This is a genomic window from Facklamia miroungae (assembly GCF_012396555.1).
GTDB classification, from domain to species: domain Bacteria; phylum Bacillota; class Bacilli; order Lactobacillales; family Aerococcaceae; genus Facklamia; species Facklamia miroungae.
On sequence record NZ_JAAXPS010000001.1, the window covers coordinates 286,050 to 401,392 of the forward strand.

Sequence of the window (115,343 nt, forward strand, 5' to 3'; positions counted from 1 at the left end):
TTGCGGTAAATGAAGGTAGGAATAGTCAGTGAGCCCTAATTGATAGTAGGTCCCACTTTTAAGGCGGAAATGAAAGTCACCAGGACTAAACAAGATTATTTGCTCAAATCGATCAAAAGCGGACTGGTATTCTTGCTCTAAACGAATGGGTTTCCAAATTAATTCAAATTGATAATAGCGATCTTCAATCTGACTGACCCGAATGATTAGGTAACCATTATCCTGTGTCAATTGTGCCTGTATGTTATCCAAATGCATGAGAAAATACTTCATTTTAGTCATTTTGACTTGCAGATGATTCGGATGAATAGACAAGAGTTCTTCGAGGTCCTCGTCATTAATCAAATGTTTAAGTCCCTTTTGAAGCTGTTGGTGAACGGTTTGAATGGCTTGGATTGTTTGGGAGGGGACTTTTACTTCCCGTCTACTTTCACCATCGACCGGTTCAAATTGTCTTTGTCTAATTTCAGCCTCCAGGATATTTAAAAGTTGGCGGGTCAAATTAATTAAATGCTCGAGGCGCATAATAGCAGCTTGAATGGAGGCTATTGCTCGGTCTTGGTGGTAAAAGATATCCAGCACCTGCTGGCAAAGAATTAGAAACTGACTGTATTCTAAGCGCACTTGATGAAAAAAGGACAGATGACGGGCTAATAAACTAAGATTATCACAGACCAAAACGGCCTGCTTTTGAAAGACATGCGCATGACTGACCTCTTCCATCAGGTAGGTGGTTTGCGTCAAAACAAGCGGTTGATCATGATGATGATTTAATGCCTTTTGATAGAAATATGAAGTGGTACGACTGGGAAGTAAGCCTTGATAAAAACGTTTCATCTGGTCATAGATCTTCATTTCGTGGTTCATTTCCATTAATAGGCCTGTTTGAGTTTCCTCAAGCCAGACTAAGGTTGAACCAATCACGATCAATTCTTGCTGATTCAAATGAGTAATCACCAATTGATCAAGATAATGCTTGAAATGATCTAAGTGTAGGTACTGACTGGGCCGCAATAAGAAGCTATAGCTTATTTGTGCTTGATCTAAAAACTTCGCCCACTCTTCCAGTGCGGATTGGCTTGAGATAGCCAAGACAATGGAGACATTCTGCGATTGGGAAAGCGCAGCTAGCCATTTTTTGATCAATTGAGAGTTAATAGGACGCCATTGACCTTCGATGACAAGGCGATCTGTGTCAAGGGTCTTTTCAATCAACCAATCGATTTGAGCGTTCATTTTTGGCTGAGCTTGAATGGGCAGATTCATTTGTGACTTGATCGGATCAGCTTGGTCTATTTGATCGACAGACCTAAATAATTCTGGCTGTTTAAAAAAGATTTCTTCTTGGTGATCTAATTCCTTTGCCAAGGCCAGTAATTTGGCTTGAGTAGCTTTTGGTAGGCTCATCAGCTTGTTTGCCATCAGGTGCAGGATTTTACCCGTTATTTGGGCATCTGCTAAGGCTTGATGGGCATTATTAAATGCTAAATTGAGGTAACAGCTAAGGTCGGTCAGGTTAAAACCGAGGGCTTGAGGAAAGATAATTTTAGCCAGCTTAACTGAATCGATCGCTAAAGGGTCAAATTCAATACCGCATTCTCGAAAATGATGCTGCATAAAGGTTAAATCATGGTTAAGATTGTGGGCGATAAAGAGACAGTCTTCAAGGCGGTTCAACCATAAATTGGCAACGGAGGCAAAGTGAGGGGCTTGGTCGACCTCTTTTTGGCAAATACCGGTGAGTTGTTGAATATTTTGTGGAATTTCACAATCAGGATTAATTAACATCTCATATTGACCAACTAGCTTGCCCTGTTCAAAGATTACGGTGCCGATTTGAATAATGCGGTCTCCCTTATCCAAGCGTGGTCCCGTTGATTCGAGGTCAACGATCGCATATTTCATAAAGGCCCTCCTCTCTTGGTCTTTGTTTTATTTGTTCTCTGCTATCCACTGGCTTAATTGGTCAGTTTGGTTTTCAATTTCACCTCGTAGAACCATTCCCTCTACGTGGTCTAATAGCTGGCCAATAATGGGGCCACCTTTTTTCATATTGAGTATTCGCATCACTTGCTTGCCATTAATGGCTAAGTCTTGACGCTGACGGATCGGCAGATTTGCTAGCAGATTATGAATCTGGTTTATGAATTTTAGTTCATTATTGATTGTAAGATAGTTTAGCATCTGATCGATCACTTCTTGGTCAAAAGGATAGATCGATTCTCTATCGAGTTTTCTCTGTCTAAGCAAATCATCCAACCGCAAAAAATCAACAACTTGGTTCATCAATCGATTAGACAGGGTCCAGTCTTTTAAAAGTCTGATTTGCTTCTTTGAATCGGTTACCTTCATTCCTTGTAATAAGAGTGACCAACAAATACAAGGACTCAGTCCCCTATGATTAGGAGTTCGCTCCACTAGCCAGACTAATCCTTGTAAATAATCATAGGTTTTAGCTTGTGGAAATGTTTGTGCTAACTTTGCTTGTTCGAAAGACTTTAAAGTTTGGCCTAAGTAGAATCCTGCCATCATCTTTTCGAGTTCAATCCGAATTCTTTCGATCGATATTTTACTTAAATTACCCGCTAATTGACACATGGCTGAAAAAGTCTGGTCTTCCAGGCTAAAGCCCAACTGACTGGCAAAACGGATCCCACGCATAATCCTTAAAGCATCTTCTTGAAAACGTTCTAAGGGTTTGCCTACGGCTTTTAAAAGTTTGTTTTGCAAGTCTTGAAACCCGCCATGATAATCATAGAGATTTCCTCTAGCATCCACTGCCATGGCATTGATAGTAAAATCACGCCGCAAGGTATCTAACTCTAAATTGCGTACAAATTCAACCTGGTCTGGTCGTCGGTAGTCCGAATAGGTGGATTCCGTACGGAAAGTTGTAATTTCATAAGAATTGCCTTGGTATAAGACGACAATTGTCCCATGCTCGATTCCGACATCAAAGTGCTTGGGGAAGATCGTCTGAATTTCTGCTGGAAAAGCAGAAGTTGCAATATCAATATCACCGATCACTTTACCTAAAAGCATATCTCGGATCGATCCCCCAACAAAATAAGCCTCATAGCCATGAGACTCAATTTGCTTTAAAACGGGAATCGCTGCTTGAAAAAGCGGTTCTTGTAAATTAATTTGCATACTCTCACTCCAAACCGGATCGATACTGGTCGATCCACTGATTAATCAGATCAAAATTATGATTTTCTAAAGCACTATCAATTTTTTCCATAATTAGCTTTTTATAGACTTTCCGGCTGAGATGGTCCAATTCATAATTGACCTGGTCAATGACCTTTAAAGTCACAGGGGTGAATGGATTATCTTTTAAAATTCCTCGTCGCATGGCTTCTACTTCAAAATCAGGAAAATCAAATTCAAAATAAAAGCTTTGTTCTTTTTTAAGACTATTTAAACGAAAGTCATGAAAAGCCTGGTCAATTCGGTGGTAGATATAATGACCTTTATAATAAATCAGAGGCTGATTGAGGGAGGTCTGGTAAGAAATCTTGATGCCCCTCGGTGCATATATCACATCATGGGAAAATTCAAGCCATTGAAGCTCGTCATGTTTCATCTGTAAATAAGCTAAAAAGATCATAATTTCGCGATTGGGATGGGGATGGTTAAAAATAATCCAATTTAAAAATTGGTGCTTCTCTTGCAATTCATTCATTGTCATCCCTCCCATCTAAATTATAATTTCTTTGTTATTTTGAAGTAGTCAATTGCTGGATAAGATCTTCAAGATCCTCGGCAGCCACTTGTTGGTTCCAGGCTAATTCAAGGTAGTCCTTAGCGGCTGCTTTTTCACCTTGATCAAATAAGATTTTCCCTTTTAAGTATGCCAATAGTGCTTCATCAATTGAAGCTAAATCAAATTTTTCCATAAAAAGATTAGCTTGGTGATAGTCCTTTCTATCCAGATAAAATGATACATACGCAGACAAAACTAAAAACTGGTCTTCTGTATTTTCTAATAAGGGATAAAAGGCTTCGAGTAAGTCAATTAGTTTGGCAGTATAGACCTTAATCCGATTGGCTAAAACTAAACAATCCATAATGGTTGCGTCAAAAGGTGGTAGTCTTTTGAGTAATTGGTCCAGTCGCAAGGCAAAGCCTTCACGGTCATTTAGCCAAGTCAGGTTATCTAATTGTAAAAGTCTTAACTCAAAATGATCCGCTTCAAGGGCTAAGCCTTGCTCACAATAATCATTGGAATGTTGGAAATCGTTGATTTGTGCATAAAAGTGCGCCAGTAAGTAACATTCATCCGCCGTTTCGATGGCTAAATTGTCTGGATCTTGATTAAATAAATCCTTGATCTTAACAGCGTCAATTCTTTCACTCGTTAAATACAACTCTAAAAGTTGAGTCCGCCACTGCCGTCTTAAGGATGCGGGTTCAGATATAAAATATTCCATCAAAGTCTCTAAATACTGAATCGCCTTTTCATTAATACCTTGAAGACGATAAAAATGACTCATCTTAACATAAGCGCGATAATCCCGCGGAAAATCTTTAATAATCGCTTCGAGTTCTTTTTTCGTCTGGTTCAAATGGCCCACATTAAGATGGACATCTGCTACCACTAAGCGTGCTTCTAAAGGTAATTGGTTGGAATCGACCTTTTCGATCCATTGATTGGCCTTGTCAAATTGTCCAACCATCAAATAGGCTTGACCTAAATAAAAAGCCAGTGCTGAACTTGGATATTTTTCATAGAGGTCTAAATAAGACTGAATCTGTAAATGACGGTAGCCTGACTGACCCCAGGATTCAATCCGATTTAATAATTGCTCATATTGTTCTTTATTTGAGAACTCTAATTTCTTTAACGCACGCTTTAAGATCTTATATTGATCTTCAATCGCCGGACTTGACTCGATTAAATCGAAAAAATTATCCATACTTACTCCCTCCATGCTTAAACTATTATACCATGGGGATTAATTACTACCAAATAGATAATGGCCAAATACTAAAATTCCGTTTCCATTCATCCATACAGGCGTCTTAAATAAAATAAAAAAAAGGATGAAAGCCAGAAGCTTTCATCACTTGAGTGTTAACAATTATTATTTAACTGCATCTTTTAAAGCTTTACCAGCTTTGAAACCTGGAACTTTTGTTGCAGCAATTTTGATTTCTTCACCTGTTTGTGGGTTACGACCTTTACGTGCTGCACGATCACGCACCTCAAAAGTTCCGAAACCAATAATCTGAACTTTTTCACCTTCAGATAAAAATTCTTGAACTGATTCGAATAATGCTTCAACCGTAGCTGTAACATCTTTCTTAGTTAAGTTAGTTTTACCTGCTACGCGTTCTACTAATTCTGCTTTGTTTGCCATTAGTATATCTCCTCCTTTTATTCTACATATTGGAAAATAATCATAGAATGATTATTTCTTGTATAGAATAACATACCATCAAGGTTAAGACAACGAAATGCCCTTGTTTTTGCCATAAAATCTTCTAATCATTTAATTCCGATTGCGAATAATTAAATGAAGGGGGGTTCCGTCAAAATAGAAGGAATCACGCATCTTGTTTTCAAGAAATCTTTCATAGGAAAAATGCATTAGTTCAGTATCATTTACAAAGACTACAAAAGTTGGTGGATTAACAGCCACCTGGGTCATATAATATATTTTTAGTCGTCTTCCTTTATCTGTCGGCGTTGGATTCATTGCAATGGCATCCATCAATACGTCATTTAAGACGGAAGATTGAATCCGACGGTAACGGTTCTCATAAATTTCTTCCAACATAGCTGGTAATTTATCTAAACGCTGTCCTGTTTTGGCTGAAACAAAAAGAATCGGGGCAAAGGATAAATACTGAAATTCATTACGGATATCTTCGGTAAATTTCTCAAATAACTTGTCGGTCTTATCAACAGCATCCCATTTATTAACCAGGATGATAATCCCTTTATTTGCCTCAAAGGCATAGCCGGCAACTCTTTTATCTTGTTCACGGATACCTGTTTCAGCATCAATGACTAGACAGACTATATCTGACCGATCAATGGCAGACAAGGCTCGCATGACAGAATACTTTTCCGTGTTCTCATAGACCTTGCCGCGTTTACGGATACCAGCCGTATCGATCACGGTAAAATGGCGACCCGATTGACTGACAAAATCCGTATCCACTGCTTCACGTGTCGTTCCTTCAATATTGGATACAATGACACGTTCTTCTTGCAGCAAAGCATTGACTAAGCTCGATTTGCCCACATTGGGACTGCCAATAAAAGAAAAGCGAATCCGTTCTTGATCATCTGCTGCATCGCTTTCTGCTGGAAAGAAGGACACTAATTGGTCTAACAGGTCTCCTGTTCCCGTTCCGTGTGAAGAAGAAATAGGAAACGGATCGCCATGTCCTAACGAATAAAATTCATAGACTTCTTGTCTTTGTTCTGGGTTGTCTGCCTTGTTCACAGCTAAAACAACAGGTTTATTGGTTCGATGAAGGTAATTGGCAATTGCTTCATCCGCATCCGTCACACCTTCTCGACTGGAAGTCATAAAGATAATGATATCTGCTTCTTCCATCGCGATCTCCGCTTGAAATTTAATTTGTTGCATCAAAGGTTCATCAGTTATGTCAATTCCGCCGGTGTCAATCAAACGAAATTCGCGCCCCAACCACGACCCCGTTGCATAAATCCGATCGCGGGTTACGCCTTCGTGATCAGCTACTATTGACAAGCGGTCACCAATTAGACGGTTAAATAGAGTTGACTTACCGACATTCGGACGGCCAACAATTGCAACCACTGGTATTTCCATCATTTCACCTCCATAAAAATTTAAAAACCAATTGTTTCTTCCATCATGCTAGTCAAGCAAAATGAAATGAAACAATTGGAGTAAGTAATGTTATTAGATTCGATTACTCAGCATCGTCTTGTAGAGACTTGAATGCGTCACCTAACATGTCACCCAATGTGAAGCTTCCTTCATTGGCTGCGTCATTAATTGAGTTAGTGTTTGTACGTGGTTCGTTAGAACGACTAGGTGCTTGACTGTTTGAGTTACGGTTTCTCTTAGGTCTGCGCGGACGATCAGAATCATTTGACTCAGAACGTTCACGACGAACTGGTTCTTCGTAGCCTTCTGGCTTGTCTAAAAGCGCTTTAATCGAAAGTGATAATCTTTGAGCTTCTGCATCATTAGAAAGTACTTTCACTTGAACTTCTTGTCCTTCAGTCAAACGGTCTTGAGGAGTTTCAATATGCTCATGAGCAATTTGTGAAATGTGAACCAATCCTTCAACACCTGGGAATACTTCTACAAAAGCACCAAAGTTAGTTAAACGCTTAACAGTACCTGTATGAACAGATCCTTCAGGAGCTTTCTCATCGATGTTTTCCCAAGGTCCTTCTAAAGTATCCTTGATTGACAATGAGATACGTCCTTCTTCTTTATCAATAGATAAAATCTTAACTGGGATTGTTTCACCAACAGTTAACTTATCACTTGGATGTTTAACATGTTCATGTGCAATACGGCTAATATGAACAAGTCCATCTACACCACCAAGATCAATAAAGGCACCGAAGTTAGTTAATCGAGCAACTTTACCTTCTACAATTGTGTTTTCTTCTAATTCATCCATACGTTCAGCACGTTCTGCTTCACGCTTTTCACGAGCGATTTCTTTATGGGACAAGATTAAACGATTATCGCTTTCATCAATTTCAATGATCTTGAATTCTAAAGTTTGACCCTTATAAGTAGAGAAATCATCTACAAAGAAATCTTCTACCATTGAAGCAGGTACAAAACCTCTTACGCCAGCGTCAACCACTAAACCACCTTTAACAACATCTTTAACAGGTGCTTCGATTATTTCGCCATTTTCTGATTTTTCTTTTAATTCAGCCCATACTTTTTTAGCATCCACACGTTTTTTAGATAAGAGGAAGTTTCCGTTCTCTTTATCTTGAATTGGCTTAATAACTACTAATTCAATTTCATCACCAATTGCTACAATTTCTTTTGGATCTTCCACGCGGGTAGCAGCTAATTCATTAGTGGGAATAACACCTTCTAATCCACCACTGTTCTTAATTGCAACACGTACTTGATTGTTTTCATCAAAAGCTAAGACATCACCGTATACAGTGTCGCCACTCTTAATATCCAAGACGCTGTCTAATGCATCTTCCATTGTTGTGATGGATTCATTTGCATTTTCTTCTTCTTTTACTTCTTCTACTTCTTTTTCCTCAGTTACTTCGGTAGCTTCAACCTCTTCAGTTGCTTCTACCTCTTCTGTTACTTCATTATTCTCAACAAACTCTGACATTCTACCAGTTCCTCCTAAGCGTTACCTATAAAAATTGTTGCTTACATAGATACTATGCAAGCACTCTAAAAAATATTATAACAAAAGAATTAGCTATCGTCTAGCGTATATTACGATTAAGCATGATATTATCAATATTTTTATCTTATAAAATGGTCGTTGCGTCTAGTTGCTGAGCTTTTAATTTTAAAAAACAAAAAACCTAGATCGATTGTGAAACATCAAATCTTCTAGGTTTATACTTGCTTTATTGAAGGGGATCAATATAATCACTCAACTGATCAACAACTTGGTCAATCGACAGATTTGAGGTATCAATTTCAATCGCATCTTCTGCTTTTTGTAAAGGGCTATGGGTCCTTGTCATATCATATTGGTCACGTTTAATAATCTCTGCCTCAATCTCAGCTAAGGATTGGGTTTTCATCCCCTTGGCCATATTTTCTTGATAACGCCTTTGGGCTCGAATGTGGCTGGAAGCTACCAAGTAGAATTTAAGACTAGCTTGTGGCAATACGACGGTTCCAATATCGCGTCCATCCATCACTACAGATTCTTGGCGCGCAATTTCTTGTTGTTGTTGAACTAAAGTTTGTCTCACCGTCAAATTGGCCGAAACCTTTGAGACATTCTGGGTGACTTCAACCGAACGGATTTCTTGGGTTACATCGTGACCATTAATTAAAACTTTTTGCTGATCCCCTTCCATTGCAAAAGAAATGTTAACAGCTTTTAATATTTCGCCTAAACGATGGGGATCATTGATATTAATCTTATTTAATAAACAGGCTAAAGTAATCGCGCGGTACATGGCGCCGGTATCAATATATGTCAAGTTGTATTTTTTAGCGATGAGCTTGGCAATAGTCGATTTACCTGAGGAAGCGGGTCCGTCAATAGCAATACTAAACATGGGTTATTTCCTTTCTCAGAAAAAGGCTGAGAATCCTCTCAGCCTTTTTTTATTTCTTATTAAGGGATTACGATTTGCGATCCTGGCATCAAGGTGCCGTCAATCGAAGTGCCATTGGCTGCAGCTAATTCATAAACATCTACACCATAGGCTTGTGAAATGGACCACCATGATTCTCCCGCACTTACCGTATGATAAGTTGTTGGTGCTTGTGTTTGCACTGGTGTTTCAGCTGGTGGTTGAGTCGTGGCAACAGGCGCTTGACTTGTTGTTGTCTCCTCAATTTCACGTGTAATCGCGTCACTTTCCTTTGTTGTAGTCTTTTCTTCTTCTTTAGTTGTCGTCGTTTCCTCCGTCGTTTTCTTACTTAAAACAACTTGTTCAGCCGTCTTATTCTCAACTGGTTTAGAATTCTGTTGCGAATTAATATAGGCATACAACAGAAATGGGAATATCAAAACGAAAATTAAGAAGAACATCAATGCTTTTGATAAAGCAGTTGCTTCCTTTTGAGGTTGATTCCGAGCCGATCTTGAAAATTGGCGATTTTTAAAATTCTCGTCCTCTCCAAACTTATTATTCCATGGAGCTGAGAATTTTTTAGATTTTGCTTTTTCATTTCCAATTTGATCTTTATTTTGCGGTTGATCAAAACGTTCATTATCCTTTGCCATCAAGCTTCCTCCTACACTGATCGATATTGAGTATATCTATTCATAGCAACAAACCCTAAAAAGGCTAGATTAGCATATGAGTCTAATTTCCTATATTATAGCAAACTCTATACTTGATGCAAACACAATCTACTTAGAAAATAAAAAATAACTATTGTTGGTGAAGAATTTTTAGATGTGATTGAAAACTTTTGGTTAAATATCCCGAGTAAAGAGTCACCCTACCAGCAAAGAAGGTTCGCATCGATTTGATGACAAATACCTGTCCAGCTGCCATGATCAAGCCTTTAATTAAATTAAAGGGGATAATGACTGACATTATATAGGCAAAATAATCATCGATAGGGAAATTCATCACTTTAACATAGATAGGGAGCGCAAAATAATAATTAAATAGCGACATAGACAAAGCTAAGCTTACTATCAAGGTCAGACTGATTAAGGAAAATTTGAGGGTCTGCCCTTTGTTTCTCAAGTATTTTAAAATAAAATGAGTCGGTAAAAACATAGCCAAAGTAGCTGTTAAACTCATCAGCATCCCGATGGGAATACCTGACTCGCCCCCTTTGAGCAGAAAATTAATCAAGTCACGAATGACGGCAACGGCAATTAGACCTTGTGGTCCATAGATTAACATCCCCACTAAAGCCATTAAATCTGAAAAATCGACCTTTAAAAAGGGAGCAAAAGGAAGGATTGGGAAATCAAAAAACCGCAATACAACTGCCCAGGCTCCTAAAATTGCTAGAAGTGTGACTTTTTTTACCTTACTGTTTTTCATAACGATTCTCCTTTTTTTTACGTCTTTAGGAGTCTCTATTGATAAAAAAACATCCACTCACATTGAGCGGATGGTAGCATAAATAAGCGTATACTTATCAATATATTATCTTCTACCATCCAGACTTTACTGTCGGTACTGGAGTTACACCAGTTCAACCTAATCACAACTAGGTTCGCGGACTTTACCGCCGGTCGGGAATTACACCCTGCCCCGAAGACGTTATTTAATTTAATTAGAGTATACCATTTGTCTCGAATTTAAGCAAGTAATTTATTGACTGTCATCTGCCATTTTACTCAACTTGTCCACTTCAAAAGCAGTAAGGTCACGCCACATACCCGGTTTGAGATCATCTAAACCGAGAAATGCAAAAGATTCACGCTTCAATTTAAAGACGGGATACCCGATTGCTTCAAACATTTTTTTAACTTGATGGTTCCAGCCCTCATGAATGGTTAATTGGGCAATCGCTGTCCGGTTATCTTGGTTGCTGGAAATCAATCGAGCTCGAGCTTTTGAAGTCTTTTGCCCGTCAATTATGACGCCCTTTTCTAGCATCCGCAATTCTTTTGGAGTTGGAATACCCCCTAATTTAGCAATATATGTTTTATTAATCTGGTGTTTAGGGTGCATCATTTTATTGGCAAAATCACCATCATTAGTGAGCAAGAGTAAGCCTGTCGTATCAAAATCTAACCGACCAATCGGATAAATGCGTTCTTGGATCCCCTGTATTAAGTCGGTCACAACTGGTCGACCTTTATCATCAGCGACTGCTGAGATATAATTTTTAGGTTTATACAGTAAAAGATAGCGTGGTTCTTCTTTGTATATAGGAACCTCATCGACTTCGATGCGGTCGCTCGCATGAACTTTGATACCTAATTCACGTACAACTTGTCCATTGACTTTGACACGGCCTTCTAGAATGATGTCTTCGCATTTGCGACGACTGGCAATTCCTGCATGGGCCATTACTTTTTGTAGTCTTTCCATAATTCCTCCTTATTCTTCTGAATCAAACAAATTAACTTCCCATTTTTTTAAGGAAAAAAGTTCTTCCGAGGCAGTCTGACTATTGAGAGCCAAATCTTCGATCGGAGGTAAATCTTCAAGCGATGAGAGGGCAAAATAATTCAAAAAGTAATCCGTCACGCCGTAAAGAATCGGCCTGCCAGGAGCTTCTAATTTACCAACTTCCTTAACCAAGTCTCGACTTACAAGCTTCTGTAGCATGGCTTGAGAGGAAACGCCTCGGATTTCATCAATGGTCATCCGGGTAATCGGTTGCCGATAAGCAACAATCGCTAATGTTTCTATCGCAGGTCGACTCAATTTCTGTTGTAGGGGTGATTGGGCAAAACTTTCAATCAAGGGTTCAAGATCGGCCTGAGTGACATATAAGAAACGATCACCAAATTGTACCAAATGAATCGGTGACAGTGGATGATCTTTTAATCCTTGTTTCAATTCTTCAATCAAAGTCATCAATTCAGTCCGAGAAAGATTCAAAAGATTGGATAGCTCAGTTAAAGTCACACCCTCTTCTCCTGCCACAAAGATAATTCCTGCTAATTTTCTAAGCATAGCCTTCCTCCCTTAATCGAAGTTGAATCGCATCCGAATAGCTTTCTTGCTGAAAGACTAAGACTTGCTTGCGAACCAATTCTAAAATGGCCATAAAAGTCGCAATAATTTCTGGTCGTGAGCCGTTGCGCAATAAAGAAGAAAAGCCTATCGTTTGATTTGACTGTTTTTGGTGAAATTGTTGGCGAATGAAATCAATCTTTTCCGTTACTGAGACTTGATCTTGGTGAATTTCTCTTTCTTTTGGCTGTCTTTGGTCTTGAGCTTGCAGCACACTTATTAAACTCTTTTGCAATTGCTCAAGCGTAATTTCACCTTCTTCCAAAGGGAGAAAAGTCAAGAAGCTTGAAAGATCTGCAGCAGGACGCGCAAAATACTTACTGCGATCGGCTTGTTTTTCCTCTAAAGCATCTGCTACTAACTGAAATTGCTGATAAATTAATAATTGTTGAACCAAACCAGACCTTGGGTCTTGGTCTTCTTCCCCCTCTTCTATGCTATCCGGTTCGATCGGGATGAGTAAGCGACTTTTTATCTCTAAGAGAGTCGCCGCCATCACTAAGTATTCCCCCACTTTATCCAAGTCTAATTCTTGCATTTGGTGGATATAACTTAAATATTGATCGGTAATAGCTGACATGGGTATATCATTAATATCTACTTCTAATTCTTTAATCAGGTGCAAAAGCAAATCAAACGGCCCCTGAAAGGCCGTTAATTTGAGTGTTAAGTCTTCGCTTGGTCTATCTTCTTGCATTAATCTGCTTCACCCTCATTACTTGCTTCTTTTTCTTCACGATAACGTTCAGCAAATTGTGCAATTTTGTCTTGGGTATGCGATTGGATCGAACCCGCGATTTGGATTTGAGGGAACATTTCTTTCAGTTCCTTAAATAAAAGGTAATCGACTGACTCCCCTTCAAAAGAAGGAATAATTGAAATGCGATGCACAATAATCGTCGAAAGATTTTCGGCTGGATCTGTCTCTACCTTACGTTGTTCAATACCAATCAGACCGACAAAGTTACTTGTTTCGGGGTCTTTATACAAATAAAGGTCAAAACCTTCTTGGTCGCGATATTTAGTTAAAATTTCTCCCGCTTCAGTCATTTGTTCTTCACCTTCACAGGTTAAGCTTAATAGACCTAAAACGACTTTTTCATTCTTGTGCGTTGAATTAACTAGCATCTTTAGCGACCTCCTATCTCCTATTAGATTTCCTTGCGATATTACCATGCAAAGCCTTAAATTTCAACCTAAAACATTACAAATGCCTATAATTGCTCAATCACTTGATAAATTAACTGCTTAAAACGCGGCTTAACTTCTTTAGAAATTGCCATTACCTCTTCGTGATTTAAAGTTTCTTGCATACCGGAAGCAAAATTAGTAATGCAAGAAACACCTAAGACTTCTAATCCACAATGTTTAGCAACAATCGCTTCAGGTACAGTTGACATACCGACTGCATCGCCACCCATTAAACGAATCGCCTTAATCTCAGCAGGTGTTTCATAAGATGGTCCTGTCATCCAAGCGTATACTCCTTCTTGCAAATGGAATCCTAGGTCTTTAGCTGTCTGGTGTAAAAGTTCAATCCCTCTTTTACTATAGGTTTGACTCATATCCACAAAACGAGGACCTTGACTATTATTTTTACCGATTAAAGGATTTTCACCCGTAAAGTTCAACTGGTCCGAAATAACCATTAAATCGCCTGGCTTGAAGCTGGTATTTACTCCACCCGCTGCATTGGTCAAAATAAGGCTTTTCACCCCTAATTCTTTAAAGATTCGAATCGGATAAGTTACGGTTTCAAGATCATAGCCTTCATAATAGTGAAATCTTCCTTGTAGGGCAATGACTTTTTGTCCCGCTAAACTGCCATAAACTAACTGACCGGCATGACCTTCAACGGTCGAGACGGGAAAGTCAGGTATTTGCTCATAAGGAATTTTAACAGGGTTCACAATTTCTTCAGCTAAGTCTCCTAAGCCGGAGCCTAAAATCAGTCCAATCTTAGGGGCGACCATTCCGTGTTCTTTTAAATAATCTAATGTTTTTTGATACATATCTTTCTCCTATTTTAATTGGGCTAAAAACGATTGGCCTTGGTCGGTTTGCATGACATTAAAGTTATCGGATATGGTTGCTGCAATATCAGCAAAGTGTTTGGCTTGCAATTGACTACCTGCTTCAAACTTTTTAGAGAAAGCAAGCAAAGGAATATACTCGCGTGTATGGTCTGTTCCCTTGTATGTCGGATCATTTCCATGGTCAGCCGTAATCAATAAGAGGTCATCGGGGGTCATGGCTTGAATAATTTCAGGGATCCGAGCATCAAAATCTTCTAAAGCTTGGCCATAGCCTTGTGGGTTACGGCGGTGACCATAGAGAGCATCAAAATCGACTAAGTTGGTAAAAGATAATCCTTCAAAGTCCTTGGCCATTACTTTTAATAATTGGTCTACCCCATCCATATTCGATTTAGTGCGAACGGATTCAGTGATTCCAGCGCCGTTAAAAATATCATTAATTTTACCGACTGCAATGACTGACTTGCCTGCTTCTTTTAAGAAATCTAAGGTTGTTTCGCCAAATGGATCAAGCGCATAGTCATGTCGATTACTAGTACGTTGAAAATCACCAGGTTGACCGATAAAAGGACGTGCAATAATTCGGCCGATCATATACGGATCTTTCAAGGTGATTTCGCGGGCGTATTCACAGATTTTATATAATTCATCAAGTGGAATGACTTCTTCATGCGCAGCAATTTGCAAAACAGAATCAGCCGATGTATAAACGATTAAATCACCTGTTTCTAATTGTTGGGCGCCTAATTCCTTGATGATTTCCGTTCCAGAGGCTACTTTATTGCCAATTACTTTTCGGTTTGAGAATTTTTCAAGTTTTTCGATTAATTCTTGCGGGAAGCCGTCAGGAAAGACTCTAAAGGGTTGGTCAATATAAAGCCCCATCATTTCCCAATGACCAGTCATGGTATCTTTACTTGCTGAGCGTTCCTGCAGTTTCGTCCAATAAGCTGTCGTCTGATCCACTGCTTCGACACCTTTGATTGGTGCTATCTTACCTAAGCCCATTTTTGCCATGTGTTTTAAGCGTAAGTCAAAGTTCTCAGCGATGTGACCTAGTGTATTAACATCATAATCACCAAATTCGGCTGCATCGGGTGCTTCACCGATTCCGACTGAGTCCATAACAATTAAGTGTATTCTTTTAAACATGTTTTTCCTCCTTTTTCCACCTCAAGCGCGCGGGAAGTTCTTACGATAGACTTCTTGTAGGCGGTGATGTGAAATATGTGTGTATATTTGTGTCGTAGAAATATCTGAATGTCCCAGTAATTCCTGAACCATTCGCAAATCGGCCCCATTTTCTAACAAATGAGTTGCAAAAGAATGCCTTAACATATGGGGCGACACTCTTTGTTTAACGCCAGCTTGTTGAACGTATTTATTTAAGTTTTTCCAAATGCCTTGACGAGTAAAGGGTCTTCCCCTCTCAGTCAGAAACAGGAATTGACCCGCTTGGGCCGTTTTCTTACTGGCAAAAATAGGACGTGCATCTTGTAAGTATTGGTCGATCCAATAAATCGCTTCATCTCCTAGGGGAATAATCCGTTCTTTCTGACCCTTACCTATTGTTTGTATAAAACCTAATTCCAAGTGTAAATCTGCCATTTGCAAGTGAGTCAATTCGCTAACTCTTAAACCGCAAGCATAAAATACTTCTAAAATGGCTCGATCTCTTAAACCCGTCAAATTGGTAATATCAGGTGCTTGGATAATGGCTTCAACCTGATCCATGGATAAAACCTTGGGTAAAGACTTAACTTGTTTAGGGCCTTGTACTAATTGTAAAGGGTTTTGTTCGATATGTCCTTCTTTTAACAGGTAATGGAAAAACTGTTTTAAAGCAGACAAGAGACGCGATGTCGATGAAGTGGCATAGCTCTTTTGATTCAAATCCTGCAAAAACCCCTGCATATATCCATAATCGATTTGATCCAACGTCTTTGTAGGATGAGCTTGATAGTAGGTCATAAACTTAGCCAAATCCCTGATATAGGCTTGAATGGTATTTTTCGATTTAACCTGGTCAATTTGAAGATAACGTTTAAAATCCGCAACATAATCTTGCAGATCGTAAGGGTGTGGCTTATTCATTTTTTGAATCAAGCAGGTAAATTCCCTTATTAGCTTCTTGACGGATCTGTTTATTTTTCATCAAGGCGCCAACCGCCCGCTTGAACTGCCCCTTACTAATACCAAATTCGCGTTTAATCACTTCGGGATCTGACTTATCATGATAGGGAAGAAAATGGTCATTGGTCTTTTCTAGCAAGCGAATTATCATCGTCGCATCATCGCTAATTGCCTCGTGGGCTCTTGGTTTAAGGGAGAGGTTTAAGGAGCCATCACTTTGAACTTTAATCACTCGCGCTTTGATTTTCTGTCCTAAACGCGGAGGGAGGACCCATTCACTTTCATGGATAAAAGCACGGAAATTTTCTTCAGAAATGGCCAATGCACCAACAAGCTTTAATTGGAAAATGGTTACTTCGATATCTTGATTCATTAAACGCTCAGGTGCTTTAATGAAAAGATTGGCTATTTGCTCAAAAGTTGCTAATTCGCCCCAGAAGCGGTTTTTATCATCGACAGACATCGTTAAGTATAAGCGATCCCCTTTTTGAGGCCATTCTTTCTTATCATCCGGTAAATGATCAAGTGAAACAACAATATCTTTTTGATAGAGACCAATATCCACAAATACGCCTAAATCTTTACGCACTTGGGTGACGGTGCCCCAATTATAATGACCCTTTCTGACTTTGGGTAAATCCATTTGAATACGCGCTTCATGGTTCATGTCCTCATAGAGGATACCTGTTACCTCATCGCCTATTTGAAAAGTGTTTTCTTGGATTTGATCTTTATCTAATCGAAAGGTTGTTCCCTCAATTTGTGCAAAATAACTCTTTTCATTTTCATCACTTATTTTACAAGTTTCAATTCTTCCTAATTTCATGCCTCAATCTCCTATCTGATCTGCCTGTCTGTAATTCCCCTTTTTAATTGGATAAAGGTAGTTAACCTATTCTGAAGTGCTAAATACCTCCTATCCTTTCATTCTATTCATAAGTTTAACATATTCAAACAATAAATAGAAAAGAAGCATCAAAATAAAAGGACATTCATTCGATTAATGACCGCTAATCAAATGAATGTCTTCTGTTACTCTTATAAGATGGTTAAACCGTCTTAAATAGACACGGTTGCTCCGCGGTAGATAATTCCCCGACGGGCATCGACTGTAATTAACTCATTATGCTTAATGGCATTCATGGCGTCCTCAACAGCTACCACAACTGGGATACCTCTTTCTAAACCAATAATGGCTGCATGAGAAGTGATTCCTCCACTTTCACAAATAATCGCACCAGCTTTCTCTAAGGCAGGGCCAAAGTCACGGTCAGTCTGATTAGTCACTAATACTGTATCGGGTCGCACCAGAGCATTCGCTTCTTCAGCTGTATGAGCAATGACAGCCTTACCGATAAAGTTACCATTTCCTACCCCTTGACCTTCTGCTAGTTTCGTACCAATTAATTGAATCTTCATGATATTGGTTGTGCCTTGTTCGCCCACTGGCACACCCGCAGTAATAATAATCAGGTCTCCTTCTTTAGCGAAGCCTTGTTTAACGGCCATGGCCGAAGCTGAATCTAACATCTCATCGGTTGAATTGGGTTTGCCAATCACAAAGGGTTGAACACCCCAAACAAGCGTTAGCGACCGTTGGGCTTTCTCATCGAAAGTAGCCGCTAAAATATTGGATGCTGGTCGGTACTTGGCAATCATGCGGGCAGTATGACCAGAGGATGTGGCTGCAACAATGGTTTGAATACCTAAGTTACGCGCCGTATGACCAACTGCTTGACCTATCGCTTCGGTTAAATCAGCTTGGTCAAATTTCTTAAGTGTAAAGGCGTCTTGACCTAAGAGTTGAGATTCCGTCCGCTCACAGATCTTAGCCATCATTTCAACGGCTTCTAGAGGATAATCACCGGCAGCCGTCTCACCTGATAGCATAACCGCATCGGTTCCATCAAAAATGGCATTGGCCACATCGCCGGCTTCAGCGCGCGTAGGTCTTGGATTTCTTTGCATGGAGTCTAGCATCTGGGTAGCAGTCACGACCGGTATACCGGCTCGATTGCACTTTTTAATAATCATCTTTTGGATGAGAGGAACATCTTCAGTCGGAACTTCGACACCCAAGTCCCCTCTAGCCACCATGATTCCATCAGACACTTTAATGATTTCATCGATATTGTCGACACCTTCACGGTTTTCAATCTTAGAAATGATTTTGATGTGGGTGGCATCTTCTTCTTCCAAAATAGCTCGTATTTCCATCACATCGTTTTGTCGACGGACAAAAGAAGCAGCAATAAAGTCCACTTCATTTTTACATCCAAAACGGATATCTTCCTTATCCTTATCCGTAATCCCTGCAATATTGAGAGAGATACCGGGTACATTGATCCCTTTTTGTGATTTTAAGACCCCCGAATTGACAACTTCACAGGTGATTTCTTTAGCTTGGTAATCAATAGCCTTCACTTCTAATTCAATCAAACCATCATCTATTAGGATATAACTGCCGATCTTAACATCATCAATTAAACCCGCATAAGTGATCGAAAATCGCTCAGCATTACCTAAGACTTCTTCCATCACAACTTGAATCTGATGACCTTTTTCTAAGAGAACACCATTATTCTCCATCATGTGGGTCCGAATCTCCGGTCCCTTTGTATCAAGGAGCATACCGGCAATCAATCCCGTTTCTTCGCGAGCTTCTTTGAAAAGATTGAAATGGTTTAGCTGAGATTCATGATCGCCATGCGAAAAATTAAAGCGGGCTACATTCATACCAGCCTTGAGAAGATCCATCATAACCTGCTTAGATAATGTGGACGGACCCATCGTACATACAATTTTTGTTTTTTTCATTATGAACTCCTTTATTTATGTCTAGTAACGATCGGTTAAAGTACGGTTAATTTGATACAAATCATCTCTGACCTTGTGTTGGGATTTCGTTAATGTTTCAACAATATCGCAGACTGAAAGTTCTTCATTGGTAATACCTACAAAAATACCTGATTGTCCATGTAGAATTAAGTCCACTGCTTTGGCACCCATTAAAGTTGCAAAGACCCGGTCTCTACCGGTAGGATTCCCACCTCGTTGGATGTGAGAGAGATTGACTCCTCTGACACTTTGATTAGGGGCTTCTTTTTTGTATTCTTTAATGAATTCTTCAACCCCCATCACTCCTTCGGCTAAAACAATAATGGCATGGTCTTTACCATGGCATAAGGAAGTATTAACCCTTCTAGCAATGTCACCGATATAGAACTCTTCTTCGGGGATAATAATTGCATCCGCTCCAACCGCCACTCCTGCCCAAATAGCAATATCACCGGCATTGCGGCCCATGACTTCGACTACAAAGGTACGGTTGTGTGAAGCTGCCGTATCTGAAATTTTATCAATGGCTTCAATCGCTGCCGACATGGCTGAATCAAAACCGATGGTGTATTCAGTACCCGGTATATCATTATCAATCGTTCCAGGAATACCTATGGCGGGGAAGCCCAGCTTAGTTAAGGCTAGTGCCCCTTGGAAAGATCCGTCACCACCGATGACAATCAAGCCTTCAATACCCTCGTCTTCCATCTTTTTAATGGCTTTTTTCTGAATTTCTACCTCTCTAAATTCGGGATATCTGGCTGAATAAAGAATCGTTCCTCCTCTACGAATGGCGTGGGAAAGATCATTAATACCTATCTTTTTGTATTCTCCTTCGACTAAGCCTTTAAAGCCATGTTGAACACCAACTACCTCAATTTGATGATGGAGTCCCTGCTCAACGACCGCCCGAATGGCGGCATTCATGCCTGGAGCGTCACCTCCACTTGTAAGTACTGCTAAACGTCTCATAGTTCACCTCTTCATAAAAATTACCTCTGTCAGTATTAGTTTAACATTATTTGAAAAGCCTGTCTTTTATTTCGTTTTCAGAAATCAATGCTTACTTAAAGTAAACGTTCTGCTCACCAAACAAATTTTTCAATTCTTCCACTACCCGGTGAGCCATCGATAGGTTATATGCCTTATCTAGCTTCCAGGCATTACGCTGAGTATCGACCATAATGATTTCTAATGGACCTGGATTTTTTTGGGCTAATTTTTTTACTTTTTCAACTAATTCTGCACTCGACGCATCAGCAATGATTCTTAGGAAAACTTGTTGTGGTTTGTTCAAAGGGGGCTTATCTTCATTACTTGGTAAAGGGAGTAGCCTATCTAAAACAATCTGAAGCTCTCCTTGACGGTCTATACTAACTTGACCTTGCAAGGCAATGACTTGTCCATCCTTGACCTGATGACCAAAGCGCTGATAGGTCTCGGGGAAACTTACTAAGGAAATGGATTGACTTCCGTCATTCAAACGGTAAAAGGCCATCTTTTCTTTTTTCTTAGTTTCGATAACTTTTATATTTTCGATGTAAGCTAAAATTTTGACTGTTTTGTGCTTGGCAGCTGATTTTAAAGACCCAATCGTATGAAAGCTGGTATCAGCTTCGATTATTTTCAAATAGTCATCAATCGGGTGTCCTGCTAGCTGAAGTCCCAAAACTTCTCTTTGACGGTCTAGGAGGATGGCCTTAGGCCATTCAGGTTCGAGACTTACCTTAGGTTCAATTTCTTTTAATAAATTAACATGGTTGCCAGAAATTTTGCAAAATTGAATAAAGCGATCCAAATTCTCTGTCAAGGTAGCTCGGGTATACCCAAAAGTATCCAAAGCACCCGCATCTATTAAAGCTTGGATTAAGTTATTTTTGAGAAATTTGACCGGTAAACGCGACAAAAAGTTTTGAAAATCGGTATATGGTCCCGCTAAATTACGCTCGTCCAAAATTGCTTGGCAAAAATCTTGGCGCAGTCCCTTGATAGCCATTAAACCGATCCGAATCTTCCCATCTTCAATTTCAAAATTGGAATGGGATTGGTTGATATCTACCATTAAAAACTTGCCCAGTGTCCTTTTGGCATTACTGAGATATTCATCTAAACTCTGGTGAATCGACCGCCCCTGATTCAAGATGGCGGTAAAGAACTCTAAAGGATAATGTACCTTTAGATAAGCTAACTGATAGGCCAAGGTTGAATAAACTGCTGCATGAGCTCGGTTAAAGCCGTAGTTAGCAAATTGATAAATATAGTGAAAGATTTCTTGACTGGTTGATGGGGCTAGACCTCTAGCTTGGCAGCCTGCTAAAAAGTCGGATTTTTGTTTCTCCATTAAGTGAATTTCTTTTTTTCCCATTGCCCTTCTTAAGAGGTCGGCTTGGCCGAGACTAAAGCCTGCTACCTTTTGACAAATCTGCATCACTTGTTCTTGATAAACAATAATACCGTATGTTTTCTTGAGGATCTCTTCCAATAGCGGATGGATATATTCTATTTTTTCTTTACCGTGCTTGCGAGCAATAAAATGCGTTATTTGTTGCATCGGACCCGGCCGATAGAGAGCATTAACAGCAATAATATCTTCAAAAGCTTCTGGTTTCAGTCTTCTTAAAACTTGACGGATACCCTCCGATTCAAATTGGAAGATGCCTTGCGTGTCAGCCCTTTGAAAGAGTTCTAGCGTGGCTGGATCATTCCGATCGATGCGGTCGATATCGATTGTTTGACCTTGATTTTTGCGAATTAATTTAAGGATTTGATCAAGAATTTGCAAGTTTTTAAGACCAAGGAAGTCCATTTTTAACAAGCCGACGCGTTCCACATCTTCCATATCAAATTGGGTGATCTGCATCTGGTTTTCGCGAGAGAAAACGGGTATCCAGCGACTTAAATCTTGATCCGCAATCACGACCCCTGAAGCATGTGTCGAGGTATGACGAGGCAAGCCTTCGATGGTTAGGGCCGTTTTAAAAATTTGCTGGTTTAAAGGGTCTTCGGCAATTAAATCACGCAAGGCAGATGATTTTTGAAAAGCATCTTTTAGCTGAATGGAGACCTCGTTGGGGATGGTTTTAGACCATCGAACTTGTACTATTTTAGGAAAAGACAAGACCCGCAAGGTGTCACGCAAGGATTGCTTAGCGCCAAAGCTTCCAAAGGTAATCATTTGCGCGACGTGTTGACTGCCATATTTTTCTTCAATATAGCGTAACACTTGCTCACGCTTGTCATCAGGGATATCAATATCAATATCGGGCATATTATAACGCTCAGGATTGAGGAAGCGTTCAAACAATAGATCGTATTCAATCGGATCGACTTTAGTAATCCCCAGTAAATAAGCGACTAAAGATCCGGCAGCGGATCCTCGACCAGGGCCTGTCCTGATAGCATGACTATGACAAAAAGCCATGATTTCCCAAACGATTAGAAAATAGTCATTAAAACCCATTTGATCAATGATGGTTAGCTCATGATCGAGTCGCACCTGATAATTGGCTATTTGATCTCCTTCTAGTTTCTTTAAATTGGCTTGGCATAATCCTTTAAGGTAATCTTTAGCACTTTGGTCAGCTGGTGTCTGAAACTTAGGTAATAAGGATTGGTTGATCGGTAGTTCCACCTGCATCCGGTCTTCGAGGGCGTGACTATTAGCAACAACCCAGTCTAAACCTTTTTGTTGATACAGGTCTTCTAACTCTTTAAGGCCATAGAGATAATGTGACGTCCGATAGGTCATAATAGATGGGTCTAAGACTTCATTGCTATCGATCGCTTGTAAAATTCGAATTGCAAAACCATCTTCACTCGTAAGACTTTCAACCAATTGGTTACAAACAAGAGTCAGCTGGTTGTTATTGGCAAACTGACTTAGCCAAGAAACTTCTAATTCATTGTAAGGATAAATGGAAAGGCCCAAATAGATATTCGTCTTAGGAAAAATGCTTAACCAAGCTTCAAGAATCGCTTGACCTGCTCGGGAATTTTCGTGTAGAAGGGCTTGTTCCATTTCACCCTTTTTACCCGGACTGATTATAATCAGAGACTGCTGAGCTTGACGCATCAATTGATCAATTTTTTGGTAATCCGGTTGACTCTGGTTAATGATTTTGGAAATTTGAATCAAAGTCAAATAACCCTGATCATTCAGGGCGTAGACTAAAATAGGATAGTTTTGGCTATTGTCAACCCGACCAGGCAAATTGAGGGTTAAACCAATCATTGCTTGGACGTTTGCTTTTTGGCAAGCCAAGTAGAATTTCAAACTGCCATGTAAGACGCCTTCATCAGCCAAACCAAGATGGGTGTAGCCTAGTTGTTTGGCTCGCTCAACATACTTGTCCAGATCAAGAGTGGATTGTAATAAGGAATAAGAGCTACGAACATTGAATAGCATTTGCTTTTTTCACCTTCCACTTTGTCAAATTATAAAATAAACATGGCATCTCCAAAACTAAAGAAACGATATTTTTCAGCCACAGCATGTTGATAAGCATCTAAAATTTTGTTGCGGTCATAAAAGGCAGAAACCAACATCATTAAAGTCGATTGAGGCAAGTGAAAGTTAGTAATTAAATGATCAACTGCGCAAAATTTAAAACCTGGCGTGATGAAAATATCCGTCCAACCCGAAGCGGCTACTATCTGACCTTGGTGGTCACGTGCTATCGTCTCCAAGGTACGCACGCTCGTTGTACCGACTGCTGTAATCTTACCGCCCTTCTGGCGAACTCTTTGGATGCGTTGAGCTGATTCAGGACTGACTTGATAATATTCAGCATGCATTTGATGTTGGTCAATCGCTTCCACTGATACGGGTCTGAAGGTGCCAAGACCCACATGGAGGACAATTGGAATAATTTCAATACCCCGATCTCTTGCTTCCTGCAACAAGTCTTGGGTAAAGTGCAAACCAGCTGTCGGTGCGGCCGCCGATCCATTCTGCTTGGCGTAGACTGTTTGATAGCGGTCTGGATCATCTAATTTTTCTTTGATATAAGGGGGTAAAGGCATTTGTCCTAGAGATTCTAATACTTCAAGGAAGACACCTTGATAAGAAAATTCAATGATTCTGCCTCCATCTGCTTTGTGTTCAACAATGGTCCCTACTAATTGAGCTTGGTCACCAAAGTGTAGTACGGTCCCCACTTTTGCTCGTTTACCTGGTTTGACCAGACATTCCCATTGATTGCCTTGGGTATTGTTTAGTAATAATACTTCAATATGTCCGCCCGTATCCGGTTTGACGCCAAATAAACGTGCTGGGATGACCCGTGTTTCATTCACTACCAAGGCGTCGCCTTTTTGAAGGTAATCGAGAATATGTTTAAAATCAGTATCCGTTTTTTGGTGGCTTTGACGGTCTAAGACCAACAAGCGTGATGAAGAACGATCCTTTAAGGGGGTTTGAGCAATCAATTCTTCCGGTAAATGATAATCAAAATCTTTGGTTGTATAAGTCATTGTATTCTTCTTTCTATTGATCTTTTAATGGATAATTCAAGTGACGATAGGTTAATTCCGTCACCATACGTCCACGGGGTGTACGTTGGATAAATCCTTGTTGGACAAGGTAAGGCTCATACATATCTTCTAAGGTAATAATATCTTCGCCAATATTTGCTGCTAAAGTAGCAATACCGACCGGTCCTCCCCCGTAAAATTCAATCATGGTGGTTAGGATTTTACGATCCAATGGATCCAAGCCTAAACCATCAATTTGAAGGACCTCAAGAGCTCCACGTGTATCCTTAATATGGATATTACCATCACCATGCACTTGGGCAAAGTCACGTACCCGTCTGAGCATCCGGTTGGCAATTCGCGGGGTTCCTCGGCTTCTAACAGCCAATTCATGACTGGCTTGTTCATCAATTGCAATTTGAAACACTTTAGCGGAGCGCTTAACAATCATTTCCAAATCTTCGACTTCATAATACTGCATATGGGCCATAATCCCAAACCGGTCCCGTAAGGGCTGGCTCAACATTCCCGCGCGAGTTGTGGCACCAATCAGTGTGAAAGGTGGCAGTTCAAAATGAATAGGCTGTGAGGTTGACCCTTGGCCAATGACAATATCTACGTAATAATCTTCCATTGCTGAATATAGCACTTCTTCTACAATTCGAGGCAGACGGTGGATTTCATCAATGAAGAGAATGTCACCGGCGTTTAATTCATTTAAAATAGCTAATAAATCACCAGGACGCTCAATAGCTGGACCTGAGCTAGTTTGAATCTTAACACCTAGTTCATTGGCAATTACCAAGGCAAGTGTCGTCTTACCTAAGCCTGGAGGGCCATACAATAAGACGTGATCGAGCGCTTCCGACCTTTTTAAGGCTGCTTGAATATAGACACTGAGCTCATTTTTGGCCTTGGCTTGGCCGATATAATCCTTTAATAATTGCGGTCTCAGTGTCGTTAAATGTTGTTCATCTTCAGTCAAGCTTTCGCTTGATACAAATCGTTCTTGATCCATAAGCGCTCCTTTCTAACTTAGTTTATTTAATCAATAATTTAAAAGCTAAACTCAACCCTGCTTGTGTCGAAGTAATTTGTTCTTTTTCAATCTGAGGCGTGACACGTTCGATTTCACGTTTGGAATAACCAAGGCCTTCAAGGGCCTGTTTGACTTCTTCCAAGTGATCGTTAGTTATTGTGTGCACCGGGCTAGTTTCTTTGATTTGACTTAAATCAAGTTGACCTTGTAAGTCTAAAATCATTTGCTGGGCTGTCTTTTTTCCTACACCAGGGAATTTCATTAAGTATTTAGCATCAGCCGAATCAATCGCTTGAATCAAACCAGCTTGGTCATCCAGGGCTAAAATCGAAAGTGCTGACTTGGGACCAATACCGGAAACCTTGTTCAATTGTAAAAAAAGATTTTTTTCAGCTTCATCCCTAAAGCCATATAAGAGCATGGCATCTTCGCGAACGACTAATTCGATAAAGATTTTTATTTCTTCTTGCATCTTTTCTTGCCAACGAAATGGATTAGCACACCAAATCTGATAACCAATCCCATTGGCTTCTAAAACCAAGTATGTGGGTTGGATTTGTTTAATTTGCCCTTGAATATATTGATACATTAACTATTCCACCCATTTCTTGTAATCACTATAACCTGCTTGATCCATTTGCTCTAATGGAATGAAGCGTAAGGCCGCAGAATTAATGCAGTATCTTAAGCCCCCCTTATCACGAGGGCCATCATTGAAAACATGCCCAAGGTGGGAATCGGCTTGTTTTGAGCGGACTTCTGTTCGTGGCATTGCCAACTTACGGTCTTCTAGCTCTTGCAGCTCCGTCCCCTTAAGTGGCTGGCTAAAGGATGGCCAACCGCAGCCTGCATCAAATTTATCTTTACTAGAAAAAAGAGGTTCGCCGGATACAACATCCACATAGATTCCTGGTTGGTCAAATTGATCGTACATACCCGTGAAAGGTCTTTCTGTTCCGGCCTCTTGGGTGACATGGTATTGAATCGGGTCTAAGGCTTCAATTTTATCTTGATAATCTTTTTTAGTCATTAGCTCTTCCTCCTAAGTGATGGTCTTGAATACGTTTAAATAGTTTTTCAATGGTAGTCGGATCAAATTCAATAAAGACGGGGCGTCCGTGGGGACAATGTAAAGGATCGTCTAAGTCGTTCATTTCAGCTAACAAATGGATCGCTTCAGCTTCAGCTAAACGGTGATTGGCCTTAATCGCTCCGCGACAGGATTGCATAATGATACTGGTCTCTTTTAATTCATTGACTGATAAATTGTCTTGGCGACTTAAGCGATCGAGCAAATCGGGTATCAGATGATCAAGCTCATCTACTTCTACCCAAGTTGGATGGCTTTGCATCTGGTATGACCTAGGACCAAAGGGCTGTAAAATAATTCCAATTTCCTGTAAATGATCGCCGTATTCTTGAGCCAATTGTGCCGTCTTTAAATCAAAGCTAAATAATTTAGGCAACAAAAGGTCTTGCTGCTGGGTAACATCGACCTGGTCTGCCATTAATTTTTCATAGCGGATCCTTTCCTGGGCTGCGTGCTGGTCGATCAAATAGAATGAAGTCGGTCCCTCAGCGACTAAATAGGTACCATGAATTTGTCCCACATAACGCAATTGACTAAAGTCAATTATAGGCTTTGCTTCCTCTTGCTCAAAAACTTCCTTTTCCCCTGACTCTGAAATTGAATGTGAAAAGTCTGATGGATAGGTTAGTTCCCTTGTGGTTTGAGTGGGCTCAAAGTTCGCTTCTAAAGCAGATGATGGTTTGGCTTGCTCTCCATTATGGATCGGTTGATTAGACTCTTGTATATAGGAAGATTGGCTGAACCCATCCAGTTGACCTTTATTTTGCTGATAAGGACGTGAAGGCTTGAAAAGGCTAGTACCTGCTTCAGGAATGACGCGGTTTTGACGCAGCGTTGTTTCTACTGCCTGAGTTAAAAGTTTGGCCAATTCATCCTCCTTGCTTAAACGAATCGTTTGCTTAGTAGGATGGACATTCACATCTACTAAACGTGGATCCGTTGAAATTTGGATAAAGCTTATTGGAAAGCGCCCAATCATTAATTGTTTACCATAAGCCCTCGTTAAAACATTCGTCAGAAAAGGGCTTTTTACAGTTCGTCCGTTAACAATCCAATGAATATAATTACGACTGGTTCGAGTCAAAGTGGGTGGTGAGATTAATCCTTTGAGTGAAAACTCAAGATCAGTGACATCAAAAGCTAGCATTTCTCTTGCTTGTTGAGGGGAATACAATTGAGCTATTGTTTGCTTTAAATCACCCTTACCCACTGTTTGTAAAATCTGGTCTCCATCGACAATTAAGGTGAAAGAAATACTCGGATAGGCTAAGGCCAAGTCTTGCATCACCTTTAAGATATGACGCATTTCAGTCTGAAGGCTCGCTAAATGCTTAAGACGGGCGGGTGTGTTATAAAAGATCGAATCGACTTGAACAGTCGTTCCATTACGCGGTGGACAAGTCCCTTGCTTAGTGAGCTTTGAATTCTCCACTTCGATATAATGACCAGATTGAGCGGGTTGGTTATCCCCATTCCAAGTCGACTCCATTCGAACCTTGGCAACTGAAGCAATTGACGCTAAAGCCTCCCCTCTAAAACCTAAAGACGAAATCTGGAAAAGATCGGACAGGGAATAAATTTTACTCGTTGCATGGGCCAGCACTGAATGGTGAAGGTCTTCTTCGATCATTCCATGACCATTATCGATCACAATAATTTGTTGGATACCTGCTTCTTTTACTTCTACTTGAATGTGATCTGCCTGGGCATCAATCGCGTTTTCACAAAGTTCTTTGACAACTGAAGCCGGTCTTTCGACAACTTCACCGGCAGCAATTTGATTAGCTAAAGCGGTATCCATCTGTTTTATTACTCCCATTGCGGCCTCCTTTTCTATTTGTGTTTTTGTTTGTATTTGCGTTTCTGCTTCTATTTAATTTTATGCTTTAATTGCGCTAAAAAGTTTAAAGCATCAAGTGGTGTCATTTGGTTAACATCTGCCTCTTTAAGTGCTAGTTCTACTTCTGAAGGAGTAGGATTTATTGGTTTCTGGTCATCTATTGGAAAGAGCTCGACTTGGTCAGCTTGATGATTCCTTAAATGCTTAGCATTCGCTTCTAGCTCATCCAGTACTTGCTGGCTTTGAACTAAGACTGATTCGGGCAGTCCAGCCAAGCGACCGACATGGATACCATAAGATTTATCCGCTGGTCCTGCTAATATCTTGTACAAAAAGACTAACTGTCCTGCTTCTTCAACCGCTCCAACATGAATATTTTTTAACTGACTTAAGTTTTGGTCGAGGTCAGTCAATTCATGATAGTGGGTTGAAAAAATAGTAGCTGCCCCTACTTTTTGAGCGATATAGAAGAGAATCGCTTCCGCTAAAGCAATCCCATCAAAAGTGGCCGTGCCTCGACCGATCTCATCAAAAAGGATAAGGCTGCGGTCGGTAGCATTTTGTAAGGCATAATTGGTTTCGATCATTTCGACCATAAAAGTAGATTGGCCGCTGGTCAAATCGTCAGAAGACCCAATGCGGGTAAAAATTTGATCCACTAAAGGTAATCTAGCCTTTTTAGCAGGAACAAAGCAACCAATTTGATTTAAGATGACACTATATGCAATTTGACGCATATAAGTCGACTTGCCAGACATATTTGGTCCTGTAAGTAATAAGACGAATTGGTCTTGGTCTAAGTGAAAATCATTGGCTATAAATTTAGCTTTACCAATCAACTTTTCCAAAACAGGATGGCGGCTCTCTTCAATCGCATAGTCTTTGATATGATCCGAAATCTGGGCTTGGGTAAAATTCTCTTCTTCACTTAAAGCGGCAAAAGAGCATAATACATCTAAGGTTGCAACGGCTTGCGCTAAATCTTGCAAGTCTGAAGCATAGGCATTTAAACGATTTCTTAAATTAATAAATAAGTGATATTCTAACTTCTCAGCCTTTTCCTGGGCACCCAGAATTGTACTTTCAATTTTTTTGAGCTCGTCGGTTATGTAACGCTCATTATTGGCTAAAGTCTGCTTACGGACATAGGTCGGATCATCAAATCCATTTGCTTGCAATCGGCTCATTTCTAAATAATAACCAAAGACTTTATTGTAACCCACTTTAAGGGTTTTTAAACCTGTTCTTTGACGTTCGCGTTCTTGGTAATCAAGTAACCAACTTTCACCATTATCTAAAGCGTCGCGATACCCGTCTAATTCTTTATGATAGTGGTCTTTAATGATTCTGCCTTCCGTTAGAGAAATGGGTGGGTTATCCACAAGAGCTTCATCAATGGTTGCTAAAAGATCCTTAAATTCCGGAAGAAGATCAAAATGATCATTTGCCTCCATCGAGTCATTGACTTGGGCAAGATAATGATTCAGAGTGGGAATCTGGCTGAGCGATTGCCGTAGCTGATCCACTTCTCTCGCGTTGGCCGTTTGTAGAGATAGCTTAGTCACTAGTCTTTCAAGATCATAAACATTCTTTAAAACGGCAATCAGCTCGAGTCGGATAAAATAATTATCAATTAAACCAGCTACTTTTTGATGGCGGTTAATTAAGGCTTGTTTTTTTAATAACGGCTTATCTAACCACTGGTGAAGCAATCTTCCTCCCATAGCGGTTTGAGTTTGATCGATTAACCAAAGTAGAGACCCTTTCCGTTTTTGGGTTCTTAAAGACTCGGTTAATTCAAGTTGAACTTTTGTGTATTGATTCATTTGCAAATAAGACGATAAGGTATAAACTTCTACTTCTTTTAGATAATCAAAAGCATGGGGCTGAATCGATTTGAGATAGGCCGATAAGTATTTTAATAAAGCTTCTTGAGCTGGAGTGGCTTCTTTTAAAGTAAAGAAGTTTTCTGTTAAGGAATGCGGAGTAAAGACCGATTTAAAGCTGTTTATACGCTCTTGCAGATCAATTAATTCTTCTTGGTCAAAACCAGACCCGCTCTCTTCATCAATTATCCACTCACTCGGCTTAACGGTTTGGATTTCACTGACAAACTGATTCCAATCTTCCGTTTGTGTCATACGACACTGTCCGGTCGATATGTCGACATAAAGAAAATAGTAAGTGTTTGCTTGCTTAGCAAAAGCGGCTAAGTAATTGTTTTCTTTATGCTTTAACGCTTGGTCAACGAGTATCGTCCCAGGTGTGATGATTTGTACCACATCTCTTTTGACCATCCCTTTAGTAAGGCGTGGATCTTCAAGTTGTTCACAGATGGCCACTTTAAAGCCTTCTTGAATCAAACGCCGGATATAATCGGTGGCCGAATGATATGGCACACCACACATGGGTACGGGATCTTCCGCTTTTTTATTTCGTGAGGTCAAAGTGATTTCAAGCACTCTAGAAGCCGTTATGGCGTCCTCAAAGAACATCTCATAAAAATCGCCTAAACGAAAAAATAAAATGGCGTCTTGGTGTTTGGCTTTGATTGATAAATACTGCTGCATCATGGGTGTTTCTTTATTTGACATTGGCTTTCATCCTCTAGTTCATTTAATCGATTGGAAAGTGGATAGATGGTTCTCTCTTATTGGCCTTCCCTTTTGATCATTGATTACAATAAAACGGCTGATAGAATCATTGGACCTTATTCTTCAATTTCCGTCTGCGATAGGCATTGACTTGTAAAACGAGCAACGATGCTGCCACTTTAAAGTCAATAAAAGGAAGGGCATTCATTGGCTGTTTGTTTTAAAAACTCTTCCATAAATTAAAAAGGGAGGAACCGCTATTCATAAAAGGCTGGCCTAAGACAACGACAATTGCGATCTCACTCTGATTGACTTTAAATTACGTTCCCATTATTACTGTATTTTTACGTATAGATTATCCGGGCGCATCAGGCATTTTCCTGCCATAATATCCTCAAAACCTGCCTTTGATCAAAGATCAATCGTATTTATCATCTTCCATAGCTTTATTTTGGAAATTTTTCTGCTAACTCTATTTTAGCAAACCTTTAGATAATTATCATGATATAAAAAGCACAACTCCAAAAGGGGTTGTGCTTTCGCTTTATTTTGCATACTCTACGGCTCGAATTTCGCGTATAACCGTTACTTTAATATTACCTGGATATTTCATTTCATTTTCGATGCGTTTCTTAACACTTCTAGCTAGAGCTGCTGCTTTAGCATCATTAATCTTATCTGGTGCAACGATCACTCGGATTTCGCGACCAGCTTGAATAGCATAAGATTGGGTAACCCCTTCGTTTTCATTGGCAATTTCTTCCAATTGCTTCAAGCGACGAATGTAATTTTCTAAGGATTCACTTCGTGCGCCTGGTCGAGCAGCGGATAAGGCATCGGCTGCAGCGACTAACTCTGAAATGACAGAGGTTGCTTTAGTATCACCGTGATGGGAGGCTATCGCATTAATGACTGTCTCATTTTCTTTATAGCGAATAGCAATTTCTGCTCCAATTTCAACGTGAGATCCTTCGATCTCTTGATCAAGGGCTTTACCAATATCATGAAGTAATCCTGCTCTTTTTGCCAACACAATGTCTTCATTCAATTCACCAGCCATGACACCTGCTAGTTTAGCTACTTCAATCGAATGTTTTAGAACATTTTGACCATAAGAAGTTCGATAAGCGAGGCGCCCAATAATCTTGATCAAATCAGGATGTATGGAGTGAATGCCAACATCAAATACGGCTTCTTCTCCTACTTCTCTAATTCGTTCATCCATCTCCTTACGTGCTCGCTCTACCATTTCTTCAATTCTGGCAGGATGAATACGCCCATCTTGAATTAATTTTTCAAGGGCAATCTTAGCGATTTCACGACGGATCGGATCAAATCCACTTAAAACGACTGTTTCAGGTGTATCATCAACAATTAAATCGATACCGGTTAGACTTTCTAGTGTGCGGATATTCCGCCCTTCACGACCAATAATACGTCCCTTCATATCATCGTTCGGTAAATGAACAACTGTCACAGAATTATCGCTCACTATATCAGTGGCTGAACGTTGAATCGCTTGAAGAATAATTCCTTTGGCATTGCGGTCAGCTTCTTCTTTCGCTTTTTGATCGGCATCACGAATCATGATCGCAATCTCATTTGAAAGTGTCTCTTCCGTCTCTTTCAAGATGATGTTTTTAGCATCATCACGTGACATCATGGCGATTCTTTCTAATTCTTCTTTACCTTGTATAGTTAGTTGCTCAATTTCATTTTCTTTCTCAGCTAATTCTTCTTTACGTTTTAAATAATCAGCTTCTTTATTTTCTAATAATGACTCACGATTATCTAAAGTATTACTTTTCTTGTCCAGGTTTTCTTCTTTTTGAATTAAACGATTTTCAAATTTTGTCGCTTCTTGACGACGCTCTTTTAGTTCGTTTTCAATCTCATTACGGTATTTGATATTTTCTTCCTTCGCTTCAAAAAGCGCTTCGCGTTTTAAAGTTTGGGCTTGATTAATCGCATCATCAATAATTGCTTCAGCATTTGCTTTTGCACCAGCAATATTTTTTTCGTCTGATTTTTGTTTAACGATATAACCAATAACAAAACCAGCAATTAAAGTAACGATAGCGAAGGCGAGTGGAATCAAATTTTCCATAAGAGTCACCTCCGTATCTATTTAGTTTTTATTAATTAATAGTGTATAAAAATTAATTGTGGCTTTCCACAACCTTTATGATACTTTTTATTAAACCAAGAGTCAAATGATTCAGAAGAATATTTGGTTTTGTTTTGGGGTTCATTCGAAGTATTTTAAAACAAAAATGAAGACCCACTCATTCTAGCTGGGTCCTCATATTCTCTTATCATCTATTAGGCAAATAATTTGTAGTCAAGATTAATTAAATACCCCTGCATTCGAACGACTTATTTATCGATTTCTTTAATTAATTCAATGGCTTCTTCGTCAGCTTCTTCAGAAGTAACAATCGATTCGCCACCAATTTGATAGTGTTGTCTTACTTGTTGGTCGATCTCTTCAAATATTTGTGGATTATCTTCAAGGAACTGCTTAGCACTTTCACGTCCTTGGCCAATACGTTCATCTTTGTAAGAATACCATGAACCAGCCTTATTGATAATATCAAGTTCAGAAGCCATATCTACCAATTCACCAATTTGTGAAATACCATATCCATAAACAATATCTACCATCGCTTCTTTAAAAGGAGGAGCCATCTTATTTTTAACAACTTTAATTCGGGTACGATTACCATAGACATCGCCACCTTGTTTAAGGCTTTCCGTTCTTCTTACTTCCAAACGAATCGAAGCGTAGAACTTTAAGGCACGACCGCCAGGCGTAACTTCCGGGTTACCAAACATGACGCCTACTTTTTCACGAATTTGATTGATAAAGAAAGCGATGGTATTGGTCTTATTAATCGATCCAGACAACTTACGCATAGCTTGTGACATCAAACGTGCTTGCAAGCCGATATGGGAATCCCCCATTTCGCCTTCAATCTCAGCTCTGGGTACCAGCGCTGCCACCGAATCGATCACGACAATATCGACTGCACCAGACGAAACTAGCGCATCGGCAATCTCAAGTGCTTGTTCACCTGTATCCGGTTGGGATAGCAATAATTCATTGATATCAACGCCTAATTTTTCGGCATACTTTGGATCAAGAGCATGCTCAGCATCAATAAAAGCTGCTAAGCCACCCTTCTTTTGGACAGAGGCAATGGCATGTAAGGCAACAGTCGTTTTACCTGAGGATTCGGGACCATAGCATTCAATCACCCTTCCTCTTGGATAACCACCAATCCCAAGGGCCACATCTAAGGCCAAGGAGCCTGAAGGGACTGTATCAATTTCTACACTAGTCCGATCTCCCAAACGCATAATCGCACCTTTTCCGTAACTTTTTTCAATATTTTTAAGGGCTTGGTCTAAAGCTTTTTGTCTATTTGTATCTACCATATTATTCCTCCGTTCATCAAGGTGATCTTATCTTAACAATTTCCCACTATAAACTCAAGTATTTTGCGAACTTTTGTTCGATTGTTTTTTTAATTAATTCGAAAGCATGCTGGGTGGCTAAATCACGGACATAATCACGACCACGATCAGGAATCATAACTTTAACCCATTCAGTTGTCCCACGGTTGCTAGCACAGGCAAGATAAACTTCGCCAACTGGATGACCTTGGTCTGGTCCTGGACCTGCTACGCCAGTTAAGGCAATCGCTAGATCCGTACCACTTAATCTTAAGCACTGATTAGCCATTGCACAAGCACATTGCTCACTATAAACTGAATACCTATCAATTAATTGGGGGTCAATTCCCAACAGGTCTACCTTGGCTTGCGGTTGATAGACAACAAAACTACCTTTTACAACTGCTGAGGCTCCAGGAATACTTGTTAAGCTAGCCGAAAGCTGGCCACCTGTCAGACTCTCAGCACAAGATAAGGTTAATTTCATTTTTTTCATTTGATCAATGAGATAAGCTTGGATCGAATGGTCTTTACCCTGACCCATATAATAGTCTTTTAATTGGGAAATGATCTGATCAGCTGTGGTTTCAAGAACCTGGTCTTTGATCGCTGGATCAAGCCCCTTTTCACTAATTCCTACTTGAATATGGCGAGGTTTGGCATATATTTCAATAAGGGGACTATTTGGATCTTGAATAAGTGGTGTAAGGATTGTGGCTACCTCTGATTCTCCAATTCCATAAAAATTTAAATAAAGTGATTCAATGGAAGTCCTATGCTGTAATTGTTTAGCAAAATAAGGTAGGACTTTTTTCTCTAGCATGGCTTTCAACTCACTTGGGGGTCCTGGTAAACAAACATAATAGCTATTTAATACTGGATCATGGTATAAACTGCCACATGCTAAACCATCCTCCGTATGAAAGCATAGCCCTTCTTGAAATGTTAAAGCTTGCTTGTAGTCCAAGGACGAAATAGAACGATTTTGTTTTTTAAAATAGGTTTGGATATAGTCCCATTGTTTTGAATCTATAACGAGGTCTTGACCTAGAAAGTGTGCCAAAACTTCTTTAGTTAGATCATCATGAGTCGGTCCAATTCCTCCTGCTAACACAATTAGGTTTGACCGCTTGGAAGCCATTTTAATTGCTTCTTCAATTCGATCAAAATCATCATCCACCACCTGCTGATAAGTCGAACCAATACCGATCGTACGAAAAGATTTAGCCAAGAGAGCTGCATTAGTGTTGATGGTATGTCCCATGACTAATTCGGTTCCAACGGTAATAATTTCTAATTTCAATTTTCTCTCTCCATTCTTAACTACAAATAAAAAGTCTTAAAGGTGCTTTATTTCCTAAAAAAAAAGCCATCAAATTTGATGACTTGTTAATAGTTGTCAATGTTACTTAAAGTCCGTAAAAAGGTGTCTGGCTTGATAGAAATATTCCACCCCAGAATAAATCGTAAAGAATAAAGCAATCCACATTAAAACATTGGCCAGTGAGAAAGGCAACCAAGCAAAGCCCAGATTATTCCACAGGTAGAATAAAATTGCAAACATTTGGCTGAAGGTCTTAATCTTTCCAGGCCAAGCTGCTGCCATTACTTTACCGTTCGATTGAGCGAGTAGGACCCTTAAACCCGTCACTAATAACTCACGACTGACAATAATAATTACCATCCAGGCCGGGATATATTGATGTTCCACTAATAAGATCATAGCGGCTATCACTAATAGCTTATCTGCCATAGGGTCTGCAAAGATGCCAAAAGATGTCACTAAGTTTAACTTTCGTGCTAAGTACCCGTCTAAATAATCGGTAAAAGAAGCAATAGCAAATATTAAACCTGCTAAGAAAAAATGGTTAGAAATAGAACTTCCTAATAGGTTGAGTTGGCCCCAGTCTAGTGGAATAGACAATAGACAAACAAACAAAGGTATTAAAAAGATACGAAATACAGTTAAGCGATTGGCAATATTCATTATTTACTCTCCTGATGAATAATTAGGGTCTAAGACCGCAGGTCCTTGAAAACTAGTCTCTTCATTGCTTTCAGTAAGCTCTTCAATAGCTATTTCTTCACTACTAGTAGCTTCCTGATCCTTAATTTTAAAAACAATCACACTTGGAACACTCGGATCGGCTTCAACGACTTTACCATTCACCATAAATTGAGCGCCTTCCGGATACCCCAATTCTAATCGTACACTTTGAGTCGTGTCTTTAGCTTGATGTTCGATCTTTTCATCTTTGTTAATTGTTTGGTCTAAAACCATATTATTATCTTCATAGACACCTAGCCAAACAAAAGCTTTACCTTCTGCACCAAATTGATAATTTTCAATTGGCCCTTCTAATTGGTAAGTTTTAATTTCACCCGGTTGCGAAATGTCAGTAATTACTTCTTTACCTACTAAAAGTTGGTTATCCGCTAGGTCTTTTTTGTTATTGACCTTTTGTGTAGAGGCTACTTCTTCTGTCGAATCTCCCACTGGAGTTGCTGAAGGCTTGACAACTTCGACCACATTCGAATCTGATTGATCTGAAAGGGTTTCTTGTTTATCTTGCATTGAAATTTGGCGCATTGCAAAAATTAAAATGAAAATAATACAAATAATAATAACTGATAAAATAGCCATCGGCAGGTAGGAAAGCATTTTTTCAAGCTGATTGTTTTCTCCATTTAAATGGTATGTTTTCAATCGACTTGGCATCTCTTCCGTTTCTTCTCTATGGATCGTTTCAGATGTATTTTTTACTTCTAACTCAGATTCATATTCTCTTAATAGAGTATCCCCATCGAGACCGACCATATCAGCATATTGCTTGACAAAAGCCCGAGCATAAAAAGTGCCTGGTAACTCTTCCAGTTGACCTTCTTCAATAGCTTGTAAATATTTTTTCTGAATTTTTGTCATTTGTTGGAGGGTATTGAGAGTGTACCCTTTATTTACACGTGCTTCACGTAATCTTGATCCTAATTCACTCATTTGTATGACTCCTTTTATCCATGTCATTCATATTATAGCACAGTTAAAAAATCCATGGGAGGATGAATTCATCCTCCCAGGTGGTCATTTATTCTTTTTCAAGCAGGTCTCGTATCAGAGTGTACATATATTTTTCAGCATCAAAGGCTTGTAAGTCACTGGCTTGTTCACCTAAGCCGATAAACTTAACCGGAATATCTAATTCGTGGCGAATAGAAAGAATAACGCCCCCTTTTGCAGTTCCATCGAGTTTAGTAAGGACTAAACCACTGATTTCAGTAGCTTCATTAAATTGTTTAGCTTGAATTAAAGCATTTTGGCCCGTCGTCGCGTCTAATACCAAAAGAACTTCTTGAACACCATTGGGGTTTTCTCTTTCGATGATGCGCTTCATTTTGGCTAGCTCTGCCATTAAATTAGCTTTTGTTTGTAAACGTCCTGCTGTATCAACCAATAAATAGTCATAGCCTTCTGCATTGGCTTTTTTGACAGCATCAAAGACGACTGAAGCGGGGTCACCTTGGTCGGCACCTGTCACAACGGGTATGCCTAAACGTTCACCCCAAACATTTAACTGCTCGACCGCTCCAGCACGGAAAGTATCCGCTGCAGCCATTAAGACCTTATGACCCGATTGTTTTAAATTATAGCCGATTTTTCCAACTGAAGTTGTTTTTCCTACGCCGTTGACCCCGACAAATAAAACCACTGTTGGCCCATCGGGATTTTCAATCAAGTCAGGATTTACCGGTTGGTCTTTTTCATAGATAGCAACCATTTCTTCTAACATTACGCGCTTAACATCTTCAGGACGATGAACATTTTGGGCTTCGACTGCATCGCGAATAGCATCTGTTAAGGCTAAGGTCATTTTAAACCCTACATCGGCTGAAATTAAAATTTCTTCCAAATCATCAAAGAATTCATCATCTAACTCTCGCCAAGAAGTAAACAAGTCACTGATGCGATCAGAGAATGATTTACGTGTTTTTTCCATTCCCTTTTCATATTTTTCAAAAACTATTTGTTCTTCCTGGTCTAAGATTTCCTCTTTTACGACTTTATCTTCACCGGTAAAAGCACGTTTAATGCGATCAAATAATCCCACAAGTCTTCCTCCGTTCTATTTTATAAACTGATAGATGGCATGGGCTACACCATCTTGGTCATTGGATAAGGTCAAAAAGTCTGCCATTTCCTTCAGCTGGTCAGCTCCATTTGCCATGACAATGCCCATACCTGCATATTGAATCATATCTTCATCGTTCATTTGATCTCCTATAGCCATTATATCAGAAGAATCAATCGTTAACTGGTCAGCTAAAAGTTTTAGGGCTCTGCCCTTACTAACGCCAGCTTTCATAATCTCTAATTGAAAAGGATGGGACCTTGAAAGGGTGTATTGTTTGACCAAGTCTTGATTCAGATAGGGAATCTGATGAGATAGGTGATCTTCATTAATGGTTACAACAAATTTCATAAAGCGCTGATCGGCTCCAAAACTTTTGAAATCCTTTTTTTGATTTGGTGCGGTCGTTACTTGACCAACGTAAAAACTTTCATAACCTGGCGGATATGCCAAGGGTTCATAAACGAAGGTTTGATCTAAGACGTTTAAGGGTAAGTTTAACCGCGTTAGTTCTGGATACCAGCTTTGTAAATCACGCATGGTCAATTCTTCCTTAACCATTACTTTCCCATCATAAATGCGTTGAACAAAAGCACCATTATATAGAATTAAGTAATCATCTTTACTGGTTAAACCTATCTTATCAATTAGGTGGTGCATGGTCGAATAGGGTCTGCCCGTACATATGACCACTTTTATACCTTGGTCTTGGGCAAAATGTAGGGCCTGAAGATTTTTACTAGAGACTTCTTTGTGACTATTTAATAAGGTCCCATCGAGATCGATGGCTATTAATCGAATCATTTCATCTACTCCTATTTCTCTAAAGCTACAAAGTCATTCATTCTTACCGCTGCTAATTTAGAAATACCCGTTTGTTCCATTGTAACCCCATATAAAACATCGGCATATTCCATAGTGCCTTTACGGTGGGTTATGACAATAAATTGTGTTTCTTGAGTAAAGTTTTGAATGTATTCACCATAGCGGTAAACATTGGCATCGTCAAGTGCTGCCTCGACTTCGTCTAAGACAACAAATGGTACGGTCTTCGTTTCCAAAATGGCAAATAATAAGGCAATAGCAGTCAAAGCTCTTTCGCCACCTGAGAGTAATGCTAAATTTTGCTTACGTTTACCAGGCGGTTGAGCAATAATATCTACCCCGGTGGTGAGTAAATCACTGGGATCGGTTAGTTCTAATTTTGCTTTCCCTCCACCAAATAAACGATGAAACGTTTTTTGGAATTGGTCATTAATAGCTTCAAAGGCCTCTTTAAAACGATGAGCCACTTCTGAATCCATTTCCTCAATTGTATTATTTAATTGATCCATTGCGGTCAATAAGTCATTTTCTTGCTCATCCAAGAGTTGATACCGCTCATTCAATTCCTCGTAATCATCAATAGCGGCTAAGTTAATCGGACCCAATTGATCGATTTCCTTGCGTAATTTTTTGACGATTTCTTTGACCTTAGCCAGCGATTGAACAGGTTTAGCAAGTTGAGTCGATGCTTCATAGGACAAGGCATAGGTCTCATTTAAATAGAGTAAGTCTTGGTCCATTTGCTCTTCAAATTTTTCAATCTGAGCCTGGCACTTGGCTTCAGCTTGGTATTGTTGTTGCAAGTGGTCTTCAATCTCTTTTAGTTTTAGTTGATTGCTTCTGAGACTTTCATTCAACTCTTGACGCTCTTTACGCAAATGATCTAATGCTTCATTATATTCGATCAATTCCTGCTCGGCTTGATCTAGATCTTTAATAAATTGAGCAATTTTTGCTTTTAAATCCTGAACTTCATCGTGACCAGTTGCTTGCAATTGTTGACTAGCGTTGATTTGTTCTTGCAAATGTTGAGCTTGCCTTTCTTCATTTTGTAAACTTTCTTGCTTTTGCTTTACTTCCATTTGCAGAATGGCTAGATGTGTCTTACTTTCATTTAAGGTCTCTTGAAGTTGATTAATCTTTACTTGTTTTTCAGACTGGGATAACTGCATTGCTTGGATGGCTTGATTTACTTCTTCAATCTTATTTTTTAATGCCTCTAATTCTTGATCGGCTAATTGATAATCTTGTTTAGAAGCATCCACTTCGACCGTCATTTGTTTAAGTTCATCATTCAACAACAATAAATGATTTTGTTTCTGGTCTAACTGGGTCTTTATTCCATCATAAAGATTAATGAGTCTTTGCTGGTCTTGACTGTATTTTTGGTGATCAGCTAAAACTTTTTGATAGTGTGTTTGGCAGTTAACAACAGTTTGTTTACTGGTTTCAAAGGCTGAAAGGCGCTTTTGATGGGACAGTTTTAATTGATCAAGTTCTTGTTCTATATTTTTCAATTCTTGCGAGCGGCCAATTACTGAATTTGATTTCTGCTTATCTCTACCCCCAGTAACGGAACCCCCTGGTAAAATCAATTCACCCTCTAAAGTCACGATCTTCAACTGCTGATGACTACCTTTAGCAAGTGATTGAGCGTTTTCAAGACTATCGACAATGATGGTCGTTGCTAGTAATTGCTCAATGACTGCTTGATTGATAGCATCATAGGTCACTAACTGACTAGCTAGGCCAATTACACCTCTAGCCTGTGCGACTAGATCTTGCTGATGAGCTTTCAGAGATCTTCCTTTCATATTAGTTCTGGGTAGAAAGGTTGCGCGGCCAGCTTTTTCTTCTTTCAGAAAGCGGATGGCCGTTTTAGCCGCATGATCATCTACCACTACAATGTTTTGCATACTTGCACCTAAGGCAATATCAATTGCGGTCTGATATCTTTTTTCCACTTGGATCAATTCGGCCACCGTCCCAATGATGCCTTGAATCTGATCTCGGTGGTTCATAACCGCTCTTACTCCTTGATAATAGCCGACATAATCCGACTGCATTTGAAGTAAGCTGGTTTGCTTAGATTCGAGCATCTGAATGTGATGCTCGGCTTGATAAATTTCAGATCGAATTTGGTCGCGCTCTGCTTGGGCCTGATCAAAGGCTTGATGCGCTTTTTGTCCTTCTTCTTTGATCTTGTCTATCTCGACTGTGAGTTGCTCACTTTGAGCTTGAAAGGAGCTGGCTTGATCGTTAAGTGCTTCAATTTGCGCTTGAATATTAGCAATTTGTTCTTGATAACTCGCCTTACGTTGGTCATATTGTTGATTGATTTTATTGGATTGGTGCAGGCGGTTTTTCAAGGATGACTCTTGCCGGTAATAATCGATTAATTGGCCTCTTAACTGATCGAGGTCTTCGTTTTGATAGGTCTGAAAATCACTGAGTTTTTGAGTGAGCGATTGAATACTTTTTTGATCGACTTGAATTTCATCTTGCAGTGAAGCCAACTTCTGCTTTAGTTCAGCTTGTTGATTGTGATGGTTGACCAGCTGGTTTTGATGACGCTCTTGGTTTAATTTTCGCTCTTGACTCGATTGATTAGCATAATCGGTTTTTTGCTGAAAAATTTCGATTTGACCTTTAAATCTTTCAATTTTTTGGATCAGTTTTCGACTTTCCAACTCATTAAAATCGATTTTTTGATTGATTTCATCAAGCTGATTTTGTTTGGTATAGATCGACTGTGAGAAACTTTTCTGGTTACTTTTAACTTTCTCAAGTGTTTGAGATAAGTCCTGATACTGGTCTTTAGCCTTTTGCCATCTCGCTTTGTGGTCCTCAATTTGAAAGGTATACAAGGAAATTTCTTCTTCTTTCAATTGGTTTGCTTTAGATTGATAAGTGAGCGCTTTTTCTCTTTGTTCCTTGAGAGGCTGGAGTTGATTTTTTAACTCATATAAAATATCACGTACTCGGTTTAAATGATCTTGTGACCGAGTGAGCTTTCTTTGTGCTTCATTTTTACGGTGTTGATATTTTTGGACACCCGCTGCTTCTTCAAAGATCCCTCGTCTTTCTTCAGGCTTACTCAAGAAAATCGACTCAACCTTGCCTTGGGAAATCATGGCAAAAGAATTTTTACCTAAGCCAGTATCTAATAATAAATCAGTAATATCTTTTAACCGAACGGCCTTTTGGTTGATAAAAAATTGACTTTCTCCATTACGATTATACTGGCGGGTGATGGTAATCGTTTTATGGTCCATATCAATATAACGGTCTTCGTTATTCAGGATTAAAGATACTTTAGCAATATTCACTGGCTTGCGGTCTAATGATCCGTTGAAGATAACATCCTCCATCTTATTCCCCCGCAATGACTTAGCTGATTGTTCACCCAGAACCCAACGAATCGCCTCAGAAAGATTGGATTTACCTGAACCATTAGGACCAACCACAGCTGTCATTCCCTGATCAAAATTAATTACCGTCTTGTCGGCAAAGGATTTGAAGCCAGTCATTTCGATTTTTTCTAAATACAAATAGCTACACTCCTTTTTGAAGGTGGTGAATGGCTTTCTCAGCGGCTTTCATCTCAGCTTCTTTCTTACTTTTCCCACTTGCTTTTGCTATCAATTGGTCATCTAAATAGAGACCTATCGTAAAGGTTTGGGCATGCGATGGCCCTTCGGTGGATAAAAGACGGTATTCTATCTTAACGGTTCCTTTGACTTGAACTAATTCTTGAAATTTTGTTTTATAATCCTGTACTGTCAATGTTAAGATAGCTTGATGGTGGTCAAACAAAACCGTGGTCAAAAAGCTTTTTACCATCTCCATGCCGGCATCCAAATAGACCGCTCCTAAAAAGGCTTCAAAGGTATCTGCCAAGATCGAATCTCTTTGACTGCCGCCTGAATGTTTTTCTCCCTTACCTAATTGCACATATTTAGGAAAATCAACTTGTCTAGCTAAATAAGCCAGACTTGGTTCCCTAACTAATTGGGCCCTCATCTTTGATAAATCGCCTTCTGGCTTGTTAGGATATTCCTCATACAAAAATTGACTAACCAGAATCTCAAGTACGGCATCCCCTAAAAATTCTAAACGTTCGTTTGAATGAATTAAGTCTTCACCTTGTTCATTTATATACGAACGGTGAAAGAAGGCTTGCTGAATCATCTTCTGGTTAGTAACGGTAATATTTAACTGATTTTGAATATGATTAATTAATGACTGCATGGTCTCGACTCCTATCAAATATACATCGATTTTACCAAAGATCGACTTATTACACAAAGACTAATCTCACTTGAAAAAGAGTTTGAATAAAGTCAAAATTTTAAAAAAGACCAGGTGCTAAGCACTTGGTCTTAAAACTAACTTTATAAAAAGAATGGATTACTCAGCAATTGGACTTTCAGCTGTAACACCCACTTTACTCCAGTCAAGATCTGCACCGATTTCAACATCCCAATTTGAAACACGTTTGTTAACAGCTGTTAACTCATATCTCCAAAGGGTTGGAATAACCGGAACTTCTTCGTGCATGAATTCTTGCCAAGCATAGAAGGCTTTTTGACGATACGCATCATCAAAGGATTCATCTGATTCAATATCTGCTAATAATTTACTGTTTTCTTCAGAAACATAACGACTGTAGTTGAACTGCGCTCTTTCACCAAATGCGCTATTTGGATTTGGGTCGCCACCGGTACCAAACGCTGCTTGGAAAACATGGATTTCTGGATCATCCTTCTTAATGCGTTCATAGAAGGAATTAAATTCTAGTAGTTGTCCATCTAATAGCTGTACAGGAATGCCGACTGCGTTCCATGCTTGTACATAGTACTGAGCCAATGGAGCAGCTGTTTCGCCACCTGACATGGAAGCAAAGTTTAGGGTGAACTTCTCGCCATTAGGATCTTCGACTAGACCATCACCATCCACATCTTTAAAGCCTGCTTCTGCCAAAATTTCCTTGGCTTTTTCAGGATTATATTCATAGGCCTTAACGTCGGGATTTAAGTACTCTACAAAGTTTGGCGTTATCATTGAGTCTGCAGCACGACGTAAACCTTGGTAAAACTCTGAACCAACTGAATTATTATCCATTGCATAAGCCATCGCTTGACGAAGCGCCTTATTCGAAGTCACTAAGTCAGGATTAAACTCATTTTTCTCTTCTTCTTCATTCCATTTACCCATTTTGAAACCAATATAGGTATAAACATTCATTTCATAACCGATATTCGTGAAGTTTGTTGCATCTTTAAAGGTATCGTACTTATCAGTTGGTAAGGAAGCAATATCAAAATTCCCTGCCTTCATCTCAGCTATGATTGAGTTAGGGTTAATGACGTTAATCGTCATTCCGTCTAAATTAGGACGACCCTTATAATAATTCTCATTAGCTGTATAAGTGACTGCCTCTCCAGGAGTCATTGAATCAACCTTGAACGGTCCAAAACCAACTGGTTTTTCTCGAACCGGTGCTGAATCTTCCATGTCTGCTACTTCAATTCCTTCAAAGACATGTTCAGGCTCAATATAAGAAGAAATTCCGCCACCAGCTTGAACCATCGAATTAGGGAAAGAAAGATAAGTGACTTTTAAAGTGTAATCATCTACACGCTCGAGACCTGAAATTTCTTCTGCTTCTCCACTGTGATATTCTGCCATTCCCACCACATTCTCAAAGTCGCTACCGTAACGAATGCCGGTATAATCAGGATGACCTACTACATAATAAGGAAAAATAACGTCATCAATCGTAATAGGTTCACCATCGTCCCATTTTACACCTTCCGGAATGGTGATTGTAACTTGCTTGTTTTCAATATCCATCTCAACTTTGGCAAAACCAGAGTCATCGATTTTAAAGTTATTATCAAACCCATAAAGTCCAGGGTTAAATTTCTCAATCACAACAGCATCCGGTTGACCGGTGTAGAACATATTATTGAAGACACCTGCAAATGCGGTATCCGAAACATAAGCTATCTTAAGTGTTCCACCCTCCATGACTTCACCCTCATGCTCCACAGAGGTTGGGATATCAATCGAGGGGGCTCCTTCTCCATCTGTTTCCTCAGCATGCACCATCGGTGCGGTACTCAATACCAAGGAACTGATTGTCATTGTTGTCATAAACTGTATAAGATTTTTTTCTAATGATTTTCTCATACTAAGCCTCCTTTAAATGTGATAATCCTATCATATATAAATTATAACTATAAAGCAAGTCTTTTTCTCATTTTTTTTTAATTTGTTTTCCTATTTCTAATTTCATACTACTAGGTCTGTTCTAACACTATGAAAACACTTTTCAAAAGTGGAAAAAAGCTCGCTTGTTTAAAAAAAGGATTCCAAATTAAATTTGAATGAGATATTAATTATTTTTCTTTTTTAGAAAAACTCCACCCATAGCTCAATCTGTCTTAGCTTTAAGCTAAGAGTTCTTGTGCTATAAGTCGAGTTGATTGAATGATTAACCTCTTCTTTGCTTAGAGTCTGCTACCCTTTGAAAAGCTTGTCCGATATAGTTAATCGATAACATCATGACCAAAACTAACAAAGCCGCCGGCAGCCAAACCCACCATTTATTTTCAATGATATCTGGTGTTCTGGCATAACCAATTAAGGTTCCTAAAGAGGGCGTTCCAATTGGTAATCCAAATCCTAAGAAAGAAAGTCCAGTTTCGAGTCCAATATTACCCGCAAAAGACAACGTTAAATTGGTGATCATTAGTGAAGAGAGATTAGGTAACAGAGAACCTAGCATAATTTTCCAATCTCTGGTCCCCATGGTTTTTGATGCCTTAATATAATCCTTAGATGCTTCCGATAAAGAAGCGGTCCTAATCAAACGGGTTTGTCCCATCCAACCAAATAAAGATATAATCCATATCAAAGTCCAAGGATCGAAGCGTTTAACGATTGTTACGACAGCAATAATAATCATGATTCTCGGTAAAACAATTAAAAAGTCTACCACACGCATAATCAAGTCATCCACTCTACCGCCATAATAACCAGCGATCAAACCAATTAAGGTTCCAAAACCTGCTGTTAATATAGTGACAGCCCAAGCAATAATTAGAGAATTTTTAGTCCCTAATAAGAGCTGTTCCAAGATACCTTTGCCCCCTTCATCCGTTCCCAGAATATAGCCTTTTTCCCCTGGAGGAGTAAAGCGGTCAAAGATATTAACGATCCCTGCATCTTGCGAATCAATAAAGAAAGCAGAAGCAATCGCCGCACCTACTATTGCCATTAAAATAATCAGCGATAAAACAGCGATTTTATCACGCGCAAATTCACGGCGGATAACTTCCCATCCCATGGGCGGAGTGGAAGTATGGTCGTGAAGTAATTCTTCATTCATTGTTACCTGTGTATTATTTTCAGCCATTTTTCCACCTCCTATTTAATTCGAATTCTAGGGTCAACGAAAACCATAATGATATCTGATAATAAGGATCCTAATAAAGTTGTGAATCCATAGATTAAAGTAATGGCTATCATTACAGAAAAATCACGCAAAGCAATTGATTCGACAAACAATTTTCCCATTCCTGGATAATTAAAAACGGTTTCGGTAAAGACTGAGCCACCTAATAATCCAGTAATGGTAAAGCCTAAAAAGGCAGCAATCGGTAAAATCGAATTACGGAAAATATGCTTACGGTACACCACTGATTCAGGTACTCCTTTGGCTTTAGCCGTCCGGACATAATCTTCTGTCTTAGCATCAATTACTCCGGTTCTTAAATATTGAATCGTACTCGTGGTGGATAAAAGTGCCATGGTGATCGCTGGTAAGATAATATGATGCAATCGTGACAGAGCAAAATCAAGCGTACCTGGTTCAATACCTGGTGAAACGGTTCCAGTGGTTGGGAACCAATCTAGAATATAACCAAATAACCAGATCATAAATAGACCCAATACGAAAGATGGAATAGCATAGGTCACAAAAGTATATAAGTTAACTGCCTTATCGAAACCAGAGTTTTGGTAACGACCAGAAAACAAACCAAGAGGTAAAGCTATTCCGTACGAAATGATAACTGTTAATAAAGATAATTGTAAGGTTGGCCATACTCTTTGACCAATAATCTTTAGAGTCGGTTGACGGTGGTGCCAGGACCGTCCCCAATCTCCGTGAAAAATACCAGTCATCCAATCGATATAACGTTCAGGCCAGGGTTTATCTAGTCCTAATTGCTCGCGCATGGCTGCTATTTGAGAAGGATCCACATTTGGATCTTGTAAACCAGTCAAAGCATCCCCTGGCATCAAAGCAGCCAAAACAAAGACAATGATACTTAAAAGAAAAATTTGAGGAATCATTAAAATGATCCGTCTTAAGATCGTCTTCCACATTTATTTCACTTCCTCTCTATGAGCAAAGCCGACTTCTTTCAAAGCCACTTGGTGATGATCATTAATTTTCTTCAGATCATAGACACGACCACTTTCCTCAAAATACTGACTGGCATTTTCATGATACTCTTTTTCCACTCGAAGACGTTCTTGACGGTGTTCTTTTCGATTATTTGGATCCACATGCGGAATCGCTGATAAGAGTCGCTTAGTATAGATATGTTGCGGATTGTGATAAATTTCATAATTAGAGCCATATTCGGTAAATCTTCCACGATACATAATTGCTAACTCATCAGACATATGCTTAACGACACCTAAGTCATGTGAAATAAAGAGGTAGGAAACATTAAATTCTTCTTGAATACGCTTCATGAAATTCAAGACTTGGGCTTGAACAGATAAATCTAAGGCAGATACCGGTTCATCGGCAATCACTAGTTTAGGATTAAGGGCGACTGCTCGTGCAACTCCAATTCTTTGTCTTTGTCCGCCAGAAAATTCATGCGGATACTTGACTAAAGCTTCTGAAGTTAAACCAACAATTTCTAAGAGTTCACTTGCTTTTCTCTTTTCTTCTTCAATCGTTAGATTGGTAAAATTACGTAAGGGCTCCGCCATGATATCCAAAATTCTTTTCTTCGGATTAAAAGAAGAATATGAATCTTGAAAGATCATCTGAACATTGCGTCGATAATTTGACCTGCGACTTGACGCGGAATTCGACACATCTTCTCCTTCATAAATAATCTTACCGTCCGTCAATTTTTCTAAACCAATAATCGCTTTGCCGATCGTTGATTTACCTGAACCTGATTCGCCAACAAGACCGTAAGTCTTCCCCGCTTCAAAGTGCATATCGACTCCATCTACCGCATAAACATAATCAGTAATTCGGTTAAAAAAACCTGACCGGATGGGATAGTGGACTTTTAAGTTTTCAATTGTTAGAAATTCTGACATGTGTCCACCTCCTCCTTAAAATAAAAATGTTCATGACAAGTACAACGTACCCAATGGTCTGGCTTGACTTCATGAAGAGTAGGATGCTCTTCGTGGTCTTTTTGCTCAATCCAAGGGATACGTGCAGCAAAACGACAACCTTGACGCTCTAGACGATTTAATGGTGGAACTACTCCATGAATTACATGCAGATCGCCCTTTTCATCAACTAAATCATTCGATTGTGGAATGGATTTTAAGAGCGAGCGAGTATAAGGATGTCTCGGATCATTGAAGAGATCTTCGACGCTGGCAATTTCGACAAATTGTCCCGCATACATCACCGCTACTCGGTCAGCTGTCTCAGCTACTACACCTAAATCATGGGTAATTAAAATAATGCCTGATTCCGTTTCTTCTTGAATTTCATTTAAAAGATCAAGAATTTGTGCTTGGATCGTTACATCTAAAGCGGTCGTTGGCTCATCTGCTATGATAATGGGTGGTTTACATGATAAAGCAATGGCAATAATAACCCTTTGGCGCATACCACCAGATAACTCATGAGGGTATTGCTTGGCCATTCTTTGAGGATTTGCAATACCTACTTGGTCCAATAAATCTAGCACCCGTTGGGTACGCTGTTGGCTATCCAGTTTTGTATGGTAATAAAGGGCTTCTTCGATTTGTTGACCCACTGTCATTAAAGGATTTAATGAAGCAAGCGGATCTTGAAAGATCATTCCAATGTCATTCCCACGGATTTTGTCATATTCACTCTCGTTATAATTGACCAAATTATCGCCTTTGTAATTAATTTCACCTGTTATTTTGGTGTTCATAGGATTATGTAAGCCAATAATTGAGGTGGCTAAGGTTGATTTCCCACAACCAGACTCACCAACAATGGCTAATTTTTCATTGCGTGACAGAGTAAAAGAAACCCCATCGACAGCATCATAATACTGATCTTTAATTCTAAAACCAGTATGCAAATCCTTTACTTCTAATAATATCTCTTTTGATTCCATGTGAGGCCTCCTTTATCAAATGGCTAAGTTTTTAATCTTACTTTTGTGCCCGTAACTGATCGATATAGGATACAGCATCCTGAATGTCTGAGAGATTTTCGATTTTTTCATCTTCAAATTCGACCTCAAATGCTTCTTCAATTCCCATCACAAACTCCACCATGTCGAGTGAATCTGCTCCTAAGTCTTCAAAAGTGAGATCTTCAGTAATTTGTTCTTCTTTGAGATCAAAGTGCTCCATCAATAACGCTTTTACCTTTTCAAATGTTTCAGTATTCAATATTTTTCCACTCCCTTAATTATTAAGTTATACCATAATGTCGGTTACATTATAATAACCTTTATTTTCTCATCTGTCTATCATTTTCAGCACTATTTTCAAAAAATTCAGCTATTTCTTCGGAAAAACGAGATAAAACGATTTCACGAGCTTGACGGATTGCATTGTAAATTGCCTCATCATTTGCCGATCCATGTGCTTTAATTACTGGCTTTTTAACTCCTAAGAGAACAGCCCCACCTTTTTTACTATCGTCAAAGTTTTCCGCCATTTTTTTAAGAGCTGGTTTTATCAACAAACCACCCATTTTGTTTGTAATGCCACCCTCACTCAAAGTCCTTTTTAATAATTTAAAGACGGATTTCAAACTTCCTTCCAGAGTTTTTAGAATTGCATTTCCGGTGAATCCATCAGTGACTGCGATGTCTACATGACCACTTAATAGTTCTTTAGCTTCGATATTTCCCACAAAATTAAGATCGGGTGCTTTTGACAAGAGTTCGTAGGCTTGCTTACGTAGCTCATCTCCCTTGCCTGCTTCGGTTCCATTATTAACCAGACTAACGCGTGGCTCATTAATTTTTAAAACATTCTTGGCATAGTGACTGGCTAAATAGGCATATTGTAAGAGGTGTTCAGCTTTTGATTCCGCATTGGCCCCCGCATCCATCAAAATTAAATGAGGAGATTTTTCATTAATAGTTGGAATAACAGGCATTAGACCTGGTCGGTCGATCCCTTTGATCCGACCAACCACTAATAAGCCAGTCGTGAGTAAAGCTCCTGTGTTACCTGCCGAAAGAATGACATCTGCGCGTCCTTCTTTAACTGCTTTAGCCGCAACCACCATGGATGCATCCTTTTTACGGCGAACTGCTTTTACCGGTTCATCCTCACCAGTAATCACTTCCGTTGTGGCAATCTTTTCTAAACGGTCTTCAAAGACATTCGGCATACTGTTAAGTGTTTCTTGATCACCATAAAGTTGAATCTCGATATCTTTATAGGCATCAAGTGCTCGAATGACACCTTCAATAACGGCCTGAGGTGCATTATCTCCACCCATTGCATCTACAGCTATTTTTATCATTTTATTCACTCCTAAATTTCTAATTTAATTAATTGAGTATATTTTTCAAGTGTTTCTGCTTCTTCGGTTGTCATGAGTTCAGGTTGTTCGAGCAATTGGCCGACTGATTGATAAGCAGCTGTCATAATGGCTTCATCTTGTAGGGGATGGCCATAGGTGAATACGGGTATGCCACTTTGATTTCGACCCAGCACGTCGCCCATTCCTCTAATTTCCATATCTGCTCGTGATAATTCAAAGCCATCCTGACTTTCAACCATCTTAACCATACGCTCCTTGCCTTGGTCAGTGGTAGGGTTGGCAATGAGAAAACAATAAGAAGGCAATGAACTTCGGCCCACTCGACCTCTTAATTGATGGAGTTGAGCCAAGCCAAATCGTTCGGCAGATTGAATGACCATTACTGTCGCATTGGGCACATCTACTCCAACTTCGACCATGGTCGTAGCGACTAAAATTTGAAGTTGATTGGCTTTAAATTCAGTCATTACCTGTTTTTGTTCTTCTTTATTCAATTGTCCGTGTAAACGCCCAACCTTAACCTGCGGAAACTCATTTTTTAAGCGGTCGCAGGTTTCTTGAACATTCTCGACTTGTTCCATAAATTCGCTGGCTTGGATTAAAGGGAGTACGTAATAAATTTGATGCCCTTTATCCAATTCATTTTGCATGCGTTCATAGACCCAATCGATATGTTTGTCACTAACTACCTGTGTTTCAATTTCAACTCGGCCGTGCGGTAGCCCCTCCATCGTTGACACAGAAAGGTCCGCATAAAGAGTCTGTGCTAAACTCCTAGGAATGGGAGTAGCCGTCATTTGTAAGACATTCGCTTGATGTCCTGATAAGCCTTTTTCGAGTAGATTTTGTCTCTGACCAACACCAAAGCGATGTTGTTCATCAATTACTAAGTAGCCTAAGGACTTAAATTGAACTGTTTCTTGAATTAAGGCATGCGTTCCAATAACCAGTCGAATGCGACCTGATTCTAAGCCTTGCAAAATATTTTGTTTATCTTTTTCTTTCATCTCTGAAGCAAGCATTTCAGCATGATAGCCGCTACTTTCGAAATAATTATTAAAAGATTGGCAATGTTGTTGAGCTAAAATTTCTGTTGGTACCATCATGGCCGTTTGAAAACCAGCTTGAACACAAGCAATCATGGTTATGAAAGCTACTAAGGTCTTACCACTACCCACATCACCTTGCAAGAGTCGATTCATTGGAAAAGGAGATAAAAGGTCTCGGCAAATTTCATTGACTGCTTTCTTTTGCGAATGAGTTAAATCAAAGGGAATCGTCTGAATAACCTGCCTTAAATCTTCTACTTGATAATGGACTTCAACCCCATTTGAATGCAAACGCTTTTGTTTAGCTCTTTGTAAACGCCATTGATAAAGGAAAAATTCTTGAAAAATGATCTTACGCTGAGCTTGAATCTTATCTTGTTCCTGCTTAGGGAAATGCATGGACCAAAGAGCCTCTTTAAGACTTATAAGATTGAATTGATCATTCAAAAAACCAGGAATTATTTCCTCAATTTCATTTTGATAATCAGTAAACGCTTGTTTTATGGCTTTAATAATTTGACTTTGGTTCAATCCCTTTGTTGCATGATAAATGGGAGCATAATCATCACCAGCAGTTTGATTAATGATCTTTATGGCCAATAGAGACTGCTTAACCTCCTGCCATTTGCCATAAACGGCACGCACTTGACCAAGCTCGATCTGCTTTTTTAAATAAGGCTGATTGAAAAAGGTCACCTCTACCACTTGAAAGTCGTCCACTGCCAACTTAAAACTTAAGCGACTTTTCTTTCTGCCAAAAAAAGTTACCACTGGCGGGCTGACGACTTGTCCCATTAAGACGACTTTTTCTTGGTCCAAGATTGTTTCTAATTCTCTGACTTGTATGTCTTCGAAACGAAACGGAAAATGAAACATTAGATCCTTGACCGTTTTAATTCCTAACTGGTTAAATAAGAGACTTGTTTTAGGGCCAACGCCTTTTAATCGATCAATGGAATCTAGCCAAGTTTTCTCCATTTATTTCCCCCTCTCTTGAGCAAAAAAATAAACACCACCTAGAAACTAAGTGGTGATCAGCTATTTTAACAATCTAATCCACCGTAACAAAATAATTGTATACTGGTTGGTCTCCTTGGATTAATTCAAATTCAATCTCAGAGTTAGTTTGTTCAAAATGGTCAGCAACTTCTTGGGCTAGTTGATGGTCACCCTCTTCGCCAATAATCACAGTTACTAACTCACTTGATTCATCCACCATTCGATTAACCAATTGGATCAGTGTTTCTTTTAAATCTTGATGCGACAGAATAATATTGCCGTCTAATATACCCATGAAATCATTTTCTTTAATGGTAAGACCATCAATTTGAGTATCACGGATTGCATGTGTAATTTGTCCAGAAGCAACACTTAGAGCATATTCTTCCATGGCACTCCTGTTTTGTTCAATCGATGCTTCAGGATCATACATCAACATCGCTGAGATCCCCTGCGTAATTGATTTTGTTCCGACTAAAACAGTGGGAACTTCACTCACTTCAGCTGCTTGTTGAGCAGCCATAATGATATTTTTGTTATTCGGTAATAAGATAATGTTTTTTGCATTTACGCGTTCAATAGCTTTGATAAAGTCTTCGGTTGAAGGGTTCATGGTCTGACCGCCAGAGAGTACCTCTTTCACACCAATGGACTGGAAAAGTTCAGTTAATCCTTGACCTGAAGCCACGGCAATCACTGCATATTCCTCTTGGATTTGAGGTTTAGCTTTTTGTTGCAGAGAACTTTCTTGGTCTTCTAAGTCTCGAACTTGCTCGCGCATATTTTCGACCTTGATTTTGATCAATTCGCCAAATTCTTGACCCAATTGCATAATCTCGCCTGGATCTTCGGTATGGATATGAACTTTCACAATTTCATCATCAGCAACGACCAATAAGGAATCTCCTTTTTGATCGAGGGTTTGTCTAAATGCTTCATAATCGAAAGCTTTTTTAGTGGTTTGCCCTTGACCAATTCTCACCATGATTTCAGTACAGAAACCATAAGTGATATCGTCCATAGACATTGGATGTTCATTAAGATCATCAAAGATTGCGTGGGCATGACCCTTTTCTTCTTCAACTATATCATCGATGATTACTTCTCCTGACAAATTAGCTAGGAAGCCTTCGTAAATACATAAGAGCCCTTTTCCACCTGAATCGACTACACCGACTTGTTTTAAGACAGGTAGCAAATCTGGTGTGCGATCTAGTGATTGTCGCGCGCTCTCAACGATTGAACGCATAACTTGGATGATATCTTCCGTTTGTTTTGCTTCTTCTTCTCCACTGACAGCTGATTCTCTAGCCACCGTTAAAATTGTTCCCTCAACCGGTTTCATGACTGCTTTATAAGCAGATTCAACTCCACCAATAAAGGCCTTTGCAAAATCTTTAGCAGTTAATTGTTCACAATCTTTAATAGCCATTGAAAAGCCGCGGAAAACTTGTGACAAAATGACACCGGAATTCCCTCTGGCTCCCATTAATAATCCTTTAGCTACTGCACCAGCTAATTCTCCAACATGTTGGCTATTGGTATTACGCATATTCTCAACACCCGATTGGAAAGTCATATTCATATTGGTTCCTGTATCGCCATCTGGTACTGGAAAGACGTTTAAAGAATTCACTAAGTCAACATTTTGAGCGAGGCGCTCTGCGCCTGCAATAAACATCTGTTTGAAATCAGATGCTTTTATTATTTTCAGTTCCACACTTTACCTCCTAAACGATCCTAATCAATGGTCACACCCTGGACATGGACATGGACATAGTCCAATTCAAAGCCCAAGAGTTGTTCGACATTGTATTTAACAGCTTGTTGAATATTTTGACAGATAACAGAGATCTTTGTACCGTATGAAACAACAATATAAACATCAACTGAAATATTGTCACCTTCTTGTGAAATCAACACGCCACGAGAATAGTTTTCTTTCTTTAGAATATCAGTTAAATTATCGCGGAAGAAATGTTTACTTACCATTCCTACAACACCATAGTTATCAGTAACTGCAGCACCAACAATCGTTGCAATCACATCATTTTCTAAGGAAATTTCTCCATTTAGAGTTTGGATATTAATAGCCATAACGAACCTCCTTTTTATTATCTCCCATAGTTTAGCATAAATTTTTATCCTTGGCACCTATTACATGGCTGAAATCTCGGTTAAAGACAAGTAACTTGTCTATTTTCATCATAATTCTCTTGCGTCAAATGTCAAATTATGGTAAATTAATTTGGTATGAAATGTAACTTTTTTATTGTTACAAGGAAAAGGAGGCAGAACCATGGCTAAAGAATGCTATTTTACAGGGCGTAAAGCTGTATCTGGTAACAACCGCTCTCATGCAATGAATAAATCAAAACGTCGTTTTGGCGCTAACTTACAAAAAGTCCGTGTTATGATCGATGGCAAACCTCAAAAAGTTTGGGTTTCAGCGCGAGCATTAAAATCAGGTAAAATTGAACGTGCATAATCAGCACTTGTCAATAAACAAACGCTAGTCGTAATCGAAAAAGATTACTGACTAGCGTTTTTTGTATTAATTTCTATTCTTGGCGCATAAACAGATTGCCATCGGTGTCAACTAAGTTTGCCTCTTCATTCAACTCAAAACTGAAATGTTTTTTATCTTTTAATTGGTAAGTTGGATTGTGAATAGTGACTTCAATCGCCATTGGCACTTCTTTAGAAAACTTTAAAAGCACATATTCTTCTTCCGTAAAGTTTCTCTCTTCTTCATCTGTACTTATCGTCAGTAACCGTGCATCCTGATTGACAGTTTCGTGATATATTTGCAGTAATGTATTCGAAGAATCGCCTTCTAAAGCTGCTTTGCTAAAATAAGATCGACCTAAAATGATCGTCAGTAAGTCCTCTTCTATTTCAAATCCCATAATATTCGAGTCTTCTTCAGTCAGATAGTTTCCCTCAAAATCAGCTCTCTCCTCTTGAGCTGCAATAGGTAGTGGTAACATTAAAGCCATAGCCAGTATCAAAACGAAAATCTTTCTCATCCCATCAACATCCTCTCATAATAAAAAACTTGATTAAATAAAACGCGAAATCCTTTTATTTAATCAAATTTTAATATACTAATGAGAGCGCTTCAATAATCTTATGATTAAAATCTGATGCTTTTATAATCAAAACCTTATTTTCCTTTTTCCCAAATTACCATAATTAAGCCTTCTCTAAAAGATAGACTAATCGGATGATGATCCATAAACTCATTAGAAACGAGCGCACGCGGGAGAGTAAAGTCAGTTGGTTCGAGATTATATTTAGCTCCTGCAATTCGTAATGATTTGGTTGGCGTCATGGATATTATTGAAAGATAGTGGCAATCATTGATATTTTCTAAGGAATGATTACCTGGAATGAAGAATCGGATCATTTGATCGAACTCAATAAAAATTAAACGTGGAATTAAAGAACGAAACCGCTCTTGATAAACAAGCCAAAGATTCCCAATCAGATGGTCTAAGCGGCCTACTCCGTGACCAATCGCACCATATACTTCAATCGGACAGCGTTCATCTTGGCTAAGAGCCAATTCTAGACCTATTTCCATATCGGTATCATCTTTCGCTGCTGGGTACTTTAAAACTTCTTGACTAGCAGACTCAATTTGAGCTAGTTGATCCTGATTCACAGAATCAAAATCACCCACTGCGAAATTTAACCGATAGCCTGCTTCGACTAATTGCCAAGCCCCTCCATCTACACCGATTAAACAAATTCTATCTGATGGCAAATCCAAATAGTTGAGGGCAGGATGCGGTGCACCGGCACAAATAATAATTTTATCAAACATAATCTTTAGTCTTGAGGTCTCAAAGAAGCAATAGCCGCAGTACGGTCTTCTTGTTTGAAGATGTATGAACCTGCTACTAAAACATCTGCTCCCGCTGCTAAACATTCTTTAGCTGTTTGGTAATTTACTCCACCATCCACTTCAATTTCGTAGTGGTAGTGTTCGTTAGCATGGCGTAATTGCGCTAATTTTTCTACCTTTTTCAGGGTTGAACCAATAAAGGCTTGCCCACCAAAACCAGGATTGACTGTCATCACTAAGATAAGATCAGCTAATTCTAATAAGGGATAAACCGCCTCTACAGGAGTGCCTGGGTTTATTGCCACGCCCGCCTTTTTACCCAAAGCTTTGATTTGTTGCAAAGCAGAATGAATATGTTGAGTGGCTTCCGCATGAACCGTTATAATATCCGCTCCTGCTTGAGCAACCATTTCCAGGTATCTTTCTGGTTTTTCAACCATTAAATGGCAATCAAAAACCATTTGACAATGGGATCTTAACCCTTGAAAAATCATTGGCCCAAAAGAGATATTCGGTACAAAAGTGCCATCCATAATGTCAATATGTAAATATTCTGCTCCACCCTTTTCGATGGTTTGAATCTCTTCTAATAAATGGTTAAAATCTGCGCTTAGCATTGACGGTGCTATCTTCATGATCATTCTCCTTTAATAGTATATTTTTTTATTTTCGATTTTTTCTAAAATCTGTAAATAATTTTGATAGCGACTTTGACTAATTGAGCCACTTGCTACTCGTTCTTTAACATGACAATTGGGTTCATTTTTATGAATACAGCTGCGGAAGCGACACTGTGCGCCTGCTTGATAAATTTCAGGAAAACAAGCAGCTAAGTCTTCCTTTTCTAAGTGGTCAAAATCGATAGCTGAAAAGCCAGGAGTGTCAGCAAGAAGTCCTTGACCAAAACGATAGAGCGTTACTTCGCGGGTCGTATGTTTACCGCGATTTAAATGATTAGAAATCTGATTCGTTTTAATTTCGGCTTCCGGTAAGAGTTGGTTAAGCAAGGTTGATTTTCCAACTCCAGATTGTCCTGTCATCACATAGATCCCTTCTTGGAAAAGCGTTTTAATGGCTTTAAGTTTTTCCTCAGATTGATCAAAGAGAAAGACTTGATAACCAATTTTTTCATAAAGATCTGTAATTTCTTTGACTTGTAGTCTACTTTTTGCTGATCCGTTTTGCTCGATCAGAAGATCATATTTGGTTAAGAGAATAATCGGTTGTATGCGGTGCGATTCCATCGATACCAAAAAATAATCTAACAAATTATAGGAAAACGCTGGTTCGATCAAAGACATTACAATTAAAGCATAATCAACATTGGCAACGCTTGGACGGATGAGATAATTGTCTCTTTCAAAAATTTCTTCCAGTCGACCCACTTGACTTTCATCCTGTTGATCCATTACAAAACGCACTCTATCACCTACTAAGGGGTTGGTCTTTAAGTGGCGAAAATTACCTCTGGGCTTGGTTACAAATGATTCTCCCTCAGACCAAACATAGTAGAAACCACTGATCGCTTGGTAAATAATTCCTTCATGTGAAGTAATAAGTTGTTTCAAATATTTCCCTCCTTTATTCCCATCATTTCTTAAAAAAAAGTTAAGAGTCAGTCCTACTGCTCTTAACTCTTACTCACTCATTAATTCGGATAGACGTCTGAAGATTCTGCCACGACATCGCCATCTCTTAATACGCGATATTGTCCCGAACCACCTTCGGGAATATATAGAACAATTTGAATTTCGCGTGATTCAGTAATCTCTAATTTTCGAGCCACTTGATTGATATTGTTGCGACTATCTCCAATAAAAACTTGAATTTGATTAGGAAGCGGATGACTTTGGTCATAATCATTCTCAGCATACTTAGGTACATAGTCAAGATAAATTGTTTCGGTAGCCGTTAGAACATCGCTCTTTTCTTCTCCTTGCGAGACTGTCACTCGAATCGTATCTCCTGGAACTATAGGTGAACCAGAAAGTGGGTCTTGATCAATGACAATGCCTTCAGGAAGATAATCATGATATTGATAACTTTCTTCAACGTACAAGCCATAAGTATCTGCAAATTTGTATACCATGTCTAATGACAAATTGGCGAAATCTTGCATGGTTGTTTGTTCAGAATAAGAGCCAATCACTAAAATAATAGAACTTTCGCCCGGCACAACTTCCGTACCAGGTGCAATACTTTGCTCTAGAATTTTGCCCGCTTCTGCTTGACTAGCTGCTAAATATCTCAAGTCTACAATAAACCCTGCATCGATTAATTTACGGCGAACTGGTTCATAGTTCTGATTGAGATAATCCCCAATTTTAACTCTTGGTTTTCCATCTGAAAAGGTTAAATTAATTTTTGACCCTCGGTTAATACGTTCTCCCGCTTTAGGCTCACTTTCAACGACTTGTCCCCGTGGAACCATATCATCCCATATAACTGTACTTTCACCCAGTTTCAGATCGTTTTCTTTTAATATTTGACTCGCCTGCTTTTGGTCGAGCCCTGCTAATTCAGGAACCAATACACTAGCTACAAATAATCGATAAGCAAAAAAGACTGCTAAAGAAAGTAGAGCGAGAATCGTTGCAAAGAATAACACTTTAAAAATACGTGACCCTAATCGATTGGATTTTTTTGCTGGTAGATCAAAGGTTGGAAATTGTTCTTCATCTAAGGGTTCAGGTCCTTCAATCGTTTCGGTAAGTACTTGTTCTGCTGCTGGAATCGGTTGAATGGATTTAAATTGCTCGGATTCATCCAGTTGACTCGTAGGAACAAACGGTTTTTCATTTAAACGTCCGACGCTTAAAGAAGAAGATAGGTCATTAAACATATCCTGAGCAGAGCGATAGCGATCTTTAGCCTGTTTTGCGGTAGCTTTAAGCACAACATTTTCTAAGCTTTGAGGAACATATTCTAAACGTTCACGTATCGTTGGGAAAGGTTCTTGGAAGTGTTTTAAGGCAATTGAAACAGCAGATTCCCCATCGTGTGGAACGGAACCTGTTATTAACTCATATAGCACCACACCCATCGCATAAATATCCGATTTGGTAGTGGCACTATTACCTTTAGCCTGCTCAGGTGAAAGATAATGAACTGAGCCTAGCAGGGTATTCGTCTGAGTAATTGAGGTGTCCGATAAGGCGACTGCAATTCCAAAGTCGGTTATTTTAACGACATTATTCGGTGTGATTAAAATATTTTGCGGTTTGATATCACGGTGTATAATGCGATTTTTATGGGCGACATCAATTGCAGCAACGATTTGACCCATAATCGAAACGACTAATTCTAAAGGGACGGGGGCATTTTCTTTAATAAAGGTTTTTAGGTCTTGTCCTTCTACATATTCCATCACAATATACTGTTGTTTTTCATGTTCATCCACATCATAAACTTCTACTATATTGGGATGAAGAAGTTGACTGGCTGAGATCGCCTCTCTTTGAAAGCGACGAATAGCATCTTTATTTTCTTGGAAGTCATAACGTAGAACTTTAACAGCAACGTCACGATCAAGAATCAAGTCATGAGCTAAAAAGACATTAGCCATACCGCCTTGACCAATTACAGAGGTAAGGACGTAACGATCGGATAATTTATCCCCTATTTCCATGAATGATGTCGCCTCCTTCATCGTTCAAATTAAAATTAGTGGCTAAAATGATGGTGATATTATCCAACCCACCCGCTTCGTTAGCCGCTTCTACTAATTGCTGACCTAAACGGTCTAAATCTGGCTGTTTTGCCATGATCTGCTCAATTTCTTCATTTCGGATCATTCCATTTAGGCCATCAGAGCATAGTAAAAGGATTTCTACTCGGTCAAGCGCAATTTCTGAAAATTCCGGTTCGATAACCATCGGAGTCCCAATCGATTGTGTTACGACATTTCGATGAGGATGGTCAATACTCTCTTCAAAAGTAATTTCACCCGTACGGATTAATTCATTAACTAGAGAGTGGTCTTCTGTTAATTGCGTTAATTGACCTTTTGCAAAGGCATAAGCACGCGAATCCCCAACATGACAAATAAGAATGGTATCTTCGACAATCGTTGCTAAAACAATTGTCGTTCCCATTCCTTCATATTCAGGATTAAGGTCTGCTTGATTAAGAATATAATTATTCACTTGATTGGTCATTTGGACCATCCAAGCATGAGCTTGAGTGACTGTCATAGGCTGAGAAACTTTTTCAAATTCTTTTCCGATGTATTCAGTCGTTCTTTGACTTGCAATATCACCGGCTAAGTTGCCACCTACACCATCACAAAGAATAAAGAGGACTTGTTGACTTTGTGAGTAAAAATAATCTGCATAATCTTGGTTAGAACTTCTTTTTCTCCCAATGTTTGAATGTATCGTTATTTGCATAACTCACCTCAATCTATTTTTTTAAGAAAACGACTGATAAAGAAACCATCTGTATCATATTGCTGGGGCCAAATGCGAAGATAACCTTGTGGAGTTAGCAAGTCATTTTGTAAAACCTCATTCGCTTGTATAGCCTCAACTTGCAGATTAGGGTTTTTCTCCAGCATTTCCTGGACTAAATACTCATTCTCTTCATAAGTCAGTGTACAGGTTGAGTAAATCAACCGTCCACCAGGCTTAAGTAACGAAACCATGTGTTGGAATAATTGCTTTTGTATTTGTACAAGGTTAGCAATAGCTGTCATCGATTTTTGATATTTTATCTCAGGTTTACGCCGCATCAAACCGATTCCAGAACATGGTGCATCTAAGTATATCACATCGAAAGCGTTTTGCGAAAGAGCTTGAAAATCTAAAGCATCCATTTGGATCGAATGAATTTTATCAGCTAAGCCCAGGCGCTTGGCATGGTCATCTAGAATCATTAACTTCTTTTTAGAAATGTCTAAGGCCGTTAAATATCCATCGCCTAAGAATGAAGCGATGTGTGTCGCCTTGCCTCCTGGCGCGGCACATGCATCCAAGATTTTTTCCTGTCCCGTCAATTTACCTAAAGGGGCCACTAACATCGAAGACTCATCTTGAATTGTGAATTGACCCGATTGATAGGCTTGGCTTTGAAAAGTTTCGCCTTCAATAATTCGAATGCCATATGGTGAAACTTGACTGGCTCTAACTTCTATGCCTTCATTTTGTAATTGCTCAATGAGAATCGACCGTTTTTGAGCCGGCCCATTGATTCTGGCACTTAAATGAGGCACTTGATTGAGACTGGCAAAGAAAGCCTCAAGTTCATTTACTGACAAGTATTGATCAAAATATTCGATCAGCCAAATAGGCACCGAATATTTAATTGAAAGTTTTTCCATCGGGTCATCGATAGCTTCGATCGATTTAAGACCTTGGCGGAAACAGTTGCGTAAGACCGCATTGACTAATTTGCCAATCCCTTGATGGCCCTGGACTTTCGCAATTTCAACTGCTTCATTCACGATAGCATGTTGGGGAATGCGGTCTAAGTATATAGCTTGATAAAGCGACAACCGTAGCAAACTTTTGACCCAGTCTTCAACTTTACCTTTTAGATAATCGCTTAAATAATAATCCAAGGTCAAGCGACGTTGGACACTTCCATAAACGACTTTTACCACTAGATTCTTATCTTGACTACTTTTTTTACTAGTAGCTAGATAATTATCAATCACTAGATTAGAATATTGGTCTTGGTTATCAATTTGATCCAATAGCATCAGCATATCCCAGCGCAGATTCTTTTTTAACTTCGTTTGACTTCTTTGTTTGATTTTCACGGTTAATTATTCCTTTTCTGTGCCAAAATGCTTACCAATTAAATGCTCAGCCGGAGTACCCTTTAGGTAGTCTTCAACCATTAGACGCTTTTTTCCGGCGGGTTGATATTCGCTAACGGCTAAATAGGAATCCTCTCCACATCTTACATAGAAGTGGTGATTATCTGTTGCAATAATTTGACCAGGCTTTTCCATGGCGAGTGGTCTTTCAATATCAGCGTCTAGTTTAACAAGCGGTTGGGCCTGCCAAATTTTTACCCTCTGTCCATCGAGCAAAGTATACGTTGTAGGAAAAGGTCTAAAAGCACGAATATGTCGGTCTAGTGCTTGAGCACTCTGTTGCCAATCTAACTGTTCTTCCTGTTTTTTAATAGTCGGCGAATAGCTTACTTGGCTTTCTTCTTGCGGACTCGCTTGATATTCTCCATCAAAATATTTAGGGAGAAAATTTAAAAGTAATTCTTTACCTACTACTGCTAGTTTTTCAAACAGGAGACCTACGTCATCCTTGTCAGATATAGGAATAGTTGATTGAGTAAGTATATCCCCTGCATCCATCTCTTCCACCATTTTCATTATTGTGATGCCTGTTTCTTTTTCACCACGCCATATAGCATAATGAATGGGTGCTCCTCCTCTGTACTTAGGTAGTAAGGAGGCATGAACATTTATTGCTCCATGACTTGGTGCTAGCAATAAGTTTTGTGGAATTTTTTGGCCATAAGCCGCGGTAATGATCAAATCTGCTTGCATCTGCAATAGCATTTCATAATCTTTTGAACCTGCCAAATGATCGGGTTGATAAATTGGGATGTTAGCTTCTAAGGCTGTCTTCTTAACTGGAGAAGCGGTTAATATTTTTTTGCGTCCAACGGGACGATCTGGTTGTGTAACCACTGCTATCACTTCATATTCCACTTGTTGGATCAATCCTTTAAGAATCGTCGCAGCAAAAGGAGGAGTTCCCATAAAAATTATTTTTTTCATTCAATAACCTCTTTCTAGATAAAATACTGGGGTTCATGGTCGATTTGAACAAAGATTCCCTTGGCTTGACTTTCTTGGCTAGACATAAGAATGGCTTGAAGTTGGTCTTGCAAGCGGTCAACTTCTTTATATTTTAAAAGCAAATGAAATTGATAATAATCATTAATCCGTTCGATACCACCTGTCGATGGGCCTATCATACTTAAGTGTGTCTTTACTTTGTTCATTAATTGATCTTTAATCGCATAGATCATTTTCTGCGCTTGCGCACGGTTTTTAGAAGATACCTTGATCAAGGTCGTGAAAAAGTATGGGGGATACTGACTCAAATGACGCCGTCGCATTTCATAATAGAAAAAACTTTCATAATCATGTTGTTTGGCCAGTTGGATTACGTAATGATCTGGGTTATATGTTTGAATCACTACTTCACCTTTCAATCTTCCACGACCTGTTCTACCGGCTACTTGAGTGAGTAATTGAAAGCTTTTCTCCGCCGCTCTAAAATCAGGCATGTTTAAACCGGTATCCGCATTAATAACCCCAACCAGGGTTACCTTTTCAAAATCTAGACCCTTAGCTATCATTTGCGTTCCTAAAAGAATTGCGCCTGATTGATCGGCAAACTCTTTCAGCAACTTCTTATGGGCACCCTTTCGCCTTGTAGTGTCGTTATCCATTCGGATAATGGGTGTTTGGGGGAAAAGCTGTCGCAAACTTTCAGCTACTTTTTGGGTGCCGATCCCTTGTGTTCGAAGGTGCTTCGAACCGCATTGTGGACAAGTTAATGGTAGGCCCACTTGATAATCGCAATAATGGCATTTTAACTTTTCATCGGCTTTGTGATAAGTCAAAGAAATATCACAATGCGGACACTGAATTACATGACCACATGAGCGACATTGAAGATAGGAGGCATATCCACGACGATTCAAGAGCAAAACCACTTGCTCTCTTGCAGCAATTTTTTCAGCAATTTTATTTTCTAATAGTTGTGAAAGTTCAAGATTTTTTTGTTCTAATAAATGCTCAGTCATATCGACAATTGTTACAGGTGGTAGGGCTTGTTGATTGACCCGCTGAGTAAGTTTTAATAGATGATAATTACCGACTTCCGCCCGGGCTCTAGATTCTAGAGAGGGAGTAGCTGATCCGAGAACCAAAGGACATCCATGGTATTCTGATCGCCATTTCGCCACTTCCCGCGCATGATAACGCGGATTATCTCCTTGTTTATAGCTTGTCTCATGTTCCTCATCAATAATAATGATTCCAACCTTTTGCAAAGGAGCAAAAATTGATGACCGAGCCCCGACGACTACTTTTGCTTCTTGGCGGATGATCCGACGCCACTCGTCATATTTTTCGGTAATCGACAAACCTGAATGTAAGACAGCTACCCCCGATCCGAAACGACTCAGCACCCGTTCTACCATTTGTGGTGTTAGAGCAATTTCTGGCACTAATAGGATCGCTGATTTATTGACCTTAAGTGCTTCCTCAATCAACTGTAAATAGACTTCTGTCTTGCCTGAACCAGTCACTCCCTCCAGTAAAAACGTCTTTGCCTGGTCTTTTCCCATTTGCTTTTTGACTTGATCAAAGGCTTCTTGTTGTTGTTTAAGCAATGGTTTAGCTTGAGAAGGCTGTGTGTTTTCTAATTGATACGCCGGCCGATAAACTTCTCTTTCTTCGAGTGTTAACCAGCCTTTTTTAACCATCGTTCGTATGGTTGCTTTTGAGGCTTGAGCCATCTTAGCTAACTGGTCGAGTTCAATGGCTTGAGTCATTTGGTGATCGATCATAACTGCTAAAACTTGCCCCTGCTTATGACTTCTCTTATCCAGTTGGTCTAAAATTTCTTGGTATTCAGATACACCTCGATTAGGTAAAACATATTGAACTGTTTTATGAGTCTTTTGATCTAAGACTTGATAAGCCACTTCGATCGTTGAATGCTCTATTAAACCTTGTATTTGTTTAGAAGACAAAAACTCTTCTAACGTTTCTCTTTTGATCGTTCCTTCTTTAAATGCATTGGGTGAAAGATTAAGGGCATCCGCTAACGTATCAGGCTCGATGACTTTGAAGACGGTCTCGTATTTGACTCTTAAAATATTAGGAAGCATAGCTTGTAAAACTGAAATTCTAAAAGCATACAAAGTGTCTGCTAAGACCTTCGATAAATCCACTAACTCTTGACTTAAAAATGATTCATAATCAATTAAGCGCGAAATCATTTTGACATCACCCTTAAAATCTGTACTCTCTTTTACATTAACTACGAAGGCCATTAAGCGGCGATAACCAAAAGGAACCTCGACACGCATACCAATCTTAATCAAATCCTCCATTTCTGGATCAACTTGATAATCAAAGGTATGATTGACTTGTGCTGTAGGTATATCGATAATTACTTCAGCGATCATTCGCAAACCTCCTATTAAAAAACTACTATGAAATCATTGTCAATGATCTGCATAGTAGCCCTCTTAGATGTCATCTTATTTTTTAATGGATAAGACTCCTGCAACAACTTCTTCTAAAGCCTTGCCGACAGGTTTATCTGATTGATATTCCTGTAATTGCATAATTTTATAGTCTTCCATTTCTTTTGCTCGTTTACTTGCTAAAGCTATTAGAGAATATTTAGATGGTTCTTTTTTTAATAATTCATCAATTGATGGATATAACATCATGATTGGTTAGCCTCCTTTTCAAAATAAGCATTTATGTCCGCTTGGATTGAATTCATCACTCTTTCAACCCTTAAATGTTCACTCTTTATTATAGCATTTATTTCATTAACTGCTGTATGAATTTGATCATTAACAACCACATAATCATAATGACTCATTAATTCAATTTCTTCTTTCGCTTTATTCATTCTACGGGCAATCACTTCTTTAGAATCTGTACCGCGATCCGTTAAACGTGATTCTAACTCATTAAGACTAGGGGGTGCCAAAAAGATAAATATTCCTTCAGGCATTCTTTCCCTTACTTTGCGTGCGCCTTGGACTTCTATTTCAAGAAAAACATCTTTTCCTTGCGAGAGACTCTCTTCAATTGATGCTAATGGCGTACCATAATAATTACCGACATATTCCGCATATTCCAATAAGGCTTCTTGGGAAATTAAGTCTTCAAACCCTTCTTTACTGATAAAGAAATAATCAACCCCATCTGTTTCTCCAGGTCGACGTTGCCGAGTAGTAGCTGAAACAGAATAAACATAGTCACAATTTGAATCTTCAAAAATAGCGCTGCGAACCGTTCCTTTTCCGACTCCCGAAGGACCAGATAAGACGATCAATAATCCCCTTTGTGTTGACATGACTTCCCTCCATTACTTCATGTTCTATATAGTACCACAATTCATTCCTTTCATAAAGGCGAGCTTATAATATTAAACGCTTACTTCCTAAAAGATAAATACGAAACTTTGTTCGTAAAACACTTGACAGAGGGAACTTTTGTTCGTATAATTAGGCTACAAACAAATGTTCGTTATCAAAGGAGAGGTTTTATGGAACTACCAATTAAAAAGCAAACTCAATGGCTTAACCGTATTAGCCAATCCCTTTTCCATCCCTTCTTTCAACCAGCCCCATTGGTTGACGAAGATATTATTATGATGCCTATTGGACAAGTTGTAAAAATGCTACAAGATGCCTATATTAAGCAAACTCCTTTGCAACTATTGATCGAATATTATTTACCAGACCATTCCATGGCAATGACCGCCATTGAAGCTTATATCTTGAGCCCTGTTCACTCACAGCAACTTGTTAGTATTCAAGTAGGCCACGATCGTTTCCACCTTAATATAAATCAAATTATTAATGTGACTGCCATCACAGAAACTTTGATCGCTTAAGTCCATTTAAATGATCAAAGATTTGATTGAATACAGCCAAATCCCCGCTGTATTTCCTAAGAAAACCCGTCATCGAAATTGATGACGGGTTTTCTATTATTCCAAAGTCATTTCTATTAATCATTCAATAAACTAGAAGTTTCTTTTCTTGACAAGTATTTACTGCGTTTAGGAATAATTAACTGAGGCATATACCGAGCCATTAAGGCCAGAAGTCCCCCTGAAATCAGCCATGACACGACAAGGCCTAACCAATGGTTAAGATTTGTCCATTGAAACTGAGGCTCATTACCTAAGGCAACTGGAACCACGAATTGGCTAATTATGATAAAAAGTCCTAAAACCAAAAGGCTACCTGTAAAGATATTTAAATAGGTTGAAGAATAGCGCTTATTATTTAATGTCTTCTGCGTATATTTGGCAAATAAACCCATTACTCCAACCGAAAGCAACGGCGCAATCCACTGGCTAATAAGAACGATCCAATCCTGTGTGCCAGATTTAACGATTGCTTGAGCCACCCCTACAAAAACGGAAGCGATGATGGCACTCGGCGCTCCATGACGCAAAGCAAGCCACATCAGTGGGATTAAGGCTACTATCATTCTTATTTCTGAAATAGTAATAGCTGTTTCGTCGGATAAGAAAAACAACATTAAGGACAAAACAATAGCGATCACACTATCCCAAAATTGTTTAACACTTCTTTTATTCATAGTTACTTATCACCTTTTTTAACTTGATAGTTGGAAGCTTCCATAATGATTGGTAAAATTACCGGACGACGTTTCGTTTCCTTATAAAGATATTTACCAATTTTTTCGCGCAGTTCACCTTTAAGTTCATTCCAGTCAAAATCATCCGAAACAATATGTTTTTCTAAAACATCTAAAGTGATGTCTGAACAAGCTTCAATTAAATCAATGGACGTTTTCATAAAGACGAAACCCCGTGAAGTGATTTGTGGGCCAACGAGGATTTTTTTCAAACGACGAGATATAGTCGCTACTACAATGAAAATACCATCTTCACTCAGTACCCGACGATCTCTCAAGACCACATTCCCAATATCGCCAACTCCACTTCCATCCACTAGCACATCACCTGCAGTTACTTGTCCTGCTTGAATGAAATGCCCATTTTCAAAGCTTAGCACATCACCAATAGAAGGGATAATAATTTGGTCTTCAGTCATTCCCACTTGCAAGGCTAAGTCCCCATGGGCTCTTAGCATGCGATATTCTCCGCTAACAGGAATTAAGTAGTCTGGTTGGATAAAGTTTAACATTAGTTTTAAATCATTCGGTGTCGCATGACCAGAGGTTTTAAAATGATCAGTGACACTCAAGACCCTAGCCCCTGCACGGTAGATCATATCTTTAGTTCTAGATACTGTTTTCTCCATCGAAACAGATGGCGTCGTTGCAATATAAACCGTATCATGTTCTTTTAAAGTTACTGTTGAATGCTTACCCTGAGCCATCGCTTGAATGGTCTGAATAGGTTCTCCAACATCCCCAGTGGCAAGAATTACTATTTGATCATCTTGGTAATTTTTTATATTTTTAAAGTCGCCAAAAACATCTCGACTTGGAATTGTTATTTTATCTAATTTTAAAGCCACATCGACAATCTCATAAAGATCTTTGGTTGGGAAAAAGATTGTACGATGAGAAAGATGAGCCGCCTCTAAAACTTGTTGAATGCGCATAATATTAGACCCGATCGTTCCGACAATTACGCGTCCTTTCGCATTTCGAAAGACTTCTGTGATTTCTTCGGTAATTACACGGTCATTAACATTTTCCACGGGAGACTCTGCTTCAGCAGAATCACTTAATAAGGCTAAAATCTTTTTCTTACCCAAATCAGTTAAGCGTCCAAAATCAGTTCGGTAACTTTCGGCAGCGGAAGGATCAAACCGGAAGTCACCTGTAAAAACAATGGCTCCTTCTCTGGTATCAATCACGATTCCGACTGAATCAGGAATGGTATGGGTGGTACGGAAAAAAGAAACATTAACATCATCAAATTCAATTTCAGTTTCCGCATCAATGACATGAAAATTTTCAAGCCGGTCATCATGTCCTTGTTTACGTGCAGAGATCGAAGCTAACTCAATGGTCAATTGGGTACCAAATACAGGGGCATCAATCTTATCTAATAGATAAGGTAAAGCTCCTACTGCATCTGCATGCCCATGGGATAAGAATATACCCACTACTCGCTCTGCATTTTCTTCTAGATAGGTGAAATCTGGGATCACCATATCAATTCCTAATAAATCATCTTGGGGATAAAGTAAGCCACAATCCAGCACAAAAATAGCTTGGTCGACCTCCACTAAATACATACTTTTCCCTTCTTCACGAATTCCACCTAAGGGAATCACTTTAATTTCACTCATAATACACCTCAATTATTATTTTTTATTTCTATTAAACGGGTAACAGTAACTAGCTTTTCAACCAGTTTCCACTGTCTTATCTTAGCTATTATAACATAGACCACCTTAAATTAAAATTTGATCCTCCTTTCAATCTATTTTTATAAGCATCGTTTATCTTTTAATGGCTAAAATCTAAAACACCCCCTAACTCCTATAAAAGGAATTAGGGGGTGTCAATGTCGGTTTATTTATATTGATACGGTTTACTCCGGTTTTTGCATTAAGACTTTTCTGGAAAGATCAATCCGACCTTTTTCATCAATCCCTGTCACTTTGACCGTTACTTTATCGCCAATACCAAAAACATCTTCAACATTTTCAATTCGGCGGTGGTCAATTTGGGAAATGTGAAGTAAGCCTGACTTACCTGGTAATACTTCGACAAAGCAGCCATACTTTTCAATACGGACAACTGTTCCTTCATAGACCTTGTTTAATTCCACATCTTCCACTAGGCCGAGAACAATTTCTTTAGCTTTTTGAATCATGGCTAAATCAGATGAAGCGATGCTGACTTGTCCTTCTTGACTAATATCAATTTTGACACCTGTTTGATCAATAATTGAATTAATTGTATCGCCACCCTTGCCGATAACAACCTTGATCTTTTCGGGATCAATTTGAACCATTTCAATCTTCGGTGCATAAGGACTTAATTCAGGTCTTGGCTGAGCTAATTCGCTGGTAATATTATCCAAGATTTCAAGACGAGCCTTCTTAGCTTGATCTAAGGCTTCTTCTAAGATCGCTTTTGTGATTCCTTTGATTTTGATATCCATTTGTAAAGCAGTGATACCTTCGGCGGTTCCTGCGACTTTAAAGTCCATATCGCCTAAGTGGTCTTCTAGTCCTTGAATATCAGTTAAAACGGTATAATTATCGCCGTCCATAATTAATCCCATGGCAATTCCTGCGACTGGTGCTTTAATTGGGACACCTGCATCCATTAAAGCTAAGGTTCCAGCACAAATCGACGCCTGTGATGAAGAACCATTGGATTCAAGCACTTCTGCTACTAAACGAATCACATAAGGGAAGTCTTCTTCACTTGGAATGACTTGAGTTAAGGCTTTTTCACCCAAGGCACCGTGACCTATTTCGCGACGGCCTGGTGACCCGACACGACCTGTTTCACCGACTGAGAAATTAGGAAAATTGTAATGATGCATGAAACGTTTACCTTCTTCCAGACCAAGACCATCAATGATTTGATGTTCAGATAGAGGAGCTAAAGTAGCTACTGACAAGGCTTGGGTCTGTCCCCTTGTGAAAAGACCAGAACCGTGAGTACGCGGTAGGATACCGGCAATTGATTCCAACGGTCGAATCTCATCAATTTGACGGCCATCTGGACGAATCCGGTCATGGGTTATCAAATGACGAACGACGTCCTTTTCTAAATCATGCATGGCAGAAGAAACGTCCTGCATCTTCTCTTCTAGATCTTCGGCCTCTGCATATTTTTCACTGAAATAAGTTTCGGCTGTTTCGATTAATTGACTAACTGCTTCATCACGCGCTTGTTTTTCCTGCGTTTTAACAGCTGTCTGCATTTTTTCATAGAATAAACGATTGACTTGGTCCGTTATTGCTTGGTCTACTTTAACTAATTCAAATGCAAATTTTTCCTTACCAACGGCTTGAACGATTTCATTTTGGAAGGCTACCAATTCTTGAATATTGGCATGTCCAAATAGTAAGGCTTCTAACATATCTTGTTCAGAAGCTTCTTTGGCTGAGGATTCAACCATGTTGATCGCTGTGGCTGTGCCCGCTACGGTCAAATCAATTTCAGAAATTTCTTTTTGACTTGGCGTTGGATTGATGATGAATTGGCCATCTACACGACCCACATCTACCCCTGCAATCGGTCCATCAAAAGGTATATCTGAGATCGCTAAAGCTAAAGAAGAGCCAAACATTGCAGCCATCTCAGGCGAGCAATCTTGTTCGACTGAAAGAACCGTATTTGTAATTTGGATTTCGTTACGGACACCCTCGGGGAACATTGGACGAATTGGACGGTCAATTAAACGCGCAGTAAGTGTTGCATTATCAGAAGGTCTGCCTTCGCGTTTTAAGAAACCACCCGGCACCTTACCTACTGCATACATTTTTTCAATATAATGAACCGTTAAGGGAAAGAAATTCATGGATGATGGGCTTTTAGACGCGACAGCTGCTGTTAAGACCACCGTATCGCCATAACGAACCAAGACAGCACCATTAGCCTGCTTAGCCATTTGCCCCACTTCAACGATTAGGGGACGGCCTCCCCAGCTTGTTTCAAAAACTTGTTTAGTTATCATGTAATAACTCCTTTTTAGTGTATTTATCATTCGGAGTAGCACTAAACAAAAATCAACCGTCTATTTTATTAAACGACTCATTTTTGTATAGTGTGAAACTCCGAACAAATCTATATGTAATATAACAAAAAGGATGGCTAAATGCCATCCTTTAATCGAAAGGATTAACGACGTAATCCTAATCTTTGAATTAATTCACGGTAACGGGTAACGTCTTTGTTACGTAAGTAAGCAAGTAAGTTACGACGGTGACCAATTTTTTTCATTAAACCACGGTAAGAATGATAGTCTTTCTTATGTGTTTTAATATGGTCGTTTAAATTGTTGATGTCTTCAGTTAAGACAGCAACTTGAACCTCAACAGAACCGGTATCACCTTCGTGACGTGCGTATTCTTGCATCAATTCATTTTTACGTTCTTGAGTAATCGCCATATTTTTCACCTCTTTCTCTTTTATTTCCACAAGCTAAGTAAAGCGTTGGTGATGCGCAAAACCGAGCCAGGGCTTTATTCTATACTTTCATACAGAACAATAACTAATTATAATTGAACCTTTTTCAATAAGCAAGATTATTTATTTAATAATTGAAAATAAATTCTGAATTCTTCAGGTGCTTGGTCATGATTTAACAAGCTTACGGGTAATTCTGAATTTGCCTGATGCTTTAATTGACCTTCAAAATAATATCTTAAATCAATATGATGGTGAGGCCCTTCAGATTTCAGTGGATTGGCTGGTATGTCAAAGATATTGATATCTATTAATTGAACTTTATCAAGTCTTTCAAATTGAAAACCTGTTTCTTCAAACAATTCGCGCAAAGCGGTTTCTTGGCTGGTCTCGCCTTCTTCGACATGACCGGCTGGCAGTAGGGTTTTGTCGAGATAGGGATGATGAATAAAGATTAGCTCTTTTGCTTGAAAAACTAAGGCAGAGGCTGAAAGATGTAACTTACTTTTCCGATTTGACAGTTGGTGGTCTGTATCTTCTTGCAAAAGTGCTGTTAACTTCGCTAATTTTGACCGATTAAAAAAAGGTGAGTCTGCCACTAACCGATCAGCCAGTTTTAACAGCTGTTGTAAATCCTTAGTCATCAAAAAGATCCCTCACTTTTTTAATTAAATGAAAGGAACCTACTACAAGAACAGGACGCGTAGAATCTTCCATCAAATCAATTAAACAACTGCGACTGTCTGGGCAGATAGTCGGCGTTACTCCTCGTTCTTCAAACATGACGGCCAACTCTTCACTTGCCATTGCTCTTTCAGGAAAATCAGGCTGGGTGACATAAAAGTTGGCTGGTAAGGTAATCAAGCGATCTAAAATACTTGCGACATCTTTATCCTTTAAGAAGCCACAAAGAATATTAAGTGCTTGGTTGGGATAAGATGCTTGAATACTTGCGACAAATTCTTCAATCGCATCCAGATTATGTGCTGCATCCAAAATGACTGTTGGATCGGACTGAACCTGTTCAAAGCGACCAGTCATTTTTATTTTTTTAAAAACAGAAGCTAGGTTTACCTTTTCTACTTTCTCATCTTCTACTGATAACCAGACTTGGTACCATTTCATAACCGTTTTTAAATTTTCGGTTTGGAAGCGGCCTAATAAAGGAAGGTATAATTGATACATTTTTGTTGAAAGCTCTACTTGGTAATAATAAGGGCGCACAAAATGCACGACTTGGTCTGAACTGTCGAAAAGCTTTGACCCCATTGCGTTAGCCTTTGTTTTCAAGAAAGATAATACGCCATCTTTCTGGTGAGGAGCTACCACTACTTGCTGGTTGGGTCGCATAATACCTGCTTTTGTCTCGACAATGGCTTGTAGAGAATCTCCTAGTAAATTAAGATGGTCCATACCAATTTTGGTAAAGATCGCATAGTCTGAATGACTAATAGCATTGGTGGCATCTAATGCGCCGCCAACTCCACATTCCAGTACTAAATAATCACAAGCTAAATGCGCATAATAGACCATAGCAATTAAAAAAGTGGTCTCAAACTGTGATAAATCGGTCTCAGGATTTAAGCCCAAAATCACAGCTGCCTGATGGACCTCAATCATCACACGGTTAAATTCTTCCTGATTAATCATCTGGTCATTCACACGAATGCTCTCACACTCCGTGTATAGATGAGGGCTAGTAAATATACCCGTCCGATAGCCATGACCTAACAGAAGATGAGCAATCATGGTTCCGGTCGACCCCTTGCCATTGGTTCCCGCCACATGGATAATTTTCATTGTCTGATCAGGGTGTCCTAGTTGTTTTAAAAGAGCTTTTAGAATCGCTAAACGATCACCTTCGCCATAAAGAATACTTGGTAAATTATCCGTTAAGCTGTTCATCATAGAGAATTCACCTTAGGTAAGGATTGGAGAAATTCATTTCGCAATTGAACATCCTCATTAAAAGCTCCTAAATAGTAATTCGTACGCGTGATCGAATTCACTTTTTGAACTCCACGCATCTCTACACACATATGACGCGCATCCACCACTACAGCTACCCCTTTAGCATTCGTGATAGTCATTAAAATATCGGCGACTTCGCGGGTGATATTTTCTTGAACATTTAACTTTCTAGAAGCATAGTTAACCAGTCTAGGAATTTTTGATAAACCAATAATTTGACCATCTTGCGGCAAATAGCCTACATGTACATTACCGAAGAAGGGTAACATATGGTGTTCACACATAGAATAAAAAGGAATATTGTTGACCGATACCATTTGCTGGTTAAGGCTGGATTCGGTTGGGAACATTTTGCCTTCGGTAAATTCATCTAAACGTGTAGAAGCTGTCGTTTCCATTAAGGATTTTGCCACTCGGCGAGGAGTTTCGACTAAACCATCACGGTCAGGGTCTTCACCAATTTCGATTAATAATTGACGAACAAGTTCTTCAATACGGTCTAAATTAATTTCTTTCATCATTTTCAACTCTTTCTATTGCTTGATCTGTAGTGGCTTGGAGTTCTTCAACGGCTTTGATAATCCGTTCATACTCATAAAAATCATTATGGATAATTTCTAAGAGAGGGATTAAAACAAATAAACGATTAAGTACTTCCGGATGTGGCAGGGTCAATTCTGGATCCTGAGAGCTTAAATTATCATAGTATAAGATGTCAATATCTAAGGTTCTTGGTCCCCAGACAATGAGACGTTTACGTAATAATTTGGCTTCAATCTCATGAAGATAGGCCAATAAATCATAGGGATTTAAGGAAGTTGAAATGGCAATCGCTTGATTAATAAAATCATCTTGTTTCACACCTCCCACTGGAGATGTTTGATAATAGGCAGATGCTTTCAACAATTCGATCTGGGGATGGCTGAGTAAAAGGGCTTGTCCTTTCTTTAAATTCGCCATCCGATCACCCAAATTAGACCCTAAACTGAGATAAACTGTATGTATCACACCTAGCCCTCCAATTCAATTTCAGCCGAATCAAGAATGCCATCGATGGGCAGTTGTAATTTACGGACATTCACTTTGACGTGGTCAATTAGGTCACGATTTGAGTCTTTAATCAACTGTAATAGGTCAAAAGCTACGGTCTCAATTAAATCCACCCGTGTCTCTTGAATATATTGTTGGATTAAGTCATAAAAATGCGCATAGGATACCGTCTCATTTAAATCATCACGTTTCACAGTGGCTTTCATGGTGACGGTCAAATCAATGGCAATCTTTTGGCCTAATTGCTTTTCTTCAGGGAAATAACCGATATGAGAGTAAAACATCATATTATTTAATTTTATTTTAAACATAAGTCCTCCTATTTAATGGGATATGCCGCAAAATGTGTATCGTCTAACGTATTAGAAAGACGAAGGTTATTCCCAATCAGTGCAGCAATGTGATGAGGCTCTCCGACATGTACTCGAAGCATTTCAATCCCCATAAAAGCAGCGATGGCCGATAGAGCCGCTGAGGCCGCGTCTCTTTGTCTAAAACCTTCTTCTGTTGCAACATCCACTGAATAACCTGCTTCATTTAGAGTATTTTGAATGAAACGTTTACGCGAAACACCTAAAAAACAAGTAAAGCCTCTTTGATGAATGCGTTGTGATTGATGAATTAATTCATAATTTTCGCGTTTAGTTAGACCAAATCCAATGCCGGGATCTAAAGTTATCCGTTCGGATGCTATTCCAGCTGCTTGGGCGTACTCTAATGACTTGTCAAAGTACTTGTCGATTAATTCAACGGCATCCATCTTTTTAAAAGCTTCTAATTCTTTAGGACTAAAAACACCATGGGCACCAAATTGAGGAAAAACCTTAGCAGACGGATGATCTGGACGCACAATCACTGGGTTTGCCATTACGATTACACCTGCTGAAGTTGGTGCGATGACCGAAGCCATGCGAGGGTCACCCAAAAGACCCGTAATATCATTAATGATATCAGCACCCGCATCAATAGCTGCTTGAGCAACTTCAGACTTCCAAGTATCTACTGAAATAATGACATCTGATTCAGCTCTTAAGGCCTTGATGACCGGAACTACTCGTCTGATTTCTTCTTCCACTTCGACATAAGTTGAACCTGGTCGGGTGGACTCCCCACCAATGTCGATCATCTGGCATCCTTCTTGAATCAGCTGGATCGCTCGTTTATAAGCCTCTTCAACTCCAAACCACTTCCCTCCATCAGAAAAGGAATCAGGTGTCACATTGACAATCCCACAGATTAGAGTTGGATCACCATGACGAATGAGACGATCCTTAAATTTAAAAATAGGCTGACTATTTTGAACAGTAGGCATAAGAAATTCTCCTTACTCGATAATTTGATCAAAAAAAGAGCACTCTTTCAAAAAGAGTGCCGCCAAAAAGTAAAACAGCGGAGGCGATCATCCATCGCGTGAAAGTCACTTCGTCTTCTAGCGACATCCCATCTAGAAGCACTTTACGTAGACAACCTACTCTGTTTTTGAAATCTATTCTATTGTAAGGGAATACAGTCAAGAATACAATCCTTAGAAATAAAACCCTTATTTCATCTTAAAGTGAGCCTTGAGTTCCATAATTAAATCGCGCGTCTCGGCTGCCTTTTCAAAATTCATTTCTTTAGCATAAGACTTCATTAAAAGAGTTAAACGTTCTAATTCTTCTTCCCTTTGCATGCGGGATAATTGTTTAAAGTCTAGTAAGACATTCTCTTGGCGATCTTCAGCTTCGACATCGTGAGTGATACGAATTAAATCGCGAATATCCTTTTTAATAGTAGTCGGTGTAATACCATGTTTTTTATTATAAGCTATTTGAACCTGACGCCGTCTCTCAGTCTCATCAATCGCTTTCTGCATTGAATTGGTGATACGGTCTGCATACATAATAACGCGACCATTTTGATTTCTGGCCGCACGGCCTATCGTTTGAACCAGGGCACGTTCTGACCGTAAAAAGCCTTCCTTGTCAGCATCTAGAATAGCGACTAATGACACTTCCGGCACATCTAACCCTTCACGCAGGAGGTTGATCCCAATTAAGACATCAAAAATACCTAAGCGTAAGTCACGAATGATTTCAGTACGTTCGAGAGTTACTATATCGGAGTGTAAATACTTAACCTTAATATCTAACTCTCTTAGATAATCGGTGAGATCTTCTGACATCTTTTTGGTTAAGGTTGTGATAAAGACCCGTTCCTGTCTTTCAACCCGCAAACTAATCTCTGCAACAAGATCATCGATTTGTCCTTTAATGGGACGGACTTCTATCACTGGATCCAATAGACCGGTTGGTCGGATAATCTGTTCGACATATTCATTATTCGTTCTTTCCATCTCGTAAGGACCAGGTGTAGCCGAAATATAAATGATTTGGTGAACATGGTCTTCAAATTCATTAAGCTTCAGGGGCCGATTATCTACTGCCGATGGAAGACGGAAGCCATATTCAACCAATTGCTCTTTCCTTGCTCGGTCTCCGTTATACATGCCTCGGATTTGTGGCATGGTAATATGCGACTCATCAGCCACAATTAAGAAGTCATCTGGAAAGAAATCTAATAAGGTGTAGGGTGCCTCTCCGGGAGCTCGACCATCCATATGACGGGAATAATTTTCAATTCCTGAACAGTACCCCATTTCCAATAACATTTCAATATCATAGTTGGTTCGTTGCTCTAATCGCTGAGCTTCTAATAATTTATTTTCTGAGCGTAAAACCTCTAAACGCTCCTCAAGCTCCTGGCGAATGCTTTCGACAGCCCTAAGGGTCTGATCTTGATTCGCCACGAAGTGAGTAGCAGGATAAATAGGAAAATGTTCGACGTCATTCTTAATTTCACCCGTTAAAACATCTACTTCTCGGATGCGATCAATTTCGTCACCAAAAAATTCGACCCGAATAACTTCTTTATCTCTTGAAGCAAGAAATATCTCTAAAACATCGCCACGAGCTCGGAAAGTTCCACGTTGGAAATCAATATCATTACGCACAAATTGCATATCGACTAAACGAGCCATGACTTCGTCACGAGCAATTTCTTGTCCTTGACGTAGAGAAAGAACATGTTCGCGATACATATCTGGATTTACCAAACCATAGATACAAGAAACAGAAGCCACCACAATGACGTCATTGCGCTCTAGCAATGAGGAAGAAGCTGAATGTCTCAATTTATCAATTTCATCATTCACACTGGATTCTTTCTCAATATAAGTATCTGAAGAAGGGACATAGGCTTCTGGTTGATAATAGTCATAGTAAGAAACAAAATATTCTACTGCATTATCAGGGAAAAATTCTAATAACTCGGAATAAAGTTGCCCCGCCAGCGTTTTGTTATGGGCTAAAACCAAAGTTGGTTTATTGACTTCTTCTATCACTTTAGCTACGGTATATGTTTTACCTGTCCCGGTCGCTCCTAGTAGTACTTGTTCTTTTTTACCTGCCTTTAAACCTGCAGCTAATGCCTTGATGGCCTGAGGTTGATCACCAGCTGGTTCATAGGGTGACACTACCCGAAATTTGTTTGTTTTCAAAAAATCGCCTCCCATTTCTTACCACCTACCACAAATTACTCGACTTAATATTAATTTACAAGTTTAATGATTATGCAGTAGGCTATGAAAATTTTTTATTGCAAGTTGACTTTGACTTCTGTATAATGTTTCTTGTTGACTAAGTTTTCAGACTTAGACTAGATTTATTGAAAAGAGGTGACCATTCATGGCCAATACAGCATCCGCACAAAAACGTACCCGTCAAACTGAAAAAGTTACTAGCCGTAAGCGTGCACAAGTTTCTGCTTTGAGAACTGCAATGAAAAAAGTTCGTGTAGCAGTTGAAACTGGTGAAGGTGATATTCAAGCATTATACCAAGCTGCAGTCAAAGCAATTGACTCTGCTGCTACTAAAGGTTTAATTCATCACAACAAAGCAGCACGTGATAAATCACGTTTAGCTAATTTAATTGCATCTGCAAAATAATAACTGAGCTTCCTTTGGGAGCTTTTTTATTTTATCGCAATAATCTTATAAAGCATCCCTATTGATCACGAATCGTCTTACTTAGCTTACAAAATCAAATTTGTTTGAGCCAAGAGAGGAATGATTCATCATAGGGATGCTTTTTCTTACTGGAGAGCAGAATATACATTATAAATATTGATCAATTAAGTCTTGACGGTTTAGCTTGCTTAAATAAGAAAGCGGTATGTCTAACATGGTCAATGCGCCTGTCTTACCTTCTTTTGCTAAGCGAAAAACAGCTCTGGCATATGCCATTAAGATATTAGCTTGGTAGCTTAAGGGATGACTCAGACATAAGCTTAGATCATAAGTTGTTAATTCTTTCTGGTCTGAACTTGATCGAATTAATCGTCCTGCTTGCTTGTCTTGTGAAAGTTTTGCCAATTCTGCTGAAGAAACAAAATGTAAATGGGATTGCGCTTGAGAGAGATAATTAGGCAATACTTGAATTTGGTCATGTATTTTTTCAGGATCAATCCCCTCTTCTAAGACAAGATAGGCTTCTCTTTGATGATAATCGGAATAGTTCAGATTAGGATTTTGACCTGCTAAGACTGCTTCTAAGCTGGTAGGTTCAGCGTTAAGAAAAACTTTTGCCTCCGCAACCCCTTCTATCTCCTCTAAAAGCTCTGTCATCTTTTGGCTCCATTCATTTTCCACAAAATGATATGTTGTGGCATTGGGAATTAAAGATTCCGCCATTATTTGGTTGAGACTATATAGCCCTGGATTCCAACCCACACCAATAAGGGCTAATTTATTAGGCGGTGGACTCATGGACTCCAGACTATTAATCAATAAATTCGGTTGCGCATAAAAATTATACGCCTCTACAACATTATAATACCGCGCATAATCGGTTAAATGACTTGGATAATCGATGGTTGACCCGCTGCAAACGATTAAAACATCAATCTCTTGTTTAAATTCAAACACTTCATTCATAGAGTGAAGCGGTAGTGTCTGAAATTCTGACGACAAATCTTTTTTATTAAAATGAGTAAAGACGCTCGCGATCATTAAATCCTCTTGTTTTTGAACAGCTGATACGATTTCTTGACCCAATTGATCGAAACCAATAACTCCTAATTTGATTTTTGCCATACTGTCACCCCCATAGATTATAATTGCATAATTTTAGTTAAGATTAAATAAAAAGAAGTATCTTTGCTACCCAGACCCGTTTTCATCTGATAGTCGGCTTCAACTAATTGCAGATAAAGTTGACTTAATTCATTTAGATGCATTTGACGACTGGCTTGAAGGGCTAATTTGACCCGATAAGGATGAACCGCTAAACTTTTTGCAATCTCATCTTGACGCATTCCCTGCCTTTGTAAAATTTTGACCTGAACGAACAAACGAAATTGCGAAACAATCAAGGCATGTAATTGAATGGGATCATGCTTCATTAAGATTAGGTCTTGATAAATTTGAATGGATGGTTCTAATTTCCCAGCTAAAATCGCGTTCGTTAATTCAAAAACATCTGAAGTTAAACTGCGTGTGACTAGCGATTGAACTACCTCTAAGGTTACTTTTTGACCACTTTGAGCAAATTGTTTCAATTTTTGAACTTCGGTAACTGCTTGACTAAGCTGATAATCTACTCGCTGTAACAACCCTTTTTGGGCTTCAGGAGTCATTTCAAAAGATTGACTTTGGATATAGGTCTGAATAAAAGTTTGAACGGCGTTTTCTTCAAGGGGCGAAATATTAATATACCTTGTCTCTTTAACAAAACACTTGGTTAACTTACGTCTTTTGTCTATTTGATCAAAAGGGACAATAAAAAGGATACAAGTTGAAGGGTTGGGATCTTTTAGATAGTCGACTAACCGTTGTGTTTCTGACTCAGTCATCTTTTTATTTGGTTGACTAATTAAAAGATCCACCTGGTCGACGATAATCAAGCGCTGATCTACAAAAAAAGAATAGGTCTCTGCTTCATCCAAAATGGTATCTAGTGACACCTCATTCCAATCAAAGCTTGTCACATCTAATTCTCCTGTGCTTGTTTCTATTTTTTGAGCTAAGGCTTGACGAAAAGTTTGCTGAAGATAGACTTCACTTCCTTGGAGACAATAGAATGGCTTCACAATTCCCTTGTCTAATTCCTGTATTGCATTTTGAAAATCCATAGCAACCCTCCTTACCCTCTTTATTTAGTTTACCAAATAATCTTCTCTTTGTATGCTTTAAAGTCTTTAAATTTAGCATCGCTTTCTTGTATAATATGATTAAATATTTACGTTTAGAAAGGAACTTGACATGCAACCAATAATCGCAATCACCGGAAGTATTACACCGATTCAAAATGATCCGAATTATGCAGCCTTCGATGCCACTTACACGCCGCATTTTTTCGTTGAAGCTGTTATTGAAGCGGGAGGGATTCCTATCATTCTTCCGATTAATAATAACTATCCTGTTGAAGCCATTCTTAACAAGGTCGATGGCTTGCTTCTAACTGGTGGACATGATGTGGATCCACGCTTTTATCAAGAAGAACCTCACGTAAAAATAGGATCTTTAAATCTGGATCGCGACCACCATGAATTAAAATTAATTAAGCATTTTATGCAAGCGGGAAAACCCATGTTAGGCGTCTGCCGTGGGATGCAATTAATTAATATCCTTCAAGGTGGAAGCCTGTATCAAGACCTTAGTTTATATCCGGATTGGGCCATTCAACATGTTCAAAAATCCGAATTAGATCGGGTCACTCACCGAGTAAAAATCGATCCAAATTCGCGGTTAGGACAATGGATGGGAACCGGCGATTATGTCAATAGTCTTCATCACCAAGCCATTAAAGACTTAGGTCAAGACTTAAAAGCGATCGCTTGGTCAGGTGACCAGCTCATTGAAGCAATCGAATCGACAAATCCCGCTGTCGATCTCCTAGCGGTTCAGTGGCATCCTGAGTTAACCCACCAGAATCAAGAAAGCAGTCGCGCCATCTTTAAAGATTTAGTTGAACGGGCCAGTAATAAAAAATAAGTCAGACTTTATAACCAAGAAAAAAATCCCTTAACGGGATTCTTTTTCTTGGTTTAATAGTTACTACGATCATTATACATATAAGGGTCCTCGCTTGAGAACATATATGATCGATGGTGGTACCGCATTGAAAGGATCAAACCCACCCCAATCATATTAGATAGAATAGCTGAACCCCCTTGAGAAATGAAAGGTAACGGTACACCGGTAATCGGAAGTAAGCCTATGGTCATACCCACATTTTCCAATACGTGGAAGAGAATCATTGAAATAACACCAGCAGAAATATAAGTATAATATTCATTTTGTGTTTCAAAACAGGTTTGAACCATCTGATAAATTAATACAAAATAGATCACTAAAATGACGGCTGAACCAAAAAAGCCAAAATTTTCACCAATCGTTGTGAAGATGAAGTCCGATTCACGCACCGGCACCGGTACTTCAGAAATACCAAAACCTTTGCCAAACAATTGTCCTGAGCCTATCGAAAGAATCGATTGAACTAATTGATAGGACTCTCCCCTAGTATCCGAAAAAGGTTCCAACCAAGTAGTAATTCTTCCTAATTGATAAGGTTTAAACCCAATTTCTAATAAAGCATCTGGAAAAATAACAGCTAAGAGAATCAATCCACCCCCTAAAATGAGCGCAATTGAAAAAGCGGGCAATAGTATTTTCCATGAAACACCAGATAAAAGGATGAGACCCCCAATGATCGAAAGCATTACTAGGTTCGTTCCTAAGTCGTTTTGTAATTGTACCAACAATAAGACGGGTGCCGAAGCTAGTAGTAATTTGCCAATTAGCATAAAATCAGAACGAATGGTTCGAGCCTGATTTTGACTATTATGTTCTGTGACTAAACGCGAAAGAAAAATGATCAAGGCTGGTTTCATCAATTCGGAAGGTTGAAAGGACAGAGGACCTAACTTAAACCAAGACTTTGCCCCTGTCATAATTGCTGTTTGACGGTCATGGAAAAACAAAACCATAATCAGTAGCAGAATTCCTAGACCATAAAAGTAGATCGAAAGTTTCCAATATTGTTCACTATCAAATTGCATCACCACAATCACAACTAAGGCTCCTAAAGCATACCAAAGTGCTTGTTGGAGGGTCGGACCAATTCCTTGACTTGCAATCATAGCTGTCGTCGCATAGACGATGGCTAAACCCATTAAACATAACAGTAAGACGGTTAAAATGACACCATAATCAATTCGATTTTCTTGATAATTGGCAATTCTTTTATTAATTTGCATCGAATAATCTTCCTCCTTCTTGGATTAATCGCTTGTTAACCCGCTTATTATTTAGTGATGGTCTCTTTAATCTAGTGATCGAATTTTTTCCTTATTTAGATTCCTTAAATCAATAGCCACCACATTTACATAGGCCCCCACAAAAAAAATCATACAATTGAGGTAAATCCAGAACATAACCACGATAATAGCCCCCAAGGCCGTATTACTATTTAAAGACTTATTAAACTGAATAATTGTTCCGAATAATTTGCCCAAAAGGGTAAAACCGATTAGCGAAAATAGTGAACCGGGAATAGCTTTTGAAAACTTTAAATTATGATGAGGTAAATAGGTATAAATCATGACTAAAAAAATGAACAAGAATAAGAGCGATCCCCAGCTTCCACCTTTTATCCAAGCAGCTAAAAAATTGAAATCCCATTTCAAATTTTGATCTAACCATAAAAGTAATTGTTCACCGAAAGTAAAGATGAAAGTTGAAACTAAGATGACTAATACACTTAGCAAAGTAAATAGATAGGCAAAGAGTCGTTGGACAAAAAAGTGTCTCTTACTCTTTACGAGGTAGATCTCGTTTAGCATACGCTGTAGAGCATTAAAAACATTCGAAGCTGGCCACAAGGCTAAGGCCAGCCCGATTGGTACCCAAGTCGTTGAGGCCGTTTCAAAATACTGTTGAATCATGGGAATTAGTGGACGTGCTACTTGGCCAGGTAAAGATGTTCGCAGAAAGCGAATCACTTCTTCATAAGAATAAGGTAAGAGCACAATTAAGTTGGAGAAAGCTAAGAGAATCGGAATAACGGCTAAAAGAATATAATAAGACACTTCTGCTGCGTAAGAGCCAAAAGACAGTCCATCCAAACGCTCTTTAAAAACGGAAAAAACCCTTTTAGATTGATCCAAGTATTTCATCATTTTTTGCTCCACTCATTCTACACTCCCTTCTAATAACCTCTATAGGTTACCATATTCATCCCATAAATGCACTTGATAGTCTGACCTATTTAGTGAAAAAATCGCTTCTGCTTTAGACAATCTTTGGCAATAAGGTTATAATAAAAAGGAAAAAGAACGGAGGGAAATTATGGCTAAAGGTGTTACATTTTATTTTATGCGACATGGTGAGACTTTATTTAATCATAATGGACAAATTCAAGGTTGGTCAGACGCTCCTTTGACTCCTAAAGGAATTGAACAAGCCAAAGCATCGGGGCGTGGTATCGCTGATATCCATTTTAATGCCGTTTACTCGAGTGATTTACTAAGAACGCAAGATACTCTCCGCTATGTTTTGGAAGAAAATCACCATAAAGATCATTATCAAGTTCAATTGATGAAAGAATTGCGTGAGGTCTACTTTGGATCCTTTGAAGGTTTGCCTGCTTCTACTTTATATGATGCTGTCGATGACCATCTTCTAGCAGCAGGTATTGATGTCAAGAAAATGGAAAAACCACTTGAAATGCCCAAATTACTCAAATTAGTCAAACACCTCGATCCACAACATTTGGCTGAGAATTATGCTGAATTTTGGGATCGAATTGAATCCGGTCTTTTGATCCTTTTGAATAAGCATGCTGGCACCGATCAAAAAATTTTGATCATGAGCCATGGGATGGCGATTGGCAACCTCATTCACGGTTTGGTTGCTGATTTTGAAGGAGGACAACCTCTGGCTAATTGTTCCTTATCGATTGTCGAATATCGCGAGGGTCAATTCCGTTTAAATTCTTTTAATCAAACGGATCACTTTATTGAATAATCATAAAGATATAAAGTCAGTGTACATGGATTCATCATTTATTAATAAAAAGCATCTGAGAAAAACAGCTCAGATGCTTTTATATTTTTCTATTTTTAAATCGAGAATTAAGAAACTTTAGCTTGCATACGGTACATTTCAGCATACTGACCATTTAAAGCCATTAATTGGTCATGGTTCCCTTGCTCTTTAATCTCACCATTATCCATGAGAATAATTTGATCGGCATGTTGAATGGTTGACAAGCGATGAGCAATAATAAAAGTTGTTCTTCCTTTTTGTAAAACTTTCATAGCTTCTTGAATAACATTTTCTGTTTCCGTATCAATATGCGAAGTCGCTTCATCTAAAATCAAAATTTTAGGGTCAGAGGCCAGGGTACGTGCAAAAGAAATTAATTGCCTTTCTCCTGATGACAGGGATTGACCTTTTTCGACTACTTCTTCATCAATTCCTTTTTCTAATTTAGCGATCATATCCTTTGCACCCACTTGCTCAATCGATTGCAAAATTTTCTCTTTGCTAATCTTCGGGTCATTCATGGAGACATTTGACGCAATGGTGCCAGAGAATAAATAGGGCTCTTGAAGAACAATCCCCATGTCCGCTCTTACACTCTCACGGGAGTAGTGCTGAATATCTTGACCATCGATCAATATCTGTCCTTCTTGGGGATCATAAAATCGAAAGATTAGATTGATAATCGAAGATTTACCCGAACCCGTATGTCCGACCAAACCAATGGTTTGACCAGGCTCAACTTCAAAATTGATATTTTTCAAAACTTTTTGATCGCCTTGATAAGCAAAATTTACATCTTTAAAACTTACTCGTCCCTCTCCCATTTCAAAAACATTTGTTTGATCTTTCTCACTTGGATGGTCAATTAATGCAAAAACTCGAGAGCCAGATACTAAAGACTGTTGGAGCATGGTCATCAAGCGTACAATTTGAGTAATTGGATCAAATAAACGCGAAACATAATTAATTAAAACATATAGTTTTCCGACTGAAATACCTAAAACACCCTCTAAGTATTGTGTCCCTAAATAAGTCACTACCAATAAAATACCAATATTTTTTAATAAATCAGCCAAGGACCAAGACAGTCTAGAATCAATCTTTTGTGATTGAATTCGGGATTGATACCAGTCCTCATTCGTTTCTTCAAACTCTTTACTTAACATTTCCTCTTGCCCATAAGCTTGGACAATTGTTACTCCTTGAATAATCTCGGCCGTTTTACTGTTTAGCTCAGAAACACTTTCACGCCATTTGGTGTTAACTGGCGTAATTTTACGCATATAAATTATTTGCCAGACAATAAAAATGGGAATAAAAAGTAAGAAGAATAAACCAATCTTCAAACTGACATAAAGTAAAGCAACGTAGATACCAATAACCGTCATCAAATTGATGAGCATGCGGTTACAAAAGTTCTGATAGAAAGACTGTCTGAGAACTTCAGTGTCATTGACAATTCGAGCCGCAATTTTTCCAGCTGGTTTATCATCAAAGTATGAAACCGGAAGCGTCTGCATATGTTGATGGGCTTGGTCCCTAACTTTCTTACTTAATTGATTAGCTACAAAAGCCATTAAAATATCCGCTGTATAAGAAAGGACCGCAGACGACACTAAAATTAAAACATAGCGAACGAAAAAATTAACAACCCGCGCTTGTTCAATTACCTGCTTATTTGTTACTTGATTGGCGGCATAGTCAATTAAATCTTTTGCCATTAAAGGAGCATAAACGGAAAGTCCAACTGAAAAGATTAGAAAAAGGACTCCTAAGGCAAACTTCCATTTAGCATATTTTAGATAGGATAACAAACGTTTAAGTGTTTCCATTAGATCCCTCCTCCGTTTGTTGATTGAGATACTGTTGATAATACCAACCCTTGTTCGCTAATAACTCGTCTGGCTTACCTCTTTCGATGATGCATCCTTCTTCCAATACGAGTATTAAGTCGGCATGCGAAACCGCTGATAAGCGGTGGGTAATTATAATATTTGTTTGACCCTCACGGGCTGCTTGAATATTCTTGATGATGGCCTTTTCTGTCTTTGCATCCACCGCCGATAGTGAATCATCCATGATCAATAATTCTGGTTGCCGGATTAAAGCCCTAGCAATCGCTACTCTTTGCTTTTGACCACCGGAAATTGCGACCCCTTTTTCGCCAATGAGCGTTTCTAAGCCTCTACTCATATGGTTAATATCTTTGGTAAAGTCAGCTGCTTCAATCGCCTGATTTAACTCTTCTTCCGTCGCATCCGCTTTTCCAAATAAAATATTATCTCTTACTGACCGTGAGAATAGAACGTGGTCTTGCGGGACATAGCCAATTAAACCAGCTAATTGTTCCGATTGATAGTCTACAATTGAATGTCCATTTATCTTAAGCGCTTCAGGCTTAACGATTGGGTATTGACGTAAGAGTTGGCGAACTAAGGTAGACTTCCCCGAACCTGTTTTCCCTACAATCCCTAGCGTCTGTCCGGCTTTTAAACTAAAATTAACCGTTTGAATGACTGGTTCTTGGTCACTTGGATAAGCAAAAGAAAAATTTTGAAAATCAATTTGATCGATATGATCAATTGGTAAATCACCTTCTTTGCCAAAAAGATCGTCGGCATCTTCGATTTCTTTAATCTTACGGTGAGAGACTTGTCCTTGCTGATAGATCGCAATCAAATCTGCCATGCCCCATATCACTTCGTTGAACATACCTAAATAAATTTGAAAGGTAATTAGTTGGCCTATCGATACTTGCCCTTGATTCACATAATATGCCCCCAAGGTCAATCCGATACCTGTTGAAAAACCAGAAAAAACGCGAGCTGTTGGGCCAAATAATCCAAATAAGAAGTTCAAAACATTGGATTGTTTAACCACATCTCTGGTTCTTTCTTGAAAGCGCGCTTGTTCCAAGTCTTTTTTTCCATAAGCCCGGATAACCCGTACACCGTCGACCGTTTCCAAAACTTCATTGGATAATTTTGCAACGGCGTCGCGGCTCGCTTCATAACGTTTATTGGCTTCTTTACCCAAGAAATGAATCAAAACCCCAAAAATGATCAAAGGAATAATTGATATGAGGGTTAATTCCCAGGAAATTGTGATAAACATGACTAAGAGAATAGCAATTAACCAAGACCCATCAGAAATAATTATTAAAAAGCCGTATGCTAAGGTCTCGCCTAAACTATCAATATCTGATGTCATGCGTGTCATCAAATCGCCCGAACGATAATTTTCGTAAAATGGCAATTTCAAATAGGCCAGTCGTCTAAACAATTTCTGACGGACTTGTTTTGTAAAGAGCGAGGACCGACCAAACAAAATGACCAGCCATGACGCTTCCACTACATAATTTGAAACAGCGGCAACAGCAAATATGGCTAAATAAAGAGCTAGAGCTTTTGCATCGAGCGATTGTTTAACAATCGCATCGATAAATAACTGAATAATATAATTTGGAACAATTGCTAGTAAACCTGAAATAATAGCCAAAAGGCCACCAATAAAATAAGCAATCTTGTGTTCTTTAATAAACTGAAATAACGCAGATAACATTTCTCCCCTTCTTCCTACAATCTTTCATAATAAATAGGCACACAAAAAACACCTATTTAAGAGACTCCTTAAATAGGTGTTTGAAAACATGACTACAGACTCCTAGACGGGCTAGTGAGACTTCCTATTTATTATGAAAGGAGTTTTGATAATTCGTGATATGCTTGTTACTATGTTGATGTTAATCATCTTATTTAAACTCCTTTCTTAATTTGATGAATCTATTGTATACCTTTTAAATATTTCTGTAAATACTGATTTGCTTTTATTTGCAATTAATTTCTTTTCAAGTATCGTATAAATTAAGAAAGCATTTAACAAGGAGGTCATTATGAAAATTGTAATATTAGAAAGCTTAAAAATTCCAGAAGAACGCATCCAAGAATTAGCACAACCCCTAATCGAGGCGGGGCATGAATTTAAATACTATTCTGAAAAAACGACAGACCCAGACGAAATGATTAAACGCTGTCAGGGAGCAGATATAATAACTTTGGCAAACAATCCTTTTCCCGAAGAAGTCTTAGATCAATTAGACATGGTGAAATATATTAATGTCGCTTTTACCGGTGTCGATCACATCCCTTTAATTCAAGCCAAAGATAGAGATATTCTCGTTTCTAATGCAGCAGGCTATGCCAATACAGCAGTAGCCGAATTAGTCCTAGGGATGACGCTTAATTTATTTCGTCAAATCAAGGCTAGCGACCAAGAAGTACGCATGACTCAAGAATTCCCAGGAATTCGTCAGGGGTTTGAAATTAAAGGCAAGACAGTTGGCATTATTGGGACTGGAAAAATTGGCAAGGAAACCGCTAAACTGTTTAAAGCCTTCGGTGCTCACTTAATGGGCTTTAATCGAAGCCGCGATCCAGAATTAATTCAAATGGGAATGAATTACTCTTCATTAGAAGAATTATTAGTGAAGAGCGATATCATAACGATCCATCTTCCGCTCAATCGTGAAACCCAGCAATTCTTTGGTGAGGACCAATTAAGAGCTATGAAAAAGTCAGCCGTTTTAATTAATTGTGCACGTGGTCCAATTGTTGATAGTGACGCTTTAGCTAAAGCCTTAATCGAAGGTGAAATTGCAGGAGCTGGTATAGATGTCTTTGATAGTGAAGCTCCACTCCGTGAGGACCATCCCCTTTTATCAGCGCCCAATACACTCCTATCCCCACACATTGGTTACTTTACACATGAGGCTATGGATCTTAGAGCTCTAATTGCATTCGAAAATATTTACAAATTCTTAGGTAACAAACCTCAAAATTTAATTTAAAAATTTTTTAATGCATTGAAACACTAAATAAAGGCTCCCTGTCAAATAGACAAGGAGCCTTCTTAATTTCGCTTAATTCATTTAAATCTATTTAATAGAGATCATAAATGACATCGAACAAGTCTTTATCTATTATATACATGCATTGTTCTTAATAGTAACTAATAAATAATTATTTATTGTTTATTCTGATTCACTATCACACTCTTTATAAAACCATATAAAACAGGTTTAAGAACAGTCGTCCATTCATTTTTTATTATAAAAAATTAAAGCGCTAGATATCTAAAACCAACTCGATATGAATATAAATAAGACCTTGGTCAAATGACCAAGGTCTTTAAATTATGAAGGAACCCCCCCTTATTAATTACTTCTCTTCCCGACGTTTAATAGATACTAGCACATATCCAGAGCTTAAACTTAAGATTCCAAGAATAGGAATAAACCATAAATAATTTTCTCCCGTAGTTGGTAAATCTTTATTGCTTCCTTTACTTCCACCTGGTCGACTTGGTGTCGATACAGATGGTTTATTAGGGCGTACTCCTGGAGTTGACGGAGTTGGTTTATGACCCGGTATATTAGGTTTGTTAGGCCTGCTAGGTTTGTCTGGTTTTGTTGGCTTATCTATAATCGTTGTTTCTACAGGTTCTTCTGTTGCAGTTGAGTGTTCAACTGTTGTCGTTGTCTCTACAGATTCTTCTGTTGTAGTTGAACTTTCAACTGTTGTCGTTGTCTCGATAGTATCATCAGGGATCAATGTATTAATGATGTTGTTTCCTTTATATGTGACCTTATATCTTGATTGATCTTCAGCCAACAATAACTCTTCGACATGATAAGTATATGTTTTGCCTGTTGAATCTTTACTGATTACATTTTTGAAGCTAAACTCCCAATTCGTTTCTGCGGTTACTTTAATTGAAGCTTCCACTGCATGGGTGTCATCATTGATGAGTTGAACATAAATGTAATCTGGTCGTTTTGTTCTATCATCGTTATCTTTCCAAATCTTCTTACCAGTTATTTCGGTATACTCGGTATCCGCTGGAGGATTTGGATGCTCTGTCGTTCGAGTATTGGTAATTTGATAGTCGGCTCCGTAGCTTGCAACATACCCTGATGGTGTAAGCTCATGAAGACGATAATAATATCTTACTTGGTTTTCATTTTTCTTGAGAATATTTTCAAATCCAAACTGCCAATTACCATCAGCGCTAGCTGTTGTAGTGGCAACTACGTTATCGGTGAAAATATCAATCAACTCAATCTCAATCGATTCAGGTCGGTCTTCTATAGAATCTCCTACCCAATGCTTCGTTCCTGAAATATTCATGTATTCAGATTGTGGAATTTTGGTGTTTTCAACATGAACGATGGTCGCTTCAGAAGGTACTTCATTAGGTAAACTAAAGTGATACTCTGTCTCTAGATCAGCTCGATACCCTTCAGGTGCTTTTATTTCCTTGAAATAATAATCGCCTTCTTCCATGTCTCCCAAACTTATCAATCCATTAGCATCTGTTGTATACGTACCAATTAGTTGATAATCAGCCTGACTCGAAGCCGCTTGTCTACTTAGCACTTCATCTTCAGAGCTTTCTAATAGTTGAGATTGGGAATCATCGGATACTTGATCATCACTATTTTGATCGATTTCAAGATTTGCAATTTCTGATTGAATTTCACCAAGTCTCACTTGCAGTTTTTGAACTTCTGGTTCAGGTAGAAGCTGACTCATAATCTCATCGTATTCTGCCTGAGCTTGAGCGAGTCCTTGGACTGCATTTTCTAAATCAATTGCTTCAGCTTCTGTTAAAGGAACCGTTTCAGCATAAGCATTCATCTGAGAGATATAAGATTGCGTTTGATCTATATAAACCTCAAATTCTTGGACCTTTTGAATCAATTGATCATTATAGGCAATTTGATCTCGAATGGCTATTTCTTCATTTTGAAGTTCCAATAGCCTATTTTGAACAGTTGTTGTTCTATCAACTATCGGTGCCCTTTCAGATTCATCGTCTAAATTCTCTGAATCTGCAGCTTCTTCTTTAGGAGCTAAACGTCCCCAAAGTTCAAATACTGCGCCTGGTAGGATTTCTTTGGTGTCTTTATCAACCTTTTGAAGGACTACCCCATACTTTTCATTAGGGATGTTAACAAATAAGTATCCTTCCTCCAAACCAAGTACCGAAGTGGTAAATCCTTGAATTGGTTCTTCTTTAGCAGAATATGTAATGACTTGATCATTATCATCGAGTACTGGAAGATTTTCAAAGATATGCGAGTTGTTACCTTGTAAAACAATCGTTTCAATTGGTGATCCATTCGCATAAAGAGTGAAATTAGCAGAATAGGCTTTAGCTTCTTCATTGGTCATATGTGCCCATATCTTGCCTATTTCAAAGCTTCTCAACGCTTCACTTGGTTCCTCTTCATCACTTCCACCCGTGTTAGTAATATGGAAACCATTGATGTAATCACCAGTAACTACCACTGAATATTCAGTTCCATCGATCACGACCTTACCTTGGTCATCTACACCAGCTTCTTTCACTGTGTAAATAATAATTTGACCTTCATCATCATGTTTAGGTAAATCTTTAAAAGAATCAGTCCAAGAGTTATCATCTGAGAGCTTAATCTTAGAATTAGTTAATTGACCATTAGCTAATAGGTTAACCTCAATTTCTGTTGCTTCACTTGGAACTTTTCCATTCCAATGTTTTGTTACCTGAATATCTAATGGTTGTGCATCTGGCGTTTTATCGGTGTTAATAAATCCTCCTTCATCAGAGTAAGTAACACTAGGGGTTAACACACCTTGCTCGTTTCTTACTGTCACTGTGACGGTGATAATCTTTTCGTCATAGGTGATATTCGAGTTCGTGCCTTTAACTTCTTTGATGGTATAAGTTTTCTCTCCAACCTCTTCTAATGGGATAGCTGGGAAGATTACTTTGCCTTCTGAGTCATTAGATGTCCGTTCGACCACTTTGCCACTTTCATCAATCAGTTCGAAGTTAAACTCGTTGGCAACAAGAGCTCTCCCTTCTAGAGTCTTCTTACTTTCAATCACCACTTGACCTTCTGGCTTGTAGCTGTTGATAAATCCTGCTGAATCTGAAAGGGTTACCTTGCCTTCTAGTTTTCCATCGGTATCTGTAACTTCTACGGTGGCTGTGATTTGTTTCTGATCATAAGTCATGCCTACTTCTGGAGAAGTCGGGATAATTTGTTTAATCACATAAACCTCTGAACCCACTTTCGTTAATGGAACATCGGTAAACGCTACTTTGCCATCTGCGTCATTTTTTACTATCAGTGGATTGCCTGATTCATCTGTTACAGGTGTTATGCCATCAGCTTGGTAGAGGCCAAAGTCAAAGGCTTGATCGGCTAGTTCTTTACCCTCTAATTTTATTTGAGTCGCAATATCAACAGCGTCTCCACTTGCTTGATAAATATTATTGAAGATGGTATCGCTTGGATATGTGACCGCGGCGGATAGAACTCCTTCATTATCCGTCACATCGACAGTAACTTTAACAGCTAAGTCATCATAGGTCATTCCAGCTTCTTTATCCTCTGGGATGATTTCCTTGATCACATAGTCTTTCTGTCCAACTTCTGTTAACTCTAATGCAGGGAAGATAACTCTTCCAGCTTTTGTATTGGTAGCTGTTACATTCGTTCCACCGAGTGTGACTGGTGTTGTGCCATCACTTTCAAATAAGCCGAAAGTGAATTCTCCCGCTTGTAATGGTCTACCTGTTAACTCTTTCGTTACTTCAAAGACAACTGTGCCGTCTGCTGGCTTGTAGGTGTTAATAATAGCTGTAGACGAACCTTCAGACTCAGATCTGGCAGTATGGGTTTCAAACTTCCATGTATAGTTTCCAACCACTTTGTTTGAATCAGTAATAGAGATGCCATTAATCTTAGTTTCTCGTGCGATATAAACAAAATCAATTCCATCACTATCTTGAGCTGGAAGTCCAGACCAAGTATAAGCATCTATAATTCTTACTGGGTTTTGGATGTTTGCCATATCTTGAGTAACTTTAACGGCTTCTGCTTCCGTTTGATTGGCTTTAAATCTGTACAAAGTAACTTCAATTTCCGGCTTGTTATTCTCATCAGTCATTCCTTCCCAAGTCTTAGTTACAGAGTGAGAAGTCATTCCTGGCTGATAAATATTTTTGATTTCATACGCTGTTTCAGCACTTAAGCCATCGCCCCCTATAGATTCAGAAATATAATTAGCTGGAACAGTTGTTTCTTCAACAGTATATTTGTATTCGAATCCATTAGCATCTGTCTTATCTAAACCGTCCCACAAAACTTGACCATTAACATCTGGCATTTTTGGATTTTCTATTGTAGGTATCATCGTCCTATCAACTACTACACCGTTACGTTTAAGGGTAAATTTAGCTCCAGTATGACTATCCTCTTTTCCGCCATCCCAAATTTTCTTAGCAAATATTTCTGTCTTAGGACTTACATACTTATTAGTGATTACAGTTGTGCCGTGGACATTTAGCGAGTCCTTTTCAAAATGATTTGAAACGAATTGATAATCTCCGGCAATATTATTAACAAGCTCTTGCCCGTTAATTTTCGTTTCTTTGGCAAAATAGATATAGGATTTGCCATTTTTTTGGTTTTCTGCTGGAAGGCCTGTCCAAACGTAAGTTTGGGCAAGATCAACCGGATTTTCAATTCCAGCAACCATTTCGTCTGTAACTATTTCCGCATCATCTATACTTTGTCCATCTTCATATCGATAAAGAACAACTTCCACTGGCGGCTTAATAGCTGGTCCATTTTCCCAGATTTTTGTTACCTTATGAGAAACTGTTCCAGGCTCATAAGTATTTTTGATTTCAAACGGATCGGATTCGGTACCACTTCCACCAACCACTTCCAACTTATAATTTAGTGCTGGTGTTGTTTCTATTATAGAGTAAACATAATCTTGTCCATAAGGATCTGTCTTAGGTTGATTGCTCCAAGAAACTATTGTGGTTCCTTGACTTAATGTTTGAGGAGTTTCAACAGCCTGCCCATTTCTGTGAAGGGTAAATACTATATCCGGTCTGTTGTTTTCATCTCCACCTTGCCATATTTTTTTAGCGTAAATCGTAATTTCTGGACTATGATACTTATTGGTAATCGAGGTTACACTACCATTAGTAGACTCTTGAGATTTTTGATAATTTCCAGCTATACCAGTATCAGTAAATGTATTTTCGCCAACCTTAGTCTCTTTAGCGATATAAACACACTTATTACCCTCAGAATCTTCTGCAGGAAGACCTGACCACGTGTAAGTATTTATTCCACTGGTTAGGTTTACTGGATTGATTAATCCATTCACCATATTTGAATCCACAATCTTTTCTACTCCATCAACTAGTCTGTAGAGGGTTAGCTCAATTGAAGGATATTTAAGGCTATTTCCACCTTCCCAAGTCTTGTTCACTGTATGAGAGGTTACTCCCGGAACATAAGTATTCTTGATTTCAAATGGTTCATCTTGGCTACCTTTTCCACCAACAAACGACATTGTATAATTCTCAGCTGTCTTAGTTTCAGCAACAGCGTAGTCATAAGGTTTTCCATTCGGATCATTTTCTGGAAGATTATTCCATTGAACTGTGGTTATTCCATTTGATAATTCAATTGGATTTACTTGATTTTCATTAAGTTCGGACGCTCTCACTGCTTCACCATTTCTAAATAGAGTAAATTCTACACTTGGCTTATCAGTTGGTCCACCTTCCCAAGTCTTTTTAGCAAAGATAGTTTTCTTATCACTTTCATAAGTATTAGTTATAACATAACTATCCCCAATTTGTTCAACCTTGGAAGTATAACCAGAATTATCTGCTAAAGACTCTGTAACAGAATATTCGATTGCGTTACCTGAACTATCGAAGACTGGTAGATCGGTAAATTCACCAATCAAGCGTCCATTTTCATCAGCAACAAGATCTGCTAATCGAATTTTACTGATTGGAATTCTGCTATCAGGTTCAAGTTCATTACCATTAGCAAGTAATTTAATAGTCGCTTCTGGTCTGTTTGCTTGATCTCCTCCTACCCATATTTTTTCAAAAACGAGAGTTTTTGTATTGGTTAAAGTATTGGTTATAATATTTTCTTCAATCGATTTCTCATAGCCTGGAACCTCTACTTCATCAACTGTATAAATAAATTTATTTCCATTTTTGTCAAATTCTGGTAGGTCATTAATAGTATAACTTCCTGTATCACCTTTAATTTCAAAGACTTCTGTAAAAATTTTACCTGTAGGAATTAAATCATCTGCGGTATCTTTTATATTTTGAATAGCTTTTAAGGTGATTTCTGTTGGTCGTGTACCCTCTGCGTTAGAACCATCTACCCAAGTCTTGGTAATATCTACTGATGTAGAACCTACATAAGTATTAATAATGTCATAGCCGGAGTAGGATACTTCGTAGTTAGTTGGTACATTATTTTCTCTGACTGAATATTCATAATCCTTTCCTTGAATATTTGTCCTTGGTAAGTTTCCAAAATCGTAAGTCCATGTGTTATTCGTTCCATCTGCTGAAACGATTTCAATAACAGCTGGTTCTAATGATTGACCATTTCTTAACAATTCAACTTCGATTGAAGCTGGCCTAGATGCAGCGCTATCATTTTCCCATGTTTTTGATCCTCTTATGGAAAGTTCAGGTGATTGATAAGTATTCGTGATTTTTGTTGAGTTGGAAACATCCGATAATTTTTCATAAGAAACGGTATAATTTCCTGCCACATCATTTTCAACTAGAACACCACCCACTCGAACTTCTTTTGCAGAATAAGTGATCGCTTTTCCGTCTAAAGTTGTGATTGGTAAACCATCCCAAGTATAAGTGGATGTTGTGCTTTCTTCCGTCAATGCTATGGGGTTATTAATTCCTGGAACCATTTGTTCCGTTACTTTTTCGGTAATACCTTCAATCGTTCTGTAAAGCTCAATTTCAGTATCTGGTTTTGGAGCCGGCCCATTTATACAAACATTATTAACGGTATGACTTGTCATACCCGGTGTATAGGTATTGGTTATTTCAAACGGATCAGTTTGTGTTCCTGTTCCAGTTGTGTCAGATTTTGTATATCCTGTTGGAACAGAGGCTTCTTCTACAGAATAAGTATACTCTTGACCAAAACCATCCCTTGAATCTACTTCCCAATTAACTTTATTCGTCCCATCTAAAACTTTCGCTTCTCCAAATGCTAGACCGTTTCGATAAAGTTGGAAAGAAACCCCTGTATGGGATGAATAATCTCCTCCAGACCAAACTTTCTGAGCATAAATTGTTTCTTTCTCAGACTGATAAGTATTGGTAACTTCTAATCCATTATAAGAGACTATATAGTTAGCATTAGTCCATTCCGAACCATCTCGCTTCACTTCTTTTACAGAGTATGTGATAACTTTATTTTCCTCTGTTACAGCTGGAAGATTTGACCAGATAAGCTCTGATTTATTGTTTAGTGCCATTGGATTTGCAAATTCAGCATCTGTACTAGTCACTTTTACAGCCGTATTGACTGCATCACTTATCATGCTACCATCCGTGGATTGATAAAGTTCGAAATAAACGTCCGTTGGTCTTTCTAATGTATCTCCACCGACCCAATGTTTAATAGCTTTTACATCAATTGATTCAACACTAAATGTATTTGTTATCTTAAAGCCAGTCACTTTACCGTTAGTATCACTTAATGTTTCATAGCTTGCTTGGTAGCCAGCAGGTGGATTAATTTCTTTAACTGAATATGTATAAAGCTTACCATTTCTATCATAAATTGGCATTGACGTCCAAGTATCTTTCCAATCATTTGCATTATTTAAAACGATTGGATTACCCACGAATTCTTGGTTTCCGCCATCTACTTTTCTAAATAGTTGGATTTGTACGGCAGGTTGATCAGAACCACCCATCCATTCTTTTTCCACAGTTAAGTTCTTCGTTTCTGAACCATATGTGTTGGTTATAATGAATGCACTTCCGACATTTTCAATCGAAACTGTATAGTTTCCAACCTTATTATCAATTACTTCAATTCCATCTACTGAAACTTCTGAAACGGTATAAGTGATAAGTGATCCCTTATCATTATATCTTGGTAAGTTTTTAAATACTCCCTTAGTGGTTCCATTAGTCAAGGTTATATCTGAGATAGGTTTTCCATCCGCATCTTTGATGTCTGTTAAAGTTTGCCCGCCTATACTAGCATTTAATTTGAATACAGCATTCGGCTTTTCATCCGGCCCATCTACCCATCTCTTTTCAAATGGCAGAGAAGTAGTCTCAGCCAGTGTATTAGTGATCTTATAGCCTGTTATACTGCCATCTTCATCCGTTACTGGTCTAGGATCACTTGTTGTATATCCTGTTACTGGAATTTCTTTAACCAAGTAAGTAAAAGGCATTCCCTGGTCATTAAAGGCTGGAAGGCCTTCGAGCACATATTCCCCTTCTTCATTAACTCTAAATACCTTATCGAAGACTTGCCCTGTCGGTTTATTTTCTACTGTTTGTATCGCTTGGAAAGTAAGCGTAGATGGCCTAGTGTTAGCTGCATTATTGTCGTCTACCCATATTTTATTCACAGTTATAGCAGTCTCACTCGGAGTATTATTCACGATAATTGAAATAGCAATCGTTTGATCTTTTTTAATAGTGAATTCATGATGGATATCGTCTAGGACATATCCTTCTGGGGCCTTTGTTTCTACAAAGTAATAATCTCCCGGTTCCAAGACATTTTCTAACTCTATCTTGTTGTTGGTACTGTTAACACTAAACACTTCAACGTCACCATTCTTGATTAATACATCACCATTAGTATCGACTTTATAAAGTTTAAATTCAGCTGTTTGATTTCCGCTTAATTTTTTGCCATCTACTAATTTTTCAAGTATCACGTCTCCAAGAGGTGGTCGTATGGTAGTGTCATTAGATTCAGCAATTATGCGCTCTCCATCTGGATTTATGGTTAAAACAGCCTTATTATGAACTTTTCTTTCTATATAAGATGTGAAGTCTACATCTTCAGCAAAGACCGCTGGAATTTCTACACTTATCGTTTTACCTGCATAGGCTTCAAAAGCACTGCCAAAAATTGATGAGGCAAAGCCTTTATTAATTATAAGTTCAAGTTTGTTATCAACAACTTTTGCTCTTAAATTACCCTCAATTTGGTTATTCACTTTTACCTTGATAGCATCCGTATCCGGTAGGATAGCTTGATCAAAATTATCTGTTAAAACCAACTGATCTATATCAGCAACATTCACGGGTACATTAAATTCTATCATATAAACAAATTGATCTTTCATATTTGCCAATATGTCGTCAGTTTTACTATTTACAGTTTTCACTACTGTTGGACTTTCCATAGGTGGTGTAACTGTAACTTTATTAGATATCCGTTCTGTACCGTTAGATAGGAGTACTGCTTCGTTTGGAATCATAGAGTTTCCGTAAACATGAGCTATTTCATCAGAACTTATAGCAGGATCAATCGCTGCATTAATAACTAAACTAATTGTTTTACCAGCATATGTTTTATATGTCCCATCAGCATCCGCGGGAATAGTTACTGATACTAGTTGATCGTTATTATATGCTGTTAAATTGCTTTCAGTATTGTCAACTAAGACACTTACATTTCCTACTTTTAAGAAAGTTTCAAGAGTATCTACTATTTGTAGCGATTTTATACCATTTACATTATTAGGAACTTTCACATTTACTCGATAGGTGAATGGAGTGTTCTTAGTCGATAAGTTCAAGTTTCCACTTGTTATATCTTTAGGATTTGCTACTGTCTCAACTGATTTGGCAATAGTTGGTTGTTCGCCAGGTGGTATGACAATAACCTCATTTGAAGATACCGGTTCTTCATTATTAAAGGTTAAACTAGCACTATTAGGTATTTCAATTTCTTTAGATGATAAGTTTATGAATTTAGCTAGATCATTATTAGTTGCATCTGATTTAATATTAGCATTGATAGATAGCCTCATAGTTTTTCCAGCTATTTTTGAGTAATTAAAGCTAGAAGGTAAAGTTAGACTCACCTTATTACCATCTATCGTCAAATACTGATTAAAATCTGCTCTCAAATCATCATCGACATACACAGCAATTCTCTCATCAGCTGTTTCTAACAGAGTATTTAATTCATCAGTAACAACAAGCGTTTCGTAACCAGTTGTATTTACTGGTATTGGAACTCTTATATCATAAAAGAAAGTCTGGTCTTTTGTTCCAAGACGTCTTAACTCAACATTATCAACTGATTTTGTTATAGTAGGCGCTGGGCCGGGAGGTGTTACTGTTACCTGATTAGATGATGTACGACCATTTCCAACTTCTAAATTTGCATTATTTGGAATTTTACTGTCTGAGTATGCAGCTTTTATTTCCTCAGTTGTAATACCATTTTTTATTGTTGCATCAAATGTAAGGATAATAGTTTTTCCAACTAGTAGTTTCACTTTATCCATTTGAGTATATTCAAAGGTGATTAAGCCTGTATTTTGATCATAAGTAAATACATCAGCGTCTCGGACTTCATCAAGGGTATACTCTTTTCCATCAAATGTCACTTTGATATTTGTAGCTGTTAATAATGGATCGACCCTATCTGTTAAGGTGAACTCTTTCCAATTTTGGACATCTTTTACGTCCACCGAAACCTTATAAGGAATACTCTCGTTTAATGTTTCCAAATCTTTGTGATCAAGTTCTTCTTGACCGTCAACAATTTTCTTAGTAATAGTTGGATTTTCAGACTTTTTATTAATAATTATGAAATCAGTCTTGTCTGAAAAGTTAGATTCTGCCACCTGTTTAACATTTCCATTCTCATCAACTTCCATTTTAAATACTCTATTCGCTTCATCAAGAACATACCCTTGTGGTGGAATAGTTTCTTTAAAATAGTATTGCCCTGGTTCAAGGTTTTGAACAATAATTCTATCTGCTCCCAAAGCATCTTTAGCTGTTACATAAGTACCTATCTTAATATCTGCTTCATCTATCTTTGTATTTTCATCTACAGCACCTATAACTTTGTAAAGATCAAAGGTTGCAGAAACACCAGCTGGCAGTGGATTATTCTCTCCATCTCTCTTAACAAGCGTAGCTGTTCCAGTTGGAACTTTTACTCTAACCTCATTTGTTGAAATTGGTGTTTCTCCATTAATAGAAATTTCTGCAGTATTAGGAATTCCATTTTTCTTGTAATCTTCAGATAATTCGTCATAAACGAACCCATCTTTTAACTTAACCTTAATTTCAAGAATCAGATTACCTTTAGCAAGGTTAACTAAATCTTCTGTGGATGTCACAGATACTTTCACATTTTGACCTGCAACTACTGGTTGCCCTTCATAATTTCCATTTGTTGAAATTACATTTGCTTTTTGAATTTCAAACATAGGATCAACCGTATCTTCAATCTCAATAGATTTAATATTTTCTACCGAATCGATTGGTGTTGAAATTCTAAAGATTTTTTCCTCGCTGAAATTAGCAAAGAAGTTTTTATCAACTGATTTGGTAGATAAAGGTTGTTTTGTATTATTTAGAGTCACTTCAACTTTTTCAGTTTCTTCACCTGATATTGTGAACGACTTAGGTTCTGTTGAGATGTATCCTTCAGGTGCTTTTGTCTCTGTTACCCTGTATGTTCCTGGAAGTAAATCACCCAGACTTAAAGAATCGAAAGATGCAACAGTAAAACGATCTTGTCCATTCACATGAATAAGAGTCCAATTAGCACCTACTTGTTTTTCCAATTTAAATTCGGCTTTAATCCCCGTAGGCCAATTCGTTTCTCTATCAAGGGTCTTCTTGAAGCTTACTTGAACGGTATTAGGCGTAATCGTTGCTGTATCTTCGGCGATTAGAGCCTTGTCTACGATAATTTTAGCTGTATTTGGAAGTTTCCCATCTACTATATACTTAGATAAATCCTGGGACTGATCCAAAATAGCTGCAATGGTAAGTTTAACTGTTTTACCAGCATATTTAGCGACATTTTCTTTTCCAGTAATGGTTGCGGTTATAAGACCCTCGTTTTGTGCGACTTTAACTAAGCCATCAGTATCTTGATTTTCATCAATTGTAACTGTAGCTGTTTCAATTTTAAATATTTCGCTTAATTGATCCGATATAGTAAAAGTATTATAACTGCTAGTATTATATGGAACTTTTGCATCAATGGTAAATTTGATGGTTTTACCTAATTGAGTACCATTTAAAACAATGTTATCTTGACCATTAACTTTCTTATCAATGGTTGGATCTGACATTGGTGATATAGTAGCTTTTTCAGATTTACCCTCTATTCCGTTTAACGTAACAAGCGCATAATTAGGAACTTTTATTTCTCTAAACAAGATTCCTTCTTTATATTCTTCAAGTTGTTCTTCTGTTACACCAGATTTCAACTTAGCTCTAAACTCCATTGATAATGTAGTTCCAGCTATGTTTGTATAATTAAAATCCTCTCCAAAAACTACTTCTATTTGCCCATCATTAACGGTATTAGGATCCCTATCTGTTTTATTCGTAAGAGTATAATCTGATGATTCTTTTAATGGAATAATAACGCCATCAGAATTTGTATAAGTAAGTTTAATTCCACCCTCAACTTGTATTAGCTTAGCAAGGGTATCCTTGATGACAAAAGAATTATACCCCATTACATTTTCCGGAATTTTTACATCAATTTTATAGTTAAATAGTTCATCGTTTTCTCTAAGTTTGTAGTTTTCTAATCCATTCACATGTTTCGTAAGGCTAGGTGCTTTACCTGTTGGTGATGGAGTCAAATAAACTTTTTCAGATGTGTTTGATTCTTCATTAATCTTGAGTGTCACGTCGTTTGGAATTCCAGCGGTATTTTCTGGTAATTGGACAAAAGCATTTAAATCATCAAGCGTCTTCCCTTGTGCCACTCTCGCTTTAAATTCTAAAATAACCGTCCTATCAGCAATTTTTTCGAAGTTTTTATTCATTACAAAGCTGATTCGATCATTTCTTGTATCATCGTTCTTTGATTCAATCTTCAAGGTTCCAAATGAAGAAATATCTTTAGTATCCGCCGTTATAGTGGCTGAATTGGGAACTATTTCTAATAGATCATTGACAGTATCTTCTAAATTGAAGCTCGCATATCCTTCAACAGAGGTGACCGGAACTTCCACTTTATATGTGAATACTTCATTTAAAGACTTTAATGCGTATGAATTTGCATTATTAATTGTTTTAACTGGTTTGGGTGCTATCGCTTTCTTATCTACAATTTCTAAGAAATATCCTGTATATTCAACTTCCTTCTTAGCAGATGGATTTGCATCTGTTGGTGCTGGTTCAGTCCTTGTCAGTTCTTGACTTGTTAAGCCAGAATTTGTTCCGTTCAATTGTAATGGTGTTCCATCAGCTTTAACAGTGAACCCACCTTTATTGTCTACGGAAATTTCATAGACTGTTTCATTTTTTTGATACCCTGCTGGAGCTGTAACTTCTATCAGTTTATAGGTTCTATTAGGAATTAGCCCAGATAAATCGATTTGACCGTTTTGATCATCAGTAGTTAAAGTTCGAACTATTTTATCCCCATTATCGTTCTCGTATGAAATATTAAAGACCGCATGAGTAACTGGATTTTTTTCAGCAGTATCGTCTACCTTTTTCAATATAAAATTTTTCGTTGAATTCAGACTATTAGTTATATCAATCGCGTCTGAAAAAGCTTCACCTTTGTAAAAAGGATACTCTGAATTAACTGTATAACTAGGAGTATATCCTTCGACCGGATCTTCTAAGACATAGTAATTATACTCCACACCCTCATCATTGTACCTATAAATACCTTTCCAATTAAAATAGTTTGGTAGCAAGGAGGTTGGAATAGTTACGTGAAGATCAGGATTATTTTTAGCCATTGAGTTAAACTCATCATCTAATTTATCGGCAATATCTTCTTCGGATGCTGGGACCAAAACACCTTTTTCTGGGTCAAGAATATCAGGTTCGCCTTGGACTGTGGCTCTCTGTAATAAAAATGATAATCTTTCTGGCCTTAAAGCATTGCTATTATCGTCATCCTTCCAAATTTTATTAATTGGAACAAAAATTAGTCTCCGATTCGTGATTTTAACTGGGTCTTCACTTGTTCCAGCGAAAGAGCCAATCAGGGTTTCTACATTGCCACTTTCATCTACATTATATAGTTTGGCTGTCATATGATCTGTCTTTTCATCAACAAGAATTTCTATTACATACAGACCTGTACCTGCTGAATAGCCTGCTGGTATCTGATTACCATTCTCAATAAACCCTTCTGGTCTATAAGTTTCTATTAAATAATACTTTCCTGGTGCTAAACCTTCTGGAATAGAAAACGTTCCATTTGTTCTTGAAGACGAGAAACTTTGACTCTTGATATCGGCTGGAATCTCTGGTCCTTGGTCAGGATTCCCTTCTTTATACCTCATTAAATTAAACTGAGCGTCATAAAGTGGCTCGCCTTTTTCTCCTACTTTTATAAATTCAAGACCATATTGTTTAGCTGGAGAAAAATCTGCATATGAATCAATTGTCCATTCGTTATTTAAAGTGAGGGTAACTTGGTTTCTAACAACGTCAAGGCCATTTTCATCATTAACAAATTCTAAGCCCGATTTTGTGTTAACTGTATCAGCAATTTTAGCAGTTACTTTTACTCTAATTGTCTTATTAGCAAGATTATTAGTAATATTTCTATCTAAAATGGACCAGTCAGAAATATAGGAAATCGTTTTCGGATTAATGCCAGTAACTTTAATATCTTGACTTATCTTTCCTTGACGCGTTTGTGTATCAGATAATGCTAGAGAAACATCATCGGTACTAGGAGTGAAGTTCCCATGATCATCTAAAGTTCCCAGCGTCACAAAAGGACGTGTTCCAGCCACTAAATCAATTCCTGTCGGTAAAGAATCTACTAAATTAACAGCATTATAGTTAGAAACATCCGAAGGTAGAGATATATCTATATAATAGTCAAACTCTTCTCTCCAAGTTTCTAATTGTAGATGCTTGCTATCGATTGCAGGTATTGCATCTTTTTTTACGATTGTCTTATTTAACTTCGGTTGCTCTGGTGATTTATTAATGATAGTTGGCGTTCTGTCGGCTTCAGAAATTGTCGTCCAAAGAGTATTAGAATCATCATTTTTATAAACATTTAGTTTGCCATCTTCTTTAACCAATTTCAGCATAAAAGGTTCTCCTGGTCTTCGGAAACCATAAGGTGCTTTGGTTTCTGTTAACTTATAAGTCCCTTCATCTACGTTATCAATAGTGATTTGTCCTTTATCATCTGTAACTAAATCTCCACCAACTTTTACATATCTTCCATTGGTTAATCTTTCTATATTGAAGGCTGCATTGTATACACTTGGTAAATTTGCAACTGTTCCATCATTCTTTTCAATTTGTTTTTGGAAAGTAATTGAACTGAACTGCGGCTGAACGTAAACTGTATTAGTCAGCAAATCATTTGGCACATAATCATTGATCCTAACTAACCCAGTGTTTGGAATTTTCATTTCAGGATACCTGCTAGATTCTCCTTTAAGCTTCTCCGCCGTATAAACAACTTTAGCTTGCAATTCTAAAATAATCGTTTTATTAACTATATTTTCGAATTCTTGAGGACTATCAATTTTATCTACTGTATATTGGGCTCTTCTTTCCTGGATATTGGACTCATTTTTAAAATTAGCTGATAAATCATCGCCTGTTTCTTTATCATAAATTTTTATTGAATCAGCCTCTATTTGAAGAGCAGGATCAGCAAAGTCAGCAATGGTCAACTTTTCAAAACCTTTACCAGCACCGACAGGGAATTCCACTCGATAGGTGAATGTTTCATCTAGTGAATCGATTTGGATAGTATCTTTTTGAATTTCACCACTAACTTTACCTGCCACTTCATTTTCAGCTATATCTCTTGTCACTGTCTTACTCGGAGTATACCGCTTGTAGTTAGAAAATCTAATTACATTATGTGAAGTACCATTAATATCAATCTCTTCAAATTTATACCCCGAAGTGAGAGCTCTAACGCCACCGTCGTCTAAAATTTCCACTTCAACAACTGTACTATCCAGCACATACTGACTATCTGAAGTTGATAATTCGCTTAAACTATAAACGCCCGGAACTAATCCCTCGAATTTTATAATCCCATTGTCTCCTGATTTAACTTTATAAGCTATCTTCGAATTATTCTTATGTTTGAGGTCAAAAGTCGCACCTTTTAACGGTTCATTGTTATCTCCATCCAATTTTTGAATCTCAAATGAATAATTCTTCAATGTATTAGTTACAATAATTGTTTCATCATTTTCGTCAAGTTGATTACTGTAGTTGGTAATATAATTTGGCAAATAATTTTCTTCTACGTAGTACTCATATTCATATCTTAGAGTATTATTGCCTTCTTGATATTCAACTTCTGAAAATCGAGGTAAAGGTTTGTCATTACCATCAAGCTTAAATTCTACCGTTTCTACATCTTCGGTTCCATATAGCTTAATTGAAGGGGATCTAAAATCGCTATCCTCACTGCCGTTTATCCTTCTCTTAAGTGTGAATACCGTTTCTGTTCTAGTATTTTGGTCATTGCTATTGTCAATCCACTCTTTTCTCACTTTAACGTTTCGATTTTCATTATTAAATATCTTAATTTCGCCATTAGTATTTCTAGCAGTGTATTCGACTGTTTTATCTGTTAAGTCAAGGTTTAAAATGCCTGTACGCTTGTCCAAATTAACATTTAGAACATACTGAGTATCATCCTTAAGATATTTAGAATCAGTAGGGCCTTTTACTTCTTCAAATCGATATTTTCCGTTTGGAACTTTGTTGAAGGTAACAGAACCGTCATTTAATGATTGGCTATTAAACACTAATGTTTTCCCAGATAAGTCTGTTTGACCTTCTAAAGCTGTCAGTGTAAATTCGGCACCAGGCACGGGAATTTTTCCTTCTCCTTCCGTTTTTATCACCTTTACATCAGTAAGTATTGATGGATTTATGATAGCTGATGAATCACTTTTTTCTGTACCAAAAGTCATATGAGCGGTATTTAAAAGCCTGTATTGATTATCAGCATTTAAATAATTTTCCCCAGGATTATCCGGATCAGCTGTTGTCAATAAATTTGTTCCTGGTTTCACCCGCATTTTAAAACGGATTTGAATTGTTTGTCCAGCATATTGACTAACAGCATCTTCTTCAGTCAATTTAAATACTAGGGAATTCGGGTTGTTCGCATCGGACCTCTTCAATTTCTCATTTAGAGCAGTATTAGAAGTGAATACTCCATTTGTATCAACTGTTCCAACTTCTGGATATCCTCCGTTTACATATTCCAAAGCTCTAGGAACCAAATCTGTCACAATCAATTCAGAATCTGTGATTGTTTCCGGAATTTGAATATTGATAGTATAAGTAAATTCTTGCCCCAGTTTAATGGAGATTTCACTCTTTCCGTCTACCTTCTTTGTAATTGAAGGAACCAGAGATTTCAAGTTATTGACTGCCCCTAAATCAAGGGTTTCTTTTTCATCACCTGTAATGTTAAAGCCTCTTTCAGGGATTGGTACTTTTTCTCTTACATAACCTTCTGGAGCAGAGATTTCAATAAAGTAATATGATCCCTTTTCCAAATTATTAACAATAACTTTCCCATCTTTATTGGTGTATGAGCCTATATAAATGTCTTTTTCTGAAGAGTCGCCACTTGTATCCATGGCTCCTATAACTCTATATAATTCAAATGTAGCACTCTCTCCATCACTAATCGGTTTTAGTGCTTCACCCTCTTTTAAGTTTTTGGTAAATTGAACGTTCCCTACCTTAAACTGAGATGCTACAACATTCGATTTTTGTGGTTCAGTTTCATTTAAAGTAACGGTTGCTTGATTTTTTAGAATACCAGAAGGACGTGCCGAAATAAGCTTGTCTAGGCCTTTTGTTTTGTCCAAATTAGCCTTAAAACTGATAACAATAGTTTTGCCTTGATATTTGCTAAAATCTTTATTGATAATAAACTCTAAGATTTTTCCGTTATTTTTAAATTGAGGGTATCCATTCACTAAAGTTGAATCTTCTTCCACATAAGCTCTAATCGACGATCGATCAATATTTAAATATTCATCAATCGTATCTTCAATAACCAACTCATTATAACCATCTGTAGATTCGGGTAATGTAACCCGAAGTTTATATTCTAATTTCTCGTCACTGGATTTCATCTGGTATGGATTTTTTTCAGTATATTCCGCTAAATCATTCAACCTTTTTTCTATTGGCGGAGAAAGAGCTTTTTTATTCTTGATGATTAAAAGATTTCCACTAAGTTCATCCGTGTCATCGGCTTCAGTCAATTGACTTTGGTTTCCATTAGATATTTTAACTATTTCTAATTTACCACTCTCCAAGACCTTGATTCGATATTTTGCTTTTTCACCAATATAACCACTTGGAGGTGTTTCTTCAATTAGTTCATAAGTGTGCCCTATATTTAAATTGGTAAAATTAGTATCTAAATCCTTAGTTGTAAAAGCAGTGACAGTTGGATTGGCGCCTTTAGGAGTTAAATCTTTTAGAACAAATTTTGCTCCTTCAAGTTGAGATAAATCTTTATCATCTATTTTTCTAAGACTTATATTAGGTAAAGGAAGGGTTACTCTCGCTACGTTTGAATCTTTCGATACCTCTTTTTCCAATGAATCTTTTATAGTGTAATCAGCTATATTTGGAATAATCGTCCTTTGAGATACTTTATCTAAATAATTAGTTAACTCGGAGCTATCTTTAACCTTAACATCAAAAACAAGCTTCATACTAACTATATCCAAAGTTGTCCGATAATCACCAAAATCTCCATCATGATAGATAGGACTAAAAAGATACGGATTTACCGATTCATTTTCGTTTATCGAACCATCCTCATTTATATTGGTCTTAGTCACTACAAGAGATAATAGGTTCTCAGTATTTACTGTTGGTTCATTGCCAGTTAAATCAATGCTGTGTTCTTGATCTTTTGAGTCTTTCCAAGTCAATTTAGGATTCCCACTATATTCTAAAACTGGTTCAAGTTGATCCTTAATGGTTAAATCTCTAATGCTAGAAGTATCTACAAGATACTTACCATTAACATAAGAGCCAAAGTCTGTTAATTCAATTTGATATTTAAAGGTTTCGTTACTGTTAAGTAAAACGCCGGAGTCGCCTTTTCCAAGACTCGTAATAATTTGTTTTTTAATGCTAGGTTCTTTATATACTGGCGGTACCACTCTGGCGATATTGGAATCAACTGTATAGCCTCCTACAGTAACTGTTGAAGTGTTAGGAATCCCAAGTTTTAATCCATTAACTTCTTGTTGCATAAGATTAATTTCTTCGTTAGTCACACTATCTTTGATCTTTGCTTTAATAACTAAATAGTAGGATTTGCCATCCAATCCACCATAAGGAAAATCTACTTCCCCAATTTTACCTGGCCTTTCCGGCATTACATAGCTGACCTTATTGTTGCTTTGATCAATGACCAAATTTCCTGATGGACTTGTATACCCACTATTTGTTCCGTCGTCTTTCCAGTATGCAACTCGTTGATTCAAAGGAGTTGGGCCTGAAGTGGCATCAATGCCAAGATTTGAGTTAATAGTCCCATCTTTATTCACCCCATCATCTAAGGTGGTTACTAACACTTCTAAAATATTGAGTCTCGGATCGACATCATCAGCTAAAATTATTCTTAATCCCTTATTATAGTTTTCCTGAGTGATATCTTGGACAGTAGAGTTAAATGGCACTTTTGTCACGAATTCAAAAGGTTCCTCTCTCGAAACCAACTCTAAATATCCACCATTGTTAGGTTCCTCCCCTTTCAAGCGAGTGACATCTTTTATTGGGGTGATTTCACAATCAGTCTTTGTGTTCCCAGGAACTTCAGCGTTTGCAGCTGGAACTTCGATATCGAAAGTTTTATTTTCAAAAGTCATTGAAAGTGTAATTGGAACATTTGCTTTAGCATGTAATTGATCTTCGGTTATATGATAAGTCATTCTATACCTACCAGATGTCATCACCTTGCCATTACTATCTGCCCGCATATCGATAATAGACGCCCCAGCGGACACCTCTGTTTCATCATAAGGAGCTTCATCAGTAGAGTTCGTTTTAATCACCCTTGTGTTTTCTCCTTCGATTTTTTCCAATTTATAATCATCAAGCAATTTATATCCAGGATCAACTGATAATTTCACTTGGTCAAAAACTGTTTGGTCCATACTTCTAAAGATTCTGATTAACTTATCTGATAAGATATTAACATCACTTGATGTGATAAAATACTCATCTCTACTAACAATATCTTTCATACCTGAAATGACATGCGGTTCCATTTTATCATAGTTAATATAGGTAGATGATAAATCGTTAGAAAAGAATGCCGTTGCAAACTCAGCGGAACTATTATTAATACCTCCTCTTTTTCTCATATTGTCCGCTTGATAACCTAATGCTAACAGCTGAGAATTATAAGCCTCATATTTGCCCTCTCGACCTTGCAATTCACCTCCATATTGTGTGTCTATCTTTTTATTAGTTAACCAATAATAAGTAATAGACGGCGTTTGAACAGCAGAGGTCCAATGTTGATCTTGTTCGTAGCCATACTCATTTCTTATTGAAGGTGCTATGTTTTCCGGTTTAGAAGCATTGGCTAATCCATCTGTAACAAGTAAGTAAATCGTTTTTCTGTTTCTTTTTTTTCCATTAATTTCGTAGCTTTCCTTATTAAATGGTTCTTCCGCAGAGGTGTTTTTTTTGTAAAGTTTTTCTGCATTTACCATACCATCTAAAGTAGGGGTGCCACCGTACGTAAAGGATTGATTATAATATTTGTTAACGAATGCAAAAACGTCCTGTTTATTAGAGTACAATGGTCCGTTATCACGCGGATCAGTAATGTCTCTACCCGAACGTCTATAATAATTATATTTCACACCATTTTCTACTCTATAATCAATTTCCCCTTCATCCCAAGTACCTTGATAGGTTACAAACATCATTCGATCTTTAGGAGATTTTCCATCAATATCCTTACCAAAATCAAGACCATCTGCAATTTGTTTAATTGCATTCCCTACTGTAGAAATACTACGATTAAAAGAGCCAGAAAGGTCCTGAACGACAACTATGTCTAACATTTCATTTGGCTCAGGCCAATCAAATTCAATTACTCCTGTTAAATTTCTGCGGCAGAGGTCCTCTGAAATTGGATCTACTGTTATTTTATGAGTGATATTCTTAAAAGGTCCCTCACTAATCGAGACTATTTCTTCTTTTTCAGTTTGAGCTTGGACTGTGGTTGGCATATAGGTGGATACGCTACTAAACAGAGTGACTCCAATTAAAAAAAGCTTGTTTAGCTTTTGGATAAGTTTATTCTTCATATTTCTTCCCTTCCTTAAATAATTAAGATGAATGTAAAATAAAACGAAAGAGTTTAGTGAAATAAACTTCTTCGTTTGAGCTAGAGACTGATCGTATTTAACAATTGATCAAATATCATTTACCTTTAAAGCATTAAATTATTTTATAACTTTTAAACCAATTAATGAAATCTATTTACAAATTCTAATTATAATAAAAAAGTTCTAACTACCTCATTTCTATATAACATATTCTGATTTTATATTTATGCTCACACTTTTCCCATAATAAATTCTACTATTATTTAAATAATAGCAGAATTTAGCCAAATATTCATCATAAGTTTATATAATTTTTTAAAAGAATTAAGGATATATGATCCTTTATTTGAAAGTATTCTATTCTTTTAAATCTGACAATCAATCTAAAAAACGTTTAAATGTTATTATTCTAACATTTAAACGTTTTTTTAATTAACTATAGAATCTTTTTTAAACTTGCTTTATCTTAATAGAGATCATAAATGACATCGAACAAGTCTTTATCTTTTTCAATTTTAGCTTTATTACCGATGACTGCTAGTGAATAGTCTTGTAGGGACTGGTCTAGTCCGTCGGCTAAGTCCTGCAATTGGCCATTCGTTACTGCAATCATTTCTTCTTTTAACTGACTAATCATCTGATGATCAAGGCCAGTTAGATGTAAGGTGAAAGCTTCCACTCCTTTTTCATGGGCTGATTTAGGACGTTCTAATGGTGAAAGACTACCGATGATATTCTTAAGAATTTCACTTTGTGAAAGGTCTAAGTTACGAACATAGTCTGGGACGCCTAGATAGGCTTCAACTGTTTGACGGATATTGGGATCGCGATAGGACATCATATATAAAGAACCTAATCGATCATGACCATAACCTGAACCGTATGCTCCACCTTGCACACGAATGGTATTCCATAAGTATCCCAAATTTAATTCATTCACTAGAACTTTCGATACTCCCGAATAAGCGAACTTCTTATCAACATCAGTAGCAAGTCCCACATAGTTAACATCTTGAGCAGTGACAAAAGCTTCGTTTTGTTTTTTGCCCGCTTGATAGCTTTGAGTAGATTCTAGTTCTTGAAGCGGTAGTTGCTCAAAGGCTGCAAGAATCTTATCTTTAATTAAAACAGCCCGTTCTTCACTACCAGTATATAAAATATTCAAGCGGTTGAGGTTGAGAACTTTTTGATAGCTAGCATTCAGCTGGTCAATCAATTGATCGGCTTGATTATTTTTCAATAAGTCACGACACTCTTTGAGATGATTAAAGAAATCAATCCCTGAAGTCATCTCTTCTATCTTAAGCGCAGGCTTATATTGGCTAAGGGCCCGTTTGAGTGAAAGAACATGAGCTCCAAAATTGATGCGGTTTTCAAATCCGGCAATTAATTCTTGAATAATTCGCAAGATCTCTTGCTGGTCATTAATGATGGTAGAAGTCATAATTTCTTTCATTAAATCAGTTAAATGGTCAAGTGACCCTTCTAATGCTTTACCATTCAAAGCAAAATAAGTTTGAATACCACCATCTAATTTCGGAATGATATCCACGGAAGCCAGGATTCCACCTGTATGTGTATCTATTTGCCGCTGCAACTGATCAGATGTATGCTCTTTGGTCTCAAGATTCGATAAAAGTTTGGCAATTAATGACAAGTTTGCGTATTCTTCCATCGGTAGGTCGCGAACATCCCAATAAAGTGATAAATAATCAATTCCAGAAGTAAATTGATCAGCATGATAAAATTTCCCTTGACTCTTTTCAAGGTCCGTAACTTCAAGTGGTAATTCTTCCGTTTCAGTTGTCAGATCTTCTTTGGTCAGCATTGGAATCTTCGCTAAGTCTTCTGGCTTATCTGCTGACATTTGTCGTTCTATTAAAGCCTTCGTTGAGCTCACTAATTCGTCTAACGCTTGATCGGATAGTTTTGCTTTATAGGCTTGCAATTCTTCATGTTGTTTGGCTTCTTTTTGATCATTAAGACCTGGTGTCGCTTTTAAAGTGACCGCAACATAATGATCATTATTTAACATTTTTTCAGCAATTAACTTTTCAAAGTAACCTTCTTTAGCTAATGAATCTAAGTCTTCTAAGCGTTGAGAGAAAGATAAAATTTCAAATGGAGAGTAATCATATAACCAAGTTTGATAAGCAGATAGAGTATAAAAAAGGCCTCTTGGTCGTGATTCTGAGATCACTCTTTCTTTTAAACGAAAACTAATCTTGTTAATTGAAGCTTGGATAATTTCTGGATCAATACCGTCATCTACCAATTTACTTAAGGTGTCTTTAACGACCTTTTTGAAGTCTTCCATTTTACTTGCTGAAGAAAACTTAGCTAAAATCATAAAGACTTCAGGATAGCCTGGAAAATCATGTCCTCCACTAATATCCCCACCTATTTCTGCGTCTAGTAGGGCTTTCTTCAATGGGGATTGATTATTACCAAAGAGAATTTCTTCAAGTACTTCAAAGGCCATGGCTTC

82 protein-coding genes and 2 riboswitches (2 of these 84 cut by a window edge) are annotated in these 115,343 nt (G+C 38.2%); of the genes, 6 read left to right on the forward strand and 76 right to left on the reverse strand.

The window, feature by feature from the left end; genetic code table 11:
- The 46 genes from HF969_RS01440 to HF969_RS01665 form a co-directional block, all read right to left on the reverse strand.
- Window positions 1-1,905, reverse strand: partial view of an exonuclease domain-containing protein gene (locus HF969_RS01440; RefSeq protein ID WP_090288990.1) — the 5' portion only. The gene continues 630 nt to the left of window position 1, outside the view; only the first 1,905 of its 2,535 coding nucleotides appear in the window; the start codon lies at window positions 1,903-1,905; its stop codon lies off the left edge, out of view.
- Window positions 1,906-1,932: 27 nt separating this feature from the next.
- A complete protein-coding gene (locus tag HF969_RS01445) occupies window positions 1,933-3,150 on the reverse strand; it encodes a CCA tRNA nucleotidyltransferase (protein ID WP_090288991.1) in 1,218 nt (405 codons plus the stop codon).
- A gap of 4 nt (window positions 3,151-3,154) precedes the next feature.
- Complete coding sequence (locus HF969_RS01450; RefSeq protein ID WP_168427129.1) at window positions 3,155-3,685, reverse strand: YpiB family protein; 531 nt, start codon at window positions 3,683-3,685, stop codon at window positions 3,155-3,157.
- Between the two features lie 34 nt (window positions 3,686-3,719).
- Entirely contained in the window at window positions 3,720-4,919 is a 1,200-nt protein-coding gene (locus tag HF969_RS01455) for a tetratricopeptide repeat protein (RefSeq protein WP_090288993.1), read from the reverse strand.
- Between the two features lie 168 nt (window positions 4,920-5,087).
- On the reverse strand, window positions 5,088-5,363 hold the full coding sequence (locus tag HF969_RS01460; protein ID WP_090288994.1) for an HU family DNA-binding protein: 276 nt from the start codon (window positions 5,361-5,363) through the stop codon (window positions 5,088-5,090).
- A gap of 132 nt (window positions 5,364-5,495) precedes the next feature.
- Complete coding sequence (gene der / locus HF969_RS01465; protein ID WP_090288995.1) at window positions 5,496-6,809, reverse strand: ribosome biogenesis GTPase Der; 1,314 nt, start codon at window positions 6,807-6,809, stop codon at window positions 5,496-5,498.
- Between the two features lie 103 nt (window positions 6,810-6,912).
- Window positions 6,913-8,193: a 30S ribosomal protein S1 gene (rpsA, locus tag HF969_RS01470; protein ID WP_245694793.1), complete on the reverse strand. Its 1,281-nt coding sequence runs from the start codon at window positions 8,191-8,193 to the stop codon at window positions 6,913-6,915.
- A gap of 385 nt (window positions 8,194-8,578) precedes the next feature.
- Window positions 8,579-9,244, reverse strand: coding sequence for a (d)CMP kinase (gene cmk / locus HF969_RS01475; protein ID WP_090288997.1), 666 nt, complete (start codon window positions 9,242-9,244; stop codon window positions 8,579-8,581).
- Window positions 9,245-9,303: 59 nt separating this feature from the next.
- Window positions 9,304-9,918, reverse strand: coding sequence for a LysM peptidoglycan-binding domain-containing protein (locus HF969_RS01480; RefSeq protein WP_090288998.1), 615 nt, complete (start codon window positions 9,916-9,918; stop codon window positions 9,304-9,306).
- Between the two features lie 151 nt (window positions 9,919-10,069).
- Entirely contained in the window at window positions 10,070-10,699 is a 630-nt protein-coding gene (locus HF969_RS01485) for an ECF transporter S component (RefSeq protein WP_090288999.1), read from the reverse strand.
- Window positions 10,700-10,802: 103 nt separating this feature from the next.
- Window positions 10,803-10,924, reverse strand: a riboswitch (FMN riboswitch).
- Between the two features lie 48 nt (window positions 10,925-10,972).
- Window positions 10,973-11,698 (reverse strand): pseudouridine synthase, encoded by a 726-nt coding sequence (locus HF969_RS01490; RefSeq protein ID WP_090289000.1) that lies wholly within the window; start codon window positions 11,696-11,698, stop codon window positions 10,973-10,975.
- Window positions 11,699-11,707: 9 nt separating this feature from the next.
- Complete coding sequence (scpB, locus tag HF969_RS01495; protein WP_245694786.1) at window positions 11,708-12,289, reverse strand: SMC-Scp complex subunit ScpB; 582 nt, start codon at window positions 12,287-12,289, stop codon at window positions 11,708-11,710.
- Window positions 12,282-13,046 carry a segregation and condensation protein A gene (locus tag HF969_RS01500; protein ID WP_090289001.1) on the reverse strand — a complete coding sequence of 255 codons (765 nt, stop codon included), beginning with the start codon at window positions 13,044-13,046 and terminating at the stop codon, window positions 12,282-12,284. Before HF969_RS01500 ends, scpB begins: the two co-directional genes overlap by 8 nt.
- A complete protein-coding gene (locus tag HF969_RS01505; RefSeq protein ID WP_090289002.1) occupies window positions 13,046-13,477 on the reverse strand; it encodes a hypothetical protein in 432 nt (143 codons plus the stop codon). The genes HF969_RS01500 and HF969_RS01505 overlap by 1 nt, the downstream gene beginning before the upstream one ends.
- A gap of 86 nt (window positions 13,478-13,563) precedes the next feature.
- Window positions 13,564-14,361 (reverse strand): purine-nucleoside phosphorylase, encoded by a 798-nt coding sequence (locus HF969_RS01510; protein WP_090289003.1) that lies wholly within the window; start codon window positions 14,359-14,361, stop codon window positions 13,564-13,566.
- Window positions 14,362-14,370: 9 nt separating this feature from the next.
- On the reverse strand, window positions 14,371-15,537 hold the full coding sequence (gene deoB / locus HF969_RS01515) for a phosphopentomutase (RefSeq protein ID WP_090289004.1): 1,167 nt from the start codon (window positions 15,535-15,537) through the stop codon (window positions 14,371-14,373).
- Between the two features lie 21 nt (window positions 15,538-15,558).
- Window positions 15,559-16,479: a site-specific tyrosine recombinase XerD gene (xerD, locus tag HF969_RS01520; protein ID WP_180363655.1), complete on the reverse strand. Its 921-nt coding sequence runs from the start codon at window positions 16,477-16,479 to the stop codon at window positions 15,559-15,561.
- Window positions 16,472-17,344, reverse strand: a complete 873-nt coding sequence (locus tag HF969_RS01525; RefSeq protein ID WP_090289005.1) for a CvfB family protein — start codon at window positions 17,342-17,344, stop codon at window positions 16,472-16,474. Before HF969_RS01525 ends, xerD begins: the two co-directional genes overlap by 8 nt.
- A 233-nt stretch (window positions 17,345-17,577) precedes the next feature.
- A complete protein-coding gene (pyk, locus tag HF969_RS01530; RefSeq protein ID WP_090289006.1) occupies window positions 17,578-19,335 on the reverse strand; it encodes a pyruvate kinase in 1,758 nt (585 codons plus the stop codon).
- 21 nt (window positions 19,336-19,356) lie between these two features.
- Window positions 19,357-20,328, reverse strand: coding sequence for an ATP-dependent 6-phosphofructokinase (locus HF969_RS01535; protein ID WP_090289007.1), 972 nt, complete (start codon window positions 20,326-20,328; stop codon window positions 19,357-19,359).
- Between the two features lie 91 nt (window positions 20,329-20,419).
- Entirely contained in the window at window positions 20,420-23,761 is a 3,342-nt protein-coding gene (gene dnaE, locus HF969_RS01540) for a DNA polymerase III subunit alpha (protein ID WP_090289008.1), read from the reverse strand.
- A 29-nt stretch (window positions 23,762-23,790) separates the two neighbouring features.
- On the reverse strand, window positions 23,791-24,828 hold the full coding sequence (gene queA / locus HF969_RS01545; protein ID WP_090289009.1) for a tRNA preQ1(34) S-adenosylmethionine ribosyltransferase-isomerase QueA: 1,038 nt from the start codon (window positions 24,826-24,828) through the stop codon (window positions 23,791-23,793).
- Window positions 24,829-24,841: 13 nt separating this feature from the next.
- Entirely contained in the window at window positions 24,842-25,846 is a 1,005-nt protein-coding gene (ruvB, locus tag HF969_RS01550; protein ID WP_090289010.1) for a Holliday junction branch migration DNA helicase RuvB, read from the reverse strand.
- Between the two features lie 22 nt (window positions 25,847-25,868).
- A complete protein-coding gene (ruvA, locus tag HF969_RS01555; protein ID WP_090289011.1) occupies window positions 25,869-26,456 on the reverse strand; it encodes a Holliday junction branch migration protein RuvA in 588 nt (195 codons plus the stop codon).
- A gap of 3 nt (window positions 26,457-26,459) precedes the next feature.
- Window positions 26,460-26,897 carry a peptide-methionine (R)-S-oxide reductase MsrB gene (msrB, locus tag HF969_RS01560; RefSeq protein ID WP_090289012.1) on the reverse strand — a complete coding sequence of 146 codons (438 nt, stop codon included), beginning with the start codon at window positions 26,895-26,897 and terminating at the stop codon, window positions 26,460-26,462.
- On the reverse strand, window positions 26,890-28,776 hold the full coding sequence (mutL, locus tag HF969_RS01565; protein WP_090289013.1) for a DNA mismatch repair endonuclease MutL: 1,887 nt from the start codon (window positions 28,774-28,776) through the stop codon (window positions 26,890-26,892). Before mutL ends, msrB begins: the two co-directional genes overlap by 8 nt.
- Before the next feature lie 50 nt (window positions 28,777-28,826).
- The gene (mutS, locus tag HF969_RS01570) at window positions 28,827-31,391 is read right to left on the reverse strand and encodes a DNA mismatch repair protein MutS (protein ID WP_090289014.1); all 2,565 of its coding nucleotides are present in this window, start codon (window positions 31,389-31,391) and stop codon (window positions 28,827-28,829) included.
- Between the two features lie 544 nt (window positions 31,392-31,935).
- Complete coding sequence (gene rny / locus HF969_RS01575; RefSeq protein WP_090289015.1) at window positions 31,936-33,498, reverse strand: ribonuclease Y; 1,563 nt, start codon at window positions 33,496-33,498, stop codon at window positions 31,936-31,938.
- Between the two features lie 269 nt (window positions 33,499-33,767).
- The gene (gene recA, locus HF969_RS01580; RefSeq protein WP_090289016.1) at window positions 33,768-34,829 is read right to left on the reverse strand and encodes a recombinase RecA; all 1,062 of its coding nucleotides are present in this window, start codon (window positions 34,827-34,829) and stop codon (window positions 33,768-33,770) included.
- Between the two features lie 46 nt (window positions 34,830-34,875).
- Entirely contained in the window at window positions 34,876-36,150 is a 1,275-nt protein-coding gene (locus HF969_RS01585; protein WP_090289017.1) for a competence/damage-inducible protein A, read from the reverse strand.
- A 102-nt stretch (window positions 36,151-36,252) separates the two neighbouring features.
- Window positions 36,253-36,834: a CDP-diacylglycerol--glycerol-3-phosphate 3-phosphatidyltransferase gene (gene pgsA / locus HF969_RS01590; protein ID WP_090289018.1), complete on the reverse strand. Its 582-nt coding sequence runs from the start codon at window positions 36,832-36,834 to the stop codon at window positions 36,253-36,255.
- Window positions 36,835-36,837: 3 nt separating this feature from the next.
- Entirely contained in the window at window positions 36,838-37,842 is a 1,005-nt protein-coding gene (locus HF969_RS01595; RefSeq protein ID WP_090289019.1) for a helix-turn-helix domain-containing protein, read from the reverse strand.
- An 88-nt stretch (window positions 37,843-37,930) separates the two neighbouring features.
- Window positions 37,931-38,950: a signal recognition particle-docking protein FtsY gene (gene ftsY / locus HF969_RS01600; RefSeq protein ID WP_090289020.1), complete on the reverse strand. Its 1,020-nt coding sequence runs from the start codon at window positions 38,948-38,950 to the stop codon at window positions 37,931-37,933.
- A 15-nt stretch (window positions 38,951-38,965) separates the two neighbouring features.
- The gene (locus HF969_RS01605; protein ID WP_090289021.1) at window positions 38,966-39,775 is read right to left on the reverse strand and encodes a Cof-type HAD-IIB family hydrolase; all 810 of its coding nucleotides are present in this window, start codon (window positions 39,773-39,775) and stop codon (window positions 38,966-38,968) included.
- A gap of 11 nt (window positions 39,776-39,786) precedes the next feature.
- A complete protein-coding gene (smc, locus tag HF969_RS01610; protein WP_090289022.1) occupies window positions 39,787-43,347 on the reverse strand; it encodes a chromosome segregation protein SMC in 3,561 nt (1,186 codons plus the stop codon).
- A 4-nt stretch (window positions 43,348-43,351) separates the two neighbouring features.
- Window positions 43,352-44,047, reverse strand: a complete 696-nt coding sequence (rnc, locus tag HF969_RS01615; RefSeq protein ID WP_090289023.1) for a ribonuclease III — start codon at window positions 44,045-44,047, stop codon at window positions 43,352-43,354.
- Between the two features lie 159 nt (window positions 44,048-44,206).
- Window positions 44,207-45,991, reverse strand: coding sequence for an oligopeptide ABC transporter substrate-binding protein (locus HF969_RS01620; RefSeq protein WP_090289024.1), 1,785 nt, complete (start codon window positions 45,989-45,991; stop codon window positions 44,207-44,209).
- A 304-nt stretch (window positions 45,992-46,295) separates the two neighbouring features.
- Window positions 46,296-47,219, reverse strand: a complete 924-nt coding sequence (locus tag HF969_RS01625) for an ABC transporter permease (RefSeq protein WP_090289025.1) — start codon at window positions 47,217-47,219, stop codon at window positions 46,296-46,298.
- An 11-nt stretch (window positions 47,220-47,230) separates the two neighbouring features.
- On the reverse strand, window positions 47,231-48,193 hold the full coding sequence (opp4B, locus tag HF969_RS01630) for an oligopeptide ABC transporter permease (protein ID WP_090289026.1): 963 nt from the start codon (window positions 48,191-48,193) through the stop codon (window positions 47,231-47,233).
- Window positions 48,194-49,156 carry an ATP-binding cassette domain-containing protein gene (locus HF969_RS01635; RefSeq protein WP_090289027.1) on the reverse strand — a complete coding sequence of 321 codons (963 nt, stop codon included), beginning with the start codon at window positions 49,154-49,156 and terminating at the stop codon, window positions 48,194-48,196. It abuts the gene before it with no gap.
- Window positions 49,141-50,166: an ABC transporter ATP-binding protein gene (locus HF969_RS01640; RefSeq protein WP_090289028.1), complete on the reverse strand. Its 1,026-nt coding sequence runs from the start codon at window positions 50,164-50,166 to the stop codon at window positions 49,141-49,143. Before HF969_RS01640 ends, HF969_RS01635 begins: the two co-directional genes overlap by 16 nt.
- Window positions 50,167-50,203: 37 nt before the next feature.
- Window positions 50,204-50,446, reverse strand: a complete 243-nt coding sequence (gene acpP, locus HF969_RS01645; RefSeq protein WP_090289029.1) for an acyl carrier protein — start codon at window positions 50,444-50,446, stop codon at window positions 50,204-50,206.
- Between the two features lie 61 nt (window positions 50,447-50,507).
- Window positions 50,508-51,536: a phosphate acyltransferase PlsX gene (plsX, locus tag HF969_RS01650; protein ID WP_090289030.1), complete on the reverse strand. Its 1,029-nt coding sequence runs from the start codon at window positions 51,534-51,536 to the stop codon at window positions 50,508-50,510.
- An 11-nt stretch (window positions 51,537-51,547) separates the two neighbouring features.
- Window positions 51,548-53,584: an ATP-dependent DNA helicase RecG gene (recG, locus tag HF969_RS01655; RefSeq protein ID WP_090289031.1), complete on the reverse strand. Its 2,037-nt coding sequence runs from the start codon at window positions 53,582-53,584 to the stop codon at window positions 51,548-51,550.
- A gap of 73 nt (window positions 53,585-53,657) precedes the next feature.
- Window positions 53,658-55,325: a DAK2 domain-containing protein gene (locus HF969_RS01660; RefSeq protein ID WP_090289032.1), complete on the reverse strand. Its 1,668-nt coding sequence runs from the start codon at window positions 55,323-55,325 to the stop codon at window positions 53,658-53,660.
- A gap of 20 nt (window positions 55,326-55,345) precedes the next feature.
- Complete coding sequence (locus tag HF969_RS01665; RefSeq protein ID WP_090289033.1) at window positions 55,346-55,702, reverse strand: Asp23/Gls24 family envelope stress response protein; 357 nt, start codon at window positions 55,700-55,702, stop codon at window positions 55,346-55,348.
- A gap of 202 nt (window positions 55,703-55,904) precedes the next feature.
- Between HF969_RS01665 and rpmB the strand changes: the two genes are divergently transcribed.
- Window positions 55,905-56,093: a 50S ribosomal protein L28 gene (rpmB, locus tag HF969_RS01670; RefSeq protein ID WP_090289034.1), complete on the forward strand. Its 189-nt coding sequence runs from the start codon at window positions 55,905-55,907 to the stop codon at window positions 56,091-56,093.
- A gap of 73 nt (window positions 56,094-56,166) precedes the next feature.
- Here rpmB and HF969_RS01675 read toward each other — a convergent pair whose 3' ends face one another.
- The 11 genes from HF969_RS01675 to gmk form a co-directional block, all read right to left on the reverse strand.
- Window positions 56,167-56,634, reverse strand: a complete 468-nt coding sequence (locus HF969_RS01675) for a hypothetical protein (RefSeq protein WP_090289035.1) — start codon at window positions 56,632-56,634, stop codon at window positions 56,167-56,169.
- A 137-nt stretch (window positions 56,635-56,771) separates the two neighbouring features.
- Window positions 56,772-57,434 (reverse strand): thiamine diphosphokinase, encoded by a 663-nt coding sequence (locus HF969_RS01680; protein WP_168427130.1) that lies wholly within the window; start codon window positions 57,432-57,434, stop codon window positions 56,772-56,774.
- A 5-nt stretch (window positions 57,435-57,439) separates the two neighbouring features.
- The gene (gene rpe / locus HF969_RS01685) at window positions 57,440-58,096 is read right to left on the reverse strand and encodes a ribulose-phosphate 3-epimerase (RefSeq protein ID WP_168427131.1); all 657 of its coding nucleotides are present in this window, start codon (window positions 58,094-58,096) and stop codon (window positions 57,440-57,442) included.
- A gap of 6 nt (window positions 58,097-58,102) precedes the next feature.
- Window positions 58,103-59,023 carry a ribosome small subunit-dependent GTPase A gene (gene rsgA, locus HF969_RS01690; protein WP_210727852.1) on the reverse strand — a complete coding sequence of 307 codons (921 nt, stop codon included), beginning with the start codon at window positions 59,021-59,023 and terminating at the stop codon, window positions 58,103-58,105.
- An 80-nt stretch (window positions 59,024-59,103) separates the two neighbouring features.
- Window positions 59,104-61,083: a Stk1 family PASTA domain-containing Ser/Thr kinase gene (gene pknB, locus HF969_RS01695; RefSeq protein ID WP_090289038.1), complete on the reverse strand. Its 1,980-nt coding sequence runs from the start codon at window positions 61,081-61,083 to the stop codon at window positions 59,104-59,106.
- Window positions 61,067-61,843, reverse strand: a complete 777-nt coding sequence (locus HF969_RS01700) for a Stp1/IreP family PP2C-type Ser/Thr phosphatase (protein WP_090289039.1) — start codon at window positions 61,841-61,843, stop codon at window positions 61,067-61,069. The genes pknB and HF969_RS01700 overlap by 17 nt, the downstream gene beginning before the upstream one ends.
- Window positions 61,844-61,851: 8 nt before the next feature.
- The gene (gene rsmB, locus HF969_RS01705; protein ID WP_090289040.1) at window positions 61,852-63,213 is read right to left on the reverse strand and encodes a 16S rRNA (cytosine(967)-C(5))-methyltransferase RsmB; all 1,362 of its coding nucleotides are present in this window, start codon (window positions 63,211-63,213) and stop codon (window positions 61,852-61,854) included.
- A 6-nt stretch (window positions 63,214-63,219) separates the two neighbouring features.
- Complete coding sequence (gene fmt, locus HF969_RS01710) at window positions 63,220-64,200, reverse strand: methionyl-tRNA formyltransferase (protein ID WP_090289041.1); 981 nt, start codon at window positions 64,198-64,200, stop codon at window positions 63,220-63,222.
- Between the two features lie 14 nt (window positions 64,201-64,214).
- Window positions 64,215-66,629, reverse strand: a complete 2,415-nt coding sequence (gene priA / locus HF969_RS01715; protein ID WP_090289042.1) for a primosomal protein N' — start codon at window positions 66,627-66,629, stop codon at window positions 64,215-64,217.
- Between the two features lie 75 nt (window positions 66,630-66,704).
- Window positions 66,705-66,899 (reverse strand): DNA-directed RNA polymerase subunit omega, encoded by a 195-nt coding sequence (gene rpoZ / locus HF969_RS01720; protein WP_090289043.1) that lies wholly within the window; start codon window positions 66,897-66,899, stop codon window positions 66,705-66,707.
- A complete protein-coding gene (gmk, locus tag HF969_RS01725) occupies window positions 66,896-67,537 on the reverse strand; it encodes a guanylate kinase (RefSeq protein ID WP_090289044.1) in 642 nt (213 codons plus the stop codon). Before gmk ends, rpoZ begins: the two co-directional genes overlap by 4 nt.
- A 192-nt stretch (window positions 67,538-67,729) precedes the next feature.
- On the opposite strand from gmk, the gene HF969_RS01730 reads away from it, so the two are divergent.
- The gene (locus HF969_RS01730; RefSeq protein WP_090289045.1) at window positions 67,730-68,080 is read left to right on the forward strand and encodes a hypothetical protein; all 351 of its coding nucleotides are present in this window, start codon (window positions 67,730-67,732) and stop codon (window positions 68,078-68,080) included.
- A 116-nt stretch (window positions 68,081-68,196) separates the two neighbouring features.
- Here the strand turns inward: HF969_RS01730 and HF969_RS01735 are convergent, their stop codons facing one another.
- From HF969_RS01735 to uvrB, 11 genes are all read right to left on the reverse strand, one after another.
- Window positions 68,197-68,796 carry an energy-coupled thiamine transporter ThiT gene (locus tag HF969_RS01735; protein WP_090289046.1) on the reverse strand — a complete coding sequence of 200 codons (600 nt, stop codon included), beginning with the start codon at window positions 68,794-68,796 and terminating at the stop codon, window positions 68,197-68,199.
- A gap of 2 nt (window positions 68,797-68,798) precedes the next feature.
- Entirely contained in the window at window positions 68,799-70,487 is a 1,689-nt protein-coding gene (locus HF969_RS01740; protein ID WP_090289047.1) for a ribonuclease J, read from the reverse strand.
- Window positions 70,488-70,732: 245 nt separating this feature from the next.
- Window positions 70,733-72,838 carry a polyribonucleotide nucleotidyltransferase gene (gene pnp / locus HF969_RS01745; RefSeq protein ID WP_090289048.1) on the reverse strand — a complete coding sequence of 702 codons (2,106 nt, stop codon included), beginning with the start codon at window positions 72,836-72,838 and terminating at the stop codon, window positions 70,733-70,735.
- A 164-nt stretch (window positions 72,839-73,002) separates the two neighbouring features.
- Window positions 73,003-73,272: a 30S ribosomal protein S15 gene (gene rpsO / locus HF969_RS01750; protein ID WP_090289049.1), complete on the reverse strand. Its 270-nt coding sequence runs from the start codon at window positions 73,270-73,272 to the stop codon at window positions 73,003-73,005.
- Between the two features lie 137 nt (window positions 73,273-73,409).
- The gene (locus HF969_RS01755) at window positions 73,410-73,934 is read right to left on the reverse strand and encodes an NUDIX domain-containing protein (RefSeq protein WP_090289050.1); all 525 of its coding nucleotides are present in this window, start codon (window positions 73,932-73,934) and stop codon (window positions 73,410-73,412) included.
- Complete coding sequence (locus tag HF969_RS01760) at window positions 73,927-75,198, reverse strand: bifunctional folylpolyglutamate synthase/dihydrofolate synthase (RefSeq protein WP_245694787.1); 1,272 nt, start codon at window positions 75,196-75,198, stop codon at window positions 73,927-73,929. The genes HF969_RS01755 and HF969_RS01760 overlap by 8 nt, the downstream gene beginning before the upstream one ends.
- A complete protein-coding gene (gene folE, locus HF969_RS01765) occupies window positions 75,195-75,779 on the reverse strand; it encodes a GTP cyclohydrolase I FolE (RefSeq protein ID WP_090289099.1) in 585 nt (194 codons plus the stop codon). Before folE ends, HF969_RS01760 begins: the two co-directional genes overlap by 4 nt.
- Window positions 75,766-76,269, reverse strand: a complete 504-nt coding sequence (folK, locus tag HF969_RS01770; RefSeq protein ID WP_245694788.1) for a 2-amino-4-hydroxy-6-hydroxymethyldihydropteridine diphosphokinase — start codon at window positions 76,267-76,269, stop codon at window positions 75,766-75,768. The genes folE and folK overlap by 14 nt, the downstream gene beginning before the upstream one ends.
- A 2-nt stretch (window positions 76,270-76,271) precedes the next feature.
- A complete protein-coding gene (gene folB, locus HF969_RS01775) occupies window positions 76,272-76,622 on the reverse strand; it encodes a dihydroneopterin aldolase (RefSeq protein ID WP_090289051.1) in 351 nt (116 codons plus the stop codon).
- Window positions 76,623-76,630: 8 nt separating this feature from the next.
- Window positions 76,631-77,623, reverse strand: coding sequence for a dihydropteroate synthase (gene folP, locus HF969_RS01780; RefSeq protein WP_090289052.1), 993 nt, complete (start codon window positions 77,621-77,623; stop codon window positions 76,631-76,633).
- 73 nt (window positions 77,624-77,696) lie between these two features.
- Window positions 77,697-77,789: riboswitch (THF riboswitch) on the reverse strand.
- Between the two features lie 62 nt (window positions 77,790-77,851).
- Window positions 77,852-79,849, reverse strand: a complete 1,998-nt coding sequence (gene uvrB / locus HF969_RS01785) for an excinuclease ABC subunit UvrB (RefSeq protein ID WP_090289101.1) — start codon at window positions 79,847-79,849, stop codon at window positions 77,852-77,854.
- 187 nt (window positions 79,850-80,036) lie between these two features.
- On the opposite strand from uvrB, the gene rpsT reads away from it, so the two are divergent.
- On the forward strand, window positions 80,037-80,297 hold the full coding sequence (rpsT, locus tag HF969_RS01790; RefSeq protein ID WP_090289053.1) for a 30S ribosomal protein S20: 261 nt from the start codon (window positions 80,037-80,039) through the stop codon (window positions 80,295-80,297).
- Window positions 80,298-80,465: 168 nt separating this feature from the next.
- On the opposite strand, the gene HF969_RS01795 is transcribed toward rpsT, so the two are convergent.
- Together HF969_RS01795 and holA are read right to left on the reverse strand one after the other, a co-directional pair.
- A complete protein-coding gene (locus HF969_RS01795; protein ID WP_090289054.1) occupies window positions 80,466-81,443 on the reverse strand; it encodes a diaminopimelate dehydrogenase in 978 nt (325 codons plus the stop codon).
- 17 nt (window positions 81,444-81,460) lie between these two features.
- A complete protein-coding gene (gene holA, locus HF969_RS01800; protein WP_090289055.1) occupies window positions 81,461-82,480 on the reverse strand; it encodes a DNA polymerase III subunit delta in 1,020 nt (339 codons plus the stop codon).
- A 130-nt stretch (window positions 82,481-82,610) separates the two neighbouring features.
- Between holA and HF969_RS01805 the strand changes: the two genes are divergently transcribed.
- A complete protein-coding gene (locus tag HF969_RS01805) occupies window positions 82,611-83,342 on the forward strand; it encodes a gamma-glutamyl-gamma-aminobutyrate hydrolase family protein (RefSeq protein WP_090289056.1) in 732 nt (243 codons plus the stop codon).
- Between the two features lie 53 nt (window positions 83,343-83,395).
- Here the strand turns inward: HF969_RS01805 and HF969_RS01810 are convergent, their stop codons facing one another.
- Entirely contained in the window at window positions 83,396-84,607 is a 1,212-nt protein-coding gene (locus HF969_RS01810) for an FtsW/RodA/SpoVE family cell cycle protein (RefSeq protein ID WP_090289057.1), read from the reverse strand.
- 66 nt (window positions 84,608-84,673) lie between these two features.
- The gene (locus HF969_RS01815; RefSeq protein WP_090289058.1) at window positions 84,674-85,528 is read right to left on the reverse strand and encodes a YihY/virulence factor BrkB family protein; all 855 of its coding nucleotides are present in this window, start codon (window positions 85,526-85,528) and stop codon (window positions 84,674-84,676) included.
- 169 nt (window positions 85,529-85,697) lie between these two features.
- Between HF969_RS01815 and HF969_RS01820 the strand changes: the two genes are divergently transcribed.
- Window positions 85,698-86,375, forward strand: a complete 678-nt coding sequence (locus HF969_RS01820; RefSeq protein WP_090289059.1) for a histidine phosphatase family protein — start codon at window positions 85,698-85,700, stop codon at window positions 86,373-86,375.
- Window positions 86,376-86,482: 107 nt separating this feature from the next.
- Here HF969_RS01820 and HF969_RS01825 read toward each other — a convergent pair whose 3' ends face one another.
- The gene (locus HF969_RS01825; RefSeq protein WP_090289060.1) at window positions 86,483-88,228 is read right to left on the reverse strand and encodes an ABC transporter ATP-binding protein; all 1,746 of its coding nucleotides are present in this window, start codon (window positions 88,226-88,228) and stop codon (window positions 86,483-86,485) included.
- Window positions 88,215-89,957 (reverse strand): ABC transporter ATP-binding protein, encoded by a 1,743-nt coding sequence (locus HF969_RS01830; protein WP_090289061.1) that lies wholly within the window; start codon window positions 89,955-89,957, stop codon window positions 88,215-88,217. The genes HF969_RS01825 and HF969_RS01830 overlap by 14 nt, the downstream gene beginning before the upstream one ends.
- A 331-nt stretch (window positions 89,958-90,288) precedes the next feature.
- On the opposite strand from HF969_RS01830, the gene HF969_RS01835 reads away from it, so the two are divergent.
- Window positions 90,289-91,242 (forward strand): NAD(P)-dependent oxidoreductase, encoded by a 954-nt coding sequence (locus tag HF969_RS01835; RefSeq protein WP_090289062.1) that lies wholly within the window; start codon window positions 90,289-90,291, stop codon window positions 91,240-91,242.
- A gap of 370 nt (window positions 91,243-91,612) precedes the next feature.
- On the opposite strand, the gene HF969_RS01840 is transcribed toward HF969_RS01835, so the two are convergent.
- The gene (locus tag HF969_RS01840) at window positions 91,613-112,834 is read right to left on the reverse strand and encodes a Cna B-type domain-containing protein (protein WP_090289063.1); all 21,222 of its coding nucleotides are present in this window, start codon (window positions 112,832-112,834) and stop codon (window positions 91,613-91,615) included.
- 487 nt (window positions 112,835-113,321) lie between these two features.
- Window positions 113,322-115,343, reverse strand: partial view of an insulinase family protein gene (locus tag HF969_RS01845; RefSeq protein WP_090289064.1) — the 3' portion only. It continues 873 nt past the right edge of the window; 2,022 of the gene's 2,895 nt are visible here — the last part of the coding sequence; its start codon lies off the right edge, out of view — the gene reads right to left on this strand; the stop codon is at window positions 113,322-113,324.

What these genes read in the sequence shown, in the direction of transcription:
- rpsA (WP_245694793.1), bottom strand. Translation starts at nt 8,193, where the DNA reads ATGGAAGATGCATTAGACAGCGTCTTGGATATTAAGAGTGGCGACACT.
- gmk (WP_090289044.1), bottom strand. Translation starts at nt 67,537, where the DNA reads ATGTCAACACAAAGGGGATTATTGATCGTCTTATCTGGTCCTTCGGGA.
- folB (WP_090289051.1), bottom strand. Translation starts at nt 76,622, where the DNA reads ATGTTTAAAATAAAATTAAATAATATGATGTTTTACTCTCATATCGGT.
- HF969_RS01535 (WP_090289007.1), bottom strand. Translation starts at nt 20,328, where the DNA reads ATGAGACGTTTAGCAGTACTTACAAGTGGAGGTGACGCTCCAGGCATG.
- HF969_RS01625 (WP_090289025.1), bottom strand. Translation starts at nt 47,219, where the DNA reads ATGGCTGAAAATAATACACAGGTAACAATGAATGAAGAATTACTTCAC.
- rny (WP_090289015.1), bottom strand. Translation starts at nt 33,498, where the DNA reads ATGGAAAATTTGATTCCACTCGCCTTCGCTATCGTTACTTTAATTGCT.
- rpmB (WP_090289034.1), top strand. Translation starts at nt 55,905, where the DNA reads ATGGCTAAAGAATGCTATTTTACAGGGCGTAAAGCTGTATCTGGTAAC.
- HF969_RS01620 (WP_090289024.1), bottom strand. Translation starts at nt 45,991, where the DNA reads ATGAGAAAATCATTAGAAAAAAATCTTATACAGTTTATGACAACAATG.
- priA (WP_090289042.1), bottom strand. Translation starts at nt 66,629, where the DNA reads ATGATCGCTGAAGTAATTATCGATATACCTACAGCACAAGTCAATCAT.
- HF969_RS01835 (WP_090289062.1), top strand. Translation starts at nt 90,289, where the DNA reads ATGAAAATTGTAATATTAGAAAGCTTAAAAATTCCAGAAGAACGCATC.
- HF969_RS01840 (WP_090289063.1), bottom strand. Translation starts at nt 112,834, where the DNA reads ATGAAGAATAAACTTATCCAAAAGCTAAACAAGCTTTTTTTAATTGGA.
- scpB (WP_245694786.1), bottom strand. Translation starts at nt 12,289, where the DNA reads ATGCTTAGAAAATTAGCAGGAATTATCTTTGTGGCAGGAGAAGAGGGT.
- rpsO (WP_090289049.1), bottom strand. Translation starts at nt 73,272, where the DNA reads ATGGCGATTACTCAAGAACGTAAAAATGAATTGATGCAAGAATACGCA.
- HF969_RS01760 (WP_245694787.1), bottom strand. Translation starts at nt 75,198, where the DNA reads ATGATGAACAGCTTAACGGATAATTTACCAAGTATTCTTTATGGCGAA.
- HF969_RS01820 (WP_090289059.1), top strand. Translation starts at nt 85,698, where the DNA reads ATGGCTAAAGGTGTTACATTTTATTTTATGCGACATGGTGAGACTTTA.
- HF969_RS01680 (WP_168427130.1), bottom strand. Translation starts at nt 57,434, where the DNA reads ATGTTTGATAAAATTATTATTTGTGCCGGTGCACCGCATCCTGCCCTC.
- dnaE (WP_090289008.1), bottom strand. Translation starts at nt 23,761, where the DNA reads ATGCTATTCAATGTTCGTAGCTCTTATTCCTTATTACAATCCACTCTT.
- ruvB (WP_090289010.1), bottom strand. Translation starts at nt 25,846, where the DNA reads ATGGATCAAGAACGATTTGTATCAAGCGAAAGCTTGACTGAAGATGAA.
- HF969_RS01815 (WP_090289058.1), bottom strand. Translation starts at nt 85,528, where the DNA reads ATGATGAAATACTTGGATCAATCTAAAAGGGTTTTTTCCGTTTTTAAA.
- HF969_RS01825 (WP_090289060.1), bottom strand. Translation starts at nt 88,228, where the DNA reads ATGGAAACACTTAAACGTTTGTTATCCTATCTAAAATATGCTAAATGG.
- HF969_RS01635 (WP_090289027.1), bottom strand. Translation starts at nt 49,156, where the DNA reads ATGTCAGAATTTCTAACAATTGAAAACTTAAAAGTCCACTATCCCATC.
- cmk (WP_090288997.1), bottom strand. Translation starts at nt 9,244, where the DNA reads ATGTTTAGTATTGCTATTGACGGACCCGCTTCCTCAGGTAAATCGACT.
- folE (WP_090289099.1), bottom strand. Translation starts at nt 75,779, where the DNA reads ATGAAAGAAATTAATTTAGACCGTATTGAAGAACTTGTTCGTCAATTA.
- pgsA (WP_090289018.1), bottom strand. Translation starts at nt 36,834, where the DNA reads ATGAATATTGCCAATCGCTTAACTGTATTTCGTATCTTTTTAATACCT.
- deoB (WP_090289004.1), bottom strand. Translation starts at nt 15,537, where the DNA reads ATGTTTAAAAGAATACACTTAATTGTTATGGACTCAGTCGGAATCGGT.
- pyk (WP_090289006.1), bottom strand. Translation starts at nt 19,335, where the DNA reads ATGAAAAAAACAAAAATTGTATGTACGATGGGTCCGTCCACATTATCT.
- recA (WP_090289016.1), bottom strand. Translation starts at nt 34,829, where the DNA reads ATGGTAGATACAAATAGACAAAAAGCTTTAGACCAAGCCCTTAAAAAT.
- HF969_RS01595 (WP_090289019.1), bottom strand. Translation starts at nt 37,842, where the DNA reads ATGAGTGAATTAGGATCAAGATTACGTGAAGCACGTGTAAATAAAGGG.
- recG (WP_090289031.1), bottom strand. Translation starts at nt 53,584, where the DNA reads ATGGAGAAAACTTGGCTAGATTCCATTGATCGATTAAAAGGCGTTGGC.
- rpsT (WP_090289053.1), top strand. Translation starts at nt 80,037, where the DNA reads ATGGCCAATACAGCATCCGCACAAAAACGTACCCGTCAAACTGAAAAA.
- HF969_RS01805 (WP_090289056.1), top strand. Translation starts at nt 82,611, where the DNA reads ATGCAACCAATAATCGCAATCACCGGAAGTATTACACCGATTCAAAAT.
- HF969_RS01450 (WP_168427129.1), bottom strand. Translation starts at nt 3,685, where the DNA reads ATGAATGAATTGCAAGAGAAGCACCAATTTTTAAATTGGATTATTTTT.
- HF969_RS01605 (WP_090289021.1), bottom strand. Translation starts at nt 39,775, where the DNA reads ATGATTCGATTAATAGCCATCGATCTCGATGGGACCTTATTAAATAGT.
- opp4B (WP_090289026.1), bottom strand. Translation starts at nt 48,193, where the DNA reads ATGTGGAAGACGATCTTAAGACGGATCATTTTAATGATTCCTCAAATT.
- ruvA (WP_090289011.1), bottom strand. Translation starts at nt 26,456, where the DNA reads ATGTATCAATATATTCAAGGGCAAATTAAACAAATCCAACCCACATAC.
- HF969_RS01485 (WP_090288999.1), bottom strand. Translation starts at nt 10,699, where the DNA reads ATGAAAAACAGTAAGGTAAAAAAAGTCACACTTCTAGCAATTTTAGGA.
- xerD (WP_180363655.1), bottom strand. Translation starts at nt 16,479, where the DNA reads ATGAATAAGCCACACCCTTACGATCTGCAAGATTATGTTGCGGATTTT.
- mutL (WP_090289013.1), bottom strand. Translation starts at nt 28,776, where the DNA reads ATGGGAGTAATAAAACAGATGGATACCGCTTTAGCTAATCAAATTGCT.
- HF969_RS01480 (WP_090288998.1), bottom strand. Translation starts at nt 9,918, where the DNA reads ATGGCAAAGGATAATGAACGTTTTGATCAACCGCAAAATAAAGATCAA.
- HF969_RS01675 (WP_090289035.1), bottom strand. Translation starts at nt 56,634, where the DNA reads ATGAGAAAGATTTTCGTTTTGATACTGGCTATGGCTTTAATGTTACCA.
- fmt (WP_090289041.1), bottom strand. Translation starts at nt 64,200, where the DNA reads ATGAAAAAAATAATTTTTATGGGAACTCCTCCTTTTGCTGCGACGATT.
- HF969_RS01640 (WP_090289028.1), bottom strand. Translation starts at nt 50,166, where the DNA reads ATGGAATCAAAAGAGATATTATTAGAAGTAAAGGATTTGCATACTGGT.
- HF969_RS01510 (WP_090289003.1), bottom strand. Translation starts at nt 14,361, where the DNA reads ATGTATCAAAAAACATTAGATTATTTAAAAGAACACGGAATGGTCGCC.
- pknB (WP_090289038.1), bottom strand. Translation starts at nt 61,083, where the DNA reads ATGGAAATAGGGGATAAATTATCCGATCGTTACGTCCTTACCTCTGTA.
- HF969_RS01525 (WP_090289005.1), bottom strand. Translation starts at nt 17,344, where the DNA reads ATGAAATTAGGAAGAATTGAAACTTGTAAAATAAGTGATGAAAATGAA.
- HF969_RS01730 (WP_090289045.1), top strand. Translation starts at nt 67,730, where the DNA reads ATGGAACTACCAATTAAAAAGCAAACTCAATGGCTTAACCGTATTAGC.
- HF969_RS01500 (WP_090289001.1), bottom strand. Translation starts at nt 13,046, where the DNA reads ATGCAAGAAGATAGACCAAGCGAAGACTTAACACTCAAATTAACGGCC.
- HF969_RS01505 (WP_090289002.1), bottom strand. Translation starts at nt 13,477, where the DNA reads ATGCTAGTTAATTCAACGCACAAGAATGAAAAAGTCGTTTTAGGTCTA.
- HF969_RS01735 (WP_090289046.1), bottom strand. Translation starts at nt 68,796, where the DNA reads ATGAATAAAAGAAGTGTTAAACAATTTTGGGATAGTGTGATCGCTATT.
- mutS (WP_090289014.1), bottom strand. Translation starts at nt 31,391, where the DNA reads ATGTCAAATAAAGAAACACCCATGATGCAGCAGTATTTATCAATCAAA.
- holA (WP_090289055.1), bottom strand. Translation starts at nt 82,480, where the DNA reads ATGGATTTTCAAAATGCAATACAGGAATTAGACAAGGGAATTGTGAAG.
- HF969_RS01665 (WP_090289033.1), bottom strand. Translation starts at nt 55,702, where the DNA reads ATGGCTATTAATATCCAAACTCTAAATGGAGAAATTTCCTTAGAAAAT.
- rnc (WP_090289023.1), bottom strand. Translation starts at nt 44,047, where the DNA reads ATGCAGTCATTAATTAATCATATTCAAAATCAGTTAAATATTACCGTT.
- HF969_RS01795 (WP_090289054.1), bottom strand. Translation starts at nt 81,443, where the DNA reads ATGGCAAAAATCAAATTAGGAGTTATTGGTTTCGATCAATTGGGTCAA.
- HF969_RS01830 (WP_090289061.1), bottom strand. Translation starts at nt 89,957, where the DNA reads ATGTTATCTGCGTTATTTCAGTTTATTAAAGAACACAAGATTGCTTAT.
- plsX (WP_090289030.1), bottom strand. Translation starts at nt 51,536, where the DNA reads ATGATAAAAATAGCTGTAGATGCAATGGGTGGAGATAATGCACCTCAG.
- msrB (WP_090289012.1), bottom strand. Translation starts at nt 26,897, where the DNA reads ATGACTAAAAAAGATTATCAAGATAAAATTGAAGCCTTAGACCCGATT.
- HF969_RS01700 (WP_090289039.1), bottom strand. Translation starts at nt 61,843, where the DNA reads ATGCAAATAACGATACATTCAAACATTGGGAGAAAAAGAAGTTCTAAC.
- folP (WP_090289052.1), bottom strand. Translation starts at nt 77,623, where the DNA reads ATGCCTACTGTTCAAAATAGTCAGCCTATTTTTAAATTTAAGGATCGT.
- HF969_RS01740 (WP_090289047.1), bottom strand. Translation starts at nt 70,487, where the DNA reads ATGAGTGAAATTAAAGTGATTCCCTTAGGTGGAATTCGTGAAGAAGGG.
- rpoZ (WP_090289043.1), bottom strand. Translation starts at nt 66,899, where the DNA reads ATGATGTTATATCCATCAATTGATGAATTATTAAAAAAAGAACCATCT.
- HF969_RS01810 (WP_090289057.1), bottom strand. Translation starts at nt 84,607, where the DNA reads ATGCAAATTAATAAAAGAATTGCCAATTATCAAGAAAATCGAATTGAT.
- HF969_RS01445 (WP_090288991.1), bottom strand. Translation starts at nt 3,150, where the DNA reads ATGCAAATTAATTTACAAGAACCGCTTTTTCAAGCAGCGATTCCCGTT.
- HF969_RS01755 (WP_090289050.1), bottom strand. Translation starts at nt 73,934, where the DNA reads ATGACTAAGGATTTACAACAGCTGTTAAAACTGGCTGATCGGTTAGTG.
- rpe (WP_168427131.1), bottom strand. Translation starts at nt 58,096, where the DNA reads ATGATCATGAAGATAGCACCGTCAATGCTAAGCGCAGATTTTAACCAT.
- queA (WP_090289009.1), bottom strand. Translation starts at nt 24,828, where the DNA reads ATGACTTATACAACCAAAGATTTTGATTATCATTTACCGGAAGAATTG.
- HF969_RS01460 (WP_090288994.1), bottom strand. Translation starts at nt 5,363, where the DNA reads ATGGCAAACAAAGCAGAATTAGTAGAACGCGTAGCAGGTAAAACTAAC.
- der (WP_090288995.1), bottom strand. Translation starts at nt 6,809, where the DNA reads ATGGAAATACCAGTGGTTGCAATTGTTGGCCGTCCGAATGTCGGTAAG.
- HF969_RS01490 (WP_090289000.1), bottom strand. Translation starts at nt 11,698, where the DNA reads ATGGAAAGACTACAAAAAGTAATGGCCCATGCAGGAATTGCCAGTCGT.
- pnp (WP_090289048.1), bottom strand. Translation starts at nt 72,838, where the DNA reads ATGATAACTAAACAAGTTTTTGAAACAAGCTGGGGAGGCCGTCCCCTA.
- HF969_RS01455 (WP_090288993.1), bottom strand. Translation starts at nt 4,919, where the DNA reads ATGGATAATTTTTTCGATTTAATCGAGTCAAGTCCGGCGATTGAAGAT.